71 protein-coding genes (2 of these 71 cut by a window edge) are annotated in these 115343 nt (G+C 38.8%); 26 read left to right on the top strand and 45 right to left on the bottom strand.

Annotated elements, in window-relative coordinates; genetic code table 11:
* Together A9996_RS02425 and A9996_RS02420 are read left to right on the top strand one after the other, a co-directional pair.
* On the top strand, positions 1-585 hold the 3' portion of the coding sequence (locus tag A9996_RS02425) for an amidohydrolase family protein (protein ID WP_066430459.1). Its footprint begins 228 nt before the window's first position; 585 of the gene's 813 nt are visible here — the last part of the coding sequence; its start codon lies off the left edge, out of view; its stop codon occupies positions 583-585.
* A 40-nt stretch (positions 586-625) separates the two neighbouring features.
* On the top strand, positions 626-1351 hold the full coding sequence (locus A9996_RS02420) for a transposase (RefSeq protein WP_211272623.1): 726 nt from the start codon (positions 626-628) through the stop codon (positions 1349-1351).
* A gap of 10 nt (positions 1352-1361) precedes the next feature.
* On the opposite strand, the gene trhA is transcribed toward A9996_RS02420, so the two are convergent.
* Positions 1362-1988, bottom strand: a complete 627-nt coding sequence (trhA, locus tag A9996_RS02415; RefSeq protein WP_066430455.1) for a PAQR family membrane homeostasis protein TrhA — start codon at positions 1986-1988, stop codon at positions 1362-1364.
* Complete coding sequence (locus tag A9996_RS02410; protein WP_066430548.1) at positions 1988-2665, bottom strand: DUF4294 domain-containing protein; 678 nt, start codon at positions 2663-2665, stop codon at positions 1988-1990. The genes trhA and A9996_RS02410 overlap by 1 nt, the downstream gene beginning before the upstream one ends.
* A 101-nt stretch (positions 2666-2766) precedes the next feature.
* Between A9996_RS02410 and A9996_RS02405 the strand changes: the two genes are divergently transcribed.
* From A9996_RS02405 to A9996_RS02375, 7 genes are all read left to right on the top strand, one after another.
* Complete coding sequence (locus tag A9996_RS02405) at positions 2767-3858, top strand: M42 family metallopeptidase (protein WP_066430452.1); 1092 nt, start codon at positions 2767-2769, stop codon at positions 3856-3858.
* A complete protein-coding gene (locus A9996_RS02400) occupies positions 3858-5018 on the top strand; it encodes an aminotransferase class V-fold PLP-dependent enzyme (RefSeq protein WP_066430450.1) in 1161 nt (386 codons plus the stop codon). Before A9996_RS02405 ends, A9996_RS02400 begins: the two co-directional genes overlap by 1 nt.
* Before the next feature lies 1 nt (position 5019).
* Positions 5020-5589, top strand: coding sequence for an NUDIX hydrolase (locus A9996_RS02395; RefSeq protein WP_066430448.1), 570 nt, complete (start codon positions 5020-5022; stop codon positions 5587-5589).
* On the top strand, positions 5586-6263 hold the full coding sequence (locus A9996_RS02390) for a PrsW family intramembrane metalloprotease (protein ID WP_066430446.1): 678 nt from the start codon (positions 5586-5588) through the stop codon (positions 6261-6263). Before A9996_RS02395 ends, A9996_RS02390 begins: the two co-directional genes overlap by 4 nt.
* 73 nt (positions 6264-6336) lie before the next feature.
* Positions 6337-6822: an acyl-CoA carboxylase biotin carboxyl carrier protein subunit gene (locus A9996_RS02385; protein WP_066430445.1), complete on the top strand. Its 486-nt coding sequence runs from the start codon at positions 6337-6339 to the stop codon at positions 6820-6822.
* A 111-nt stretch (positions 6823-6933) separates the two neighbouring features.
* Positions 6934-8379, top strand: coding sequence for an acetyl-CoA carboxylase biotin carboxylase subunit (gene accC, locus A9996_RS02380; protein ID WP_066430443.1), 1446 nt, complete (start codon positions 6934-6936; stop codon positions 8377-8379).
* Positions 8380-8525: 146 nt separating this feature from the next.
* Complete coding sequence (locus A9996_RS02375) at positions 8526-10067, top strand: acyl-CoA carboxylase subunit beta (protein ID WP_066430439.1); 1542 nt, start codon at positions 8526-8528, stop codon at positions 10065-10067.
* 191 nt (positions 10068-10258) lie between these two features.
* Here the strand turns inward: A9996_RS02375 and A9996_RS02370 are convergent, their stop codons facing one another.
* From A9996_RS02370 to A9996_RS02355, 4 genes are all read right to left on the bottom strand, one after another.
* Positions 10259-11059: an NYN domain-containing protein gene (locus tag A9996_RS02370; protein ID WP_066430438.1), complete on the bottom strand. Its 801-nt coding sequence runs from the start codon at positions 11057-11059 to the stop codon at positions 10259-10261.
* Between the two features lie 189 nt (positions 11060-11248).
* Positions 11249-11467, bottom strand: a complete 219-nt coding sequence (locus A9996_RS02365) for a hypothetical protein (RefSeq protein ID WP_066430437.1) — start codon at positions 11465-11467, stop codon at positions 11249-11251.
* 136 nt (positions 11468-11603) lie between these two features.
* Positions 11604-13511, bottom strand: a complete 1908-nt coding sequence (gene acs, locus A9996_RS02360; protein ID WP_066430436.1) for an acetate--CoA ligase — start codon at positions 13509-13511, stop codon at positions 11604-11606.
* Positions 13512-13869: 358 nt separating this feature from the next.
* Entirely contained in the window at positions 13870-15240 is a 1371-nt protein-coding gene (locus A9996_RS02355; RefSeq protein ID WP_066430435.1) for an alanine/glycine:cation symporter family protein, read from the bottom strand.
* A gap of 142 nt (positions 15241-15382) precedes the next feature.
* Between A9996_RS02355 and A9996_RS02350 the strand changes: the two genes are divergently transcribed.
* Entirely contained in the window at positions 15383-16507 is a 1125-nt protein-coding gene (locus tag A9996_RS02350; RefSeq protein WP_083993818.1) for a heparan-alpha-glucosaminide N-acetyltransferase domain-containing protein, read from the top strand.
* Here A9996_RS02350 and A9996_RS02345 read toward each other — a convergent pair.
* From A9996_RS02345 to A9996_RS02335, 3 genes are all read right to left on the bottom strand, one after another.
* Positions 16504-17457, bottom strand: coding sequence for a phosphoribosylaminoimidazolesuccinocarboxamide synthase (locus A9996_RS02345; protein WP_066430433.1), 954 nt, complete (start codon positions 17455-17457; stop codon positions 16504-16506). The two genes, A9996_RS02350 and A9996_RS02345, sit on opposite strands and share 4 nt — an antisense overlap.
* 111 nt (positions 17458-17568) lie before the next feature.
* Positions 17569-18072: a hypothetical protein gene (locus A9996_RS02340; RefSeq protein ID WP_066430431.1), complete on the bottom strand. Its 504-nt coding sequence runs from the start codon at positions 18070-18072 to the stop codon at positions 17569-17571.
* Positions 18073-18267: 195 nt separating this feature from the next.
* The gene (locus A9996_RS02335; protein WP_066430428.1) at positions 18268-19221 is read right to left on the bottom strand and encodes a PhoH family protein; all 954 of its coding nucleotides are present in this window, start codon (positions 19219-19221) and stop codon (positions 18268-18270) included.
* A gap of 200 nt (positions 19222-19421) precedes the next feature.
* Between A9996_RS02335 and A9996_RS02330 the strand changes: the two genes are divergently transcribed.
* From A9996_RS02330 to dnaN, 6 genes are all read left to right on the top strand, one after another.
* Positions 19422-20255: an SAM hydrolase/SAM-dependent halogenase family protein gene (locus A9996_RS02330; protein ID WP_066430426.1), complete on the top strand. Its 834-nt coding sequence runs from the start codon at positions 19422-19424 to the stop codon at positions 20253-20255.
* 139 nt (positions 20256-20394) lie between these two features.
* A complete protein-coding gene (locus A9996_RS02325; RefSeq protein ID WP_066430422.1) occupies positions 20395-20694 on the top strand; it encodes a putative quinol monooxygenase in 300 nt (99 codons plus the stop codon).
* A 21-nt stretch (positions 20695-20715) separates the two neighbouring features.
* Entirely contained in the window at positions 20716-21423 is a 708-nt protein-coding gene (gene gldF, locus A9996_RS02320; protein WP_066430420.1) for a gliding motility-associated ABC transporter permease subunit GldF, read from the top strand.
* Between the two features lies 1 nt (position 21424).
* Positions 21425-21919, top strand: coding sequence for a hypothetical protein (locus tag A9996_RS02315; RefSeq protein ID WP_066430418.1), 495 nt, complete (start codon positions 21425-21427; stop codon positions 21917-21919).
* Positions 21906-23576 carry a gliding motility-associated ABC transporter substrate-binding protein GldG gene (gene gldG / locus A9996_RS02310; protein WP_066430417.1) on the top strand — a complete coding sequence of 557 codons (1671 nt, stop codon included), beginning with the start codon at positions 21906-21908 and terminating at the stop codon, positions 23574-23576. Before A9996_RS02315 ends, gldG begins: the two co-directional genes overlap by 14 nt.
* Before the next feature lie 257 nt (positions 23577-23833).
* Positions 23834-24952 (top strand): DNA polymerase III subunit beta, encoded by a 1119-nt coding sequence (gene dnaN, locus A9996_RS02305; protein WP_066430415.1) that lies wholly within the window; start codon positions 23834-23836, stop codon positions 24950-24952.
* 82 nt (positions 24953-25034) lie between these two features.
* Here the strand turns inward: dnaN and A9996_RS02300 are convergent, their stop codons facing one another.
* The 24 genes from A9996_RS02300 to A9996_RS02190 form a co-directional block, all read right to left on the bottom strand.
* On the bottom strand, positions 25035-25373 hold the full coding sequence (locus tag A9996_RS02300) for a DUF4870 domain-containing protein (protein WP_066430414.1): 339 nt from the start codon (positions 25371-25373) through the stop codon (positions 25035-25037).
* A 58-nt stretch (positions 25374-25431) separates the two neighbouring features.
* Positions 25432-27720, bottom strand: coding sequence for a TonB-dependent receptor family protein (locus A9996_RS02295; RefSeq protein WP_066430412.1), 2289 nt, complete (start codon positions 27718-27720; stop codon positions 25432-25434).
* A 121-nt stretch (positions 27721-27841) separates the two neighbouring features.
* Positions 27842-29134, bottom strand: coding sequence for a PQQ-dependent sugar dehydrogenase (locus A9996_RS02290; RefSeq protein ID WP_066430409.1), 1293 nt, complete (start codon positions 29132-29134; stop codon positions 27842-27844).
* A gap of 169 nt (positions 29135-29303) precedes the next feature.
* Positions 29304-30308 carry a LacI family DNA-binding transcriptional regulator gene (locus A9996_RS02285; RefSeq protein ID WP_066430407.1) on the bottom strand — a complete coding sequence of 335 codons (1005 nt, stop codon included), beginning with the start codon at positions 30306-30308 and terminating at the stop codon, positions 29304-29306.
* A gap of 69 nt (positions 30309-30377) precedes the next feature.
* Positions 30378-32246: a T9SS type A sorting domain-containing protein gene (locus A9996_RS02280; protein WP_066430405.1), complete on the bottom strand. Its 1869-nt coding sequence runs from the start codon at positions 32244-32246 to the stop codon at positions 30378-30380.
* A 118-nt stretch (positions 32247-32364) separates the two neighbouring features.
* Entirely contained in the window at positions 32365-33123 is a 759-nt protein-coding gene (locus A9996_RS02275) for a glycoside hydrolase family 16 protein (protein ID WP_066430403.1), read from the bottom strand.
* Positions 33120-35420: a beta-glucosidase BglX gene (bglX, locus tag A9996_RS02270; RefSeq protein WP_066430401.1), complete on the bottom strand. Its 2301-nt coding sequence runs from the start codon at positions 35418-35420 to the stop codon at positions 33120-33122. Before bglX (A9996_RS02270) ends, A9996_RS02275 begins: the two co-directional genes overlap by 4 nt.
* Complete coding sequence (locus A9996_RS02265; protein WP_066430400.1) at positions 35421-37082, bottom strand: family 16 glycosylhydrolase; 1662 nt, start codon at positions 37080-37082, stop codon at positions 35421-35423.
* 18 nt (positions 37083-37100) lie between these two features.
* Positions 37101-39161, bottom strand: coding sequence for a PKD domain-containing protein (locus A9996_RS02260; protein WP_169817232.1), 2061 nt, complete (start codon positions 39159-39161; stop codon positions 37101-37103).
* A gap of 13 nt (positions 39162-39174) precedes the next feature.
* Positions 39175-40635 (bottom strand): RagB/SusD family nutrient uptake outer membrane protein, encoded by a 1461-nt coding sequence (locus A9996_RS02255; protein WP_066430545.1) that lies wholly within the window; start codon positions 40633-40635, stop codon positions 39175-39177.
* A gap of 10 nt (positions 40636-40645) precedes the next feature.
* Positions 40646-43798 carry a SusC/RagA family TonB-linked outer membrane protein gene (locus A9996_RS02250; protein ID WP_066430396.1) on the bottom strand — a complete coding sequence of 1051 codons (3153 nt, stop codon included), beginning with the start codon at positions 43796-43798 and terminating at the stop codon, positions 40646-40648.
* Positions 43799-44034: 236 nt separating this feature from the next.
* The gene (locus tag A9996_RS20920) at positions 44035-45333 is read right to left on the bottom strand and encodes a triple tyrosine motif-containing protein (RefSeq protein ID WP_317047099.1); all 1299 of its coding nucleotides are present in this window, start codon (positions 45331-45333) and stop codon (positions 44035-44037) included.
* A 5-nt stretch (positions 45334-45338) separates the two neighbouring features.
* On the bottom strand, positions 45339-46784 hold the full coding sequence (locus A9996_RS20915; RefSeq protein WP_317047098.1) for a two-component regulator propeller domain-containing protein: 1446 nt from the start codon (positions 46782-46784) through the stop codon (positions 45339-45341).
* 172 nt (positions 46785-46956) lie between these two features.
* Positions 46957-48336: a sugar porter family MFS transporter gene (locus A9996_RS02240; protein ID WP_066430394.1), complete on the bottom strand. Its 1380-nt coding sequence runs from the start codon at positions 48334-48336 to the stop codon at positions 46957-46959.
* 103 nt (positions 48337-48439) lie between these two features.
* The gene (locus A9996_RS02235; protein WP_245905255.1) at positions 48440-50293 is read right to left on the bottom strand and encodes a family 43 glycosylhydrolase; all 1854 of its coding nucleotides are present in this window, start codon (positions 50291-50293) and stop codon (positions 48440-48442) included.
* 152 nt (positions 50294-50445) lie between these two features.
* Positions 50446-51333: an alpha/beta hydrolase gene (locus A9996_RS02230; protein ID WP_066430389.1), complete on the bottom strand. Its 888-nt coding sequence runs from the start codon at positions 51331-51333 to the stop codon at positions 50446-50448.
* A 383-nt stretch (positions 51334-51716) separates the two neighbouring features.
* Positions 51717-54026: a beta-glucosidase BglX gene (bglX, locus tag A9996_RS02225; RefSeq protein ID WP_083993817.1), complete on the bottom strand. Its 2310-nt coding sequence runs from the start codon at positions 54024-54026 to the stop codon at positions 51717-51719.
* Positions 54026-54823, bottom strand: a complete 798-nt coding sequence (locus A9996_RS02220) for a carboxylesterase family protein (RefSeq protein WP_066430388.1) — start codon at positions 54821-54823, stop codon at positions 54026-54028. Before A9996_RS02220 ends, bglX (A9996_RS02225) begins: the two co-directional genes overlap by 1 nt.
* Positions 54824-54868: 45 nt before the next feature.
* A complete protein-coding gene (locus A9996_RS02215; protein WP_066430387.1) occupies positions 54869-56236 on the bottom strand; it encodes a glucoamylase family protein in 1368 nt (455 codons plus the stop codon).
* Between the two features lie 46 nt (positions 56237-56282).
* A complete protein-coding gene (locus tag A9996_RS02210) occupies positions 56283-57650 on the bottom strand; it encodes a glucoamylase family protein (protein ID WP_066430385.1) in 1368 nt (455 codons plus the stop codon).
* A 111-nt stretch (positions 57651-57761) separates the two neighbouring features.
* Positions 57762-59486: a LamG domain-containing protein gene (locus tag A9996_RS02205; RefSeq protein WP_066430383.1), complete on the bottom strand. Its 1725-nt coding sequence runs from the start codon at positions 59484-59486 to the stop codon at positions 57762-57764.
* A gap of 30 nt (positions 59487-59516) precedes the next feature.
* On the bottom strand, positions 59517-61052 hold the full coding sequence (locus A9996_RS02200; protein ID WP_066430381.1) for a RagB/SusD family nutrient uptake outer membrane protein: 1536 nt from the start codon (positions 61050-61052) through the stop codon (positions 59517-59519).
* Positions 61053-61064: 12 nt separating this feature from the next.
* Positions 61065-64091 carry a SusC/RagA family TonB-linked outer membrane protein gene (locus tag A9996_RS02195; RefSeq protein ID WP_066430378.1) on the bottom strand — a complete coding sequence of 1009 codons (3027 nt, stop codon included), beginning with the start codon at positions 64089-64091 and terminating at the stop codon, positions 61065-61067.
* A gap of 223 nt (positions 64092-64314) precedes the next feature.
* Positions 64315-67137: a helix-turn-helix and ligand-binding sensor domain-containing protein gene (locus A9996_RS02190; RefSeq protein ID WP_248912306.1), complete on the bottom strand. Its 2823-nt coding sequence runs from the start codon at positions 67135-67137 to the stop codon at positions 64315-64317.
* A gap of 510 nt (positions 67138-67647) precedes the next feature.
* On the opposite strand from A9996_RS02190, the gene A9996_RS02180 reads away from it, so the two are divergent.
* On the top strand, positions 67648-69348 hold the full coding sequence (locus tag A9996_RS02180) for a helix-turn-helix transcriptional regulator (protein ID WP_066430374.1): 1701 nt from the start codon (positions 67648-67650) through the stop codon (positions 69346-69348).
* 191 nt (positions 69349-69539) lie between these two features.
* Positions 69540-70067: a hypothetical protein gene (locus A9996_RS02175; RefSeq protein ID WP_111625750.1), complete on the top strand. Its 528-nt coding sequence runs from the start codon at positions 69540-69542 to the stop codon at positions 70065-70067.
* Positions 70068-70201: 134 nt separating this feature from the next.
* On the opposite strand, the gene A9996_RS02170 is transcribed toward A9996_RS02175, so the two are convergent.
* The 6 genes from A9996_RS02170 to A9996_RS02145 all read right to left on the bottom strand — a co-directional run bounded on the left by A9996_RS02170 (position 70202) and on the right by A9996_RS02145 (position 91662).
* Positions 70202-71182 carry a PorP/SprF family type IX secretion system membrane protein gene (locus tag A9996_RS02170; protein ID WP_066430536.1) on the bottom strand — a complete coding sequence of 327 codons (981 nt, stop codon included), beginning with the start codon at positions 71180-71182 and terminating at the stop codon, positions 70202-70204.
* A gap of 42 nt (positions 71183-71224) precedes the next feature.
* Positions 71225-84565 (bottom strand): T9SS type B sorting domain-containing protein, encoded by a 13341-nt coding sequence (locus A9996_RS20375; protein ID WP_245905254.1) that lies wholly within the window; start codon positions 84563-84565, stop codon positions 71225-71227.
* Between the two features lie 77 nt (positions 84566-84642).
* A complete protein-coding gene (locus A9996_RS02160; protein WP_248912305.1) occupies positions 84643-87912 on the bottom strand; it encodes a PorP/SprF family type IX secretion system membrane protein in 3270 nt (1089 codons plus the stop codon).
* A 1-nt stretch (position 87913) separates the two neighbouring features.
* Positions 87914-89377: a T9SS type B sorting domain-containing protein gene (locus A9996_RS02155; protein WP_066430369.1), complete on the bottom strand. Its 1464-nt coding sequence runs from the start codon at positions 89375-89377 to the stop codon at positions 87914-87916.
* 192 nt (positions 89378-89569) lie between these two features.
* Positions 89570-90880 carry a hypothetical protein gene (locus tag A9996_RS02150; RefSeq protein WP_066430368.1) on the bottom strand — a complete coding sequence of 437 codons (1311 nt, stop codon included), beginning with the start codon at positions 90878-90880 and terminating at the stop codon, positions 89570-89572.
* A 335-nt stretch (positions 90881-91215) separates the two neighbouring features.
* Positions 91216-91662, bottom strand: a complete 447-nt coding sequence (locus A9996_RS02145) for a hypothetical protein (protein WP_066430367.1) — start codon at positions 91660-91662, stop codon at positions 91216-91218.
* Between the two features lie 301 nt (positions 91663-91963).
* Here A9996_RS02145 and A9996_RS02140 point away from each other — a divergent pair, with 301 nt between their 5' ends.
* The 4 genes from A9996_RS02140 (at position 91964) to A9996_RS02125 (ending at position 96157) form a co-directional block, all read left to right on the top strand.
* Positions 91964-92959, top strand: coding sequence for a metal-dependent hydrolase (locus tag A9996_RS02140; protein WP_066430365.1), 996 nt, complete (start codon positions 91964-91966; stop codon positions 92957-92959).
* A 325-nt stretch (positions 92960-93284) separates the two neighbouring features.
* A complete protein-coding gene (locus A9996_RS02135) occupies positions 93285-94130 on the top strand; it encodes a universal stress protein (protein ID WP_066430363.1) in 846 nt (281 codons plus the stop codon).
* A gap of 354 nt (positions 94131-94484) precedes the next feature.
* Positions 94485-94895 (top strand): hypothetical protein, encoded by a 411-nt coding sequence (locus A9996_RS02130; protein WP_066430361.1) that lies wholly within the window; start codon positions 94485-94487, stop codon positions 94893-94895.
* Positions 94896-94900: 5 nt separating this feature from the next.
* The gene (locus A9996_RS02125; protein ID WP_066430360.1) at positions 94901-96157 is read left to right on the top strand and encodes an NAD(P)/FAD-dependent oxidoreductase; all 1257 of its coding nucleotides are present in this window, start codon (positions 94901-94903) and stop codon (positions 96155-96157) included.
* Positions 96158-96180: 23 nt separating this feature from the next.
* On the opposite strand, the gene A9996_RS02120 is transcribed toward A9996_RS02125, so the two are convergent.
* The 4 genes from A9996_RS02120 to A9996_RS02105 form a co-directional block, all read right to left on the bottom strand.
* Positions 96181-96540 (bottom strand): DUF2237 family protein, encoded by a 360-nt coding sequence (locus A9996_RS02120; RefSeq protein ID WP_066430359.1) that lies wholly within the window; start codon positions 96538-96540, stop codon positions 96181-96183.
* Between the two features lie 186 nt (positions 96541-96726).
* Positions 96727-101076 (bottom strand): hypothetical protein, encoded by a 4350-nt coding sequence (locus tag A9996_RS02115; RefSeq protein WP_066430358.1) that lies wholly within the window; start codon positions 101074-101076, stop codon positions 96727-96729.
* A 36-nt stretch (positions 101077-101112) separates the two neighbouring features.
* Positions 101113-106764: a hypothetical protein gene (locus A9996_RS02110; protein ID WP_066430356.1), complete on the bottom strand. Its 5652-nt coding sequence runs from the start codon at positions 106762-106764 to the stop codon at positions 101113-101115.
* Positions 106765-107247: 483 nt separating this feature from the next.
* Positions 107248-107571: a hypothetical protein gene (locus A9996_RS02105; RefSeq protein WP_066430355.1), complete on the bottom strand. Its 324-nt coding sequence runs from the start codon at positions 107569-107571 to the stop codon at positions 107248-107250.
* A 303-nt stretch (positions 107572-107874) separates the two neighbouring features.
* Here A9996_RS02105 and A9996_RS02100 point away from each other — a divergent pair, with 303 nt between their 5' ends.
* Positions 107875-109380, top strand: a complete 1506-nt coding sequence (locus A9996_RS02100; RefSeq protein ID WP_066430353.1) for a phytoene desaturase family protein — start codon at positions 107875-107877, stop codon at positions 109378-109380.
* 7 nt (positions 109381-109387) lie between these two features.
* Here A9996_RS02100 and A9996_RS02095 read toward each other — a convergent pair whose 3' ends face one another.
* Positions 109388-110239 (bottom strand): prenyltransferase, encoded by an 852-nt coding sequence (locus A9996_RS02095; RefSeq protein WP_083993816.1) that lies wholly within the window; start codon positions 110237-110239, stop codon positions 109388-109390.
* Positions 110240-110677: 438 nt separating this feature from the next.
* Between A9996_RS02095 and A9996_RS02090 the strand changes: the two genes are divergently transcribed.
* The 3 genes from A9996_RS02090 (at position 110678) to A9996_RS02080 (ending at position 114009) form a co-directional block, all read left to right on the top strand.
* Positions 110678-110902 (top strand): hypothetical protein, encoded by a 225-nt coding sequence (locus A9996_RS02090; RefSeq protein WP_066430532.1) that lies wholly within the window; start codon positions 110678-110680, stop codon positions 110900-110902.
* A 418-nt stretch (positions 110903-111320) separates the two neighbouring features.
* Positions 111321-113207, top strand: a complete 1887-nt coding sequence (locus A9996_RS02085; RefSeq protein WP_066430349.1) for a CocE/NonD family hydrolase — start codon at positions 111321-111323, stop codon at positions 113205-113207.
* A 343-nt stretch (positions 113208-113550) separates the two neighbouring features.
* Positions 113551-114009 (top strand): COG2426 family protein, encoded by a 459-nt coding sequence (locus tag A9996_RS02080; RefSeq protein WP_066430348.1) that lies wholly within the window; start codon positions 113551-113553, stop codon positions 114007-114009.
* 149 nt (positions 114010-114158) lie between these two features.
* Here A9996_RS02080 and A9996_RS02075 read toward each other — a convergent pair whose 3' ends face one another.
* On the bottom strand, positions 114159-115343 hold the 3' end of the coding sequence (locus tag A9996_RS02075) for an ABC transporter permease/M1 family aminopeptidase (RefSeq protein WP_066430343.1). 2421 nt of this gene lie beyond the right edge of the window; only the last 1185 of its 3606 coding nucleotides appear in the window; the start codon falls outside the window, past its right edge — the gene reads right to left on this strand; it ends in the stop codon at positions 114159-114161.

The raw sequence follows: 115343 nt of genomic DNA, 5'->3' as shown, positions 1-115343 counted from the left end.
AATTATGATTACAAAGATTTACGGGAACTTAGTGAGTTTCTTGATGCCGGACTTATAAAAGGTCTGAAATTTTATCCGGGTTATGAACCTTTTTACCCCAATGATATTAGGTTTAAGGTGATGTATGATATGGCTATTGAGTTTGATGTGCCCGTCATGTTCCATTCGGGTGACACTTACGCTCCTAATGGAAAAATCAAATACTCCCACCCTATTCATATTGATGATTTGGCCGTGGATTATCCGGATCTGAAAATTGTCATTTGCCATGTTGGTAATCCGTGGATTAAGGATTGTATGGAAATTGTCTATAAAAACCAAAATGTGCATGCTGACATTTCTGGATTGGTTTTGGGTGATTTCAACGAGAAATTTGAGCGCTATATGAAAAAGGAAATTGAGGAAATGATCACTTATGCGGGCGATCCTAAATATTTGCTTTACGGGACAGATTGGCCCATCAGCAACATGAAATCCTACCTCAAATTTATGAACCAGCTGGATTTGGCAGACGATAAAAAAGAACTGATATTATGGAAGAATGCGGCGGAGCTTTTCAAAATTGATGTTAGTAAATTGCGTTGATGTCACGAGCTGATTAAGACAGCCTATATAAAAAATCCTAATGACCGATAAATTTCAAAACAAATATCGTATTCCATCGGCACGCATGCAAACGTGGGATTATCGTTGGAACGGGGCTTATTTCATAACAATCTGTACAAAAAACAGGATCCATTATTTTGGTGAGGTCGTGAACAATGAAATGAAATTAAGCGATGTTGGTGTATTGGCAGATGTTTTCTGGCATGAAATAAAACACCATTCTAAAAATCTAACTTTTGGCGAATTTATCGTGATGCCTAATCATATTCATGGCATTTTGATCATCAATTCTGATTCTGATATTGATCATGCGGATGGGAATCCAATTAACAATAATCCTGATTCCGAAGTACAGACAAGGCATGCCTTGTCTCTTCGTGATGCGGATGAATATCCTAATCCCGATTCGCATAAAATCATCCATTCGGATGGCAATCAAAATCCCGATGCGGATGAATATCCTAATTCCGATGCGGATGGATTCCGCAATCCGAATAAAAACCCCAATCCCCAACAATCCATCGGCCAAAAACGCCTACGAAATCCTGGCAAAAACTCCATCTCCTCCATTATTGGCGGCTATAAATCTGCCGTAACCAAACACGCGCACCGCTTAAACCTTGATTTTGAATGGCAAACCCGATTTTACGACAACATAATAAGAGATGAAAGGGCATTTCAAACTATTTCAAATTATATTATTAACAATCCCACAAAATGGAAAGAAGATAAATTCAGAACATAATCACCCACTTTTACAACACATAAAGAAAAATCATCAAATAGTGGCAAATAGCACCTCCAAGTACAAATAAATGCCAAATAACATGGTTATAAGGGATTTTGTGAACCGCATAAAAAATGATGCCGATGGTGTAAAAAGCGCCCCCAGCAATAAATAGTTTGACACCATTGGGGCCAATCCATTGCGAAAGATTACTGAAATCAAAAACAATCAGCCAGCCCATTACGAGATAAAGCAAAGTGGATACTATTTCGAATTTCTCGGTAAAGAATAATTTGAGTATCAATCCAAAACCCGCAATAGCCCAAACACTCCAAAATAATGGCCACCCCAAACTATCATTTAAAGCAATCAGGGTAACTGGCGTATAGGTGCCTGCAATCAAGAGATAAATGCTGATATGATCAATGATCCTGAAATAATGTTTCCGTCTTTCTCCAGTAACGGAGTGGTAAATTGCCGAAGCTAAAAACAATATAATAATAGAGATGCCATAAATAATAACACTAAACAAACTCCAGTCTGCTTTGTGCTCTTTAAAACTGATCAATAACACCAAGCCTGTAATTCCTAAAAGTGCCCCAAATCCGTGGGTCCATGCGTTTAATTTTTCTTCAAGATCAGATTGTATACGCATTAGTTTTTCACGCTTTTAGAAGCCCATTTGGTTTTGAGATCAAAATAGTCAACAGGAAATGCAGATTTCTGACGTTCCAACTGTCCGCTTTGAAAAGCGCGTTCCAAGATATCTTCTATCAAATAATCTTCGCTGACGTCTAAAGGATTGAACTCCTCCTTCAAAGAAATATCAAAAAATTTAGCAGTATTATGGAACCAAAACGCACGCCAGCCACTGCGTAATTCCTTAATTAACTCAAATGTAGTTTCCCCAGTTTGTCTGTGAATTAACTTCACCAGAATTTGGCCCTCAGTTCGGGTGAGTTTCTTGAGTTCAGCCGAAAATTCCTCTTCAATATACTTCTGGATAATTTTTGCATATTGGCGCTTTTGACTTTTACGCTCTAAGGTTGCCAAACGCTTATTAAGTTCCACCAAACGTTCTGCTGCCAATTTTGCATACGGATACACCTTTATTGTTTTCCGCTTTAAAATCAAATACCGAATGCGCGCCTCTTTATCATCAAACTTCAATCTATTCAACACCACTACGGGATCCAAATCAATGATGGCCACAGGAATCGAATCACCATCAATGTAATAATAGTCTACTGTAGTTGAATCTTGCTCAACAGGAACTACCTGAGCAAAGATTAAAGTGGGTAAAAAAACAAGAATGTAGGTTATTAATTTCATTTGGTGCACATGCGCTAAAATCATTCCAAAATTAAGAATTTACATAAGCATTAACCTTAAAATCCTATTAATATTACTAATTTTAGACAAAATATTTATTCATGCCAAAAAAGAACATTTTAGACAACAAATCATTAGAATTTTTAGAAAACTATTTAAATAACGCTTCCCCAACAGGGTACGAATGGACCGGCCAAAAATTATGGATGGATTACCTTACACCTTATGTTGACGAATTTATCACGGACACTTACGGGACCGCCGTAGGCGTAATCAATCCGAAAGCAAAATACAAAGTAGTCATTGAAGGACATGCGGATGAAATTTCGTGGTATGTCAATTATATCGCAGATAATGGCCTGATTTACGTGATTAGAAATGGTGGTAGTGACCATCAAATTGCTCCGAGCAAAATTGTAAACATCCATACCAAAAGTGGCATCGTCAAAGGTGTTTTTGGATGGCCGGCAATTCACACCCGAGATAAAGCCAAGGAAGAAGCGCCAAAACCAGAAAATATTACTATTGATGTTGGTGCCAAAAACAAAGAGGAAGTTGAAAAAATGGGTGTCCATGTTGGATGCGTTATCACTTATCCTGACACCTTTCATATTCTTAATAAGGATAAATTTGTGTGTCGCGCCATTGACAACCGTATTGGCGGTTTCATGATCGCCCAAGTAGCACGTTTGTTGCACGAAAATAAAAAGACCTTGCCTTTCGGACTTTACATTACCAATTCCGTTCAGGAAGAAATTGGACTGCGTGGTGCAGAAATGATTGCAGAACGCATCAAACCTAATGTAGCTATAGTTACTGACGTCACCCACGATACAACCACGCCAATGATCGATAAGAAAAAAGAAGGGCATTTGGAACTCGGCTTGGGTCCTGTGGTAGCGTATGCGCCGGCTGTGCAGCAGAAATTGAGGGATTTGATTACTGAAACGGCAGAAAGCAATAAGATTCCGTTCCAACGTTCCGCATGCTCGAGAGCGACTGGCACTGACACTGATGCTTTTGCCTATAGCGGTATGGGCGTGGCGAGTGCGTTGATTTCATTGCCACTGCGTTACATGCATACCACGGTGGAAATGGTGCACAGAGACGATGTTGAAAACGTGATCAAATTAATTTATGAATCCTTATTGAACATAAAAGAAAACGATAGTTTTAGTTATTTTGAAAACTAATGGATACTTCACAACAAAAAGATCTATTTGATATTCCTGAGGATATTTGCTATTTAAACACGGCGAGTCTTTCACCGTCGTTTAAAGCAGTAGAGCAAGCGGGAATTGATGCTGTTTTGCAAAAAAGTAGACCTTATCTTATTCCGTCATCCGATTTTTTTGACCCTGTAATTGAGTTAAAGAAAAGATTTGCTGAACTCATTCAGTTAGATGAATTTGAGCGTGTTGCAAGTATTCCATCGGTGTCTTACGGAATTGCCACAGTTGCAAATAACATTGAGTTAAATGCCGGAGATACCGTGGTGCTAATGCAGGAACAATTCCCAAGTAATTATTATTCTTGGAAGAAATTAACCGATACATATAAAGCCCATTTAAAAATAGTTCAAGCACCCAAAACCACAAGCAATCGCGCCAAATTATGGAACGAAGCTATTTTGGAAGCCATTGATGATTCCACTGCGGTAGTGGCCATGGGCAACATCCATTGGTCCAGTGGTGCTTTATTCGATTTGAAAGCCATTAGAGAAAAAACTCGAATGCATGATGCGTTATTGATCATTGATGGCAGCCAATCAGTAGGTGCCCTCCCCTTTTCGGTCAAAGAAATCCAGCCCGATGCCTTAATTTGTGCAGGCTATAAGTGGCTTTTCGGACCTTACGGCTGCGGCTATGCCTATTACGGACCTTATTTTGATGGCGGCGAGCCTTTGGAAGAAAATTGGACCAATAGGTTAGATAGCCATAAATTACCCGACTTAACGCGATATCAACATGAATACAAGCCTCTTGCCAACAGATATGTAATGGGAGAAAGTGGCAGTTTTATTCACGTTAATATGCAGTTGGAAGCTTTAAAACAAGTGCTTTTATGGACGCCCGAAGCTGTTCAAAACTATTGTAGAGGAATTTCAGTAAAAGCGGTAGAAGAACTCAGGAATCTAGGCTGCTATATTGAAGCCGATGATTATAGAAGCCATCACCTTTTCGGACTCGAATTGCCAGAATCAATAAATATAAAAGCCTTTAAAAAAGCGCTTTCTGATCAACAGATATTTGTTTCATTTAGAGGCAATTACGTGCGTTTATCTTGTCATTTTTTCAATACCGAAAAAGATTTTGAAAGATTTTTAAATTGCTTAAAATCTGTTATAAATTAAGATGGAGACAGAAGAATACATTGCGATTTTAAATGCAGATGGATCGCCTACTGGGAAAACTTGCCTAAAATCAGAAATCCATACGCAAGGCTATTATCATGACACTGCCCATGTCTGGTTTTACAATACAAATGCCGAAATATTATTGGCACAACGGGCTGCTTCCAAAACCGTTTACCCCTTACTTTGGGACGTTTCTGTTGCGGGCCATGTGGATGCAGGCGAAACCATTGAAGATGCCGCCATTAGAGAAACACGAGAGGAAATTGGTCTTATAATTTCAGAAGAGGATCTGGGAAAAATTGGTGTGTACAAATGTTTCCAAAGCTACCCCAATGGCATTAAGGACAATGAATTCCACCACACCTATATTGTAGAGACGCAATGCTCCTTAAAAGACCTAAAATTAGATACAGATGAAGTGGGACAAGTAAAGTTTATAAGCATTCCTCAATTTCATGAACTTTTAAAAAACAGTGCATCAAACAGTCATTTTGTGTCGAGCAACACCTCCTATTACCTTGAAGTTATTAAGGCCATTGAAAACCGACTTTTAAATAAAAAAGCATGACCCTACTATTGCTGGCCATCTCTCCGGTGCTTATCGTCATCCTTTACATTTTCATACAAGATAAATATGAAAAGGAACCGACGCGATTATTGGTTTACAATTTTTTGTTAGGCGCTATTGTAAGCGTGATAATCACAACGCTGCTTTATGTCATTATCGATATTCCATTGCCTTTAAAAAACCATAACAGTATTTATGAACAGTTCATCAAAGCATTTTTTGTTGTTGGCCTTTCAGAAGAATTTAGCAAGTATATTATTGTACGCTACTACGCACAATCTCATGACGAATTCAATGAGCCTTTTGACGGCATTGTCTACGCCGTAATGGTCTCTATGGGTTTTGCGGCTACAGAAAACTTAATGTATGTGCTTCAAGGCGGTATGGAAGTTGCCATCATCAGAGCATTTACGGCAATTCCTGCCCACGCCACATTTGCCATCCTAATGGGTTATTATATTGGGAAAGCAAAGTTTTCCAATAACCGTATAGTTCTAAATCTAACAGGATTATTTCTCGCGGTCTTATTCCATGGGGCTTATGACTTTTTTCTGTTTATAGATTTTGTTCCTGGGATCTGGATGGGTGCTTTTATATCGCTGTCTATCGCTATTCTACTTTCCAGAAAAGCTATTAAAAGACACCAGAACATTTCATATTTCAGACCAAAATAAAGAGAATAGCCAATTTAAAAAGGCGAATAGAAAAGGAATCCGTAATTTAGTAGTTCAAATAAATAGTTAAAAAATGAAGCAAACCTTCTCAGTCAACGTTAATAATTCCTATGATTTCAATATCGACTCCGCGTCACTTTCTGAATTGGATATCATAAAAACTGCAGCTTCAAAATACCACGTGCTACATGATAATAGCTCTTTTGAAGTGACCATTATCTCAGAAGATTATTCAAAAAAATCATATAAAGTAAAAGTCAACAATAACGTCTACAACATAAACATTAACAATAGCTTAGATCAACTGATAAAGGATTTAGGTTTTGAAATTGGAAGCTCTAAAAAGATTGATAGAATTACTGCGCCAATGCCTGGGCTAATTCTTGAAATGAGTGTGAATGTTGGTGATGAAGTTAAAGAAAATGATCCACTCCTGATTTTGGAAGCTATGAAAATGGAGAATGTAATTACGTCTCCAAGAGACGGAACGATCAAAGCCATTTCTGCCAAAAAAGGAGATGCGGTAGATAAGAATCAATTGTTGGTGGAGTTTGAATAAACTGCCACATGAGTAAATGAATAGCAAGACAAGGTTACTGGCAAAAAAATGATTTGTTCGTAGCAGAACCAGATTCCCGCCTTCGCGAGAATGAAAAAATAACTTTTTTCAATGAAGAAAATACTAGTTGCAAATAGAGGAGAAATCGCCATTCGAGTTATGAAAACGGCAAAGAAAATGGGCATTAAAACGGTGGCTGTGTATTCTACTGCCGATAGAAATTCGCCTCATGTCAGGTTTGCAGATGAAGCGGTTTTAATAGGCGAGGCACCTTCCAACCAGTCCTATTTGCTTGGTGATAAAATTATAAAAGTGGCAAAACGTCTGAACGTTGATGCGATCCATCCCGGATACGGCTTTTTGAGTGAAAATGCCGATTTCGCAGAAGCTTGTGAAGCGAATGACATTATTTTTATCGGTCCAAAATCTAAAGCCATCAAAATAATGGGGAGTAAATTAGCAGCCAAGGAAGCTGTCAAACATTACGACATTCCAATGGTTCCCGGAATAGATGAAGCGATTACAGATGTTGAAAAAGCGAAAACCATCGCCAATTCCATTGGGTATCCAATTTTGATAAAAGCATCTGCTGGTGGTGGCGGGAAAGGCATGCGCGTGGTTGAGAAAGCGTCAGAACTGGAGTCTCAAATGAAACGCGCCATCAGTGAGGCCACCTCTGCGTTTGGCGACGGTTCTGTATTTATTGAGAAATATGTCAATTCTCCCCGGCATATTGAAATTCAGGTGATGGCAGATACACACGGGAATACCATTCACCTATTTGAAAGAGAATGCAGCATCCAGCGGCGCCATCAAAAGGTTATTGAAGAAGCGCCTTCATCAGTGTTAACTGCAGAACTGCGTACAAAAATGGGCGAAGCGGCTATAAAAGTCGCTCAGGCCTGTGATTATGTGGGCGCTGGAACTGTCGAATTTCTTTTGGATGAACAGCTCAACTTCTATTTTTTGGAGATGAACACACGCTTACAGGTCGAACATCCGGTGACGGAGCTTATCACCAATACCGATTTGGTAGAACTCCAAATACGTGTTGCCCGTGGTGAGGTGTTGCCGATTAAGCAAAACGATTTAAAAATAAAAGGACATGCGCTGGAACTACGTGTGTATGCTGAAGATCCGCTGAATGATTTCTTGCCTAGTGTTGGGAATTTAGAAGTATATCAATTGCCAAAAGGTGATCATATTCGGGTCGATAATGGCTTTGAAGAAGGTATGGATATACCTATCTATTATGATCCGATGCTTGCCAAGTTGATTACTTATGGCGACACACGAGCAGAGGCCATTGAAGAAATGCTGAACGCCATTAACAATTATCATGTGGAAGGCATCGAAACCACGCTTCCTTTCGGAACTTTTGTTTGTGAACATGAGGCGTTCCGTTCCGGGAATTTTGACACCCATTTTGTCAAAAAATATTATTCTGCGGAAAAAATTAAAGAACAACATAAAGAAGAAGCACATTTGGCTGCGTTGATCGCCGTCAGACAGTATTTGGAAGATCAAAAAGTACTCCGTGTTCCGGGAGGGAACTAAGGCTGAATTTGAAGTTGAAAATGAAATTGAAATTGAAATTGAAGTTGAAAAACAGAGCTTAAAAACACAAGTAAAAAAAATGACAATAGGTTAGCGTCCCTGTCTCCCAACAGGCAGATCTGCGGCCTTGCGAGAAAACATATCACATGGAATCCAAAATAAAAGACCTTAACGATAATCTTGCTCAAGCCTACCTTGGTGGCGGACAAGACCGAATTGACAAACAACACAAACAAAAGAAACTTACCGCAAGAGAGCGTGTCCATTATTTATTGGACGATGGCTCATTTGAGGAAATTGGTGCTTTAGTGACGCATCGTGCCAAGGATTTTGGAATGGACAAACAACAATTCTATGGAGATGGTGTTGTGACCGGCTATGGCACTGTGCATGGCAAATTGGTATATGTGTTTGCTCAGGATTTTACGGTTTTTGGCGGTTCTCTATCTGAAACGCATGCCGAGAAAATATGTAAGGTTATGGATTTGGCGGTCAAAGTTGGGGCTCCAATTATAGGCTTGAATGATTCCGGTGGCGCGAGAATTCAGGAAGGTGTAAGAAGTTTGGGTGGTTATGCCGATATCTTTTATAGAAATGTACAGGCTTCTGGGGTAATTCCGCAAATCTCAGCCATCATGGGGCCTTGTGCCGGTGGCGCGGTTTACAGTCCTGCCATGACGGATTTTACAATTATGGTCCAGGATACGAGTTATATGTTTGTTACGGGCCCTAATGTGGTTAAAACAGTAACCAATGAAAATGTAACTTCAGAAGAGTTGGGAGGCGCGAGCACACATTCAACAAAATCAGGCGTGGCTCACATCACATCTTCCAACGATGTGGAATGTCTGGAGGATATTAAAAAACTCATCAGCTACTTACCACAAAATAATACAGAAACCCCTCCTCTTTTACCTTATGACTTAAAAGATGAAGTTAGAGATGCACTTTCAGATATTATTCCTGATAATGCCAACAAACCTTATGACATGCACAGCGTCATCAACGGGATTATTGATACCGATTCCTTTTATGAGATCCATAAAAATTATGCAGAAAACATCATTGTAGGATTTGCACGATTAGGCGGCAGAAGCATTGGTATTGTTGCCAATCAACCGATGTATTTGGCTGGTGTTCTAGATGTGAACAGTTCAAAGAAAGCTGCACGATTTGTTAGATTTTGTGACTGCTTCAACATTCCGCTCTTGGTTCTGGAAGATGTTCCAGGGTTTTTACCGGGAACGGATCAAGAATGGCGCGGAATTATTGTACACGGCGCCAAATTACTCTATGCGTTTAGTGAAGCTACCGTTCCAAGAGTGACCGTTATTACCAGAAAAGCTTATGGTGGCGCCTATGATGTGATGAATTCCAAGCATATTGGAGCCGATATGAATTTTGCGTGGCCGAGTGCAGAAATTGCGGTGATGGGTGCCAAAGGCGCGGCAGAAATTATCTTTAAAAAAGAAATTAATAATGCCGAGGATAAAGACGCCAAATTGAAAGAAGAAGAAGCAGAATACGCCCGTCTTTTTGCCAATCCTTATAGTGCAGCAGAACGCGGATTTATTGATGAAGTGATCCTTCCAAAAGATACGCGACGTAAATTGATCAAGGCTTTTGCGATGTTGAAAGATAAACACGTAGACGTGCCAAAACGCAAGCATGGGAATATTCCATTATGATTTTTTAATATAGATTCAAGATCGCTTCGCTTTTAGATGCAAGAATCAAGACTTGAATTTTCCTAAAATCAAATAGAACAATAATGTCCTAAATTTTTAGAATAAAGTATGATTTGTTTACCATGAATTGAACACTCTTCAGTTGTCAGAAGTGAGGATATGGTTTAATAATAAAACTTTATAGTAGTGGATTAAAGCTTAGAAATCAACTTCTTCTTGCCACGGGATTGCTTTTTAGGCTTTGGTTTGGGTTGGTTCTCTTTTATTCTGACATAGATGAGTTTGAAATGTCCTTTAGAATCTTCACGACGATCAATTTCAAATTCATTAATGGATTTGATTAAGGGCGTTAATTTCTGAAATCCATAATTACGGGAATCAAAATTGGGCTGTTTCTTTTGAAGCAAACTCCCAACATCGCCCATAAATGCCCATCCATCTTCGTCTGCCACATCATCAATTGTTGCGGATATGAACTTAATATCTTTTGTAGTAATTTTATCGATATTACTCTTTGTTGATTTTGATTTTTCCTCAGTAGGATTAACTTCTTCTTCGCTCTGATTTTTAAGAATTTCGATATAGATGAACTTATCACAAGCCACAATAAACGGATTGGGGGTCTTCTTCTCACCAATGCCGTAAACCTTCATTCCTGCTTCACGTAATCGGGTTGCCAATCGTGTAAAATCACTATCGCTGGAAACCAAACAAAAACCATCCACTTTTGCAGAATAAAGAATGTCCATGGCATCAATAATCATAGCAGAGTCCGTGGCATTTTTACCTACGGTATAACCATATTGTTGAATTGGCGTAATGGCATTTTCCAACAACATGTTCTTCCATTTTGAAAGATGAGGCTTGGTCCAATCCCCATAAATACGCTTGATGGTTGGGTTCCCATATTTTGCTATTTCTTCCATCATTTCCTTTACATAGGCTGAGGGAATATTGTCACCATCTATTAATACTGCAAGTTTGATATCCATTTATTTGGAGTTGTTGTTATTATAAAATTTTAGACGTTTTAAAAGTTAAAGATACTATTTAATTGCAGGAAATTTATCCGCGTTGCTATTTTTTCAGAGACTACTAAAAAAAAATGAAACCATAGCCATTATTTTGGCTATGGTTTCTTGCTGAACCAAATATTAATAGTATTCAACTAGTCAGAAAAACTAAACGAGCAATTTTTGGTAAACTTTATCCTTTATAAAGCGGTATGTCGTAACGCATTCCTCATACTTTTTGAACACAAGGTCATGTTTTTGAATGTAAAATTGATCACATTCCAATTCATCACTTTCTCTAGCGCTATTCAGTTGTTTGCGCTCAATAAGATTAACAACTTCTACCGTCAACATTTTAAGGAGCTGTTTTTCTTCTTCCAAAAACATTCTTATTATATTTCGCTTTGGAAAATCTTACAGATTGCAATTGGCAATATAAGAACTCACATTATAAAGACAGGTCAGTTCTTTAATGCCTTCTTTTAATTTGTCTTCTGTTGAAACAAGCGCTGCCATATTGATATTATAGCCTATGTTCAATGATATCCTGCACTACTTCCGGATTTAGTAAGGTGCTCGTGTCTCCTAAATTTGACATGTCATTTTCGGCAATTTTACGAAGAATACGTCTCATAATCTTACCACTTCTCGTTTTCGGCAAGGCATCAGTAAACTGTATTTTATCAAGTTTGGCAATCGGGCCAATACGTTCAGAGATCAATTGGTTGATTTCTTTGCGTAAATTATCATGGACTCTGCTTTCGCCAGTTTCCTTTAAGGTGACATAGCCATAAAGCGCGTTTCCTTTAACGTCATGAGGAAATCCTACAATGGCACTTTCTGACACGGCAGGATGCTCATTGATGGCATCTTCCAAAGGCCCTGTTCCCAAATTATGACCAGAAACAATCACCACATCGTCTACCCTTCCCGTAATTCTGTAATATCCAACTTCATCCCTCAGGGCACCATCACCTGTAAAATATTTATTCTCAAACGTAGAAAAATAAGTTTCTTTATAACGTTGGTGGTTGTTCCAAATAGTTCTCGCCATTCCAGGCCATGGGAATTTGATGCACAAGCGGCCTGCCACTTGGTTATCTTTCAACTCTTCGCCATTTTCATTCATCAATGCCGGTTGAACCCCTAAGAATGGTAAGGTGGCATAGGTTGGTTTTGTTGGAGTGACATATGGTAGCGGCGTGATCATAATACCTCCAGTTTCCGTTTGCCACCACGTGTCCACAATCGGGTTTTTACCTTTCCCGATTATATCATTATACCAGTGCCAAGCTTCCTCATTGATAGGTTCACCAACTGAGCCCAATACTTTAATAGACGATAAATCTACGTTTTGAGCAAAGGAAAGGTTTTGCTTTGCCAAGGCTCGGATAGCTGTTGGTGCGGTATAAAACTGATTCACTTTATGCTTTTCAACGATTTTCCAAAATCTTCCAAAATCGGGATAATGTGGCACCCCTTCAAACATGAGCGTGGTTGCGCCGTTGGCCAAAGGCCCGTAAACGATATAGCTATGGCCTGTAATCCAACCAATATCTGCAGTACACCAATACACGTCGTGCTCTTTATATTGAAATACATTTTTAAATGTGTAGGCTGTGTAAACCATATATCCGGCAGTGGTATGTACCATTCCTTTTGGCTTTCCTGTAGAACCAGAGGTGTATAATATAAACAGCGGATCTTCAGCGTCCATCAATTCTGCTTCAAATTCGGCAGAAGCATTATCTAGCAAAGGCTGCAACCAGATATCGCGGTTTTCAATCATTGTTACCTCAGAGTTGGTCCGTTTGACTACCAATACAGTCTCGATGGTATCACATTCTTGAAGTGCTTCATCTACAATTCCTTTTAAATCGATGCTTTTATTCCCTCTAAAAGAACCGTCTGAAGTGATGACCATTTTGCAATCACTATCAATAATGCGTGTGGATAATGCTTTTGATGAAAATCCTGCGAACACCACATTATGGATTGCCCCTATACGGGCGCATGCCAATAGTGTCACAGCCAATTCAGGAATCATGGGCAAATAGACGCATACCCGATCTCCTTTTTCAATCCCTTGATCTTTTAAAACGTTCGCCATTTTACAAACCCGTTCATGAAGTTGTTTGTAGGTGATGTGCTGTGCTTCTTCATCAGGATCATTAGGCTCAAAAATAATGGCCACTTTATCGCCACGACTGAGTAAATGTCTGTCGAGACAGTTTTCTGTGATGTTCAATTTTGCACCTTCAAACCATTTGACTTCTGGTGTTCTAAAATCCCAACTGAGTACCTTGTCCCATTTTTTTCGCCATAAAAAATGTTCTTCTGCTATTTCTTCCCAAAAATTTTCAGGTTCTCGTACTGATTTTCTATAGACTTGATAATACTCTTCAAGATTTTTAATGTGGTAATGACTCATATGTTGCTATTGTTTGATGTGGTGTTATAAAGTGACTATTTATCAGAAGAAAAATAACCTACAGTGCTTACTAATTCAAAAATAGTATTAAATATTTATAGTAACTATTCAGTGACGGTTCTACAAATTTATTGGTCTCAAATAGAGTTAAAACTATGCACTTTGGTGCATTTCGTTTTAGCTTCTAAAAATGTTTTGCCACGAATTTCACAGATTTTCACGAAACCGTTTGTTATCTAAAAACGCACGCAATGAGATACTATTCATTTCACGAATTCAACAGACTTTCAGTCTGTTTTAAAAAACCCATGGACTTGAAGTCCATAGTGGTTTAGTCTCCATATCTAAAGATATAACTTTACAATCGCATCCGTTGTGCATAAGCCTTCATTTCTTTAATAACCTTTGGCGCCAAAATAATAGTTGCGGTCATTGTAGGAATTGCCATCAAAGCGAAAGTTCCATCTATTAAGTTGAGCATCATACTTAAAGGGGTTATCGCCCCAAGAATAATACTGGCGATATAGAAGTAGTTGTAGTAGTGCTTGTTGTGCGCTCCAAATAAAAAGGACATACATTTTGTACCATAATACGAATAGGTAAATAATGAAGAAATACTAAATGTAGCAATACAGATCAACAACAAGTAATTGCCATAACCCGGAATGGCATCATTAAATGCGGCGGCAGTTAAACTCACCCCATTGGCCTCACTAGTTTGCCATACTCCGGTGACCAAGATGGCCAATGCTGTTAAGGTACAAACTACTAAAGTATCAATGGCAGGCCCTAACATGGCTACCAAACCTTCGCGTACAGGTTCATTGGTTTTTGAAGCACCATGAGCCATTGGGGCGGTACCAATACCTGCTTCGTTAGAGAAAGCGCCACGTCTCACTCCTAAAAGGATCAATCCACCAACAACGCCACCTAAAAATGAATCGCCTTTATAGTTATTTGCAGCAAAGGCATCCGTAAACATCAGTGCAAAATATCGAGGCACCTCTTCTATATAGACACCCAATATAATCATCACCAAAACGAAATACAATAACACCATACTTGGCACCAGCTTTGAGGCCGTTTTACTGATCCTGTCCAAACCTCCTAAAATAACAATGGCTGTGATTGCCACAAGTACCACACCAATAATAATATTGGATGTATTGGTCACTTCAATTCCGTTTGGCTCCAATAATATAAAATTGATGGCCTGCTTCAATTGATTCACATTAAAAACTGGTAAAGCGCCTATAAGTCCGCAAATACTAAAAAACACAGCCAACGGTTTCCATGATTTACCCAGGCCTTCCATAATAAAATACATAGGCCCGCCTTGGATATCACCATTGCTGTCTTTACCCCTAAACATAATAGCCAAAGTACAAGTGAAGAACTTTGTGGACATGCCAATTATGGCACTGATCCACATCCAAAACATTGCTCCTGGACCCCCGATGTGAATGGCGACAGCTACACCAGCAATATTCCCCATACCGATAGTAGAGGCTAAGGCTGTTGAAAGTGCTTGAAAATGAGTGATTTCTCCCGGCGCATTTGGATCGTCATATTTGCCTCTCAAAACATTTAGGGCATGAAAAAAATAACGAAAAGGTAAAAATTGGGAGCGTACCAATAAGTACAACCCGCCTCCAATTAATATGATCAATAAAGGTAGGCCCCATGCGTAATCAGCAAAGGTTTGAAAGATCGAATCTAATGTCTCCATTTGTGAGTTTTGGTTAGCGATTTTAAAGATATAGTTTTCGACTTAGAAATTTTAAGAATGTATTAAAAAAATCGGGATTACTCTAAAAAGTTACTAATTTTGGATTTTAACATTATATTTACATTTACTAGTTACAACCTCATTGAAACCAAACCGACTTTACTTTATTGATGCTGTTAGGGCCTTTGCCATTTTAATGATGCTTCAAGGCCACTTCGTAGACACACTTTTAAATCCAATTTATAGAGATGATTCTTATATGGCCTATACCATCTGGTCCTATTTTAGAGGCATTACAGCGCCCACGTTTTTTACGATTTCGGGATTGGTTTTTCTTTATTTATTGTTAAAAGCACACGCCAAAGGAAGCGACAAACAGCGTTTGCGAAAAGGTGCCACGCGCGGAGTGATGTTGATTGGAATTGGATATGCCCTTCGGATTCCATTTTTCTCATGGCTAAACGGCAGTTTTGACACGTATTTTCTGGTCATTGATGTGCTCCAATGTATAGGTCTTTCCTTGCTTTTGCTAATTGGGCTATACTTAATATGTAGGAGAAACAGTTATATACTATCCATAGTATTATTGGGTATTGGATGCCTTATTTTTATTACAGAACCCTTATACCGCGAATTGACCTTAAACAATGTCCCGCTTATTTTTGCAAACTATTTGAGCAATTCCAATGGATCTGTATTTACAATGTTACCATGGTTTGGCTATGTAGCTTTTGGCGGATTTTTAGCCACATTATTTTTTAGAAATTCCCAGAAAAAATATTTTAAACAGATTACCCTCACGGCATTTTTCGCCTTGGGCATCATACTTCTCATGTATTCAACTACAATCTTGCACGAATTGTTCTATTTGACGCATGTAGAATTATTTGAACGCGCAGCCAACTATAATTACTTGTTTTTGAGATTGGGGAATGTGTTGTTGTATTTTGGCTTCTTTTACCTTCTTGAACGTTTTATGAAGCAATCCATTGTTACCCGGATTGGAGAAACGACACTGAATATTTACATCGTTCACTTTATAATTATTTATGGAAGTTTTATCGGAATTGGTTTAAAGTATTTCTATTACAAATCATTAGAACCATGGGAAGCCGTGTTTGGCGCCATAGCTTTTATAGTAGCGGTTTGTATTATTGTATTCCACATTGGAAAAACCAACGCCTTTATCTACAAATACCTCAGAAAAATGTTGCATTTAATTAAACCATCACAGGCAAACACTTCTAAAAATACTGATGAGGATTAAGAACGATCAGCCAAAAAACGCTCTACATTTGTTTTAATGCGCACTTGAATTTGACTAACATCTGCCTTAATAAAGGGCTCTCCCATAATATTTTCATAGAGCTCAATATATCGATCAGAAACGGTTTCAATGTACGCATCACTCATTTCAGGAACAGACTGCCCTTCAAGACCCTGAAACCCATTAGTAATTAGCCATTGGCGTACAAATTCTTTTGACAATTGTTTTTGCTGTTCTCCCTTGTCTTGACTATCTAGATACCCTGCTGCATAAAAGTAGCGTGAGGAATCTGGAGTGTGGATTTCATCAATCAACACTATTTTTCCATCTTTTGTCTTGCCAAATTCATACTTGGTGTCTACCAAAATCAAACCCCTACTCGCAGCAATCTCGGAACCTCTTTGGAAAAGTTTACGGGTATAATCTTCTAAAACCACATATTCTTCTTCGCTGACAATACCACGTTTCAAAATATCTTCTCTTGAAATATCTTCATCATGGTCTCCCATTTCTGCTTTTGTTGCTGGCGTAATAATAGGTTCAGGAAATTTGTCATTTTCTTTTAATCCATCCGGAAGAGCAACACCACAAAGCAGGCGCTTCCCAGCTTTATACTCTCGTGCAGCATGGCCTGACATATAGCCACGAATTACCATTTCTACTTTAAAAGGTTCACATAAATGACCTACAGCGACATTAGGATCTGGTGTGGCAATTAACCAATTTGGTACCAAATCTTGAGTTTGTGACATAAACTTAGTCGCAATTTGGTTCAGAATTTGTCCTTTATAAGGGATTCCCTTAGGCATTACCACGTCAAACGCACTTAAACGGTCTGTGGCGATCATGACCAACAAATCGTCATTAATAGTATAAACTTCTCTTACTTTACCCTTGTAAAAACCTTTTTGATTTGGAAAATTGAAGTTTGTAGCTGTTATAGTATTCATTTTAAAGAAATATTAGCAATTGTAGTTGGTACAAAAGTAAGGCTAATGGCCATTATGTAACAAAAAAAAGAGCAGTAAAAACTGCTCTTTTTAAACTTTTAATACTTTGTCTTAAAATCTTAAGTTATAGGTTGCTCCTATTCCAAGCACTTGAATATCGACATCATTTTCAGCAAATGTGTTTTGATAATAGGCAAAGAGATTCCAATCTTCATTATGGTATCCAATTTGTGGATTTACATAAAGGCCTCCTTCATTATCAACATTTGTTAAGAATCCGTAACCGAAATCCGCGCCAACAAATAAGCCTTTTGGTTGAAAGTAATATCTCGCAAAACCAGCAATTGGAACAATGCCAAAATCATCAGCACCATCTTTAGCAAAAAAGTGAGTGTAACCTGTAGCCACACCAATACCAAAATTAGGCGTTACCAAAAATTGACCTTTCAAATCCAATCCAAGAGTAGCAGATGCAAACTCATCACTATCCCCAATTGGCAAACCTGTGTTGAGACCAATTTTTAACCACGAATTTTTTGAAGTAATGTCATCCACCTCCTGTGCAAAAGTTGTTCCTACTATGAACAACGCAAATACTAAAATAACCTTTTTCATGTTTGTAAATATTTTATAAATTAGTGTATCCCATATTCAAAATGTATACCATTACTGAATTATCGAGTTGCAATTCTTTATAAAATATTTAAATGGTTGATTTTGAAATTAGTGGTTAAACTGACAAGCGTTCATTGCTGTCATGTCGCGTCATATGACACCATGTGAATTTGTTCAAGGTTTATTAAAAATCCCTTAATCTCTATTTTCAATTTCTTTATAAGCCTCAATGATTTTTCTGACCAATTTATGACGGATTACATCTGTTTCATCCAGATATACTATACCAACACCTTCCACGTTTCTCAATATCAACAAGGCCTCTTTTAATCCAGAAGTGGTGCGTTTTGGCAAATCCACTTGTCCAGGATCTCCCGTCAGCAAAAATTTGGCGTTTTTACCCATTCTGGTCAAGAACATCTTCATTTGGTTGTGGGTTGTGTTTTGTCCTTCGTCCAAAATCACAAACGCATTATCCAGGGTTCGCCCACGCATAAACGCCAATGGTGCAATTTGAATGGTCCCATTTTCAAGAAATTGTGCCAGCTTTTCTGCCGGAATCATATCTCTTAAGGCATCATATAAAGGTTGCATATAAGGATCCAATTTCTCTTTCAAATCCCCAGGAAGGAAACCGAGGTTTTCACCAGCTTCTACAGCTGGCCTGGTTAAAATAATCCGTTTGACTTCCTTATTTTTCAAGGCCTTTACTGCCAAAGCAACACCCGTATAGGTTTTACCTGTTCCCGCAGGACCTATGGCAAAGACCATATCATGTTGGCGCATACTTTCAACCAATTTACGCTGATTGGCAGTGTGTGGCTTGATTATTTTACCACCAACACCGTGTAGAATCACGTCGTTACTTTTTTCTGTGGATGTATAATCTTCACTGCTGTCTCTTGTTAAGATCTGCTCTATGGCATTTTCGTCAAGTGAATTGTATTTTGCATAATGCGCAGTCAACATTGTGAAGCGTTTATCAAATTCTTCCAGCACATCCTCCTCACCATAGACTTTTATCTTATTGCCTCGTGCGACGATTTTTAACTTTGGAAAATATTTTTTAAGAAGTTCAATATTAACATTTTGGGCTCCAAAAAAATCTTTTGGAGCAATTTCCTCTAATTCGATTATAAGTTCATTCAAAAGCTATGGGATTTAATAAATTAATCTCTTAAGTTTTATTAGTTTTGTGTGGACTAAAAAAGTCACGTATTTTTCACGCTACCTTACAAATCTAACTGAAAAATTTATAAAAAGTTTCATGGAAACGTTTATTTTTTAAAGAGATAAAAGAAAGCAGGAATACCGTCTTAACCAACTAAAAAAAGAACTCTCAAAAGTACATGGCAATCATCACATTAACAACTGATTTTGGAGAAAAAGACCATTTTGTTGGCGCCATAAAAGGGTCTATTTATAGTGAGCTTGAAGATGTTAAGATTGTTGATATCTCACATTCCGTTTCTCCATTTAATGTTCTGGAAGCGGCCTATATCATACAAAATGCCTACAAGAGTTTTCCTAAAGGTTCCATCCATCTTATTGGGATTGATTCTGAGTTAAACCCAGATAACAAGCACATTGCCGTAAATTTGGATGAGCATTACTTTATATGCGCCAATAATGGCATTATGAGCATGATCTGTAATGAAATTGCTGCAGAAAAGATAGTCGAAATCAACATCCATGATAAAATTGAAACCAATTTTCCGGTATTGGATGTCTTTGTAAAGGTGGCCTGCCATATTGCACGTGGAGGTACTTTAGAGGTGGTTGGAAAAGTTATTTCCAACATTAAACCCATCAAAAACATGATCCCGTTTATTAATGATGAGCAATCTCAAATTATTGGAAACGTTATTTATATTGACAATTACGGAAATGTGGTGACCAATATCCGTCGTAAATTTTTTGAACAGATCCAAAAAGGACGGTCTTTTGAAATTTCTGCACGGAGTTATAAATTTAAGGACATCTATAAAAAATACAGTGATATTGTTAATTTCGAGGTCCCTGAAGAAGATCGTCAGGATGAAGGCCGTGGATTGGTTGTATTTAATTCGTCTGATTATTTAGAAATTGCGATTTATAAAAGTGATCTTGCCACCGTGGGAAGCGCATCAAGCTTGATGGGCTTACAAATGAGAGATACTGTAACGATTAATTTTGCAAAGTGATGTGTTGATGGGGTGACGGGTGACGGATGACGGGTGACGGGTGACGGATGACGGGTGACGGGTGACGGGTGACGGGTGACTGAAGACTGAAGACTGAAGACTGAAGACTAAAAAAAAAGACCAACTAAAATACTAAAAAATGTTTGTAAGAATTAGTAAAAATGTAGTTTTGAGCCTTCTAAGATTGATGCATTTTTGTCGTTTTTTGAAACTAAAAAAAAAGCTCATCAGGGGTTTTGAAGGCTGTGAGTTTTTAGAACTTTACAGAGATAAAACGCATCCCAATATATTTTTTACCTATAGTTACTGGAACGCAGAAGCAGATTTAGAAAATTACCGAAATTCAGATCTATTCAAAAATGTTTGGGCAACAACCAAGAAATCTTTTAATGATAAACCGGAAGCGTGGAGCGTGGATAAGCTCGTTTCTCTTATATAATTTATAACATATATAGAATGTTTGCAATACTTAAAAAAGAAATACAATTCTTTCTTTGCCTCTCCCATAGGCTATCTGGTCATCGCTCTGTTTTTGGTGCTCAACGGACTTTTTCTGTGGTTGTTTAAAGGCGATTTTAATATTTTGGAAAGTGGTTTTGCTGAATTGACGCCGTTTTTTCTTTTAGCCCCGTGGATTCTTGTTTTTTTAGTACCTGCGGTAACCATGCGGACTTTTTCTGATGAAAAAAAACAAGGCACTTTAGAGCTTTTGGTTACCAAGCCCCTGTCTCATCTACAAATTGTTTTAGGGAAATACTTTGGCGCGCTCATATTGATCAGTCTCGCTCTACTGCCTACGCTACTTTATATTGTGGCACTCGACAATTTAAAAATGAGCGCAGACATATTAGACTATGGCAGCATTATAGGCTCCTATCTGGGACTTTTATTTTTGGTAGCTGCTTATACAGCTATCGGACTTTTTGCCTCTACGCTCTCTGACAATCAGATTGTTGCCTTTATAAGTGCCGTTTTTTTATGTTTTTTCTTCTACTTTGGTTTTGAAGGCCTCTCAGATTTAAGTGCTTTACCCCTAGAACAATTGGGGATGGAAGCTCATTATAACAGTATAAGCCGAGGCGTTTTAGATACCAGAGACTTAGTCTATTTTATAAGCATTTCTATATTTTTCATCATTCTAACCCAATTCAACATTCAAAAAAAATAATATGATCCTTACGCCCTTACTTGTTGTTTTTCTAATTATCGTATTTGCATTGACGTTCCTTTTTGTGAACACCATAGACAAACGTAAATGGATTACCATTCCGCTCAGTCTTATTTTGACGCCGTTTCTTTATTTCTACGCATTTTACCCGTTGATAAATATCTTTAGCAGCTACCATCATGAAAAATATTTTGATTCCGAAGTTTGGCTCGACAGCCCGAGTTTTCGTTATGAAATGTATGATAATCTGCAGGTAACGGATACGCTCGTTGGAAAATCGAAAACCACTATTACAGAACTATTAGGAACCTATGAATGGTTGGCTTGGGATGACGCAAAAAATGGATATGATGTTGACCGTTGGAATTATGGTATTGGCATTCTGCCTGGAGCTTTTAATAGCAAATCGGAAGCCTTAGAAATTACCTTTGAGAATGATACAGTGAGTAAAGTCAATAACTTTCAACTAGACCTCAAAATTGATGATAAAAAATAAATCAAACCTTCTAAAAATCGTCTTGCTCCTTGTTGCGCTCATAGTTCTAAATTGGGTTGGCGCTAAGGTGTACAAACGATTTGACCTCACGCAAGATCAGCGCTATACCTTGTCAGAATCGGCTTTGGCCACTGTTAAGGATGTGAAGTCGCCACTGCTTGTAGATGTGTTTTTAGAAGGCAATTTCCCTTCGGAATTTAGACGGTTAAGAACCGAAACCCAGCAGATACTGGAGGAGTTTGCATTAGACTACGATCAGATTGTGTTTAACTTCATCAATCCGCTGGAAGATGAAAACACACGTGACAACAACATTGAACAGCTGATAGAACGCGGTTTGGAACCCTTACAGTTGAGCGTTAACAACAACGGTAAAACCTCCCAAGAATTAATCTTCCCTTGGGCCTTGGCAAGTTACAATGACCAAACGGTCAAAATTCCGCTGATTAAAAATAAAATTGGAGCTACACAACAGGAACTGGTTACAAATTCCATTCAGCATTTAGAGTATGCCTTTGCTGAAGGCTTTCAAAAATTAGTAACCCCAAAAAGTAAAAAGATTGCCATTTTAAAAGGGAATGGGGAATTAGAGGATAAATATTTGGCTGATTTTCTAAAAACCATCAAAGAACACTATTTTCTTGCGCCGTTCACTTTAGATAGTGTTGCCTCTAATCCTGAAGGAACCTTAGAGAAATTAAAAGACTTTGACCTCATTATTGCCGCAAAACCAACCCAAGCTTTTACAGAGGAAGAAAAATTGGTTTTGGATCAGTTTACCATGAATGGCGGTAAAAGCTTGTGGCTCACCGAAAGTATTTTAATGGATAAAGATAGCCTCTTCAACGATGAAGGCCGGGGTGTCGCCATTATAAACGATTTGAATTTAAACGATTTTTTCTTCAAGTACGGCATACGGATCAACCCAGTTATTGTAAATGACATGTACTCTGCACCAATTACTATTGCCATGGGCGAAGGGAGCAATGCCCAGTTTCAGCCTTTAAAATGGCCTTATTCGCCATTGGCAGCCGGCAACCCAGAACATCCCATTACAAGCAATTTGAATTTGGTGAAATTTGATTTTGCAAGTCAATTGGACACATTAAAAAGTAGCACCAACAAGACGCTACTCTTACAAAGCTCCAAACTCACAAAATTGGAAGGTGTTCCCAATGAAATTAGTTTAGAGATCGTCACGCAAGAGCAAGATCCTGCAACGTACAATAGAGGGCCACAAAACTTGGCGGTGTTGTTGGAAGGCCAGTTTACCTCGGCTTATAAGGATCGGATAAAACCATTCAAAACTAATACTTTTAAAGATTCGAGTCCAAATACTAAAATGATCGTAATTGCGGATGGAGATGTCATTAAAAATGATGTTATCAAAAATCAACCTCAAGAGTTAGGTTTTGATCGCTGGACAGGACAAAGCTTTGGGAACAAGGAATTTTTACTAAACGCCGTAAATTATCTGTTAAACGATGACGGCTTATTGGACGTCAGAACCAAAGATATCAACATTGCCTTTTTAGATGCTCAAAAAATAGAGCAAAACAAAACACAATGGCAATTGATATCCATTGTGCTACCGCTGATAATTTTAGCGCTTTTTGGTTTTATTTTCAATTACATAAGACGTAAAAAATACGCCTAACAACAAAGTGATTTCGTTTTCCGGATGATCGTTTTTTGACACTTTCTGAACAAAACTTCTGCACCCTATCAACACATAAAAAGTAAAGTGAATTCTGATACTTTTCAAATGCGACTACTAGCCTTTGCAAAGTCTTCAAGGTTACCAAACATATGCACAAACTGTTAATAAAATTGTATAAGTAAGGCTTAGTAGTATCACTTTAATCAAATATATTTGCTTTGTCTAATAATATAACATACAAAATAAACACATACATGAAGTTTATCGTATCAAGTACCTATTTGCTCAAACAATTACAAGTGTTGGGAGGGGTCATAAACAACTCAAACACCTTACCTATTCTCGATAATTTCTTGTTTGAACTTAATGATTCAAAGCTCACTGTTTCTGCGAGCGATTTAGAGACTACAATGTCTTCCATCATAGATGTTGAAAGTACAAGCACAGGCAGTATTGCGTTACCTGCGCGATTATTATTGGACACCCTTAAAACGTTTCCTGAACAACCGCTTACATTTGTGGCTGAAGACAACAATACTGTCGAGATCAGTTCTAACCATGGTAAATATGCGTTGGCATATGTAGATGGCAATGAGTTTCCAAAAGCGGTAGCGCTTGAAAATCCTAGTACTACAATGGTAATGGGAGATATTTTGGCAACTGCTATTAGCAAAACGATCTTTGCCGCAGGAAATGACGATTTACGCCCCGTAATGAGCGGCGTGTTTTTTCAGTTTTCTACTGAAGGTTTAACGTTTGTTGCGACTGATGCCCATAAATTGGTGAAATATACACGTGAAGATGTCACTGCCAATCAGGTGGCTGAATTTATTATGCCAAAGAAACCTTTAAATCTCTTAAAAGGGATTTTAGCGGGTAATGATGATGCCGTAACCATTGAATATAATGACTCCAACGCAAAATTCACCTTTGAAAACTCTGTATTGGTGTGTCGCTTGATTGATGGAAAATATCCTAATTATGAAGCGGTGATCCCTAAGGAAAATCCTAATAAGTTGACTATTGACAGAAACCAATTTTTAAATTCTGTCAGACGTGTGAGCATTTTCTCCAATAAAACAACACATCAAATACGCTTAAAAATTGCAGGTGCTGAATTGAATATTTCGGCAGAAGATATTGATTACAGTAATAAAGCAGAAGAACGTCTCACTTGTGATTACCAAGGTGATGATATGCAAATAGGTTTCAACTCCCGATTCTTGACTGAGATGTTGAACAATCTTGGTGCCAATGAAGTGCAACTTGAAATGAGCTTACCAAATAGAGCCGGAATTTTAACGCCTATTGACGGCTTGGATGAAGGTGAACGCGTGACTATGTTGGTGATGCCTGTGATGCTTAACAATTAGAACAAATAAAAAAGTCCGCTCTTATTTTAATAAAAAACGCCTACTCAAAAAAGTAGGCGTTTTTGCTTTATCTAATGATTGTTTAACTGATAAAATTAAAAGACAAAGGATATCTTGGTGTTTCGCCATTGCTGGCTTTAATGGCATTGATGACAGGGAAAACGACAGACACAATACCTAAGACGATAAACCCTAAAATTCCCAACCCGAACAAAAGAATAAGCGGCACACAAATAATACAATAGACAATCATACTTAACTGAAAGTTGATGATGTTTTTTCCATGGCTATCCATTTGATATACTTTCTCCTTTTGGGTCACCCAAAGAATTAAGGGTAAAATTAAACTTCCAAAACCTGTAAGTAAGGTTATTAATTGGCTCAAATGTGTAATGACGATTAATGTTCTATCTTCTCTCATGATGTGGTTTGATTGATGTACTTGTATGACGCTCAACAAGCAACATTGTTACAATTTTCTAAAAATTATAGTTCAGCTTGATGCCACCATAGTAATTACGAGGGTTTCCAGGATAGTAATATCTTGGTTCTGAATTATTGAATCCGGTGGCATTGATAAGAATGGAAGAAGCGTATTTGGTATCTGCTAAATTATTGACTCCAAAATTCACTTCATAACCAAGCCGTTCAAGAAGTTGACCAACGTAATTGAGCTTTAAATTTAAAAGGTTGTAGGCATCACTGAAAAGACTGTTGGCATCATTCATAGGCATTTCACCCACATACAGATGATTGAAAAACAAAGAGAATTGATCAAAATTTAAAGCTACTCCAGAAGCCAGGGTTACATTTGGAACTCCAGTAAGTTCATTCCCTGAAAAATCGATATCCTCATCTATAAACTCTTTAAATTTATGCCAATTGAAGGATGCATTCACGTAGGGCGAAACCTTAAAGCTTTCTGTGAACACCAGCTTGTAGTCGGTTGAAATTTCCAATCCTTGGTGTAAGGTCCGTCCCGCATTTCTGCCAATATATTGATCATCTCCTACCCTTTGGGCTACCAATAGATCTTTTATATCCAAAATGTAGTAAGTCGCCAAAATGTGCCAACGTTTCTTAAAAAAATAAACTTGGCTACCAATTTCATAATTATAGCCTTTTTCTGGACTGATTTCAGGATTGATCAAGCCATCAGGAGTTAAGGTCTCCTCTAAACTCGGGTAATTGAAACCGTAACTTACATTGGCAAAAACTTGTTGTTGCGGATTAAGCTGATAGGTCAGGTTTACATTTGGAGCTATAATATCATCAAAATTTCTTGTGGCGCTTTTATTCCTTTCTTCAGGATTGAAATCGTCCTGAAAATCATAAGTTGTCTTGTTATAATTCATCCCGAACTGCAGGGTCACTTTGTTCAAAACGGGAAGTGTTATACTAGAAAAGACATTCAGTTGTGCTCTATTTTCTTGATTATTGCTTAATAATATACCCTGCAAACTTCCATTTCCATTGTTAGTGGCATAGCGGTTTTCAAAAGTTTTCCAATGGTAGGCATCCTGATACAGTTCTGTCCCAAAATGCCATTCCGCTGGTCTTCCTAAAAAATCAAAACTGTTGGTAAAAAGGGTTCGCAATCCAACACCCTCTGTAAATTCGTCTAAAATATTGAAAGGTCGCGGTTCATAATGATCAGAATAAGAATAAAATACACTGGTGCTGTTCTCCCAGCTTTTTGAGAATTTATGGTTCAGGTTAATCCCTGCCAAACTTTGGGCATCGTCTTCATAACCTTTCGCTTTTGACCATGTGAATGCTGCTTTGGATGGGTTTTGCAGGTAATCAGTCTTTCCAATTGAACTTGGAATCTCTGCTCTGTAATTGCTGTGATTGAGCAATACTGACAGCAGGGTGTTATCATTTAATCGGTAACTGGAATTCAAAAAATAAGAATTTTTATTATACCGACTATTATCACGATAACCATCAAGTTCTAAATGATCATATGCAAAATGCAGTGAAAAATTGGTGTTGGAAAAATCAGAAGACACACTGTTTTTTAACAACCCAAAAGAACCTACGGTTGTACTGTTCTTGAAAGAGAGACCTTGCGTTTTGGATTTTTTGGAATTCAACAATAGTGTTCCACCAAGGTTGGTGCCATATAATGTGGCTTTCGGACCTTTAATAACTTCAATGGATTGTAGATCTTCCGGATCATACACATCCAAGGCCGTTTCCCCAACCCCATTGGTAATGGGAATGCCATTAAAATAGGCTTTAATTTTATTGGTACCGTAAAGCGTGCGTGAACCCACCCCTCTTATGGTAATGCGGTTGGTGTTTATAGCGCCGCTTTGAATATAGACACCAGCAGTTTTGTTTAAGGCATCTACGAGTGCCACGGGACTCTGCTGGTCCAAGGCCTCACTTGTGATAGTATTCGTGGGTGTGATGACAAGGCTTTTAATTTCTGGCGGTGCCACTATCAGAACAGGACTAAGCTCTTCAATTGTAATCGTTTCCATTAAATAAAATATTTGGTTAACTTCAGAAAATACAGCTGTTTTAAATTGAAACTCTGGATGCTCAAGTGTGATTTCCAGTGGAAGGCTAAAATTTTTTGGGAGCACAAATTGTCCATTGTCATCTGTTTTTGAAATCACCTGATTATTGTTACTGACGGAAACATCAGCAATAGGAATACCTCGTTCAGATTTGACTAGGCCCTTCACCTCTTGTGCTTGGAGCATATTAAAAAAAACGGTTATGAATAACATAACCGCCTGTAACTTTAAAAACCTCATCCTATTTTATTTAGTTTTTTGGGTTCAATTCCTCGAGGCTCTGCCTCGTTTTATTTTTTTGGAATCTAGAATTTTACTTTTTTGGAATTTAATACGTCGTGGGGGCTGCCACCGAGGTAGTTTATGGTGTCTTATAACTAACTTTCCAAATGGAATTACCAGCATCATCATTAACCAGCAAATCACCTTGTGGACTCACCGTCACAGCAACAGGACGTCCATAAACATCTGATCCTTTTTCTTCAGCAATAAAACCGGTTAAAAAATCTTCAGGTTGTTTTGGTATTCCGTTATCAAAAGGAATAAATACGACTTTGTATCCAGATAAGACTGAGCGGTTCCATGAGCCATGCTGCCCTACAAATGCGCCATTTCTATATTTTTCAGGAAATGCAGTGGCATCATAAAATGTAAATCCCAAAGGGGCTGTGTGTGGCCCTAAAGAAACATCAGGAATGATCGCTTTTTCAACCAACTCTGGAGCTTTTCCTTCTAACCGTGGATCTTCAATCTGACCAAAATAAGAATAAGGCCAGCCGTAAAATCCACCTTCCTTAACGCTGGTTGCGTAATCGGGAACTAAATTATCGCCAAGCTTATCGCGCTCATTAATGGCAGACCATAACTCTCCATTTGCAGGATTCCAATCCATGCCAACAGGATTTCTCAATCCGCTAGCGTAAATTTTCTCATCAGAACCATCCAAGTTTACAACCAATATGTTTGCCCGACGTATTTCTTCATCCATACCATGCTCACCTACATTACTGGCAGATCCGACTGAGATATAGATTTTATCTTGCGCGTCATTAGTAATGATATTCCGGGTCCAATGGTTGTTGTAACCGCCTGCAGGTAAATCGACAATTTTCCTGCCTTCTACATCTTTTAGCGACGTTTGATCTTTTTTATACGGATATTTATAAAGTCCGTCAGTATTTGCCACATAGAATGAATTATCAATGATCAACATCCCGAATGGCTGATTCAAATTTGCAAGAAACGTTTCGCGAATCTCAAATTTGCCGTCATTATTTCTATCTCGTAAAACGGTGATTTTTCCTGATTCCTTTCCTGTGGTTGCTTCACTCACAAATAAATCGCCGTTGGGTCCAAAATAGGACCAACGCGGATTATCAAACCCATCAGCATATTTTGTGACGGTAAATCCTTCAGGCGCTTTTGGAAGCGTGTTTTCTGGCCAATCTACCATGTTATTGCTATTGGCCACAGATTCTGTAGCGTATGGTGCAGGGAGAATCAATTCTCCAACGGCAGTCATAACCGTATCACCAGAATGGACTATTTCCTGTTGCTCTTCATTACTATTATCCATCTGATTTTCTGTATTAGATTTACAAGAAATAAGAAGTGTTAGGCCTAATATGCCCAATGCTTGAATATATGTTCTCATTGGTTTACGTTTTTCATAAAGTTATGCATTTACAAATCACAGGAGCTTGTAATGTATTCAATTTTAAAAAATGTTTAACAAAATTTTTAGGGGAAGATGAGAGATTACTGGATAATCATAAATACTATTAAACAGAAAGCGAAGTCTCAAGAGAGCATGTGACAACGACTTATTTTGTAGTACCTCTTAAAATTAAGTTCGTCTTAATAGTTTTTGTCACATGAGTGGTGGTGGATTTTTTTTGTAATCTATCAATCATGAGTTTTACAGACGATTTGCCAATATCAAACGTATGTTGTGAAATTGTAGATAATTTAGGATCTGTATACGCTAGGACATTGTCATCAGAAAAACCAATAATCGATAAATTTTCAGGTACTTTGTAACCTCTTCTTAAGGCTTTGTGTAAAGCGACTACGCCAGAGGTATTATCAATGGATAATATGCCATCTACTTTGCTATTAGAAATAAACAGATTATCTATCGTTTCTTCTAAATCGTCATCTTTACCTACATGAATAACAATTGGCTCCTGTTGAGAAGTGGTATCTTCTTCCAATGCTTTGAGATAGCCGTTTGTTCTTAATTTGCCCACACTCAATTCTTCAATTTCACTTATGAGTACGATGTGTTTGCGTCCTTCACTCAAGAGATGTTTGGTAGCTTCATAAGATGCTCCAAAATCGTCTATAATCACCTTGTCGCAATCAAGATCTACAACTCTATCGAACAAAACCATAGGGATGCCCTGATTTAAAATGACAGCAATATGATCAGTCTTGTTTTTGACTTGGGTCTCTTCGGCTATAGACATGATAAATCCGTCCACACTGCCATTAGACAGCAGCTGAAGACTGTTCTCCTCTTTTGAAAGCATTTCATTGGAAACACAAGTAATGATATTATAGCCCTGTTTGGAAGCTTCCATTTCAATGGCATAAAGGGCTTTCGCAAAAAAATGATTGAGTATATTAGGAATGATCACACCCAAGGTTTTTGTTTTATTGCTTTTTAAGCTCAAGGCCATTTTATTGGGCTGGTAATTAAGATGTTTTGCCAATTCTTTAACCCGCTCAATCGTATCTTTACTTATTTCTTCGCTGTTGTTCAAAGCTTTAGAAACCGTAGATACAGATACATTTAATTGTTCAGCTAATTGTTTGAGGGTTACCATGGGTTTTTAAAATTAAAAAGAGTGTACCTGATAAAAGTACACTCTTTATTTATAAATCAAAATGGTTCCTTAATTTTTTAACAACTTTATCGTGGTCATCTTGCCATTCATCTTAATGATAGCAAAATACAAACCTGGAATCAAACTGTTATTATCAATTTTGGCCGTTAATCCATTTATGGGCAAATTTAAAACTTGTTTCCCCAGCACATTATATAAACTGACGGATTCCATTAGCGTTGTGCTGTTAATGTTCCAGCTATTTTGACTAGGGTTTGGATACACTTTGAAATTACCAACTTCAAATTTGTTTAGCCCCAAGGAAGCCACGGAAGAAAAGTAAACGTTGTCAATATAGAAATCAAATGTTCCCGTTGGTTGACCTGAAAAAATAAGCTGTTGGATTGAATTTCTGGAAGTCAATAGATTTGCAGCATTGGTCACTCTAGTAGCATCAGCAAAATCATCAAGAGGAATATCCAAAGTTACCCACTCGCCTTGTGCAATATTGTAAGCGATCTCTCCCTCAACAGTTCCGGCATCCAAATCGACTAATTTGACACGGAATACCGTTGCATTGGGTGACCACACATCCACATGAAAAAAGTTCATTGCTGTGGCATCTACCGCGTTTGGTGCGTAAAATTCAACGCCTACAAAGTCTGCATCGGTATATCGTTTGGCTTCAGAACCAGCTGTACCATCAACTTGAATATTATCACTATAAGTTGTTGTTTTCGGGCTCCAATCAGATTTCCAAGAGCTCACATTAACATTAGTTGTGTATGAGTTGCTGTACATGTTTATAACTTGAGACTGCAACGGCGAAGGTACTGGCGCCGCAACATTAGGTTCAACAGCTGCTGCTGAATAGAAGTATATATTATCAATAAAAGCAGTTCCTGAACCCTTAATAAAGATAAGTTGTGCTAAGTTTGAAGTACTTGTCAGACCTGTAAAATTTGACAATGGAATATCATAACTTATCCATTGTCCTGCGGCAGGAGCTGTAAATGTAATTTCAAATTCACTATCATCACCTCCTTGAAACGTCTGATTGGCGCCGAAGTCGACCAGTTTTACACCAAAATTATTAGCATCAGGACTCCATAAATCAATATGCAAAAAGTTTTTTGTAGAGGCGTCAATTATATTAGCACCAGTAAATTCTATTCCCGTAAAATCTAAGTTCACATATTTTTTGAGATTGTTACCAGCAATGGTTTCATCCGTCAGTGTTGAACCTCCAAATTGATTGAAACCATCAACTGCTACATCGGTGTACGCGTCACTAAATATTGAAATAACATCCGCAGCATTTTCAGTAGGTACTGACGGTGCATCAGAAGGAGCCGTAGCAACAGCTATTGCATTGGCTGAAAACACGATGTTATCAATAAGATTGACATTAGCTGAAGCCCTTGTTTGCCAATCCGGAAAAATCACAATTCTGTTGATGTTCACGTTTCCAGCGTTTGTGATAAAAGGTGACAAATCATAGGTCAAAGTTTCCCAAGTATTGACTGAGGTGTTGGATTGACTCAATTGAAAAACTGTCCCTTGCGTCGCATTTATAAAAGATACGCGTGTTTCACTAATTTCTTCCTTATATACCATTAAGGTCAAAGTGGTTGTGCTCGCATCTAAAACCCAAGTTCCAAAAACTCCCGGTTGTCGGGTTTGAAATCCAGCAAAAGTCTGTGAAGGTGGTACTGGGTTAGTTGTCATTTGTAATGCAGTGGCGCTGGTATTTATTCCAGAAGTTGCTGGGTTTGCCACCATTAAATCTGCATTATCGCCATCGGCGTTTTCAAAAGTGCTCCATTCATTGGGATCACTTCCATCTGATCCAGGTTCAAACGTAATGTTGTACGTTGTTTGTTGTGCATATCCTAGTGAAACCACCAAAAGAATAAGCGTCAATGTAATTTTTTTCATGATGTTTGTATTAAAGATTATTTACAAGAGCTTGACAACAATTACGAAATCAAAACGAAACTCTTTAAGAATGTGATCAATGCCGGTCTAGGTACCCAACATTAATTGTAAATTCGATTTAAGGCTTGTAAACTTTTACGTAATCAATACTAAATTCTTGCGGGAATATGGTATCATCCACTTCTGGACCTCCAAAATTTCCACCAACTGCAAGATTAAGAAGTAAGTAGAAGGGGTTATCAAAAGGCCAAGTGTCTTTGTTCTTTATCTCTGGCGAAAAGGTATAGACCAACGCATCATCGATATAGAATTTTATAAAATCTTTAGTCCAATGTGCTTTATACAAATGGAAGCCGTCTTCAATATTTGCAGCAGTGGTGATCTTTGTGTTTTTTGATTGCCCATGGCTGTCAGGAGTATGAAGCGTGGTATGTATTTCATGCGGATTTTTACCAACATATTCCATGATGTCAATTTCGCCAGATTTTGGCCAACCCACTTCTGAAATAGTACTACCTAACATCCAAATGGCTGGCCAGATCCCTTTACCTACAGCCAATTTGGCACGCACTTCAATAGTTCCATATTGAAACTCAAGGTTATCTTTGGTATTAATTTTTCCTGACGTGTAAGTCTCGCCATCAAATGAGGCTGTAAGCACAAGATGTCCATCTTTTACGGCCACATTATCTTTGGAATAAATTTGCCGTTCATTATTTCCCCAACCACATAAATCAGGACAGCCATCACCTAGTTCATAATTCCAAACGGCAGCATCTAAGGTATCTCCATTAAAGTGCTCTTCAAAAATGACTTCTTGCGAGTGTGCAACAAACGTTATAAAGAAGATGACAAAGATGCTGCCTTGGATTTTCATTTTAGGTTAAATTGAGAAGTTAACGTCGCCTCAGAACTGCCACCTACGAAAACGCTAAAATCCCCAGGTTCCACGACAAACTTTCCGTTATTATCAAAAAATCCTAATTCAGCTTTTGACAATGTAAATTTTAAAGTCTTGGATTCGCTTGGATTCAATTCTACCAACTCAAAGCCTTTCAATTCTCTCACAGGACGCGTAACGCTTGCAAATTCATCGCGCAAATATAACTGTGCCACTTCTTTACCTTTCACTTGACCGGTATTGGTCAACGTAACAGAAACGGCAACACTAGTGTCGGAAATCACATCAACCTTTAAATCGCTATACGCAAAGGTGGTATAGCTCAAGCCATAGCCAAAAGGATATAATGGCGCGTTACTCACGTCCGTATAATGTGACCAGAATACTTCACCTGGCGCCGGCAATGTCGGTCTTCCAGTACTTTTATGATTGTAATAAATAGGCACTTGCCCAACATTTTTAGGAAACGTCATTGGTAATTTGCCACTCGGGTTGTAATCTCCGTAAAGCACTTGCGCCACTGCATGTCCGCTCTGGGTTCCCAAATGCCATGCTTCTACAATGGCTGGAATGTGTTCATCTGCCCATTCAATGGCTAACGGTCTGCCATTGTTCAGCACCAACACAATATTTTTATTGGCTTTATAAACCGTTTCCAATAATTCCTGTTGTACACCGGTAAGTCCAATTTCTGAACGACTTCTGCCTTCTCCAGAGTGTAGACCATGTTCTCCAAGAACCATAACCACAACATCTGCATTTTTTGCAGCAGTTACCGCCGAAGCAAATCCGCTTTTGTCAGAAACGTTGATGGTGAGTTCTTTAGGGAATAGTGTTTCTCCTGTCACGACATCAGCGCCTTTTTCAAATGTGATGGTGTTCCCTTTATAAGCTTGCATGCCTTCAAGCACGGAAACCGCGGTCTCGTCATCAGCAGCAATACGCCAGCTTCCCAACGGACTGGTTTTATCGTTTGCCAAGGCACCAATCAAAGCTATTTTTAGTCCATTCTTCTTGAGTGGAAGGAGGTTGTTCTCATTCTTCAACAGTACAATAGATTTCTTGGCAACATCTAAAACAGCATCGTTTATTCTTTTGCTTCCGATGACTTCTTTTTCGACGGTCTCATTGCAGTATTTGTAAGGATCATCAAAAAGTCCCAATTCATATTTCACTCTTAAAATTCTTTTGACGGCATCGTCAATTAAACTTTCATCAACCTTGCCTTCTTTTACTAGTCTTGCCAATTCATTAACATAGGCATAAGATTCCATATCCATATCAGAACCTGCTTTAATAGCTATTTCTGCTGCATGAAGACGATCTTTAGCCTGTCTATGAGTAATCATTTCATTTATAGAACCCCAATCTGTAACCATAAAGCCATCAAAATTCCATTCCCCTTTTAAAATATCCCGTTGTAAAAAAGCACTTCCAGTTGCCGGAATCCCGTTGAGTTCATTAAAGGCGTTCATAAATGTTCTGACCCCTGCTTCTTTCGCTGCTTTAAAAGGAGGTAAAATAATATTGTATAATGTTGACGTTCCAACATCAACCGTATTGTAATCTCTACCAGCTTCAGCAAAACCATAGCCTGCGAAGTGTTTAGCGCAAGCTGCAATGGTATTTGCCAAAGACAAATCATCACCTTGGAAGCCTTCTACCCTGGCTTTGGCAATCAAAGACCCTAAATAAGGATCTTCTCCTGCACCTTCCATGACGCGTCCCCAGCGTGCATCACGAGAAATATCGACCATTGGTGCAAAAGTCCAATTGATACCGGAAGCCGCAGCTTCTTCGGCAGCCACTTGTGCAGATAATTTTATGGCCTCCAAATCCCAACTCGCAGCTTCCGCAAGCGGAATGGGACTGATGGTTTTATACCCATGGATGACATCAAAACCAATAATTAACGGAATACCCAAACGGGTTTCTTCAACCGCAATTTTTTGAACTTTTCTGACTTCCTTAACACCTCTAACATTAAGCATTGACCCTACCCACCCTTTTTTAAGGTGATCGTACTTATTGGCCGCATCACCATTAGAAGGGACTGGTCCTGTAACATCCCAAAAGCCGTTATATTGGTTCATTTGGCCAATTTTTTCTTCCAAAGTCATTTTCGCTAAAAGCGTATTGACTTTGATATCTATAGAATCTCCTTGTTTCATGTTGGTAGGATCTTGATAGGTATTGCGCGCGTTGGCTTCTCCAAAAGGAAGCAATAGTAGGATCAGACTATTTAAAGCTAATAAAAATAATACGTTTTTCATCTATCGGTATATTTTAACATAATCAATTTCTAATGTCGATGCCGTAAAAGCAGGATCGATTGCTCCACCAAAATTACCTCCCATGGCGACGTTCAGGATTAAAAAGAAATCTGAATTGAAAGGTGTAGCTGCTGTATTTGGAAACGTGTGATAAACGGTATCATCCACCAAAAATTTAATAAAATCTGGAGTCCATTCTACACTATAATTGTGAAATTCAGTAGAAGCGGTAGCTACCGTTGTACTCTCCGTAACGCCATTGCCTCCTGAGTTTCCAGGAAAATGCAAGGTAGAATGAATAGTGTTTTGATCATTTCCAACATGTTCCATGATATCGATCTCGCCACATGCAGGCCAGGAGACGGTGTCAAAATTTTGTCCCAGCATCCAAATTGCTGGCCATGTGCCACCACCCGTTGGCAATTTGGCTCTGACCTCTACCCGACCATAAGTGAATTCAAATAAATTTTCTGTTTTGATTCTTGATGACGTATAATTGCCATTTTCTACTTTGGCTGTAATTTTCAAGATGCCATCTTCAACTTTAATATTGTCAGCATTATCAGTGTACATCTGTACTTCGTTATTGCCCCAACCGTTGACACCATTGCCTAAATCGAAGGTCCAGTTATCAGGATCTGGCGCACCATTTGTATCAAAGGTATCTTCCCAAACCAAGTCGTTATAAATAGATTCGAAACTTGGTGTTGGCGGACTGGTTGAAAACTTATGGTACCAAAATAAAGCGGGGTTATTGGCATCCATCACTCTAACGTAAAGACTCGTGCTGGTGAGTGAGATGATTTCATAAGATGATGCCCCAATGAAATAGCCCATAAAGCCATTGTCAGAAAAATTCATGACAGTACCTCTAGATGTGAAATTTGGATCTGGTACAGAAGACCAATCTACAGAAGTTGGTGCCAAGGAAACATTTTTGACACCTACTGTATTATATTCGTAACAAAAGTCCGTACCGGCGCTACCACCAACCACGCTTTCATAACCAGCGTTGAAAAAGGTTTTTCCGTTGTTATCAAGTTGATAGGTCAATTCTTCTTGCGCATTTAATGAGAAGGTTAATTCATCAGTATATAAACAGTCGCTATCTGCTGACCCTGCTTTTTCAAATGCTTGCGCAGTATAATACGAAGGATACCAATACGCATCTGGAGCGGCAGATTTTGAACCTCCAACGCCTAAATGTCCAGGTTCTGAAGCTGCCCAATACCACGTTTTAGAACTTCCGGCCCCTCCAGAAAGCAATTGTTTGGCTTCTAAGTCATCAAAAGAGCTAAATACGGAGACTTCCATGGTTGCTGTAGAAGAAACACCTCCTGTACCAATGGCAGATAATACCACGGTATACGTGTTTAAACCAACACGACTGTAGCGATGTGTAACTTGACCCGAAGGAACCATTTCACTTGTACCGTCACCATAATTCACCTTATAGCTCAAAGCATTTTGGGACGTGAAATTAAAATTGACCAAACCGCTACCATCGCCATTCGGATTTTCTGAATCCACCCCTAAAATTTCTGAATTGATTAGGATATTAGTTGGCGCAACGATGTCTCCAACTGACGGATCATCTTCTTGACAGCTACCCAAACAAAACACTAAAACAACTAGGCTTATGATCTTAATTAAATTTTTCATATTTATGATTTTTTCTATTTACAATCTTTCAAGCTTAAATTGCCAAAACACACCTGCTCCAGACTCGATATAGACGTCCATATTGTTGGCATCCACCATAGTTACATTATAGGTTATGGCATCTGGCACTGCCACATTTGGCAACTCACCTAAATTGTTTGCCTTTGGAATACCTAAATAAGCTCCTTTTCCATTGAGTGTTAAACTTCCAGCAGCAGCATCATAGCTATACGTAGCCGTGGCATTGCCATCATATGGGGCAACTGGAGTCCCACAGGCATCTCCACCACCTTGCCAACCTTCAATCCAACTTTCAGTACCTAAATTATTTGTGAATGAACCGTCCGATCCAAACACATAGGTATCATCAAAATAACACGCTCTGGTTGCAATGCAACCCGCATCACAATTAAACCAGCTGATGTCTCCTACTGTTGGCCCAACCCCTAAAGAACCTGCAGTTTCAGACATTTTCCAAATTCCAGCAAGAGGTGACACTGGAGCACTGGTTCTGACCAATCGATATTGCCAGAAGACACCTGTTCCTGCTTCTACGTAAACACTTATTGTATTAGGGTCAATGGCCGAAAAATTGTAGGTAATTGAATTTGGCACACCAACATTTGGTAACTCACCTTGATTGTTAGCTTTTGCAAGACCAATATATGCCCCAGTACCATTCAATGTGAAAGTGCCGTTGGCCTGATCCACTGTGTAAATTGCAGGGTTTGATCCGTCATAAGGTGGCACTGGTGCTCCGCAAGCATCACCACCACCTTGCCATGGCTCTATCCAACTTTCACTGCCTAAATCATTGTTGAAAGATCCATCAGAACCAAAAATATAAAGGTCATCAAAATAACATGCTCTAGCTGCCACACAAGCAGCATCACAATTAAACCAGCTGATGTCACCAACAGATGGCCCGACACCTAAAGATCCCGCTGCTTCTTCCATTTTCCATGTTCCTGCCAAATTGAATGGTGTAGAAGCCGCTCTATAAAAATAGATATTGTCCAAAAATACTGTGCCACCGGCTGGAGTTCCCACAAATTTGAATTGGTGTAGATCTTCCAATGACAAACCTTGACTTGTAAAGTCAGATAATGGGATGTTGTAACTATTCCATTGCCCTGCCACAGGAATTTTTTGAACGAATTTCTCCCCAGTTGCAATACTTATTGGGAAAATATCCAATGCTAAATTGTCATCTGCAGTCCATACATCAATATGTAAAAATTCCATTTGGGAAGCATTGGCAGTGGCGCCAAACTGAATCCCTTGATAATTAAGATTTCCATATTGGATCATATTATTGCCATTGATCGCAAGTTGGTTGAACGTGGTAGATTGTCCCCAATTTGGATAATAATCAGATCCCGCGATGTTTTCATAACGGTCACTGTATATTGAAATGACATCTTCTGGGGCCCTGTTTGGTTGTGCGGGGGCTGCCTGCAAGGGTTGTAAAATTTCAGTGACCTCAAATTCTTCAGTGTATGACGCAGTTTCTATAGCTGCACTAAAAGCGGTCACTACTATGGTATAAGTACCAGCGTCTTGATAGGTATATGTTGTGGTATCATTGATATTAGACATGACGGGGTCACTACCATCGCCAAAATCGACATTATAACTCAATGCAAAATCTGCGTTTGCGGATACCTTGACCGTTTTAGAAATAGTGCCATCATTTACAATGGTAACCATCAAATTTTGAGGCGCTTTAAATGACACTATAATCTCTTGGGTTGCTGTAGTGCTCAAACCGTTAAGTCCATTGGCCGTAATGGTGGCGTTGTAGGTGCCTTCTTCATAGATATGCGTCACGCTTTTTCCGGGTTGCACAATATCTGAAGGTTCTGAATTATCACCAAAGGCAATTTTAAAATTGGTAACTCCTTCTCCAAGTGGCGTAATAGTGACCAACCCTGTATTATCTTGTGTAACCGTTACAGCCGCTGAAACATTGGTAGGCGCTGCTATGGTGTTGATATCTATCAACTCATCGTCCTTAGAGCAGCTATATACTGCCAACAGCAAAAGACTGATACTGAATGCATGCTTAAATATTTTCATAGTATGTTTAGTTTTAGTATCCATCATTTTGTATCCAACGGTTTCCTGCCAATTCAATTTCTATTCGAGGTATTGGAAATAGAACATTACGATCTTTAAACCCTGGGATTGTGCTTGTTTGTCCTGTTCTTACTTGATCAAAAAAGCGATGTCCTTCTCCTGCCAGTTCCAATCGTCTTTCCATGGCGATCTCTTGAGTTAGATTACCACCTGAAGATGTGATATCATCCAATCCTACTCTATTTCGTACCAAATTGGTATAGGTTCTTGCTTTAGCGTCGTCAATTCCGCCTTTATTATACGCCTCTGCAGCCATCAACAAAACGTCAGAATAACGTATGGCACGGTAGTTATTACTATGGGTAAGATTCACATCTCCTGCATTATCTTCGGCATAAGGAATGTATTTTTTATTGAAATATCCCGTGTATTCATGACCATCATTATACTGAACCGTTGGTCTGGTTTCTACAAAAGCCTCAATATCAAAAATAGTAGCGTCCCTTCTTGGATCTTCTGCTGAATAGGCATTGTACAGCTCAGGAACTGGAACATTGAAGCTAAAACCAGAGGTATACGGTGCAAAATTACCTGATGTAAATCTTGGCCCCATAAACCCTACAGCCACATTACCTTCTACACATTGGAAGCAGCCAAATCCACCACCTTCTACACCTGTATACTGCACTTCAAAAACGGATTCTTGATTGTTTTCATTGGAATTCAGAAAAATGGTGCTAAAATCAGAAACCAACTCATACTGACCTGAATTAATGACCCGATCTAATGTGGTAGCTGCATTGGACCATTTATCTCCTTGATAGAGATAAATTTTACCCAATAAAGCTAGGGCAGCTCCTTTTGTAGCGCGGCCGTTTTGGGCTTGTTCCCAAGGCAGACTTTCGATTGCCAACATCAAGTCTTGCTCTAATTGTGCATAAATTTCAGCTTTAGGCGTTCTGTCAATAGATTGACTCTGTTCAATAGAAATTCGGCCATCCAAGTACATTGGGACATCTCCAAAAAACTTAACCAATTCAAAATAATAATAGGATCTTAAAAACAGATTTTCTGCAAGGAGCTGGTCTTTGCCTTCAAAATCAGTTTTATCTTTAAATTCAACAATATAGTTGGCGCGACTGATGCCGGCATACATCCATTGGAAAATGTTTCTCAGGGCGCCATTATCTGCAGTATGCGTCATGTCATCAATTTGTTGCCAATCTAAAACATCAGTGGCATCACCGCCTCCCGCTAAAGCATTGTCAGATGCTATTTCGCCTAAGATATTGTTCAAATAGGTGGTGGACAATAAATCATAAACACCAATCAAAGCGTCTTCATAATCAGATTTTGAATTGAAATAACTTTCAGAGTTTTCCTGTCCTTCTGGCAATATTTCCAAATAATCATCACATGTAAAACACAACATGATAAGCATAAATGCTATTATTTTTTTATAATTCTCTTTCATAGTGATCGTATTAAAATGAAACATTGATTCCTGTTGTAAATGTTCTGGTTTGAGGATATTGACCCAAATCAACTCCTGCTCCTACCGGACTTGAATTTGACACGTCTGGATTGTACCCGTTATATTTTGTGAAGGTGTAGAGATTATTGACTGCGACATAAATTCTAAACTTATCGATACTCATTCTCTCTAAAAATTTATCTGAAATTGAATAGCCTAGTTGCACATTTTGGATTCTTAAATAAGAACCATCTTCTACATAAAATGAAGAGAACAATTGATTGTTGGATGCTGAATTTGAAGCTCTAGGGACTTCATTGGAAGTGCCCTCACCCGTCCATCTGTTCAAATAAAAATCAGGTTTGTTGCTATACGTCAAGAAACGCTCATAACTGCGGGCAATATCATTGCCGATAGAGGCATATAAGGAGGTTGCAAAGTCGACATTCTTGTAGTTGAAATTCAAGTTGAGCCCCATGGTTGCGTCAGGTATTGGGTTACCAATCACTGTCAGGTCATCATTACTGCCAAATTCTACGGTGCCATCTCCATCGACATCTACGTATCTTAAATCTCCCGGACTTGCATTGGGTTGAATTGCATGTGCCTCAACTTCTGCCTGGTTTTGAAAAACACCATCTGTTTGCAATCCATAAAAGACACCAATTGGCAACCCGGTTTGAAACCTTGATGTGGATTGATTCAAGTTGAAAAGTCCGCCAGGGATAAAGCCTGCGGCGTTATTAACTTGTAGCGCTTTATTTTTTATGGTCGTTAGGTTGTAACCTACACTCATTCTAAAATCATCAGAAAAATCATGAGCATAATTAAGACTTAAATCAAAGCCTTTATTTTCTATGGTTCCTGCATTTACGACGGGTGCGGAACTACCTCCTGCCGAAGCTCCCAATAAACCAGAAACTTCCGGTATCAATAAGAGATCTTCAGTTTTTTTATAGTAGTAATCTACAGTCAAATCTAGTTTGCTGTTAAAAAATGACACATCAAGACCAATGTTGGTCTGGTGATTGGTTTCCCATTTTAAGTCAGGATTTGCCAAGGCACCTACGGCGTTTCCGAAAGAAAGTAAATCGTTAAACGGATAGGTGGCCTCTCCATTGGTGCCCTGTAACAGACCTAACCATCGGTAATTTCCTATTTTATCGTTTCCAGTAATCCCGTAACTTCCTCTAATTTTCAGACTATTTATGGCATCGACATTAAAAAAGCCTTCATTTGAAACCACCCAACCTGCAGACACTGATGGGAAGTTTCCGATGCGGTTGTTAGGACCAAATTTTGTGGAAGCATCCCGTCTGATCATCCCAGAAAATAAGTATTTGTTTTTGTAATCATATTGGAGACGTGCGAAGACAGAATACCAACGGTTTTCATTTCTTCCATCGGTAGAGGTTACCAATGCCTGGGTCAATTCGCCATCCACAATTTGAATGATGGATTGTGTGTTGCTCAAAAAAGCGTTGTCAAATCTGTCAGGTCCATTTACCAATGGGCCAGAACCGAAGAATCCCTTGTAGCGTTCGCTTCTTATGGACGTTCCCAATAAAGCATTGATGTTATGGTCATCGAAAGAGGTATTATAATCAACAAAATTTTCCCACGTATAATCAAATGAGAATTGTGAATCTTCAGCAACTGTGCTATATAGGTCTCTAACGCCATCTCCGTTTCTATCGGTATTAAAACGTGTAGGATCTGAAGGATTTAGAACAACATTGTTGACCACTTTTCCTAAGCCGTAAAATTGTAAAGGCGCGTAGGATCTTCCTCCAAAATCAGAATAATTGAAATTCAGACGTGTTGTCGCTTTGAGGTTTTCCAGGATTTTATATTCCAATTCAATCTTTCCCGTAAATCGATCAGCTCTGCCTTCATTGTAGGTATTATTGATCAATGCCAGCGGATTGATGATCTCACTTCCTTGATTGGAACCTATAAATGTGTACCCACGTGAAATGCTGTTGGCATCTTCCCCATTGTAAACTGAAGTTAAAGGCGAGGCATTCAAAGCATAATACAATGCAGACCCACGACCACCTTCAGGTATGCCTTGACTTCTAATATTGGTATACAATAGGAACGTGTTTAACTTAAATTTTTCTGAGAGGTCGATTCCCAAATTGTTTTTAAACGTCCAGCGTTGGTAATTGGATTTATCACTTGCAATAACACCATCCTGTCCAAAATAACTCGCACTAACACCATAGGTGATACTTTCTGAACTCCCAACAGCACTTAAACTATGACTAAACATAGGTGCAGTTTCAAATAATTGGTCCTGCCAGTCTGTATTGGTATTTAAAGTTTGAAGATTTGGAAAAGGAAGGTTATTGCCATCTGCTGCTTCTGATTCATTGACATAGATGGCATATTCCAAATTGTTCATCAAATCAATTTGATTATCTGCTTCCTGAATGGCATAATAAGAGTTATAGGAAAACTTTGTTTTTTTACCTTTCTTACCTGTTTTGGTCGTAATTAAAATAACGCCATTGGCACCTTGAACACCATAAATTGCAGAACTCGCATCCTTGATAATATCCATAGTTTGGATGTCATTAGGGTCAATAATACTTAGGTCTGTACCAATATTAACACCATCTACAATTACCAAAGGTGAGTTATCGCCATTGGTAGTAATCCCCCTAATTCTAATGTTTAGAGATGCTCCAGGAGATCCTGAATTGGAATTGACCTGAACACCTGCAGCACTACCTTTTAAAGCTTCTTCGATTCGGGTGGGATTACTTTCTGTTATTTTCTCAGCATCAAGACTCGTAAATGCACCGGTAACGAGCTCTTTACGTTGTGATCCGTAACCAATTACCACAATTTCATCTAGTGCTTCAGCATCTTCAATAAGATTAATGGTTAACGGTTGGTCATTTAAAACTGTTACTTCCTGATTTTTGTAGCCCACATAAGAAAAAACAAGAATGGCATTCTTATCAACGTCTTGGATTGTAAAATTCCCGTCAAAGTCAGTAGAAACTCCTTTTGCGGTATTCTTTATAATCACATTTACTCCGGGAAGTGGTTGGCCACTTTGCAAATCCTTTACCGTCCCCTTAACATTGATGGTTTGAGCCAATGTTAAGGTAGTCGAAAGAAGTAGTAAAAAAGAGAGGATTTTTGTTATCATAGTTTAAAACTTTATATGATAAACTTAGGACATACAATTATCAAAATACCAATAATGACCACAACAAAAAACATACACCGTAAATAAATGAGATTATCTTTACGATAATCGCAACGCAATCCTTATATAAGTGAATATCCGACGGAACGTAAGATGTTGCACTACATCGAGGTAGTATCGCAAAAATTGAGGTTTGTTGTGGCAATGTATAGGTAAAAACCCAAATTGTTGTAGGCCTACAATTCCAGGATGTAATTTGTTAAGCTAGATTCATGCGCTAAATGCATTTTCTTTCTTAATCTGTAACGTTTGACCTCTACACTCCTATGGGAAATGTTCAGTAAAGGCGCGATTTCTTTAGAAGAGAGATTGAGTCTCAGATAGGCACATAGTTTAAGGTCGTTAGGCGTTAATTTAGGGTGCTTTGCTTTGATCTTTTTCAAAAAGTCTTTATCTGCATTATTGAAAGCTTCCTGAAAAAACTTCCAATCGTCTGTAGTGTTGATGTTTTTGTCAATGATTTTAATGACGGGTTTTACATGCTTTTGATCGTCTGTATTTTTAAGCTCTTCCTTAATTTGGTTCAAGAATTCATTCTTTTTGATCAAACTCATCGTAGAAATTGCCAATTCCCTATTTTTATTTTCGATATCCTGCTGAAGCGTTTCATTTTTGAGCTGCATTAATTGTTGTTCGCTTTCAAGCTCTTTCAATTCCAGATCGCGTTTGTTCTTCAACATCAATTTCTCTTTCTGTTTTCTATAATAACGTTTGTAGAGATGATGGACCATCACACCCAAAACAATAAGAGTAATGATATAAATAGCCCACATTAGGTTAGAAAGATGCCAAGGTTTTGCAATATAAAACTCGTACAGCGCCTCATTATTGGACAAATTATTGCCCACTTTAGAACGCACTTTAAAAGTATATTCGCCATGTGGTAAATTTTTGAACAACACAAACGGTTGTGAGGACCACGGACTCCATACATCGTAATATCCAATCAATTTGTATTGGTATTCCGCCGCCAAATACTTGTTGTACTCAGCCACACTGTAATTAAATTGAATATTATTTTCTTTATCGCTAAAATTTGAAGCGTTTGTAATATTTACAGAGAACACCTCTCCATCTATGGCATAGTTGGTTATAGAATTGATAGCGATGTCATAGGATTTAAGGTCTATTTTACTCAAATCAATAATAATGTAACCTGATGATGTTCCAAAAAGATAGGTGTCATCCATTAAAAATGAAATTGTTTCATAACCCACCATTTCCTTTCGTAAGGCTTGTGGAATTGGAATCTTGGTGATTACAGACTTGTCACTGAATTTTCCTGGTGACACATAACTGATATTTTTTTTAGAAAAGCCCCATAGCTTATCGTGTTGCGCATCTGCGATCAGTTTACCCGAGGTATATTCGCCACTAGGAAATATGCGACTCAAAAGACTGTCTTTTTGAAATACACCCAGTTGTTTATTATAATTATAGACGCCATTTTCAGAGGCATATAAAATCTTATCCAAGTAAGTTACCAAACTTGAGCCAACACCTTTTTTACTGAAACATCTTTAGTGATGGATGTCGCCTGGGTCCAGTCTGAAGTTGTTGTGATTTCAAAAACACCTTTGTACTCATGACTGACCAATATTTTTGATAAATCGACAATGGCAAAATACCGAGAGGAGATGTTAAAACCTTCCAATTTATGTTTGTAAGTCCATTGTCCATTCTGTCTCTCCAACACATGAAGCCCACTGTAATTTCCTTGAAGGACCCTATTTTCATCTTCCAGAGAAGCTTGCACATCCCATGTTCCCGGTATTGAGGCTATTAATTCGGCTTGGTTATTTTTTACAACAAAAGTTCCCAGATTATGGCCACAAAATAGTGTTCCTCCTATGTTCTTCAAACACCAGACCTGACCTTTTGTACCTTCAATAAATTTAAAACGCGCATTGGAGGCGATAGGTTTGTAAAAAAGCCCCTGGTTTGTGCCCAAATACAAGTTGTCTTCAAAAAGTGTCGAGGTATAAACGGTTCCTAAATCGCCATCCTCATCATTATAGATTCGCAAAGCAGATTTCATATTGATACAGTTGATACCATTATCGAGTGCTAGCCAGACATTGCTATTGCTGTCTTCAAATAATGAGAGTACCGTATTGTTGGAAAGCCCGTCCGTTTGGTCAATTTTATAAAGAAGATCTCCTGAACTGTTGAGATAAAAGATGCCATTGGAGATGGTTCCCAAGACGAAATTCCCATCCTTAAGCTGAATACTATTATAGACACTCAATCCATCAATCAGATCTTTAGATGAGCTCTCCCATTTTTTAAGCTGCCCATCTTTCCAATTGTAGAAGCCCTCTTCTTGGGTTTGTATCAAAAGCTGATCATTGTGATCATACATATTGACAATATTATTCTTTTTAAAGATCTCATCAACAATGACTCGTTGAGATTGACCATTCTCTATTTTATAAAGACCCTCTCCAAAACTTTGATAATAGACCGTATCCTTGACTTTAAACATCTTGGTTATGGTGTTTTCTGAAGCTATGGTCTTATAAGATTGCTTGAGAACATCATAAATATATATTCGATCTAATGACTGAAAGAGCACATACTGGTCTATAGCAAGAATGTTCCAAAATTGTTCATCTTCAACAAGTGGAATATTGAGGTTATCAGAAATTGAAGTATAATCTAAAGTTCCTAAACTGTTTTTCTTCCAATATCCAAAATCCATATAGCAACCCGTGTAAATAAGGTTGTCAACCACTTTGACTGATCTTAAAACAGAGGCATTGGGAGTAGGATATAATTGCCACTTGGCACCGTTAAACTCTAAAAGCCCTTTGTTGTTTGCAACATAGATATAGTCTTTATTTGATTGGGAAATACTCCAATTTTGATTTTCTGCTCCATATTCAATTGGTTGATAGGTGATAATTGGAGGTAGCTCTTGGGCCATCAACACCGTTGAAACCAATAGCAGCAAACAAAACATCAAATTTTTAATTCTCTCTATCACAAATTAGAATGATTATACCATCAACAGTCACTTGAAATTTAAATGCTCAAGTTTGAACTTCTGAAACACACTAAAACTTTTCAAATACTTAGAATACACACATAAGAACTTCTTACTTTTTCCAAAACCCTTCAATTTCCTCAAGTGTTTTCCCTTTGGTTTCAGGAATGAATTTGTAGGTTACATAAACGATGACTACTATAAACACGATGAAAATGAAATATGGCAATGACCCATTCCAGGTTGAACTGTTATTGACTTCGCTTCCCATGACTATTGGAAAAGATTGTGACACCACATAATTGGCGGCCCATTGGGCTGCAACGGCAACTGACATGGCCACACTTCGTATTTTATTAGGAAACATTTCTGAAAGCAACACCCAAACCACTGGCCCCATGGACAATGCAAACGAGGCTATAAAAATCAACACACCCAATAAGGATAAAAATCCAACCGCCTCTTGTTGCAGGGTTATGCCTAATAATAAAAACCCAGCAAGCATACCGAAGGCTCCAATATAAATCAATGGTTTTCTACCAAACTTATCGACAGTAAACATCGCGACAAAGGTGAATACCAAATTGACAAATGCCAATAGAATTTGTTGTAATAGGACATCTTCCTTTCCAAAACCTAAAGCTTTTTCAAAAATATCTGCACCATAGTACAGTACCGCATTGATACCCGTAAACTGCTGCAGCATGGAGAACACAGTCCCAATAACGATAATTGTTAAAATAGCCTTTGAAAAGTAATTGACCTTTAATCCTGTATCATCAGCTTTTAAGGACTGTTGAATCTGGAAAATTTCTTTGTTGGCCTGTTCGTCATCATGTATTTTTTTCAAGACCACTAATGCTTCGTCATCTTTTCCTTTTAAGGCCAACCATCGCGGGCTTTTAGGCACGAAGAACAATAATATCAAAAACAAACCGCTCGGAATCAATTCTGACCAGAACATCTTTCGCCATCCTTCTTGAATGTTTTCAGCTTCCGTTAAATTGGTTCCGATAAAATAAGTGGCTAAAAACACCACAAAAAAACCAATTACAATAGCCAATTGGTAATAGGTTACCATACGGCCCCTAATATCACTCGGTGCAATTTCAGCAATGTACATGGGCGCATTCATAGAGGCAATCCCAATTCCCAATCCTCCAATAATTCTAAAAACCACCAAAAGTGTTACGGACTCTGGTAAAAATGAAGGCAGACCAGAGCCCCATGCAGAAATCGTAAATAATACTGCAGAGATAATCAACGAATATTTACGGCCAATTTTGATGCTCAAGGGTCCTGCAACTATGGCGCCTACAAAGCAGCCTATAAGTGCACTTCCTACCACCCATCCTTTCATGGCATCACTCAAATCAAAATACTTACTCAAATAAAATTGAGCACCGTTGATAACGCCTGTATCGTATCCAAATAGGAGTCCGCCTAATGCTGAAACAGCAGCTATTAGTAGTAAAAAAGTTTTTTTAGTCATGGTTTGAGATGTTAGTTGTTGGATGTTAGAGGTTAGAGGTTAGATGTTAGATGTTAGATGTTAGATGTTAGATGTTAGATGTTAGATGTTTTAAATGTAATTATTATTCTATAAAAATGATCTCACTTCGGTTAGAAATTCCATTTTCATTAAAAGTTTCTACTTGCAAGTAATAGGATTGCTCGGTATTCAATGCTCTCAATTCATAATTTGGATGGTCGTACATCATGGCATTGAGGTTCAATTTATCTTTTTCAATTCCCCAATATATCACGTACCCTGTAGCATCTTTAACAGCATCCCAGGTTAAGTCGGCATTTCTTCTATCCTTTTGTCTTAGCACTTTAAAATTTGAAGGGGTTTGAGGTTGTGCTTCTTTTCCTTTGCCAAAAACCCTCAATTCTGAAATGGCTAAATATTTATTGGTACAAAATACATGATTATACCGAATGTAGCGGGCTTCGACTGAATTTTCAAGCTGAATATAGGCGTGAGGCATGTCTTTTGTGTTTTTTGAGTAGTCCACTGCCACATTCCATTTTTTTCCGTCCAAAGAAGTTTCAATCACAAATTGCTGTTTGATACCTTCGGGTCTTCCAAAAATCACACTGTTAAAATCCTGAAAATTAATTTGAACTGCCCTCACCTCCATCGGTTTCAATAAATCGATTTCGACATAAATAGAATCGTTGTTGCTTTCAGAAACCCAATAACTACGAATCTCTTCATCATTAATTTTATTGCTATTGAAATCCTTGATCTGCTCCTGCATATAGCCTTCCTCAATTTCATTTACTACATTGATTTCCTTTTCTACCAGAGGTGAATTGGTCTTGACAGGCTTGTCATAGGAAAGCAACATCCATCCTGTAAAACGTTCCTTGTGATTGGCTACTTTGGTGTCTGGCAGATAATGAGGATAATCGCCATAAGCCGTATTGACATACATTTGGCCATCATCTTCAAATCCTGCAGGATACATGCCCAAGCGTCTTTCAAACTTAAAATTAACAGAAATGGCCATCGTAGAATAATGCCAATAATTGCCATTGTTATCCTTCACCGTACTGCCATGCCCAGAGCCTTTCAAAAATCCTCCAGGCTTGTAAGAAATAGGATTATAAGGTGCATATTCAAAAGGACCTAGCGGATTTTTACTCGTATAAACGCCATCAGCATACACATTCCATTGGGTTCCTGGGGCACCATATTCAAGATAGTAAGTATCCTTATGTTTTACCATCCAAGGGCCTTCAATAAAAGGTTTGAGATCTGATTTATGATCTTGTCCAAAGCGTTCCCACCCGTGTTTCTCTGGTTTTAAATTGAAAAGATCAACTTGCTCGCCAATGGGGATGTAATAGTTTTTAGGATCTAATTCAATCCCTCTTATGGGCCATTTGTTGGAGGATTCTTCATACAGATACACTTTTCCATCATCATCCACAAAAAGATTGGGATCTTGTGTACCTCCCGGCATATTGATCACCGCATAATTTGTTTTCCAATCCCCAAGTTCAGGGTTGTCAGTTTCAATGACCGCACCTCTCCCAGACGGATCTCCCAGAACAATAATTTTTCCGTCCTTTACTGCGGCTGCGGGTGCATTACTCCCATCAAAATACCAGCTTTGAGGTTTGATGAATTTCCAATTGCTCATATCATCAGATGCCCAATAGCCGTGCGACCTTGTGACAAACATATAAAAACGACCTTTAAAATTGACGATTGCAGGATCAGCACCAGAACGATACGATACATTATTTTCCGCACGGTAATGGGACATATAGGAATAATCGATATCTATTGGATTACAATAGGTGGTGAAATTGTTTTTGGAATTTTCAACTTTATTCTGAACCTTTTCAGTGGTTCTACCATCTTCTTCATTTTCCTTGCACGCAGTTAGAGCAACCAGGAAAAGGCATAACATTAACGTTGATAAAGTTTTAATCATAATGGCATCAGTTTAATGTTTGTAAGTGTTCATGAGTTGGCCATAATTTGAATGATGTTGGCTTTTGTACACGGTGTTTCTTTTATATGATTATGATGTTAAGTGTTGCACATCTCAAGGGCCACAGCAACCTTTAAGAAAACACTAGGTTTTCATGTCTTCCTAATTATTCTTACGGTTTGTATGATTTCTTTTTTGATAACAGTTTGGTTGAAAAACTCAAATACACCCTCTAGCTGCTCAAATGGAATGGATGACAATTCATGCCGCCCTCCAATAACTTTATAAAAATAATAGGGCATTTCCAATTCCAGCAATCGCTCCACAATGGTCGCCGATCCGTCCAACATGATATATCCCTTTCGTTCAGGTTTACATTGGTGATGTGCTGCACTGCCAAAAGGCACCAAATTATCTGCAGTGCCATGAAAAAATGCAGAAGGCAAGGCATTTTCTTTTGTCACATAATCGGCATTGACCATCGCTCCCGCCAAAGAAAATACTCCTGCAAATTTAATCTCATTGTATCTTTTTAAATCTTCTATAAAATACTCGCGCATATACACGGCATTGAGCATCCCTTCTGCCCCAGCGCTACTCCCACCGGCTATAATTTTAGTGGTATCAGCTCCCAATTCATTCTTATTATCATAAATAAATTTTGCTGCATCCATAAAATCGATTGCTGCATTTTTGAAGGTTAGCAGTTTTTCAGCTTTTGGGCAGTCACAGCCAAAGCCTGTCAGTTGACCTTTGCGTGTGAGTCTGTAGGAGATAAAAACACCTAAGTAACCATTTTCTGCTGCCAGTTCGGCCATTTTGACCTCGCTTGGAAAACTTCTGCTACCTCCTGAAAAACCCCCACCATGCATCCATAATAGAACCGGAACAGAATCATTTTTCTTCATTTTTTTAGGAGTATACACATCCATCTGTAAGGTGTCCATTCCTTTAATTGCATAAGTGTAGGTGGTTACTTTGGCTTGGGAAAATACAGCGGTTGCACTGAGTAAAAAGCTGTAAAAAATAAGTTTCTTCATAAGGATGTCTCTGTTTGCCACTAAAATAAAGGTCTTTTATATAATAGGCTTCAAATATTAGAAACAATTTTAATTTATTAACTCAATATCCTTTGACATGGATAAAAAAGCACATGAACTTCCCTGATCTCAAGAATTAGTGCCATGTCTTTTTTAATGTGAATAACTGCTCGAAATTAAAATCGAAGTCCGGAGCAATTACTATTTCTTCAGGTTTCAAATGATATTCCATCTTAGTTATAGTGAAACTTTAACTCTTAATTGCGCAATTGGAATGTCGCCATTTTACTTTCTTCTTTAACGAAATGATATGCTATCGTTTGTTCATGTTTAGCACAATTTAACCTTTCAAGTTTTGAAAACCTGAAAGGTTTCTCAAATTATTATCTCAATTCAAATCCTGCTTTCATGGTGGTGTCAGAATTAGTGCCCACAAATACTTCAAACTGTCCTGGTTCAGCAACAAAATCTAAATTGTAATTGTAGAATTTTAAATTGTCAACAGTCACTTTGAAAGTCACCGTTTTAGTTTCCCCTTTTTTCATTTCTATTTTTTGAAAGCCTTTCAGTTCTTTAACGGGTCTCGTTACCGAGCCTACCAAATCTCTGATGTACAATTGGACGACTTCTTTTCCGTCGTAATTTCCTGAGTTCTTCACGTTAACAGTAACCTCAATATCACCAGTCATGGCCATTTGATTTGCGCTTAACTTTAAGTTGGAATACTCAAATTGGGTATAGCTTAACCCATATCCGAAAGGAAATAAAGGCTCGTTGCGCACATCTAAATAATTGCTGCGGAATTTTTCAAAATTCCCTTCATCATTGTTCAATGGTCGACCCGTATTTTTATGATTGTAATAAATTGGAATCTGTCCCACATTGCGAGGAAAGGTTGCTGTCAGTTTCCCTGAAGGATTGACATCGCCAAACAGCACATCTGAAATTGCTAAGCCCGCTTCACTGCCAGGAAACCAAACGTTCAAAATAGCGGGAACGGTTTCCACTTCTTCCTGAATAGTTAATGGCCGCCCGGTAAACATGACCAAAATTACAGGCTTTCCTGTTTTTAAAAGCGCTTTTAATAACTCTTTTTGAATTTGAGGAATATCAAGATTGGTTCTGCTGCTGCTTTCGCCGCTCATCTCAGCCGATTCTCCCAAAGCCGCAATTATAACATCAGATTTTGAAGCGATCTCCAAAGCTTCATCCAACATTTGTTGATCCGTTCTTCCATCACGCGGAATATCTTTCCCAAACATGGTCGCCCGTTTCTCGTATTCTAAATCTTTAGCCAGATTACTGCCTTTGGCGTATAGTATTTTAGCTTTATTACCGACAACAGTTTTTAAACCTTCTAAAAGCGGACTGGATTTTTCTTGCTTGGTGGCCACACTCCAAGTCCCTGCCATATTCACCGCATTATTGGCTAACGGTCCGATTAGCGCAATCGTTCCTGATTTTTTTAGTGGTAAGGTCTGGTTGTCGTTTTTCAACAATACCATCGATTCTGCTGACACTTTTCTTGCAAATGCACGATGGTCATCCGTAAAAATATCTGTTTTAGCTCTATCAATATCGCAGTATTTATAAGGATCTTCAAACAAGCCCAATTGATATTTTGCAGTCAGCATGCGTTTAACAGCTGTATCAATGGTTGCCATGGTGACTTTACCTTCCTCATAAGATTTCTTTAAAGTAGTCAACAACCCTTCGCCAACCATATCCATATCCACACCAGCATTCAATGCCAAGGCTGAAACGGCTTGCAGGTCTCCCATACCATGATCGACCATTTCATTAATACCGGTGTAATCTGACACCACAAACCCGTCAAAACCCCAATCGGTACGCAACAAGTCGGTCAACAACCACTTATTCCCAGTAGCAGGTACGCCATCAATTTCATTAAATGCTGCCATTACTGAACCCACGCCAGCATCAATTGCCGCTTTATAAGGCGGTAAGTAATCATTGTACATTTTAATACGGCTCATATCTACCGTATTATAATCGCGTCCTGCTTCTGATGCACCATATAAAGCGAAATGCTTTACACAGGCCATTATGGTTGTATTTTGGGTCAAATCTTTACCTTGATACCCATTGACCATTGCTTTTGCAATCTGGCTTCCCAAATAAGCATCTTCACCAGAACCTTCAGAAACACGGCCCCAACGGGCATCCCTTGAGATATCTACCATGGGCGAAAACGTCCAGTTAATTCCATCAGCGCTAGCCTCAATGGCCGCAATACGCGCGGTTTTCTCAATCATTGGCATATTCCAAGAGCTGGATAATCCTAGCGGAATTGGGAATGTGGTCTCATAGCCGTGAATGACATCCATCCCAAATAATAACGGAATCTTCAATCGGCTTTTTTCCATGGCTACCTTTTGGACATCCCTAATTTTTGCAACCGTTTTGATATTAAAAAGACCGCCTACCTTACCTTCTTCAATTTTTTTGGCAATGTCGGAACTTGTAGCTTGACCCGTAGTAATGTCACCCGCAGATGGTAAATTGAGCTGTCCCAATTTTTCATCCAAAGTCATTAATTTGAGAATGGAATCTACTTTTTGTGCAGTGGATTTTTCAGATTTAACTTGAGTTTGTGCCTGATAGGAATTGCAGGATAGCAAACAAAAAGTAAGTGCACTAAAAAGAACGGAGTTGATGGATTGTGATTTCATTATTTTGATTTAGAATTAGAAAATAACCAGGGAATAAGTTCAGGTTCAGCAAATGCCGAATCCCAACTGTTATGATTGTCTTTGGCGTAAAGCGAAAAATTAGGAGTTCCTCCGTATTTTAAAATACCGGAAACCATGTCTACCGATTCCTGCGGAGCAACCACATTATCTTTAGCGCCATGAAAAATCCACATCGGAACAGTTGTAGCATACGCTTTTGTAGCCTCGGCATTTCCCGCCCCACAAATAGCAAAAGCTGCAGCGAAAACTTCCGGCTTTCTATAAAGGATTTCAAAAGTACCCATCCCTCCCATGGAGAGTCCGCCAACATACATCTCATTGGTGTTGGTATAAGGTTTCGCTAACATCTCGTCCAGCAAGGCCATTACCAAGGTCATGGATTTAGTTGGTGCGACGTCCAATGGAAAATTTAAAGAAAGAGGTGTTGTGCTTCTATCAACTGTGGCATTTACCCAATAATCATTTTGTGGACATTGCGGAAAAATGACAATGGCGGGAAAAGTGTCGCTCGTTTTATAGAATAATTCACTACCATGCACCAGTTGTTTGGCATTATCACTGCCTCTTTCGCCAGCACCATGAAGAAACAACACCACTGGGTATTGTTTGGATTCGTCGAAATTTTTTGGCAACAATAATCGATAGTTTAAGGTGTCTTCTCCTGAAATAAAATCTTCTTCCAAATAGTGCTCTTGATATTGCGCCATCGCATTTTGGACACCTAAAAGAAAACACAACAAAAACACTAAGTCAATCTGTTTAACATGTAGTTTCATTTTTTGTAATTTTAAATTCTACTTAAAAGCTATAAATCCTATTCACTAATACGTAAATCCTAAAGCGTCAAGTCCATTACGGACCTCTTGGTTCTGCATGAACAAATTCCAAAGTAACCCTGTTCTGTGATTTTCAATCATAATAATTTGAGGGCCTTGGTCAATTGCTAAATAAGCTTCTGCAACCCAAAAATCATATTCCGGGCTAAAGGCATCATAAAACCCCGCAACACCCAATAATTTATCTTTTTCCTGATAAAAATAATGCATGGCGCGCAAAGATTCTGCTGAAGTATAAGGCATAGAGCTAATGGCGGCTGTGGGTGAAATAATCCCTTTATCATTTGCAGGACTGTGTGCAGAATACCCGAGGGAACCATCAGCATTTCTGGAGTAGCTTGCCGATAATCCCCAGCAATCCATACCGTAACCTTCAAAATTTCGCGGATTTTGAACACAATATTGATAATTGATTTTAGCGTGGTTGGTAGCCACATCTTTGTAATTGGCATATTGATCTACCAAATTAGTTGGGTTCAAACCCAAAAATGAATAATGGCTAAAAAATAATGGGCCACCAAATTGAGCCGAACCTGGATGGTTTAAAACGAGTGGTAAGCCATATTGCACATTGGAAGATTTAATACTTCCATTGCCCGCCCAACCATGGGTATAAACTTCCTGTGCGATGGCATGTTCTGGTGATGCTGCTCCTAAAATGTACGCCACTAAGGTTTCATTATAGCCTTGTAATTTTAAATTGATGGCAAATTCATTAGTTGGGCTCCAGTGCCAATACAATACATTTTCACCTTGGGTGTACCACTCCCATTCCACACCCTTCCAGAGGACATCGGCTTTGTTTGCCAATGCCACTTCAGCTGGTGAGCCGTTTTTAAAATACTCCTTGATACATATCAAGCCTTGAACCAAAAAAGCAGTCTCTACCAAATCGCCACCGTTGTCCTGTTCACTAAATGGAATAACGCTTCCATTTGTCCCGTTGAGCCAATGTGGCCATGCGCCGTGAAAGCGATCGGCGTTCTCAAAAAAAGTCAGTAAGGTTTGTAATCTTGATACTGCTTCCGCTCTTGTAACATAACCTCTTTCAATCCCCACTAAAATTGCCATCAACCCAAACCCTGTACCGCCTGTGGTCACTATATTTTTATCTTGGGCAGGATTGCTCGGAATATAACGCTCTCTTGCAGCTCCGGAATTAGCCTCTGCAAAGTCCCAAAAATATTTGAAGGTTTCGCGCTGCACCAAATCCAACATGTCTTCATCAGATAACGGATCAATAACTACGGGGCCATCATCAACAGGATCTGGGTCAAATGATTCAGATGACGAGTTTCCAGAACAGGTATATATAAGGATTGCAATAAATAAGAGACTAATTGTTTTTTTCATGTTTTCTTTTATAAAGTTTAGGTCCTACCATGTTCAACCTATTATTTTATTTTGGATACGTAAATCCGAGTTTGTCCAATCCGTGTTGGACATCGTCATTGTTCATAAACAAATCCCAAAGCATTCCTGATCTATAATTCTCGATCATTACCGGAATTGGTCCTTGATCAATGGCCAAATACCGTGGTACTGACCAATTTTTATCCAAACTGAACGCATCATAAGGGCCGTATTTACCAATCAAGGTGTCCTGTTTTGTATATAAATAATGAAGCATCTTCATGCTTTCTTCAGGTGTATAAGGAAAGGACGCTAAGGCCGCTGTAGGCGAGATAACTCCCAAATCATTCCCTGGTCTATGACTATCATACCCTTTCATGGAGTAACTTGAGGTCATGCCCCATAAACTATCACCGTAGCCTTTAAAATTTTTAGGATTATCAACTGCGTATGCGTGATGAATTTTCGCTTGATTTTGGACCAATTGCCAATAATCGGCGTACCTATCTTTCAAGCCTTTTGGATTCAATCCCAAATAGGAATAATGACTCCAAAATAAGGGACCAATGTCGGCATCATCATTTTCATAGTAATTTAGCACTAGAGGAATCCCATATAAAGAATCTTTAGAAACGATATTGCCGATCAACGCCCAACCTTCATCATAAACTTCTTTGGAAATACCGTGTGTAGGCGATGCTGCAGCAAGTATATACATCACAAGCGCCTCATTATAGCCACCCACGGGAAAATTCATATCCCAATGATCAGTTGGAGACCAATGCCAATACAGCACATTTTCACCTTTGGTATACCAATCCCATTCTACTTCTCTCCACAGTTGATCTATTTTACTGGCGAGCTGTTTTTCTTTAGTATTCCCATTTTTGAAATATTCCTTAACGGTCAACATCCCCTGCACCAAAAAAGCAGTTTCCACTAAGTCGCCACCTGTATCCTTTTTGCTGAAAGGCACTATTTTCCCAGTTTCACCATTCATCCAATGAGGCCAAGCGCCGTGAAAACGATCGGCTTTTTCAAGAAAGTTGACCATTTTTGTAAAGCGTTCTACGGCCTCTTCTCTTGAAATGTAGCCTCTTTTAATGCCTACTAAAAGTGCCATAAACCCAAAACCGGAGCCGCCTGTTGTTACTGTGTTTTTTGGGCTTGTGGGATAAACACCATCCATATGAAGGCGCTCTCTTGCCAAACCTGAATTTGGTTCCGAACCTTCCCAAAAGTAGTTGAAGGTTTGTTTTTGAAGGGTGTCCAATAAAGCATCATCAGCATTTATTGGCTCTGACTTGGCATCAAAAGATCCCATGTTCTGCCTTTTTTCAGTTGAATTACAGCTCGAAAAAAGCAAAAACAATGGCATCCAAAGCATTACTATTTTGGTCAAAAGGTTGTTCATAAAGAGTGTTAAATAAATTTTAGCTGCATTCCGTTACCAGAATGCAGCCAAAATAGAATTAGAATAATTCAATAAGATTTATACAGCCATCCTTGTGATAGGCGTTTGTAATTAGAACATAAGTGCCTGAATTTCTGTTTGTGACAGGGCTTTATCAAAAATTCTCAACTCGTCCATAACGCTCAAGTCAGATTTGTGACCCCATTCTGTAAATCGAGGAGCCCCAGACATCACTGAAAGAAGATCACAGCCGGTCCAATCTACGCCTGTAAATTCACCTTGTTTGACAACTTCTCCATTAATGTAAACCACACATTCTGTAGAAGAAATCGTGAAGGCCAAATGAACCCATCCATTATTTGCAGTCGGATCTATAGTCGCTGCTGCTCCACCGTCAAACCAATTATCGGCAGTTCCATTGCCCACATTGAGTTTAAAAGTCTGATTGGTGGCACCTCCTTCTCGGAAGAAACGGAAACCGCTGGTGCGGTTGTTCTGTACCCCAGGGAAATTTGCATTTCCTGAATCAGGAGGACCTACAACTAAAATTCCGGCACGATCAGGTGTAGCATTCATCTTGTACCAAAATGCAGCACTAAACTGATTTTCCAATAGCCCTGTAGTAGGGAATGTGAGGTACGAATTTTCAGCGCCTTTGTAAGCATTTGATCCCGCATAGGCATCTCCAGAAAAACCTGGATTGCCAACAACGGTGGCTTCTATATCTCTGACATTATCTGTATAACTACCGTTGAAATTAACATGTAATTTTTGACTGCCTTGGGCAATCATGCTAGTGATCTCACTTTGTGATAATGTTTTATCAAACAATCGGAGCTCATCCATTAAACTTGAATCTGATTTATGATCCCAATAACTAAAGGTAGGGCCACCAGCCCCGATGACCAATTGCGACGTTCCTGTCCAATCTATTGGTGCGCCTAAAGTTCCGGTGTTTACTTCCATTCCGTTAAGGTAAATTTTAGTCTGCGTTTCTGAAATGGTAAAGACCACATGCACCCATTCTCCTGCAGCCACATTAATTTCACCACCATCATTCCAGCTATCACTGGCACCAGTACCAACATTTAATTTAATGCGTTGTGCTGTCCCGTTACCTTCTCTGAACAATCTCAAACCTTGATTACGGTTTTCTGCGGAGGCACCAATGGTCAATATACCAGACCGATCAGGGGTAGCATTCACCTTATACCAAAATGCTCCACTAAAGTTATTGCCCAATGTCAATTCGCTTACAGGAAAGGTTAAATAATTATCAGTACCTGCTTTGTATGAATTTGATCCCGCGTAAGCACTGCCTCCAAAATCCGGATTGCCAACTTCCCCTGCTGGCATAACGCTTACAAGTTCTGTAAAATCGCCATCAAATGGCATGTAAAACTGCTCGCCAGCAAATATAGGGGTGTAAGGAGGTGATTTTGTGAAATTGACAGTGGATGTGCTGACATTTCCAACCAAGTCAGTAGCAGTGATACTTAGTATATGATCACCAGTGGTGATATTGTCATAAACAAACTGCTCTTTTGCAATTCTATAATCTACAAATTGATTATAGGAAGCTATTTCCACACCATCAAGCATGACTGAAATAGTTCCCAATTCAATATCATCTTCAACTTTGAATTCAATAGTTGTTGAAGTTACTGGCTCTGGCACTTGAATCTCCAGTCCATTGGCGGGTCTCATAATAGAGATTAATGGCGCTCCTGCGTCAGGACCCGGATCCACTTCTGAAATTGAGTCAATACCTTCATAACATGACGTCATTAGGACTAAGGCAAATAACCCAATAAAAATTTTATTGATTTTTTTCATTTTGTTTATTTTAAAGATTATTTCTTCCTTCTAATTGTTTTCCAAAGGCAATAAATCCAATTGGGCTTGAGGGTATGGCAGTAATTCTTTATCTGCACTGAAAGTTCTGCCGTCATAACTCAATTCGTCATATTTGTTTAGGCGAATCATATCAAAATAACGAACGCCCCATTCCATTGCGAGTTCAGCAAATTTCTCTTCCATAACTTGATCACTTGTAACCCCAGAAAGCGGCGCCATATCTGCTCTAACTCTAACAGTGTTTACAGCTTGATCTGCTGTCATTGTAGTTCCTGAGGCGCCTCTTGTAAGGGCTTCTGCATACATCAACAATATTTCAGAATAACGGATAACAATAAAGTTTTTACTGGACCCATAATTGTTTCGTCCTTCTGTTAATTGGTTGGAAGGCAAATAGTGTTTTCCACTAGCAAATTTTGCTCTTGCATAATTATTAATTTGGTCACCATCTGGTGTTACATTTGAGATAAAGTTAGGCAAGGTGGCGTAACTAGGATCTGACTTTATTTGGCTAATACCATCTGGAGTAAATAAGACACTGGTTAACAATCGTTTTGTTTCTCCTCTGTCCAACATGAATTTGATAAACTTGACACTTGGCTCATAAAAGCCCCAACCTGGATCAGCTGTTTTAACAACGGGCGTCCAATTTGCAGGTCCGAAAGGACCATATTCGTGATTGTTGGCTGCTCCAGACGATTGGTTATAATCAGAAAACTGCAATTCGAATAAATTTTCGTTGCTCAATTCTCCTGGTTTTTTGAACAATTCATAAAAATCTGGAAATAAACTGAATTTACTGGAGCTAATGATTTGACCTGTTGCATCAGCAACACCTTGGTAATTTTCCATCTCTAAATTAGCCATGGCTTTTATGGCCAAAGCTGTATATTTTGTAACGCCACCAGGGATATCAACGCGTTCATTAGGTCTAACATCTGGTAAAAAAGGAATCGCTTCATCCATCAAATCAGACACATATTGCAAAACTTCCATTTTAGTATCCACCCCATTATTGGTTTCGGCATCAAAATCAGTAGTTTTTATGATGAAAATATTTCCCCATAATTTAGCCATGTTTAAATGCTGATACGCACTTAAAACCTTCGTTTCTGCAATATACTGATCAGCTCTTGTGATATCCTGGCCTGTGGCAAACACCTTGTACCTCTCTAGGAGCTCCATAGAGTTGATAATATCAGCAAGATCTTTATAAAAATTGATCCATACTTGGTTAAACATCCAAAAACCATTGTCGTAGTTATAAAGGTCCGTTTGAGCAAATAACGGCTGATCTCCTAATCCGCCTGCATTGACATCATCTCCTCTAACCCCAAGCAACAAAGGATCTTCCCAGCCTCGAGAATAGGTTACCGAGTAGGCGCCATATACAGGCAGTATCATATCAGACATATTGGTAAAATCCAAATCATCTGTAGCCAATTGGCCATCGTTTTCTTCTAATTTCTCACTACATGCCGTAAAGAGCATGCCCAACACGGTTAGAAGCGCCATTGGTTTGAGAACTAATTTCAAATTTTTCATAAGGCAAATTTTTTAGATTTTTATATTTATCCCAACTGTGTAAACAGCAGGTATTGGATAGGTTTGACGATCAATTCCATCAGATACTTCAGGGTTGAATCCGTTGTATTTAAAGAAGGTAAAAGGACGATCGGCCGTAAACGTAATTTTAGTTTCTGGAGATCTCTGTCCCAATAATGAGCCAGAAGGAATCGTGTAAGCCAATTGGATGTTCTGAATTCTGAAATACATTCCGTCTTCAACAAAGAATGAGCTCATTTTTTGATTCCAACCTTTTCTTCTCGCTGCAGACGATGGATATGAATTGGTGGTTCCTTCACCATGCCATCTGTTGATTGCAAAGTCAGCATCAATATTGGTGTCATTTGTAAAAATCACCTCTCCCCTTTTTCTATTTAAAATGCTGTTTCCTGATTGTCCGGATACGGCTACCGATAAATCAAAGTTTTTGTAAGATACCTGCATGTTACCACCATAAGTAAGTGTAGGCAAATATGATCCAAGTACAACTCTGTCGGCATCATCAATAACATCATCACCATTTTGATCAACATATTTTAGGTCTCCAGGAACCAAATTATTAGCTACAGCAACAGGATCTGCCGCCACTTCTGCTGCATTTTGATAAACCCCAGCTACTTCAACGCCGAAGAAGGAATTGATAGGTTCGCCAACAATAAGCCGTTGACGGAATTCTGCCTCACCCGTATCAAAATACCCTTGATCACTCTCTATTTTTGTGATCGTGTTTTTATTGGTGCCAATATTAGCACCGATGCTAAAACTCCAGTTATCAGAAACCCTTTGGCTCCAGTCAGCACTTAGTTCCAAACCTTCGTTTCTCATTTCACCTGCATTTTTGATTAATGACTGATTTGTAATTCTTTGGATAACAGGTACCACTAAATCTTTTGTATCCCGTATATAATAATCGGCTTCCAATGTCAATTTATTCTGAAACATTCGGGCACTGAGACCCACGTTGGTTTCTTCAAGAATCTCTCTTTTTAAATCGGTAAAGTCATTGGTACTAATAATACCATTGGTCAATAAATCTTGAATGGCAAGTGTTACTTGACTTACGGTTCTTGTGCCTGCGCTTCCCCCTAAAGCCGCATTAGGCAATTGCCCCCAACTACCGCGCAACTTTAAGAAATCGAATACACCGTTTTCCTGCATAAAACTCTCTTGAGAAATAACCCATCCTACACCAATCTGCGGCGTTGTCTTCCAAATTTCTCTAGGAAATTTAGCATCTCCCTCAGTTCTAACGGTAGCGTTCACTAAATATCTGTCGTCAAAGCCATACTCCAATCTTCCAAAATACGCCAATGCATAAAAACGGTCGCCAATCTCACTTACATTATCATTGAATTTGGTAGGATCGGCAAAATTTAAATACCAAGAGCTTTCAAATGCAATACCCTGTATGTCATTTCCAGTTGCGCTAAATGAATTTACCTGCTCATCCCTGTAAGAGGACCCCGCCAATAGCGTTAGATTATGATTGCCAAATTGGTCTTTATAGGTTAGCGTATTATCCCATATTTGAGTCGAATAATCCTGTTCTGCACGTCTTATGGAAGTATCAGGTTGTTGTCTATTTGAATTTGGTGAGATATAATAAAGCGATCTGACATTACGTTCAGAAATTGTTGAATAATCGTGATAGTATGAGGTTTTGAAGGTTAATTTTTCAGGAACAATGTCAAATTCACCATAAATACTGGTCAATACTTTTCTGATTTTCAATTGGTTCTCGTTATACCGCATAACTGGGAAAGGGTTTTGTGACCCGCGATATCCTAAAACAGTAGCATCAGAATATGGTGTTGTAACTGCATCTGGATTAACATAATCAAATACCGGTAAAATAGGCACTGCAAAATAAGCTTGGAACCATGCACTATTTTCGGGATTGTAGCGCAAAGCATTGCTGAAAATTGAATTGGTGCCAATCCTCAATCGGTCTGTTACTTTCACATCAACATTAGATTGTATGTTAAAACGTTCATATTCATTTTTCATATCCAGAATACCATCCTGAGAAAAGTAATTGGTACTCACACCATAGCTTGCAGATTCGCCCCCACCTGTCACTCCAATACTATGGCTTGAAATTGTGGCAGGTCTCAAAACTTCCTTATACCAATCAGTGTTGACATCTGGCAAATTCGGATTTACTCTACTTCTACCAAATCTGGCAATCGCATTTTCAACAAATTGAATATCAGGAGCAGATCCTGATTCATAAGCCATAGTTGTAAACTGTTCGGCATTTGCCATCTTCACTACATTTCGAGCATATTGAACGCCTGTATATCCGTTGTAGGTAATGACGGGTTTCATTTCAAACTTTCCACTTTTTGTTTCAATAATGATGACGCCATTAACACCCCGTTGGCCAAAGATGGCAATAGAAGAAACATCCTTTAAAACAGAGACGGTTTCTATTTGGCTATTATCTAAAAAATCTATATTCTCGTACCACATGCCATCTACTACATATAATGGACCACCACCAGCAGAGAAGGAATTGACACCACGTATCCTTACTGTTGGAGAAGCACCCGGAGCGCCACTACTTACAATTTGTACCCCAGCAACTTTACCTTGCAAAGATTGCATGACGTTGCTATTGGGTGTTTTTTCAATATCTTCTGCTTTAACAGTAGTTATGGCTCCTGTCAAATCCACTTTCCTTTGGGTTCCATAACCAATCACAACAATCTCACCCAATGCTTCTACATCAGATACTAAACCTACATTAAGCGTTGTTTGACTATCAATTGTGATGTCAACGCTTTTAAAACCAATGGATGAAAATTCTAAAACTTCACCTTTAGCTACTTGTAATGAATAATTTCCATCAAAATCAGTGCTTGTTCCTCTATTTGTCCCCTTGACTAAAACATTTACGCCTGGTATTGGTAAGTTGTCTTCTGCGCTCGTTACCGTTCCTGTGACAGTAGATTCCTGGGCCTGGGACACCGTGTAACTGAAAAGAAAAAATAAGAATAAAACTAGTTTTGCTTTCATATCTATTGAATTTATTGCGTTAGCTAATCGAAAGGTATAATGATTTTAAAAGCTGAAGTAAATTTGAATTACATTTTGATTACGTCAGAGTTAAAAAAATCTTAAATTTCAATAATGACGTAGCTTGAAGATACTAAAAAAAGTCCGCAAACGATGGAGTAAGGGACACTTGACGTAGTATTGACGTATAATAAAATTCGAAATTCGGAATTGTGAAGTACTTTTATTTGAAATTTAGCAAATAATCCGTCAAAGATTTATCAGAATTCAACTTCAATTTGTTTTTTAATCGATATCTCTGGGTTTCTACGCCTCTAATAGAGATGTTCAATAAGGGCGCAATCTCTTTTGTAGATAAATTCATTTTGATGTAGGCACAAACCCTCAAATCCTTAGACGTAAGGTTGGGATGTTCACCTTTCAGTTGTTTAAAAAATTCCTCATGCACCTGATTGAAATTGTACTCAAATACTTTCCATTCGTCTTTATGTCCTATGGATGTGTCAATTTTCTTGATAATATTTTTATAGGAAATGTAATTATCAAAGGTGTTTTTATGGATTGAGATTTCCTTTTTAAGTTCTAAAAGTGTTTCATTCTTTTTCACCAAAGCCATAGCGGTGTTGGCTAGCTGCTTACTCTTTAATTTAACTTCATTTTTCAATGATTCATTTTTAAGCTCGACGATGTGGCGCTGGTTTTCGACATTCTTCTCCTTGATCAATTCATTTTGTTTTTCGGCGAATTTGATTTGCAATAATTTTTGCTCTTTTTCAATTTTCCTACGGTGCAGTACATAAAACAAGATCAAAATTAGCGCTAATATAAATGCAAAAAACAGATAGCCTTGCGCGGTTCTATACCAAGGTGGCAAAACGGTGACCATCAACTTTTGATTAGCTGACGTTTCTCCCAAATGATTTGAAGCCCTAAACAAAAACTCATAGGTACCGTAGCTAATGTTTGAAAGATCCAACGTCTCATTTTCAATTTTATACCAATGTACCGCATCCATAGAAGCCACGGTATATTCGAAAAAATGGTCTTTAGATTTTGGAGCGGTCAAGGCAATAGTGAATGTTTTAAAATTATTTGGCAACTCAATATTTTCAATAGCATTTAAAGCGATCCGTTGCTGATCTATTTCGATACCTTCAAAATAGGGCTTTTGTAAAACATTGGATTCCGCACTTAAGGAGGTGTCAAACAGCATAAAACCATTATCCAAACTCAAAGCTTGTGTATCATCTTTTAACTGTGATACATTTTCATAGCCCACAATCAGACGTTTCTTAAAATACTTATCACTCAATGATGCTTTGAAACCATCCTCTGGAAAAGTCTTGAAATTAATACTGTTCTGATTTTTAACAGCTAAGGTAGTGACGTCATTTTCAGAAATGATATATGAATTTTTCCCAAAACTTGTATTTAACAGATCATATGGTACAATGGTGTCCAATAAAGGTTCATATTTTTGCCAGCCATTGTTCGTTTTTATGGAGATGTCATTTTTGAGTTTATACACACGAACATTATAGGTGGACGACAGTCCCTTATGCTCATAGTTTTTTATGTCCAAAATACTGTCATAGGACTTACTGAACTTTATTTTGTACAAGCCCTTGTAAGCATGTGCCACCCAAGCGGTGTAAGCGTCTTCAAAGACCAAGAAGCGACTGGGTATGGTCGTGCCTCCCAACTGCTTTACTGTCCAACCGGTACTTTCCTTTTTAAATTTTACCAGTCCAGCATAGGTGCCTTGAATATATGTTCTTGGAGCATCTACTACTTTTCTAATGACCCAACCTCCCGTGAATTGGGATATGAGTTTTAATTTTTTATCCTCAACAATATAAGTGCCGTTGTTATGGCCACAAAAAAGATCGCCTTCAATTTCAGTTAAATCCCAAACCTGACCTTGAGAGCCATCAATAAATTGCAAAGTATTTTTCTGGTCCAAGTAAAACAAACCTGTATTACTGCCAATGTAAACCGTGTTTTTATAGTTGATCACGTCATAAACGGCACCCAATTTTCCTGAGACATCATTGTAGAATAAATAAGGACTTTTCAAATCGGCAGAAGCTAAGCCATTGTCAAGTCCCATCCATAATTGGTCATTCTCATCTATATATTGTGAGAGTACGGTATTGTTGATAAGTCCATTCTCCTTATGAATATGAAACTTTATTTGTCCGTCTGGGTTAGTGACATAAACACCATTTTGAATGGTTCCAAATACCATATTCCCATTCTCCATTTCAGTAAACACATTGAGCTGATGTTCTTTTACTATTGCAGTAATTTCAGTAGTCCATGGTTTTAAAACACCCTTAGCGTAAGTAAAAATGCCTTCCAAGGAGGTGGTAATAAAAAATGCGCCGTCCGTTTTTGAGATGGAAACGATCTTGGTATCTACTAGTGCCCCATGTTCTATAAAAGGTTTTAAATCGCCATTTTGCAAACTTAAAATTCCATTAGTCAACGTGGCTATATACAAGGTTCCGTCTATCACGTTGCATGACATTACTGTAGAAGGGGGTTCGATTTTTTTAATCACGCCATTTCTAAATATATAGATATTCAAAAACGAGCGAAATATTATCGCATCATCCGTTGAAATAATCTGCCAAAATTCTTGATTCAAAAATTCCCTTGGATCTAAATCTTTACTAATGGAGGTATAATTGAGCGTTCCAAATTTGTCGCGTTCCCAAAAACCGAACTCCTCATAGGAGCCTATATAAATCTTTTTATCTACTGCCAGTACAGAACGAATGGTTGTTTTATTTGGAAGTACATTTAGGGTCCATTTAAGACCATCAAACTCTAACAACCCTTTATTATTAGCTACATAGAGCCTACCATCTTCCGCTTTAGAAATGCCCCAATTCTGATTCCCAGCATTGTATTGAGACAAATCATAATTTTGAAAATATGGCGAATATTGAGCCTCTAACCTGCTTTGAAAAAACAGGCAGCAAAAAAGAACCACCACAAAAGGGGACGGTAATAGGAATGGCATTTTTGATTTCATTGCCATAAAAATATCGTTTCTAGTTCAATAAAAGTAAAGAAAATGTATTTCTTGAATATTTAGCAGTTTAATCCTAAGAAGACTAAACGAGCTCTTCAGTTTTAGAAGTGTTCATAAAGACATTATTTAGTTGTGATGACCACCTTAAAAATTTTGACCGTCTCGAATCTATCGGGATCACGGATTTCAACAGATTCACTCGTTTCCTAAAATTTCAAGCGTATATTATTTACTTTAATTTCATCTATGCAACAGACTTTGTCTGTTTAAAAACCCCGGCCAAAATGCATGTAGGGCTGGTATATCTCTTTCGTTTACAGATAGTCAACAAAACCATGGCGTCCCAATTTCCTACTATTATTTTTGTAATTATTTTTATCTCAATAGAAAAAAAACATATAATAGCTCTCATATATATAGTATATTTGAGAAGGTCTTCCCAACAAAAGACCATCATTTATTTTGAAGGGTACACGTTATTTGGTGGGCATTGTTTTTCTTTTTTGCCACTTGGTTATGATATCTCAGCAACAGGTTACAAGTGATGATGCCTATAAGGAATATCAACGATTGAGTGCTGCAATGGCCAAATCTTTTCCTGAAGATGCCATGAAAACCTACTATCGTACTTCTTTTTCAGAGCGTCAATTAGAGATCTATCTCTCTCAGCATTTTAAGCGTCTAGATCTTTTACCTTTTATAACAGATAGGCCCACATTTGTAATGGATGCCTATCTCCATTCAGGCAATTGGTTTCGTGCCATTGGTTTTGTAGCACAATCCATTATATCCTATAACGATTTTTTTAACTTTTATAAAGCCCACCAAAAAGAGTTAACACCAAAGCAAATTAAAGGGTATAACAGTATGATAAGTTTTGCCCACAGCAATTTGGCAAATAATTATGAGCAATTAAAATATTTAGACAGTGCTGCTGCCGAACACAAGAAGAATATCCGGTTTAATGACACTCTTTCTACAATTTCCCATCCGTCTGCAATCAATAATTATGGTTTATTTTTTTATTGGACAAAAAAAGATAAGGACTCTGCTTTGATCAATTTTAAATTGGCCTATGACATTACCAAGCAACATTTTCCTTCTAACACCCTTAGTGCAAGTATTCGCGATAATATAGCTGACATCTATCTTGACCAAAATAAAGATGCCGAAGCAAGAGATTTATATGCCATGAATTTTGAATTCTACAAAACGGCAATTGAAGAAACCACTAATGCCAGAGACATTTCTCGATTGATCAGTGCAGGAGCCCAATTGATCCAGACCAATTTGAATATTGAAAATATTGAACAGGCCCAAGATGTTTTTTCAGAACTTGACACTATTGTAGCAAATGCTAAAACAAGAAATGAGTTCATGCCAAATTCTAAACTCGAGTATCTCTCTGCCAAGGCAAACCTTTACAAAGCACAAAATAAACTGTACACTGCATATGCTGCTCTAGAATATAAGGCATTTTTGTCCGATAGTTTGGCAGCAGTTGCTGCACAACAAGACAGTCAATGGCGTGATGAACTTAATACAATCACCGTTGATAGAGTGGCGCTCAAGTTTGAGATTGACCGTATGGAAAAGGAGAGCGAAATTAAAAGCCAAAAAACCGCGTTAAGGTTCACCACGCTAATATCTTCAGCTTTTATCATTTTTTTGCTGCTCCTCTTTCTTGGCAGAAGACAGCATCTTATCAATGCGAATAGCAAAGCCTTGTTAGCTGAGCAACACTTGGAAAATGCCGCGTTAAAAGTGGAGCAGCTTCATTTGGAAATTGAATCAAAACAGCGCGATCTATCTGATTTTGCACTGAATTTGACACAAAACCAGCAGTGGGCAGAACTGTTTGCTTCTAAGCTTAAGCTTCTAAAATCTGGAGATCCAAAAATCAGACATTCGGTTTTAGAGGCCTTGGAATTGGACATAAAAAATAAGGTTCAATTAGACAGCGACACTAAGGTTTTTTATGAACGCTTAGATAAACTTAATGATGCCTTTTACAGCCATCTTAATAGTAAGTTCCCCAATTTGAGTAAAAATGAAGTAAGGTTGTGTTCTCTAATCCGCTTAAAAATGGACAGCAACCGTATTGCTACACTACAAAATATAACACTTGCGTCTTTAAATACGAGCCGTTACAGAATGCGAAAAAAAATGCAACTGGCAGATGCCGTTTATCTTGACGACTTTATCCAACAGCTTTAAAAAACCTTTGTATTTTATCAGAATCTGCCAACTGTCTATCCGTAGTCTATGGTTTGTCCATTGGTAGTCTATTTAAATATCAAGGCGTTAGCACTTGTTTCCGTTAAATTTGCTGAGTATTCCAATTACGGTTTCCTCTTCTAAAACAATAGCAAAAAAATGGTATTCTAACTCTTTAAAATTTAAATCAGATGAAAACATTTCTCACCACTCTCCTTTTGTTAGGATTTGCACAAGCAACGTATTCCCAAATGGACATCGCCAGCGCAGAAAACACGAACATGGCCTTTATCACTACTAAAGACAACTCAAATAGCAGTGTCTCTACATTTCCCAAAATTTCAGATGATGGGTTACCTATGGCAGAGAGATCTGAAAAGCTTCAATTGCAAGTCTTTAATTATGACATTAAGAGCGCCAAGGTTTTTTCACCAAAAGCAAACACGACTTACAGTGTCCGTTTTTCTCAAGGTAATTATCGTATAGACGCCATTTATGCTAAGGATGGTCAATTTATACAATCGGAAGGTGTATTTGAGAATGTACCAATTCCGTTTCATATCGGTTATGAACTGGCCAAGAAGTATCCTGGATGGGAGTTCCACAAGTCATGGTGCTATAGTAATTACTCGTTTGACAAATCACCTAAAACCAGTTACAGTATAGAAATTAAAAAAGGAGACAAAACAAAAGTCATCAGCAGCAACGCTCTCAACTAAAACTTCAAATTCCTCTCTTTATAAAAAAAAGGCCCTCAATAACTTTAAATTATTGAGGGCCTTTTTACGGTTTATAATACGTAGTTAAAATTGCTTAACAAAAATTTGGCCAATTTCACGTTAAGGAATATACGCTAATGGATCGGGCTTTTCGTACATGGACAGTTGCTAACGCCTTGTAAGAAATCAATGCCTATGGTAATCATGTGCGTCCCGGAATTGTAACCAGACAAATCATTGATGGTCACTTGGTAGGAATATGCAAAATAGAATTTTGATTTCATAATCCCCGCCATCGGGCCAAGGTTTAAAGGTTTAAACATTTGATCATTGAGAAAGCGGTAAGATACACCTGCCCAATAGTAATCTCCTGAATCATTCCTACCTGTATACTTTCGGTATTTGAAGTTGATATCGGTAGTGGATCTTTTGTCACTGCTGAACATTTGATAATAGACAGAAGGTTCAAACTCCACGCTTTTATCACCTTTACTTGGAATGACAAGCCCGGAATAGATTTGATAGTTTAGTAGCAAATTGGGTTCAATACCCGTAAATTGATCAATCTCTTTCTTCAAAATATTATTGGCGTTGAAACTAAAATAATAGCCTTTATTTCTGTAAAGCACGCCTGCATCAAAGTTGCTATTATTAACTGCCCTATCATCGGTAACATAAGGATCAATCACTGGCGCTTCAAAATTGGGCTGAAAATTTTGAGTGTCAATCCTAAAACTGTTGATGTTATAAGAAATACCGAAAGACAGGTACTGCTTTGAATAATAATCTAAAATCAAATGGTGGGCAAAAGAAAACTTGACCCCTTTTTGTCTGGTATTTCCATTTTTGTCATTATATAAGGATACGCCAACACCTGACCGGTCTGCAATTCTAAAATCGGCGTACAGCGATTGGTTATCTGGGGCATCCTTGATGCCCACCCATTGGGTCAATCCGTTTACCCTGATTCTGAGATTATCACCAATACCGGCATAGGTTGGAGAAATCACAAAATTATTATCGGCCAAATATTGTGTAAATACAGGTAAGTTCAACTCTTGACCATAGCCGTGGGTCATTATCAAAAGGAACATAGATATTATAATTTTTTTCATCTCAATAGTTTTAATTTGAAACCTCATCTTCATTAATTTCTACTACCTGTAAAGTGTAAAGTGTCCTACAAAATCACGGTCCTCTTCACCATCATTTAATTTAACAACATACCAGTAATCTCCAGTAGGCAATTCTTTGCTATTATATTTTCCATCCCAAGCCTGACCTTGACGATAGGTTCCTACTTCACGTCCGTAACGGTCAAAGATCTTGAACTCCAGGTTTGGATAATTGGTTGCACATCCAGGGGCCCATTGGTCAAGATAACCATCGCCGTTAGGTGTAAAATAATTAGGGATACAGATGTCGATAAATTCAAAGAATCTTGTTGCGCTGGCAATACACCCACTGCTATCTGTAACTGTTACCGTATAGTCTCCAGATGCCTTTATGATAAATGAACTGGTGCTGCCCATATCTTCACCGTTTAATGTAAATTGATAATCACCTGTACCGCCTGTTGCAGTGGCCACTATTTCGTTGAGGCCTCCATCGGCAATGGTCAGCGTTAACTGATCTACTTGGTTGATGTCAAACAATGGCGTTCTCTTGATACAGCCATTGGTATGTCTGACATCAATATATTGGCCTGTTCCAACAAGGACGTTATTAAACACATTGCTCGATTGGTAATCACCGCCATTCAAGGCATAATCCATATCAGAAAGATCTGTAATACTAGCGTCAACATTTACTGTCACACTATTTCCGGAAGCGTTGTTTTCACATACATAGTCAATCTCAACTGTTGGATCGATAAGCACAGATTCAGGGAAGGTGATATTCCATTCAGACTCACAACCTAGACTGTCGCGAACAAACACGGTATGATCTCCGCCACCCAATCCGGTAAAATCGAATTGTGTTTGACCCATTGCACCAGTGGTGTAAGGTCCGTTATCATCATCCAGACTTACGCTGTATGGCGCTGTTCCTCCAGAAATAGTGACGCTAAACTCGCCATTGACATCGCCTTCACAAACCTCTGGAAAAATAGAAGTTGGTATTACGTTTACGATAACTGGCGCTGGTTCAGCGATTGTAAAACTGAGGTTCTCATAACATCCCAATTCATCCTGAACAATAACATCATAAGTTCCTGGTGCTAAATTCTCAAATACATTGGTATCAAAAAACTGATTCAACTGTGGAGAAATAGCGTATTTGATAACCCCAGTACCACCCGTTGCATTAATTTCAATCACACCATTATTGTCTCCAAAACAACTGACATCAGTCTGAATGGAAGTGACAATAAGTGGTGAGATAGGCTCCTTAATTTCGATAGCTGAAGATGTTGTATCACAATCGCCACTATCTACCTGTACAAAGTAAGTTCCAGCAAATAGCTCAGTAAATACACCAGGGGTGTTTTGAACTGCTGTAAGTATTGGCGTTCCTGAAGCATCCTGCAATGTATATACATAACTACCCAATCCGCCCTGTGCCGTAGCGACGATAACCCCTGTGTTGTCTCCAGCACAATTGATAACAGCATTGGTCAAGTTTAAATTTAAGGTTAAGTCTGGAATTGGGTTTATCGTAATGTCATTAGATACGGTAGCCACACAGCCATTGGCATCTCTTACATAATATTTATAAGTGCCGACAGTGACATCAAATGTGGTAGACGTTGTAAAGGTTCCTATAATAGTTGCGAACGTGCTGCTTGTACTATAACTATATAGACCTGTTCCGCCTGTGGCACTTAATGTCAGTGACGCATCTGTCAAACAAGTTTGTGTCGTGGCAGTTACCAAGCGCGCTTCAATTGGAGTTGGCTGTGCAATGACAATGTCAACAGAAGAAACACTACAGTTATAACCATCAGTAATGGTGATGTTGTAAGTTCCTGCACCCAAGCCGCTAAAAACAGGAGAGGCTTGTGGACCAGAACTACTTGGTGTTGGCAATACCGTATTTAAGGTATAGGTGTAGTTGCTTCCTTGTCCGCCTGAAACATTACTTACAGTGATACTCGCATCTTGATCTCCAAAACATGATAATGAGGTCACACTTGGTGTGAAGGTCGCGGTGATTGGTGTTGGTTCAACAAGCGTTACCGTGTCTGAAGCAATACAACCTACAGCGTCTCTTACATTTACAATATAAGTTCCAGCTGACAAGCCGGTAAAGGTTCCGTTTGGAGAATAGACCACTGAAGCAGCACCAGTCAATTCATATTCATAAGTTCCCCAACCACCGTTTGCGGTAGCTGTAATGGTACCAGAATCATTATCACAAGTCACATTTGAAGTCTCTAAAGCAGTAAGCGTTAAAGGTGCTGAAGGCGATGCGATGGTGACCACATTGGTAACCGTTGCACAGAACGGACTGTCTGTTTCTGTAACTACGACCGTGTAATTTCCACCACTTAATCCGTTAATAAGTTGAGGATTTGTTGTTGTATTTGCAGCTGTTGCTGGAATAACCGTTGCACCTGCACTATCTAAAACTTCATAGGTGTAATTACCAGTATAACCGCTTACATTAATTGATAATGCGCCATTGGTATCACCAAAGCAGGTGACTGCTGTTGCTGCTGTTGCTTCAACTTCTATCACATCAAACGGATCTACTGTAAACACTAAGGTTTCAACAAAACATCCCGTGACATCGTCCGTCACTTGGAAATAATAATCGCCAGGTGCGGTGATGCTAAACGTGTCTGAAGCCTGAGGCGTTCCGCTTGGAAGCATTTGGTAGGTGAAATTTCCTGAGCCACCAGTGACATTTATTGTTACTGATCCTGTCGCATTACAATCTATAGGTGATGCAATAGCTACAAGAGCAGCCGTTATTTTTGGTAACGGATCTATAGTAATCGTATTGGTTGCTAAACAGCCATTGGCATCTTGTACATATACTGTAATGATTTGTTGGCTTCCAGTATCAATACTATCAAAAGTGTTAGAGGTGAAATAATTAACACCATCAATACTGTATTCATAAGCTGTTGTTCCCCCTACTGCAGTAATTGTAAGCACTGAAGTATTTACAGAGTTATCAACCGCACACGCAAAATCAGTAGCGGTAGCAGAAGCCTCCAATAATAGAGGTTCATTAATGGTTACTGTTTCAGTTGCGACACAACCTCTTCCTGAATTTACCTCAACAGTATAAACACCTGCTAGCAAACCTACAAACACATTTGAGTTTTGAGCTGGTCTTGTAGTTGGGCCTGCTGTTATTGCATAAGTGTAAGAAGGGTTATCATTAGTTGCTGGCAAATTAACCGTTATGGTTCCATCACTTCCGCCATTACACGAAACATCAGTTGGGTCCGCTGTAAATAGTACAGGAGTGGCAGCTTCTAAAGTGATATCGGCCGTTTCTGTACAACCTGTTGTTGCATCTTCAATAGTTATGGTATAGGTGCCTGAAGGTACTCCTGAGAATACATTTCCGGATAACGTAATACCTGCTGGACTTGGACTGATACTATAATTATAAGTTCCTGATCCTCCTACTGCGCTTACGGTAATGATACCGTCATTATTAGCACAACTTGGTAAAGCGGTTATGTTTGGTGTAAGTGCCAAGGCTGGATACACTTCTATAGTTGCAGGGATGGTGATTGTACATCCATTTCCGTCTTTTATTGTTACTGTATAGGTACCAGGTGCAGACACTGTAAATGTCGGACTTGTTTGGAACCCATTGCCTATGGAGTAAGTAAACGGTGCGATACCTGTAACGCCTGTTACTGTAAATTCAAATCCTGAAGCTGCAGTACATTGGTTTGAGGCAATTGTTGGAACAATTCCGGTTGGTAAGGGATCAGTCGCGATGACCACATCAATTTGATCTGTACAGCCATTACTATCCATTACCCAAACATCCCAATCTAAACTGATTGCAGGATCTAAAACTGCGGTGGCACTATTGGTGTAATCTGATGCTACCGGTGCAACACCATCTGCTACAAAAGCATATTGGTAAGGTGCCGTACCTCCTGAAGCTTCAACCGTCACTTGCGCACCAAAACCACAGTTAGCATTAATATTGGTTATCTCTGTTAATGCTACTGCTGTAGGTTCGCTAACGGTTACTGTAGCTGTTGCGGTACATCCTGTTGTTTCATCGGTTACCACAATAATTTGGTCGCCTGCTGGTAAACCAGTCAAAGGAATGGTTGTAATTGTTTGACCGGTCACCAATGCGCCGCCATTAATTTGATAACTATAATTTCCAGAGAAGTTGGCAACTTCAAATGTTACTGCCCCGTCATTTCCTGTAGCACAACTTACATCAGCTACTAAAGTACCTGACACGATGATGTTAGTCACAGGAATTACGGTATAAGCTTCTGTATAGTAACATCCATTTGCATCAGTTACTGTAAACACATAAGTATCTGGTGCTAAACTTGTAAATATACCTGTGGTAGCACCTGTTGTATTTCCAACAGCACTTGCCGGTGAAATGATCTCATAAGTTAATATGCCAACACCATCTGTAGTTGTTATAGTAACATCACTGTCAAGATCTAAACACGTGACAGGCGTTGCTGCAAAATCTAAGTCGGTTGGTTCATCCAATGGCAAAATAGTAACAGAATCAGAAAACAAACAGCCATTCGCATCTCTTACTGAATAAGTAATGGTTTGTACTGTCCCATTGTCATTTACGGTTAACGTATTTGTGGACGTATAAACCGAACCGTTAAAACTGTATGCGTAAGGCGCTGTCCCCGTTGTAGGAATAACAATGGTCACTAAAGCCGACTGTGCTGAATTATCCGTAGCACATGAAAATGGTGTAACACTGGCAGATGTCAGTAAAGCAGTTGGCTCGTCAATATCAACGGATATAATAGCCGAGTCACAACTTTTACTATCTCTAACTTCTATTGTATAAGTCCCTGCAAGTAATCCACTAAATACATTTGATGTTTGGAATGTCCCGCCATCAATACTGTATTGGTATGGTGCTATGCCATTGGCAGCAGTAATTACGATGCTTCCGTCTGCTTCTCCAAAACAACTTACATCAACATGGGTTTCAGTAAGTGTTGGGATTGCGGCTGGATTTACGATAACCACAGTCGATTCTGCAAAACACATTTGTGAATCGGTGACCTTAAATTGGTAATTTCCAGGTGTCGTAGTTGTATATGGTAAACTAATTGGTGCATAAGAACCACCGCCAATACTCACTTCATAAGTATAAACGCCATCTCCTCCACTAGGTGTAAAAGTAAATACTACTGGAGTTACAACGCAATCTAATTCTGTCGCGCTCACATCTAATAATAATGGTGGTTGTACTACAAATGTCGTGGTTGCGATACAGCCGTTGGCATCTTTAATGCTTGCCGTATAACTGCCTGCAGCTGTGATTGTAAAATCAGGACTGGCTTGATATGCGCCGCCTATACTATAAGTTGCTATAGTATTGAAGGTCGTTCCTGTTAATGTAACCGGAAACGCTGTACCATCAAAACATGGCAGCGTAACTGGGTCTATTGTTGGTTCTGGGTCTTTAATTAATGTAACATCAGCAGCTTTAATACATCCATAAGCATCCAAAACATAAACTGTATAATCGTCAGCAGTTGCTTTAAAGGTGTTAGCAGAACCCCATCCAGCATCACCCGATAACGGTGCAGTTGCTGTGTCCAACAATAACATATATTGATAAGGTGCAGTTCCGTTACTTGCTGTGGCAGAAATTACTCCATCTTCATTACAGTTCTCGTTTTTAGAAACTGAAGCTGTAAGGCTTAAATCGATTGCAGATTCTCTAATCTCAAATATTGCTGATGCAGACTCACAGCCGTTGAATGCTCCTGTTCCATTTTCAGTAAACAGTATGTAATACTGCCCCACGCCCAAAGTTCCTGGAGATGGTGTGGTTACCGTTTCAGGTGTCCCAAAAGTAACGAGCAAATTTGTTGGCCCATCAACTAATACGTTAGTATATGCTCTATAAATAGCATAATCTATTGAGGTTGTTGTGCTATCAAAATTATCTATAGTAAACGTAACACTACCATTATCTTCCCCCGTACAAATAACATTATTAGGACTAACGGTTGAAGTTAATGCAGACGCTGGCGCAATTGGGGCATCTGCAGCCTTTACAAAATAGCAGTCTGTTACAAGGTCATGCACAACGAATGTATAAAGAACTCCTGGTACTAAATTGGTAAAGGTTTTTATGGCACCTCCAGAAACATCTGGAGCATAATAAGTTGTAGTATATGGGGCCATATTAAATTCAACTATACCAAATTCGTAACTGCCACTTCCCACGGTCGATATAGCTTCTATAACCGCTGTACCACCACTTGCGCAATCAATGACGGCTGTAGTAACATCTATAACCAAATCTGAAGGCGGTGAAGCCATTGTGATTTGTTTAGATAAACTACATCCATTTGCATCAATTACATTAATTGTATAAATACCATAATTGATAATACTGAAAGTATAGTTTTCGTTTGATACAGCTGAATATGGATTTCCAGGAATAACATCTCCAAAATTATTTGTAATAAAGTATGTAAAGGATCCGGTGCCACCAGAAACATTTTCAATAGTGATGGAACCTAAACTAGATCCTCCCGGATTATTACAAGTAATATCGATCTTAGTTAAATCAAAATCAATCACATCCGGTTCTGTAATATCAATTGTATCTGTATCTGTACACCCTTTCGCATCAGTTACAGTAACAACATAACTACCAGCTGCCAAGCCAGAAGTTTGCGTACCGTAATCTGTTCCTGTGGTGGTATTTAAAACATTAATAACAAATGGCGCTAAGCCTTTAGTAGTGTCTACGGTGATTGTCAATGCTCCTGTTTCCTCACCGTTACAATTGATATCTTGTGCTACTACAACGGCAGTAATTTCTGGGAGGACTGTTGGATTAACAATAACGCTTGCCGTTACTTTCTCACAACCATTGGCGTCGGTAATTCTAAATTGATAGGTACCAGCGGTAGTGGTGGTATAAGGGGATCCTGATATAGAGTTATATGTTGTTCCACCATCAGAGCTCACCTCATAGGTATAAGGTGCATTTCCACCTGAAGCCGTAATAGCAATAGAAGCATCTGGTGTTGGAAAACAGCTTAAATCTTGAGTTAAGAGCGCACTTACCGTTATAGGTGCAAATACTTGCGTAGCTGCAGTACTTGTTGCGGTACACCCATTGCCATCTTTAATAGTAATTGTATAATTACCTGCGGCATTAACCGTAAACGTACCATTGTCCTGGTAAGACGCCCCACCATTAATACTATAGCTCAATGGCGCAATACCCGTTCCAACAGCGGTAAACGTAAACCCTGAAGATGCTGTACATTGGTTGGATACCGTTGGGGCTGAAACTGTTGGTAGTGCATCTGATACTATTGCAACTGCTGTTGTTGCAATACACCCATTGGCATCTTTTACATACACATCCCAATTTAAATCGGCTCCTGAATTAGTGTCTACAGTAATACTATTACTAGCGTTATAGTCAGCAGCAGTTGGTGCAGGGTTACCAGAAATGACAGCGGCATACGTATAATTAAGTGTGCCACCTGTAGCTGTCGCTGTAATTTGAGATTCAAATTGAACACAATATACAGCGGTTGCTATTGCCGTAATGCCTAGCGGATCAGCAGGCTCTGAAACGGTAATGGTTTCTGTAGCTGTACATCCTGTAGTGGTATCGGTAACCAATACCGTGTAACTGCCCGCAACCAATCCTGTGACATCTATTGTATTCCCAGACTGATTTATAGTCCCTGTTCCAGAAGTTAAGGAACTTGTATAAGCACCTGAAAAACCAGAAACAGTAAATCGAATGGCTCCAGTATTATCGCCATAACATAAGACATCACTCAACTTAACTCCCGTAACTGTAATCTTGGCGACTGGAGCAATAGTGACAGATTCAGTGTAATAACAGCCATTGGCGTCTGTGACTCTAAACACATAAGTTCCTGGCGTTAAACCGGCAAATGAATTTGAAGTTTGCTTAACTCTTATGATCGGTGATGGCGCTATCGTTTCATATTCTAATGCACCTACCCCATTTGTTGCGGTAAGTGTTACGGTAGACGTTGTTGCCACACATGTAATTGCTGAAACGTTAAAACTTAAATCTGTTGGTGGATTTAGTGGTGAAATAGAAACAGATCCTCCGTCAATACAGCCATTGGCATCTTTGACTGAGTAGGTAATAGTTCGGTTGGTGCCGTTATCATTTACAGTCAATGTGTTTGTTGACGTATATCCCGACCCATTAAAACTATAGGTATAAGGCGCTGTACCGGTTGTTGGAACAGCAATAGTGACCACTGCCGTTTGCGAAGTATTGCTAACACTACAAGAAAATGACGTTGCAGTAGCTGAAGCCACTAATGCAGTTGGTTCTGTAATGGTTACTGACCCGTCAAAAATACATTCTTTAGCATCTTTAACTTGATAGGTATAAGTGCCTGCTGCCAATCCAGTATACTTTGATGTTGCAGTAAATGCACTGCCTTCAAAACTATAGGTGTAAGGTGCAACTCCGCCGGATGGAATAATTTGGAACGCTCCAGTATTGGTGCCATTACAAGTGGCATTCACAACCGTTGTGGTTGCCGATGGGTTTGCTTTCGCGTCAATTATAGTCATTCCAGAATTTGCAGTACACCCTTTAGCGTCTGTTATTTGAAATTGATAACTGCCATCATTCGATGTTGTGTAGCTAAACGGTGTTCCCGTGGTTCCTAAATTTGCGTAAGCGCCTCCATTAATTGAAACTGCATAGGTATAAGGTGCATATCCTCCTGAAAAAGTTCCTGTAATTACAGCGTCGGAAGATGCGGTACAGTCTAAATCCTTGGTCAAACCCGTGGTCAATACCAACTGATCTTGAATAATCTCAGCAGGTAATGTAATTTCGCAACCATAGGCATCCCTTACGGTAACACTATAACTTCCGGGGGTTAAACCTGTGAAGATATTGTTAGACGAAAATGCTCCTCCATTCATATTATATTGGTACGGCGCCTGACCGTCGGCTGCAGTCACTTCAAGAGTGGTGCCGCTAACGCCATCGTAGCAATAGCTTGACACGGCAATTGTTGCCGTTGGTGCGGTTGGAGCAATAAGATCGAATGCTACAGAAACTTCACAGCCTCTTGCATCCCTAACTGTTACAGAATATGTTCCTGTTTGATTTAAATTTGAAAAGATATTACTCCCTTGGGTTGGTAATACGGTTGCATTTGGCAACGTAAGAGTATATTGGTTACCTCCCCAACCACCTGTAGCGTTTATAACTGCGCTGCCTTCAACACTACATGTCAAAGGTGAAACGGTTGCAGAAACAGCCAACGCTGTGGTTGGTGATGCAATGGTAGTTGACGCTGTGGCGGTACAATTAGTAGTCGTATCCGTCACAACGATAGCATAGGTTCCAGCGGCCAATCTTGTTAAAACAACAGGTGAAGTTCCAGTTGTGGAAGCACCTCCATTAACGGTATACGTAAAATTTGAAGTTCCTGAAACTGTAAATCTTGCCGATCCGTCTGCAGCTCCAAAACAGGTCACATCATTTATAGGTTGCGCGACGATAGAAATGGTTGGCAATGGCGCAATGGTATAAGATTCGCTATAGGTACAGTCATTAGCATCTTTTACTTGGAATGTGTATGTTCCTGGTGCCAATCCTGAAAAATTAGTGGATGTTTGGTATGCGGATGCAGCAGCTGCAGGCGCAGTAATTTGATATTCCAAAGTTCCCGTTCCTCCTGTTGTTCCGGTAATAGAAACTGTAGATGTATTGGCCGGACATGTTAACGCCGTATTGCCAAACGTTAAATTTGTTGGTGGGTTTAGTGGAGCGATTGTAATACTGTTAGTAGCAAACACACAACTACTAGCATCCTTAATAGTTACCGTGTAATTGCCATTGGTCAGATTTGAGAAAGTAGATGACGCTTGAAAATTAACTCCATTAATACTGTAGGTGTAAGGCGCTACTCCTCCCGAAACTCCAGAAACAGTAATTGTTCCATTAGTGGTACAGGTGTAAGGTGTTGTTAAGGTTGCAGTACCTTCAATAGCCACACTTGGATTGATAGTTACTGTTTGTGGGTCTGTTACACACACAGATTTCCCTGAAGTGTATTGCACCACAACATCGTAATCTCCCGCTGTAAGTCCTGAAAAAAGATTGCCATTGATAAAGCTCAGTCCGCCATCAATACTGTATTTTAAACTGTTGCCATTGGCATTGCTGACGTTCACTTTAATAGTTCCTGATGAGGCGTTAGAACATAAAATATCTGTCGTTGCAATTGTAAAAACTGGAGCTGGGGTAGCGGCAACGGTGATTGTGGTTTGCGTTGAACAGTTATTGGAATCAACCACTGTGATATTAAAAGTACCAGCAGCTGTCACAACAATTTCCGGAACAGTTTGGAAGTCAGTGGCACTATTTACAAAATAGAAATATGGTGGTGTCCCGCCGATTGGTTTTACTGTAATCTCACCATCTGTACACGTTAAGGGGCTTGTAAGGTCTGCTGTAGCGGATAATACTGGCGGATTTGTAATCGTAACTTCTTCTGAAAATGTGCACCCATTATCTGTGGTCAAACTCGCAGTATAAGTACCTGGGTTTAGATTTTGAAATTTGTAATTATTTGACACTATTGGTCCCACGGTAGTGATTAATGTGGCGCCTTGATAAAGTGAGAAATAATATTGTGGATCTACATCATTTGCAGCAATTTGGATACTGCCTTTATCGCCATTACAGAAAGGTTGAATAACCGTTACTGATCCCGTAAAGGCACGTGCTCTGATTTGGATATCAGGAACAGTGAATACACACGGATTTGTAGTTACCCCACTCTGCTTGATATAAGCTGTATAAAAACCTGGAGTATTGACAGGAAACGTATTACTGGTTTGGTAGTTTACACCATCCAAACTATACTCATAACCAGAAGGCACACCGCCAACGGCAATACTTCCTGGTGTGGTACAGATAATGTCTTTGGTGATAGCTGTCGGGTTCAACAAGTTTTGATACACGTTAAAATAAAACTGTGTAAAACACCCGCCATCATAATTTATGGTTAATCGGTATTGCCCAGAAGCATTCGCAAGAAAATCAGCGCCTGTTCCCACTTGGTTCCATGTGCATGAAGGACTCTCATTGGCACAATCAGAATTGGTGACTGCTGAACAGCTGCCTTCATCTAATTTTTCCCAAATAAGTGATGAGGATCCAGAAATATTGGTTTGGATATTTCGAAAATCATTAGCCCCACATAAAAATATATTTGGCAATATTTTGCCATCATTAGGACATGTGACAACTTCATCAGCATACGGAAGGATTGGGTTCGGAATATTTCCGCCGTAAAGCGACACTTCGAATATTTGATCAATGGACTGACAAGGCGCAACAGCAGTGTTCCGAACATAATAGGTTCCGGTACTGGTTACGGTAATGGTTTGCGTAGTGCCAATAACAGGAGTTCCTGAAGGACTGGTAGACCACGAGTAGGAATCGTAACCATCACCTGCGGTTATCTGAAGACTATTGCCACAAAGTATTTCTTCTTGAGTAAAAATACAATCATCTAAATCTGCCAAGAAGTTAGTTACTTGAGGAGACAGCAAACATCCTGTATTGCTACTGTAACTTGGATCATCAGAAATTAAGAATGACGGATTGAGTTTACTTCTATAAGATGCAAAAGCTTGATTGTTGATAATATTGGAACATACATCTACCAATAAACTACAGGTTGCTACCACGGTCACCTTAAAACGAATGGTAGATACAGGATCATTTTCTTCAACCACAGAGTCATCAATTTTGAAGATAATTTCTCGCGTTGCTGGGTTATAACTTTGAACAGAAACACCAGGCGGCAAAGAGATGACATCAGTAGGATAGTCAAAAACAACATTTATAGGTAAAATATCCCTGATTATAAAATCAGTAGCATCATCATTACCATTATTTCTAAACCCTAAAACATAATTCAACTCTTGACCAAGCTGAACTACTGAACCACCAATATTGTTTCCAAATTCGTCCTCCACAATTTTTGTAAGTACGATTTTTGGCTCAATTATCTCAACGGAAAATGACGTCACAAAAGCACCATAGCCATCCCCCCGTGTGGTGAGTCTTAAGGCACCTGCAGTTTCGTCATTTGGAATAACGATATTACCAGGATTCGGAATTTTTATGTTATTAATATCCAACCCTAACGTATTTCTACTTGCCGGGTTACGATTGGTATTGTGAACGCCGTTAATGGTAATTGTGGAATTGAAAAAATTATTAGCCGCATTGATGGCGTCGCTCAATACCGTATAGTTGGCAACTGAATTTGCTTTAAATTGGAAAGAATCTCCTTGGATACCTATATCGCCTTCCAATGCACCAACACTAATGTTTGCATTAACAGGATATGGTGCCGGTAACGTTTGGAAACCTGAAACTGGGATGTCTAAGGTTGTTGTGTTTTGTACACCAGCGTACCCGTCAAACAATGTGATGTACTTGCTTGGCATAATTGGGCTTTCATAAACAACAACCAAGGTCCATCCTGCCGAGCAACCACCCTCTCTCAAGCCTCGTGTTGCTCTTAAATTGGCAACCGTATAGGTGCCATCAGCCTCTGTAAGACTCTGAACAAGGTTGGTCACATTTTTATAACATATGATAGGAGAATCCTTAAATGAATCGGTGACATTTGGACCATAATATTTGTAGCCGTCAAAAATAATATCATCCTCTTCCCCTACTGGATCTGGATTATTGTCAGCCACCAAATCTAAGAATCCACCCGTGGGAAGTTTAAATTTAATTTGATTCCAATCTTCAAGACGCGGGGTTCCTGCAAATGGCTTTCCCTTATCTGTACCCACTTCATTAGGATATACTGAAGCCCAATATAAGCCGGCGTATACAATTTTCTTACAACTGTTATCTATATTAAGATCAGCACTACTCGAACTGAAAATTGATGGGTCTCCACCACTTGCAGCATTGATGTACACCCCCTCCATATTATTATTGTTGGCAGTCCCATTGTAAGGAGATGGTAAGCCTTTACCCGTGACCATACTGTTTCCAATAAATAGAATGTCCCCCTTAACTTTTATGCTCCCCCCATCTAAACGAGGCGTAAAAGGAACAGGAAGTTGTGCGAAAGTATGCACACTGAATAGCAGTGCTAAAAACAGAACAGTTCTATGTAAAAGTTGTCGCGTTTGCAAGGCTTTAAATCCCAAGAAAGACGTAGTGGATTCACCTTGACATTCTAAGCATGATACTGTTAATTTCTGAATTTTATGCATGCCAATGGTAAGGAAGCAACATATTAAATTCATAAAATGTACATAAGTAGGTTTTTTCATGATAATGGTAGATTTGGGTGTTTCGCTTTCTTCAAGGGGCATTGTCAAAAACGACTGATACTTATAATTTTGTTTTATTAGTTTTCTATTTTAATGATTGATAATTTACCGTTATAAGGTTGGTTTCCTTTGGTTTTCAAAGCGTCATTGGCTGCTTCAATACTACCAAGCTTTTGATAGTAGATAAAATATTTACTTGTATTGACATCATAAAAGAAATCTATATTAGATTGTCCTGCTGCCACAGCTTTGGTTAAGAACGCATCTCTTTTAGCAACATCATTATGCACAGCAACCACAACATAAAAGCCACTTTCAGTATTTTTGATGTTTTTAAGAATTTGGATGCTATTGCTCTGTTCTTCACCAAAATCAAAGTCGGACGCTTTCAATGGCACGGGGCTTAATACCGTGTTTTGTTTAATCACTTTAAGGGCTGTTCTGTCCTGCACAAACTTGTCTTCTTCATTGGTATAGACCGCACGTTTAATTCTTCGTTTTCTCTCAAACTCTGTCGCCTCATTAATTTGTTTCAGAGTTGCAGTCAACTGTTCTCTGGTCTGTAACGCTTTCGCCTGTTCCGCTTTTAAATTTTTGAGTGCTTTTTGGTAATATAAAGTGACCTCATCATTTTGAAGCGTTGGCACCTTAGAGCGCTCTGCATATAAGGTCTCCAATTCTTTAATACGCGAGTTATTGGTTTCAATACTATTATCCAACTCAATTTTTAGTGCTTCGAGCGCCTTGTTTTCTTCAGAGATGCTTTTAAATGGTCTTGGCGCTTTATAAATACCCTGTTCACTTAAATCGTTTTCTTCTCTAAGAGCTTTCAGATCTTTATCTTTACTTGCCACGACCTCAGAGAATTTTGCCAATAATTGTTGTTGGTTGATTTTTGAGGTTTCTGTTAAATCAGCAAGCGACTTCATTGAAATGCCAATGGCATCCGTTGGATTTTCAATAACTTTCTTTTCAGCAGATTTTTTAGTCTGAGCTGCAATTTCTACCTGAGCTGCCTTATGGGCTGCCTGAGCTGCAACAGCTAGTTGTAACGTGTTTTCAATCTCTGCTTTTGCTTTATTTTGAGCAACTAGTTTCGCCTGAGCTTCAGCCCTAACATTTTCTTCCGCTGCATTAGATTCCTCCTGAATTGCTAGTTTTGCTTGCGCTTCTTGATCTGCTTTCGCTTTGGTCTCAGCGGCTAACTTCGCTGCGGTTTCAGCCTCGGCTTTCGCTTTGACGGCTGTCGCTAATTTTGCCTGAGCTTCAGCTTTAGCTTTTTCGTCTGCTTTGGCTTTTTCTAATGCTGCCAATTTTGCTTTCGCTTCTACTTCTGTCTTAGCCTTGGCATCTGCCAATACCTTCGCTGCTGCTTCCGCTTCAGTTTTTGCTTTCGCTTCTGCCGCCAATTTTGCCTGAGCATCCGCTTTTGCTTTTGCCTCTGCTTTAGCTTTCTCCTGAGCCGCTAGTGCTACTTTCGCTGCTGCTGCTTCCTTGGCTTTGGTTTCTGCTGCTAATTTTGCTGCTGCTTCCGCCTCAGATTTTGCTTTTGCTTCTGCCTCCAATTTTGCCTGAGCATCCGCTTTTGCTATTGCCTCGGCTTTAGCTTTTTCTTGAGCAGCTAGTGCTACTTTCGCTGCTGCTGCTTCCTTGGCTTTGGTCTCTGCTAATAATTTTGCTGCTGCTTCCGCCTCAGTTTTTGCTTTCGCTTCAGCCGCTAATTTTGCCTGAGCGTCTGCTTTAGCTTTTTCCTGGGCAGCTAGTTTTACTTTCGCTTCGGCTTCCGCCTTTATTTTTGCAGCGGCTTCAACCTTCGCTTTAAGATCAGCATCTAATTGTGCTTGCGTTTCTGTTTTAGATTTTTCTTGAGCGGCCTTTGCTTTTGCTTTAGCTGCTATATCCGCCTGAGCTTCTGCAACAAATTTAGCTTGAGCTTCCGCTCTAGATTTCGCGTCTGCTTTTGCTTTTTCAACGGTTGCCAATCTTGCTTTTACTTGTTGCTCTGGTGTAACCACCGGTTCTATCTTCGCTTTGTTTTCAGCATCCAATTTAGCTTGTGCCTCTAATGCTTTCTGTGCTGCTAGTTCTGCCTCTTGCTTCGCCTTGGCTTCTGCTGCTTCTGCTGCTTGTTTATCTTGTAATGCTTTCGCATCGGCCGCCAATTGTGCACGCATATCTGCTCTATCTTGTGCTCTTTCTTTTATTTCTTCACGTTTGGCTGTTGCTTCTGCTGCCATTTGTTCTTTGGCTTCATCAGTTATTGCAGGTTTGCTGGATGCTAAAACACGCTTATTGTCTGATGAGAATATAGCGCTGACCTCATCTTCATCACTATAATCATAATTGGTTCTTTTCTTGAATTTGTATGCCAAGGTGATTTCATGCGAAGGTCCAAAGTCAGTCAAATCTCCCAATGCTTTTTCAAAATTATACTCAATGGCTATTTGAGAAGTGATGTTCAAACCTAAACCTGCAGAAGCTCCGTAAAGGGTGTTGTACCCCACTTGAGCCCAGATTCCCTTTGGAACGGTTAACATGGCGATTCCTGAAATAGTGGTCGTTTCCTTCCCGAACTCAGATCTCAACAATCCAGAAAATTTAGCTTCATCAAAAAATCCTCCTCTGCCAAAATATCCTGTGTACATAACATGCGCTTGAATGGTTTGACGTGGATCATCTTGAATGAGCTCTGAAGATTGTACATTGTAAAGCACCACATTGTTGATGGAAACACCAAAATCTAAAAAGGTTGTACCATAATTAATTCCTGGATTTACAGTAAGCAAGAGGTTTGACGGAATTTTATCTAATGAAGGGTCAGGAAAATTGGTCACCACATTTGCGGCATTGACACCACTCTTATAAACACCTAAGTTAAGACCAAAGGTTAAATTGCTATCGCGCTCCAATCTTGCATTATAGGCAAAATTTAAAACACCTCCAAAAGTAGTCAGTACACCATAGTTTTGTTGGAACAATCCTAAGCCAGCACCAATGTTTTCAGCAAATCGTCCTGAATAACTTGCTAAATACGTTTGTGGCGCATCTTCAAATTGTACCCATTCTCTCTTATTATAAAGACTGATGTATTTATTTTGTTCCCTGACAAAACTAAACGCAGGGTTAATAGTATATCTATTAAATGTTAATGAATTTCTTACTGGTAGTGAAAGCGAGACCACACCATCTTCTTCTTGAGCCTGAGATATTTGAATGGTACAGAAACAAACTAGAGCCAATAGCATCATTTTCAGCTGACGGCGCCCCACACTTTTGTCAACAACAAGACACCACACTTCTAAGAGACGTTGTTTTATCGGGTTGTTATTTAGAAGGGACTGTTTCATGTTACTTAACTACGGTTATTGAACCTTTTTTGGTCTGCTGGTCTTGGGTGGTGATGATATAATAGAACACTTGATTGATGCTACTCAGTTCCAATTGATTTTCAGGCCAATTGTTGAGATATTCTGTAGTTTGTAAAACCACCTTGCCCTGATTGGTCATGATGACCACTTGGGTATTGGTACCACCCACATATTTTGTTGGAATGACCCAGGTATCATTAATTCCATCGCCATTTGGACTAATCAGGTTGGGTATATTGTCAACGTCCGGGAATGGATCCATCATTTCATTGATTGCAAACAAATATTCTTTTGAAACTGGGCATCCAGAAGTTTGTGAAATTACTAGTTTGTAATCCCCAAAAGAGGTGGCTTCATAATTAGCACTATCTGCACCACCTATTAAGACACTATCCAAATACCATTTAAAATCAGGATTAGTTGCATTGGTGGTTGCCTCAATTTCTAGTGTTTCTCCTAACTCTATCGTGTTTGTTTCAGGCACATTGATTGCGCCTTCAAACCCTTCAGTTTCTAAATCAATAGAACCAGAAGCCGTACAACTGCCCAAATTTACTTGCACAGAATAGGTTCCAGCAACATCAGTTTGATACATTTTATCGGTAGCGTTTGCAATTGCATTACCGTCTTTGAACCATTGGTGGCTCAACCCCCCAATAGTATTTAAGGTTGTCATGCCGTCTGAAGGACAAAATAGATTACCCAAACTGGAGATTATAGTTGCAGTGGCCGCTCCTGAACTGACCTCACTTATGGTGACCCGGTTTGAGAAGGAGTTGGATGTACAGGTGCCATAATTGGTTTTTACAAAATAGGTGCCTTGCTGATTTACAGAGAGTGTTGCTCCATCTCCTACATATACTGAGGTTGTAGCACTGGTTTCCTTATACCATTTAAAGGTAAGTGACGGATAATTTAGAGGCGAATCATTAGTGCCACTTCCAGGATTATCAATGGTCAATAAGTAACTGCCACCAGTGCAATAGGCACCAGTAGATACCAAATTATTAATGGAAAATGGACTGTCTTGAATCTTGTAATATGCCGCAAAAGGCACTGAACTTGAACTGCTCGCTACAGGTGCAGTAGTTTTTATTCTTAATCGATACCCTTCTCCTGCCGTTGTATTTGGCAAAGCAAAATTTAATTTGGCCGGAGAGGTTGTTACCGCTCCTGGTTGAGAGGTAAAAACGACGGTTGCACTTGAAAAATTTCCTGTAGCATCAGACAATTCAACCTTAAATTGGTTGGTTGGGCTGAGAGCAGATTCAGGCGTAAATGCGAATGCAACACTGTAGGTATTAAATGACGGACTTGCGCAAGCCTTACTAAATTCTAAGTTAGGCGTACCAATAACAACCTGTGCACAAAGTTGTCCTGATAAAAAAAGAACAAAGAGGCCCACAAGAAAAGAAGTTCGCTTAAGAATAGTAATGTTACGCATTAAAGGTTAGCTAGTTAGTTAGTAATTTTTTTTAGTTCATTTAAATTGCTTGTTAAATAATAGGCCTGAACAAAGTTGAATACCACCATTATATTTATCAGGATCAAATGTCAAAGAAATGACAAGTACTAAGAAAAGGACAGGTGAAAAAATTTTGGGCCATCTGTAATCAAAAGCATTTAAATGATTTAGTTAGTTTTCAGTATCTACTTGATTTGAAGCAAGGATTTTGTTAATACGCAGCCTAAAGTCTGGTCGTTTTGGGTTTTTAGCATCAATAAAAGTTTCGGCATCGGTTCCTTTGGAATACACATTGAAAAAGACACTGTTACCATACCAATTTTCTAAATCGGCGTTATTAGTATCGTTCTCAGTAAATATGTTGCCTTTGCAATTGTTAAAATACATGTCGGTAAACTTTATGCGCTCTAGATTTTCAGCATTGATTTGGACTTTATTATCGATAATAACAGCCGGATTAAATCCTGAAATCACACTTTTGCGCATGTCAATAGAAGCGTTTTCAGAAATATACAAGGCTTCTTTTACCAGACCAACACTAATGTCTGAAGCAAGATTATCACTCAAATTGATCAACGTTAAATTTTCAGCATTTACGTAAGTACCTTTCTTGCTCAAATCTACCTCCTCTTTCTTGTCATAAGATGCTACAAACAGGCATCTTGATCCATCAGATCCAGAAACATAAGGAGACCTCACAGCCAATGAATTGCTTATGTTGCACTGTGTGCCAAAATTAAATTCGTAATCATTACTCTTCGTTCTAAAAGATACCATCTTTTCCAAATTCACCACACCTCCTAAGATATTGAACGAATTGCCATCAGAATAACTTACCATGATATTCTCTATCACTGTCTTTCTACCAACACCCGCTAAAGTTAGCGAATTGAAATAGCCAAATGCTTGGGTTCGTTTTCCTGCAAATTCAATTCTGACATATCTCATAACACCAGAATTGCTTTCCGCATTCAAGCCGCCATAGCTAATATTATCAAATGAAGTTGGCCTCAGGCCGTAATTTACTGAAGATGCATTTCCAAATTTATTGATTGGTGCATCTCCCAATAAAAAGATACCACCCCAATCGCCTTCTTTCTTAACACTTCTGTTTGAGGTAAAAATAATAGGGTCAGTTTCCAATCCTTCAGCCATAATTTTAGAACCCTTAGAAATGATAAGTGCTCCGTTAGTTTTGAAATCGCCAATAATAACGGTTCCTGGTTCAATGGTAAGGGTTGTGCTGTCAGTTACAAATACACTACCCAATAAAAGGTAGGTATCTTTCTTATTCAGTTTTGTGTCCTGATTGATATTGCCACTTAAAATTTGGGTAGGTTCTCCATATTCAGATTGGTTGGGTCTGAATTCTGTCCAATTGTTCAGCCAGCTATTTTTACCAGTTATTCCTTTTTCCTGTTGTGCGAAGCTGCTACTTACCAGCAGAAGGAACAAGCACAGGGTTTGAGTAAAGTTTTTCATAATAAGGATATTAGTAATACAATTAGGATTCATTAATTAAGATCAAACATATAAACAAATCCTATGAAATACAAATAAAGTCGACGAAATGCATAAAAACATATTTTTTAATAGGTTATTTCCTACAAATTCATTCATAATAAGACAAATTCATTTATTTAGATACTGTTTTTTACGTGTTTTATCTTATTTTTTGATGTGGCTGAAACGTTTCACAACGTAAAAAGAGGAAAAAAAAATCCCAGATAATTCTCTAGGATTTTAAATAGCGGTATAAGTGACCTCAAAATATGCTGTGAAAAAATCAATGTTGTTTTATGAAACTCTTTACAATTTTAATATTTGTTGAATTCACTGTAGGTATGCAGAGATTTCAAAGTCTCTTCGTAAAATAAGATTGCAGAAATCAAATTGGACTTATCCGAATATGGCAACACTTTATTTTGAAACTCAATGGTGCTATCAAAATAAGTATTGGATGCCTGAATATTTTCTTCAAGAGCTTTCCTGTTATCTTTTGTGTCAGGAATTCCTAAAGAGGACATCGTTACACCTGGCTTTGTCGCAAAAGCAATGTTGGGTAAAATTTTAACTATAACTTCTATGCGTTCGTTATATAAGCTTAACAAATCGCCTTTTACCATTTGGTCCAGTTCAGAACGATCGTGATACTTTGAAATTGACACTTTTCCGCTGATAATACTTTGAGGATCTTTTTGTGCAAAACCAGAGCTTGTGATTAGTAAAAAAACAATACTAAGTATTGTAAGTTTAGTTTTCATAATTGAGAGTTAAGGGGTTATTATCGCAAATTTATGTAATTAAACGAAAAAAGCAAGCGTTTGGTCGATTTTTTCTTTTTTTTTCATTTACTGAGGATGCAATTCCTTGAGATTTAGTTTCTTCATTTACAAATTTATTACCCCAAATGATCACTATTTTGCTAGATTGCTACCTATAAAATTGACAGGATCACAGATACTTACTAATTGAAACCAGCATGCATATTGAGGAATTTGCATGATAATCAACTTTAAGATGGCGCTGGTTTTATATAGTATTTGATTTACTTTTACAAAACATATGGATTCACTCACACAAATTATTTTAGGTGCCGCTGTTGGCGAGGCTGTTTTAGGAAAGAAAGTAGGCAACAAAGCCATGCTATATGGCGCTATTGCTGGTACAATTCCAGATCTGGACATCATTTCCTCTTATTTCACAGATACTGTAACCGCTTTGGACATACACAGAGGGTTTACACATTCCATTGTATTTTCTTTAATATTTGGACCGCTATGCGGATGGCTGGTATCTCGCTATGAACGTTATAAAGATTTTAAAGGATGGGCTTGGTTATTTTTCTTCGCCTTTGTGACCCATCCAATATTGGATGCCCATACTACATGGGGCACACAATTATTCTGGCCATTGGATGAAAGACTTGCCTTTAAGACCATTTTTGTCATTGACCCTCTTTACACCCTGCCTTTTCTGGTGTTTTTAATTTTAGCTATGCTGCAACATAGAACTTCCAATAAAAGACGTGTCTACAATACTACAGGTTTGATAGTGAGTAGCGCCTATTTACTTTTAACATTTTTTTTGAAATGGATGGCGTTCACAAAATTCGAATCTGCCTTAGAAGAGCAACATATTACCTACAATCAAATAGATACCAGACCCTCTCCCCTTACCATATTATGGAGTGCCAACATTGAAACTGAAGACGCCTATTTGCTGGGTAACTATTCCTTTTTTGACACCCAACCCATCGCTTTTGTAAGCTATAAAAAAAATCATGAACTTCTGGGAGATCTCGTTAAAAACGAAAAGGTGCAACGCATGATTGCCATTTCCAAAGGTTGGTACACTCTTATTGAAAAGGACGATAAACTTTTGTATAACGATTTAAGATTTGGATTGTTGAGCCTAGAGGAAGGGTCTCAAAAATTTGTGTTCCAATATGAAATTGTCAGTGATGACAAAGGTAACGTTCAATTTGTGGAACAAGAAAAAAACCAGCGGGATGGCAAAAAACTGTTAAGTGATTTATGGACACGGCTAAAGGGGAATTGATGATGGTATAAAATCACTTCACCGAAGGATTATGATGTAAACTGTTTACAACTTTTAACTATTTCGGCAGTTTCGCTTTTTTGAGCTTTGGCAGAGTCGGCTTTTTTAAATCTTCCTATCCTATGGCTAGGCTGCTTGTTTGTTGCTCTGGATTATTTGATCTCGATAGTTCAACTTTAAAATTCTATTTTTAAGGTTTTAATACTGGTAGAATTTTATAGGTTAAATCTGATAATAGTCACGCGAGGTTATTAGATAAAACCTTAGTTTTGTATTTAAATGTAAACCCTTAATTTTATTTTTAGAAAGATAAACCAATAAGAGCATGAGACATCAGATTTTAATACCCACAGATTTTTCAGATAATGCATGGAGTGCCGCACTGTATGCCATAAAATTGTACGCCGATGAACCGTGTACGTTTTATTTTTCTCATGCTTGGACTTTTTTAAATTCAGGATCTAGAACCCACATATCACCCAGTTATATAGAACCACTTAAAGAAAAATCGAAACTGCAATTGGCTGAGCTAAAAAAACAAGCTCAAATGGCAAGTACTAATGACGGTCATGAGTTTGAAATAATTTTCAGTTTGGGCTCCCTTATGGAATCGATAGAGTTTGCAATTAAAAAGCACAAGATAGACTTGGTAGTAATGGGCACAAAAGGTGCAACAGGCGCCAAGAAATTTCTACTTGGAAGTAATACCGTAACTGTCATTAAAAAAGTAAGATTGTGTCCTTTAATGTTAGTACCAAACAATTGTGAGTTTGCGGTACCTGATCAGATTGCTTTTCCTACTGATTTTAATAGATTTTATGGTGAAGAATTACGTCCAATAAAGCAATTGGCCGGTTTGCATGATTCTACAATAAATATTCTTCATGTTAATGGGAAGACTAATTTGTCAGACACACAGAATGCTAACTTAGGAATGCTCAAAGATTATTTAGAAGACTATAAGCATAGCTTCAACTGGATGCCAAATTATGATACCAAAGCACATGCCATCACAGATTTTATTGAAACTAACAAAAGCAACATCCTTACCATGATCAATTATGAGCATAGCTTTATTGAAAATGTAACTAAGGAGCCTATCATAAAGAAAATGGGGTTTCAATCCAAAATTCCGTTTTTGGTCATTCCACGTGTAGAAAAACCTTTATAATTTGAATTGAATTGCCCATTTCCAAGATTTCCTGTCGATGTGTGAATTGTAATGTCATAAGACAATGCATCCCGAGTGGGATAGAAAGTTGCAAACGTAATTCTGTTTTCCACAACCTTATAATTTTTCATTTTTTGAACGCCGACCGACCTAGATATAAATGGAACTTTCGGATTGCACGAACGCCATAGCCCTGATTGCAGCGGCATCCTTTTTTAGCTTGGAGCGGTAGCGGAAAGTTAAAAAAGATATAGCGGAAAGCAGGAATCAGCTCCTAAAAAGTATACTTTAAAACACACTCAATCTCAAAGAAATTCTTTTAACTTTCCTTAAATTTTGTGGCTATTAAAAACTATGGATATAGACAGCATGAGATTGTTATTTGATACCGGACTCCTTGTACTTATTTGGATGGTTCAGCTTTTGGTCTACCCAAGCTTTAGATATTATGACAAGCCGAATTTAGTGATTTGGCACAAACACTACACTGTTGGACTGTCGATAATTGTTATTCCGCTTATGTTTGGGCAATTGATACTAGCCAGTGTGCAATGGTTTAATACGTTATCTGCGGAAACACTTATAAATCTCCTGTTGGTTGTTTTGCTTTGGGCACTCACCTTTATTCAATTTGTGCCACTTCATAAAAAAATTGCTGATAACAAAGCAACACCCGCTTTATTGAAACGTCTTGTAGCGAGAAATTGGTGGCGAACCATCTTATGGACCGTCATATTCTGTTGGAGCGTCTACACTAATTTGTAAAAAAAATGAAAAAAGAACAGTATCACATCCATATTATAGGTGGTGGAGTAAGCGGACTAGTTGCCGCTAAGGTTTTGGAAGATCATGGGTACAGTCCAGTAATAATTGAAGCCACTGACCGTGTTGGCGGACGCGTAAAGACTGATAGTGTTGAGGGTTATCAATTGGATCGCGGATTTCAAGTACTGCTTACAGCCTATCCGGCAGCTCAGAACTATTTGGATTTTGACGCTTTGGAGCTTCAACATTTTCTTCCAGGAGCCACTATATTTACCAACGGACAGCAAAAAACTCTTGGTGACCCCTTGAGAGATCTTTCCTTACTTTTTCCAACCTTGTTTTCAGGTATCGGCACATTTTCAGATAAATTGAGAATCCTTAAACTAAATGTTTTATTAAAGAAATCAACACTCGCTGAGATTTTTGCAAAGCCTGAAAAAACGACGTTTCAATATTTGGTAGACTTTGGATTTACGGAAGCGATGATTTCCAAATTTTTCAAACCCTTTTTTAGCGGTATATTTTTAGAACCTGAACTGGAAACTTCGAGCAGAATGTTTGAGTTTGTTTATAAAATGTTTGGAGAAGGGTTTGCGGCATTACCTAAGGCTGGCATTGAAGCGATTCCGAAACACTTAAAAAATAATTTAAAACGAACCACCTTTCATTTCAATACAAAAGTCGAATCAATAGAAGACGGGACGATTGTCCTTGCTAATGGTACCCAGCTAGAATCCCATTTTACAATTATTGCAACAGAGGCAGGCGGACTTATCTCCACTCAAAAAGTAAAAGACATACCATGGAAATCTTGCGACACCCTGTATTTTGAAACGCCTAATAGGTTGATTAAGAAACCTCTTATTGGTTTGATTGCAAATAAAGACGCGCTCATCAACAATATATTTTACCATACCAGTCTTGATACGAACGCTACAGGTGGTAAAGAGCTGCTATCTGTCACCATAGTTAAGAACCACGGTTTGACCAGCGACGCACTAAAAAAGGAAGTTGAAAAAGAATTACAACGTTATTGTGGGGAAAACGCCTATCGGTTTATCAAGCACTACGAAATAGCTAAAGCACTGCCAAAACTAGCGGACTTAAAATATAACATGACCCCTTCTGAAACGAGGCTGAACACACGCGTTTTTCTTGCAGGCGACATTCAACTTAATGGATCTTTAAATGCCGCAATGCTTTCTGGTGAAAGTGCAGCTTTAGGTGTGATTGATGCACTCTCCAACGAAAGTCCATCATAAGCGAAACTACGGGAATAGTTTAACTATGAAGCTTCATATTGTTTTAACAGTTGCAACGAGGTGTATTCCAATGCTTTTTGGAGGGTAGCCTCAAGAACAATTGCTGGTGCAACGCCCGCTTTTTCTGCTTCCAACCATCTCGAGATGCATAGACACCATTTTGAACCCGCCACAAGTCCGGGGAACTTCCACTGTGGAATTGGCGTGGTTAAATCATTCCCTCTCTCTTTTGTGTATTCTAAAAATTCAGGCGTCATAATGGCACATACAATATGCGTCCCCGAATCTTCGCTAATGGTTCTGCAATAGCCATCTCTAAAATATCCTGTTGCAGGTTCAGTACAGCAAGACTGTAAAGGCGTTCCTAATACGTTTAATTCCATAGGTAGATCTTTTCTTGTAATATGATGATTAATGAATTGGCGGTTACTTTTTGAAATGGACTTGAGGATCCTAAAAATACCTGAAATATTTTCTAGCAATGCCCATGCTAAAGTATGGTATTTCTAGGATTCTTTTATACGTCCTTAACCAAAACCTAAAATCAATCCAAACAAAACTTAGCTATTTCAACAATCCACACAACAGATAAAAGGTACTTCTGTCAAGGGCGACGTCCTTAAGATACGATAGTGCCCAAGATGATCTGACAGTGCTTTTTCACTTCTTATTTTTTGCTTTTCAATATTGGCAGAATAGTCTGAGAATAATTCTTCCCGTATTTCCTTTGGATAACTGAGATAGTCAAAGATATTGGTGATGTTACCAAATACCTCAACCACAAGAACACTAAGGGGTGCGTCTTCTGGCAAGCCATACCTGTTTATTAGATCACTAATTTCCTGATTGGTCCAACTACAACTTCCCGTTTTGACCTTATCTTTATAAATGGCAATCTTCGCACCCTCAATCAGAGAAGCATTGGTAAATGACGCATTTGCTGGAACTGGAGTGACAAAATCTGGTCGCTTTTTATACTTTTCATAAGCCTTTAATAAGGTACGTGACGTAGCAACATCTGGAGTGAAAATTTTTCCTTTAGAACGACTTTGAATCAATTTAGAAACTTTACTTCTGGTTTCAATATCCAAATCAAGGTCATCTACCTGATTAAACAATTGAAATTGAGTAAGTAGATGCCTGGCTTTCTCCTGCTCATTTTGCTCGGTCACGCGGTATTTACCTGTTTGTTCCATGGTCTTAACTAAAACAGATGCCCTATTGAAGTCGGTTTTGACCTTAACAGGATCTACCAGTGTCATCAGTTTTTCATCGAGCAAAATATTCCTGAATTCAGCCCCATCTGCTTGGTTTACCTGAGTATATAAAACAGAGTGTAATTGGGTTCGTGGAGGATCTGCAGTAACATCTTTTCCATTGAGAACAGTTTTCGCAAAAGGTGCATTAACCTTTACTCCAATATCATCTCTATTGACATTGCACAGTAACGTTGGTGCAGGATGTTGCATTCCTGTTACCCGCAATGGCCTGCCAAAACGTCCTTTAGCAGTACTCCATAAGTTAGACTTTCCAACTTCAAGATTGCTCCAATGCCCGTGTCCTACCCTAAATTCATAGGTGAAAAACCCGAACATTTCAGGACTCTCAGGATGTAATCCTGGTGGCAAGGGCAGCAGATAATGAATATCATCGTTACCGCTTGCTTTTTCCATGGCCTGCATTGCTCTTAAACCTGCCATATCATCGGTCTGGTTGGGAGTGATACTTCTGACGTACTCAGGATCTATGGGCAGTATGGGATCAGGCAGCGTCTCATCCATAAATTCTCGATTATGACTTAACAATTGGTCGGGCGCATAACGCAGCAGTCTGCAAAACAGGGTATCATGAGGATCTTTTACCGGCTCTTCCAGCTCCACCCACAAATACCTCTGACGTGGCTCAGTGGCGCTGTATTTTTCATTTTTTAGATAGGGAGAAAAAGCCATGCCTACACTTACAATTTTTGGAACCTGCGCAGGAATTATTGTTGTAGGCAACCTTAGCATATCTGGTTTATATTCTTGTGCACTGCCATGATCTGCCTTAAAATGTGGTGTAATGGTATATTCTACTTCCAGTTCGTCAGGGAATCGCAATTGACCATTAGGTCTCAATAGTCTCGATTTTGGTTCAATGGCATCTATAAAAATTAAGGTAGTATGACCCCGGTTGACGATTCCGAAATCGTCAGCAATCAATGATTCAAACGACGCATAGTGCTTAAATTGGATATCCCCTACTTTCAAGGTTTCTAGGTCTTCGTCCCCATCGTTTTTGAATTTTTTAGTTCTGGAGATAGAAAAGCTTACATTTTTGAGGGCATCCCAACTCCAATCTCTATTGATGCGGTAAACGAGACAACCTATCCAATGATTGCAAAGGTCTCCTTTTGAGCCTAAGGTAATACTGCTGTGATCTGGCGCTAAATGATGTTGGATTTTATTGCTGCATCCAAAGACAACGCGCTCTCCTTTTTCTCCTACAAGAGTCATCCCTTTGGAGACTACTCCCAACTGCTGGGCCAATCTCTCCACAATATCGGGAACGGTATTTTGGTTTTGCAGATTATAATAGATTTTAGTGTTAAGCTGTTCAATAATATGTGGGGGATCTGGTTGTAAATAAATGGCTTTTATAGGCGCTATATTAGGTTTTAAAAGTAGCATGTCATCTTCCACAGCGGATTCCTTATAAAACAAAAATTGCATTGTTTTTCCATAGCGTGAGTCAAGATTACGATCGGCCGCATTCTCAAATCCATAATAATTAGCTTGATCTTTACACACACCCCTGAGCGTTATTCTTATTTTTCGAGCGGTAGGTAAAGGCAATTCGTTCATGGCGTCGATGGTGATAGTATTCATCTCCAAATCATTAAAAGGATCAGCGTCATTGCCTAAATTCAAGGAATTAACGTCTCTGAAAATAATAGGGACGTCCAGTTGCCCATCAAACTCTGTTGGAAAATTGCGGTGGGTTTTATATAACGTAATATAATTTTCCATCCCGCTTTCACTTAATAAGTTGTCCATCCTTAAGGTTTCTACTTCCACTGTAATCTCCACTCGGTCAACATCCGGATCTTCTATTGCAGGGGTTATAATCTTCTTAGGAATGGCATCTGTTGATGTTACCCCACTTGAGGATTGAATTAGTAAGGCTACGGGATCTAATCCTTTTTCCTGATATTTATTTGTAAAGATGACCGCTGGGTAAGTAAGAAGAGGGCGACCGATTTCAAGTACGGGATTTGCATCAAATACGGAGTTGTCGTCCACTAGTGTTTCATTGAAATAGGTTGCTGTTACATTTCTAATAGCCTCAGGCTTATTGATCTGGCAGAGTCCTGGTGCGATATATCTTTTGAACAAGCGTTTTGCAGTGGGACTAGCCGCATTGTTATACAACTCTTCTTCCATTTCTGGACCACCGCCACTGATGTCCATCAGTCGCACTCTAAATTCATAGGTGTTTCCATATAAAAGTTTGGCAGCAACGGGTACCTCAGCAAAGGCATTTGTAGCATTGACATTTTTCGGATTTCCAACGGGATCCAACGCTTCATCGTTACGATAGATCAAAATGGCATCTTCATCTTTTAAAACGACGCTTTTACCGATCCAACTTGTAAAATACATCGGTAACCAATAAGCACCATTGGTATCATTATCAGGCTGGGTTGGGAATACCTGATAGGGTAATTCCCATTGGTCGTCTGCGGAATTACCGAGGCTCACCCCTCCAATTGTGTAAACCTGCTTGCTTTTTACTAGGTTGAGGCTATTCCATTCGGTAGCGCCTTCCATTTTCACATCTATTTTGTACCCATAAACGCCCAAAGGAGCATCAATTCGTTTACCTGGATCTTCAGGATTATGGGTCAACTGACGGATGTACCAAATCAAGATTTGCTCATCATCCCATGCCAACCTGAAACCCAAGTCATTCACTGGATGAACACCGTCTGGCTGCTCTCTTAACAGATTACTACTTACAGGCTGTGCAGCATGTACAATTTTTGCAAAACCATCATTGTATTCATTGAGCTCTGCAAATATTTGGTCCCACGGTGCATTAGGAGGCTCTGGGTCTACCAGTGAAAGTGCCTTACGATAAAGCACAGGGAACAACAAAGGCGCAAATACAGGACGCGATTTATCTTTCAATAATTTTGGGAGCCGCGCAGCATAGCGTTTTACAAAAGGACCATCTGCATCTTCATAAAGCCGATCCTGAATAGCGCTGTAATCGGCATTAACGAGATCAACATACACATAACTTCCCTTATCGTACCAATCAGGATGATCCGCAATAGAAATTTCCGCACTATATATCATACCACAGGATCTTGCAAGCAAGGGTTGGCGAAGTATATGGGCGAAGACCTGTCCCCAACTCATATCATCATTAGTCTTCCAATCTGGTTTTTTATTGGCAGGCTCTCTTATCGCACAATGGTAGCTGTCATCGGTTTTTGCATTTTTATGTCGCGGCGTTGTAAAATTGAAAGCATCACGATAGGTCTCCGGCAAGTATTTGTTTAGGGTGATCTCTTGTGTTTCAGCCTTATCTGTCGTATTGTCCAAATTGATCTTCGCCCCAAATTCAGCAGCAATGGCATCTAACACTGCTTTTTTATTGACAGCGGTAGGAACGTTAATCGGAATTGTTTCTGGAACGCTACCCGCATTAGTTGAATTACTTAAGGGCCATTCGTCCAAACCTTTAATAATCTTTAGTTCAAACTCTGGAATGAGATCAGCAAAAGATGTCGCTACATGATCAGGAGCAGGCAACCCCGTGTTGCTATTAAAAGGATCTTGATTTCTTGGGATTAGCACAATGTTCAACTTCATTTTAGTTCCATCGAGTCCCTGTGGAAAGACCATTGTGGTATATCTTCTCTTAGTTTCCATATCTTTAGTAATTAAAATTTGTTACGGCCTCGTTTCTTAAGCCACTTGTCTGTCTTCTCCCCAAGTTTTTGAAAAACTGATATCGATGACTAGGAAGATGCTGATATCCAAAGCAAAAGTTACCTGGGCCGAAGCATTGGTTTGGTTCCCTATTCGTTCTATAATTCCTTTGGCTTCGATCATTATGGTCACCGTCACAATACCACCAAGTAGATTGGCAGTTCCCTTAAACGTCATCAGGGCCGTAATGATGACCTTGTCTTTATCTGCGTACATTGTAATGCCCATCATATAGGTGACGCTGGCATTTCCTACCACAGGCAAACTCACCACAATTGAAATTCCGAAGGCGAAAGCCAGTTCTAAATTTGGACCTACTTTGGTATCGGCCGCAATCTTTACACCTACTGAACCTACCGCATAAATAGATCCGACACCCACAGAAACGCACATCACACTTAAACCTCCCTTGAATTGGAGAAATGCGCCGGCGGTAGGCAGTAATTGTGTAGGATCAGTAGTGACCTTTAGTGCAGCATTGAAATACACGCCCAAAGCCAAAGAAGCCTCCAGTTTCAAGGGGGTTTGCGCACTGTTGTATAATTCATCTGAAGGTGGAAAACGAACCAGCGGGATTTCTTTGGTGGCTTCAAATTTGTATTCCCAAATTTCACCACTGTTGCTCATGGCGACTTTTAGGCCTTTTTTCATGGTTTCTCCATAATCGCCCTGACTTAATTGTGCCAGTACTTCCAGTATATCTATGACAGGCTGCAGTGCATCGCTGAATTCTATTTCAGGTACAGGCAAGCCATTAGTTCCTGAAGGATCAGCACCTTCATACCCAGTTTCCTTGCTTTTTTTGGCATCAAAGTTCCCCTTAATGGTCAACAAGCGTTTCATTTCTCCAAGATCTACTACCATAGCGAGGTTGTTTACCCTGCTTTTCCAAGTTTCAGCTGCCTCATCTAACTTATCGGCAAAAGAATCGACATCAAAATTCAGTTTACCCTCCACAGGATTCGGGTTCGGGCTGGAAGGTTTATTCTTGGTATTGTATTCAATGTAAATCTTTAAGGCATCAGTATCCACCAAGGGCACTTCAAATTGTGGGATATCAAATTTAAGCGCTTTGTCTATGACACCATTGGCACCTTTTTGAAGCATTGTCATGCCTTGATCTACAATGGCCTCCCCTGCTTCCTCTATTTCAATCGCCATTAATTCCAGCACTTTTGTTTCACCATCTTTTAAGGCATTGGTAACAAAGGCCTTCACAGTGTTCCCCGCGCTGTCTATACCATTTAGCATGGGCATCGCTTTACCAAAATTGTCAATGGCATTGCCTATATTTGGAAAAATGCCATTACCTTCCATCAAACGATAAGCATCAGCAAATACAGGCGGTGTCTTACTCAAGAGTTGTTTGATGCCGTTTCCAAATGAAGGGGTCAAAAAGAGGGCTTTTTGGGTCGCAGTGGTTTGTAAAAACCCGAAATTAATAGTTTGGTTCGAAGGATTTTTTAGGATTTCTATAGGATGTGCAATCCGCAATAATTGACTGCTGACCACTGAAGGATCAATAACCTGGTTCTTAATCCATGTCCCTGTCCGGATAAGTGGTACTGTAGTGCCTGAAGGGATAGGGCTAACTTCCCCCGTTCCCGCTTGATGCTGCACCACCGACCAACTGCCAGCTTTTGGCAAAACCACCATTCCTCGCGCTGCCACGACAAAAACAGGGTTTCCATTTTTATCATTTGCATTATTAACATCAAAACGATTGATACGCATTTGCTGATTACTTTTGTTCACATCGATCACGCAGTCAAGATCACCGCCAATACTCCCTTGCTGAAGGTCCAATAACTCTTGCAATTGTTTTGGTGTCAGCGGTTTTCCGGCAGGCGCAACCTGAACATAACCTAAAATTTTCTTGGAGACCACCCTATTGTTGGTATGGCCCTGCGTCGGATTTTCAATTTCAACATCGGCATCAAAATAGACACCACCGCATTTCACCGGTTCCGGATCTCTTGGTCCCGATTGGATGAATTCTACGCCTTTGATACCATCCACATAGGTTTGCCCATTTACAAAAGTATTTGAAGCTGTATATTCTTTAACAGACGGTGCGTCTTTAATATTCCTAACATTAAATACCCCTTTAATTGTTCCTGGATGCACTTCAAATGGTGCGGTCACAGTTTTAAAATCGGCATCAGTGAGGTCAGGATCCATAGGGTCGTTTCCTATTTTCAAATAGCGATAGGAAAAATCGAAAAGACCATCCGATTCGGCTTTCCATCCACTGTCTGTCCGGTAAATACGCCCAGTACCTGTTCGGAAAACGGTAATGGTACGCACTACTCTTATCCCCCATGGATAGAGAATGCTCTTCACCTGAACGACTTCATGCGCTGTGCGCCCCATCATCACATCAAACTTTGCCTGACTTGTTTGCGCCATAGCAGCTGTAGGACTCACCCAATCACTAAAAATATTAGCACCATAACCTGTAATGTCCATACGGGAAACAGGCACTCCTCTGGAATCTTTTAATTTATTGGATTTTGTCAAGGGACCAACCAAAAATTCATTGTTGAAAATTTCTGTCACACGGTGTCCAAGATTACTTTCTCCCGATTTTACGCCGAGTTGATCAACAAGGTTGTTTAACTGAATGATATAGCCCGGAAACATAGGACTGTCGTTCTCTACATGATTGGAGAAAGATTTGCCAAAATTCCCCGAAGTGAGACTTAATTGTATTCCGCCTTTATATCTATTTGTTCCGTCGGTATTTTTTCGAAATTCAGGACGGAGGTTGTTAATATCTGGTTTAACTGTCTCTATGAAATTTTTAGAAATATAACTGATGGCCTTTAATCCGAAGGGCAGTGTAAAAGTAGAAACAGTATAATTTTGAGGGTTGTCCTGAAAATTGTCCACTAGCGAATTGACCACGGGAATTGGTGCAAGACCTACCAAATCCTGATTATTGTTCCAGATACGGGTAGCACCTCCATCATCTTCATAAAAAAGTGGACCAGCTTCGGGATCCATAGCGAGTTTTATGGAGGCTGGTGGGTCAGATCTGTCCGGAGGAGTAAGATTGGTTACAGGCTCCCAGGCAATTTGAGGCAAAGCAAAGGAGCGCGCCATTTGGCCTTTTACTTTAACTTGCATCCCTTCTACAACAAATGGCCAGCTATTTTGCACAACCGCCGTATTTTCTTCTGTGCCCTGTGTCACTCTACCGGTTTTAACGATGACCATATCACTACCGACACTAACTCCTAACTGGTTGGCATTACTACTGATATCCAATAAGGCGAATGGTTCTGCAGAGAGTCTCCCACCAAACACAATACCATCCCAAGCGTTTTCAAGATTATAACCTGCTATTTCTTTAGCAAGTACTTTTGCGTCATAGTTAGTAGCTAATGTCGGTTCATTTGATTGGACATTTGCATCCCAATTTGGTTGCATCCCAATACTTTCCAATAAATTATTATTAGTTTTTGAAATTTCTTCTAAATAGGACTTAGTAATCCTTACGGCACTCATGACCTTCCCTGTTGCAAATAAGGTCTTGGTGTCGTCATTGTTGAGTTCTTTAATTCGCTTCTTGGTAAGAGCTATTCTATCAGCTGGTTGTTTTCTAAGGAGAAGAGGTGATACTCTTGAGGTCCTTCTACTTAAAATACGTGAGATGTGACTATCACCTATAGAAGGGGAATCCTCACTATTAATTGGATCTGAATTTGCAGTAGTGTTATTGTCAGCGTCAGAAACCGCGGGTGTATCATCTAAATCAGTTACCGATGAGGCTCCAAAAGAACCAAAATAAAAAGACGTGGATACCTTGTCTGTAAGTTCATCAACTGGTCTATGCTTTACCGCACAGATAAGCATGTTAAGACTGTTTTTGCGAGAATTGTTAAATGTTCCTTGACTTCTAAATATCCGTTCCCAAGATTTTAAATTTCCGACATAAGGGTCAGGCAAGGTCGGTAAATATCCATAGAGTCCGAAAGACAGAAAGAGGTTCCCCTTCGTCACTTTTAACCAATCTTTATCAAATTCTCCAAATAGGAGGCAAGTATTGACTTGAGAAACGGTGAAAAGCGCATTTTCAAGAGCGATGGCGACAGGTTTTGGAAGGTCTTGCTCTCTTGTTTTGGATATATTATCGGCAATGATATTACCGTCATACAAGTAAACCAGTCGTCGATCTTCAGAGGCCGACAGCATTAACACCGAAGATTTGGTGCGGACTTCAAAAGGTTCGCCATTAACTTTTATTGGTCTGTCAATATTAAAATCAGTATCACATTGTGTGGTTATGTATTCTTCATTTTCCGCACCAGAACTACTCATCAACAAGGGCGTATTCTTTAAAAACTTGAGATCAATAGAGGACTTATGGGGATGTTGTCCATCCTGCCATAAATCAGGATGTTGTGATGTACCGGAGCCATCTGCGGCATGATCCAAAATACCAAGGTATCCGGGGGAACCCACAATTAGAGGCTGTACAAGTCGGACATCGTCATTGGCCAAATTTGACCATGCTGCTCTTAAACCCTTGTCACATTGTACTATAATTCCGCCATTGCCTTGGGCTTCCAAAGGATGATCCACATCTATTTTTGCGGTAGGCAAATACCAATAGCTCTTTTTAATAGCTGCGCTACCTGAAAGACTAATGAAATTGCTGCTACTTTCAGAAACTTCAAATTCAGTTTTGTCTTGCTGCAAAGGAAATGCAAGCACCTTTAATAGTGAATTGTAATCTATTGTTGGATTGGGTACGGGATTGTAGGTAAATTGTAGAGATTGCCCATACATTTTTGAAAAGGAATCCCCTATTGCTAAGGATGTAATTTTTTTTGTGGTGCCGTTCCAATTAAATTGGAGGGTTTCTGGCAATTTGAACTCACAGTTTCTAGCATCCTTGCCATATAGTGACGTTTCAGATGAGGTGGCACTGTTAGCTTGTTCCAACTTTAAGGAGACCTCGATGGTTGTATTGGGCAATAGCGTAATTTTCTTATTGACAAGGCTTGCTGCCTTACTCAATTTAATACTTCCAGAGGTCACTTTTATTCCAGCAAAAAAACCTTCTGCTGCCTCTGCAGAAAAAAGTTTCGCATTCACCCAAACCGTACCCCCAACTATAGAATATTCAGTAATTAGTCTTCTAGTAGAGATTCTATCGACCTTAGAATTAAATAAGAGCACAGGGTCTGTACCCATATATAGGGTGGTCAATTTAATAGTTTTATAAACATCTACCCAAACATAACGGCCTTCAGAATTGATAAATGGCCCCAAGTTCTCAGAAGTTTTGGCGCCATTGGCCCAATCTGGGATACTGCCTGAAATTTGCGAAGTCCTTGTTGGGATAGTCCGAATGAATGTACGGAAACCATCATCTTCAGACGCTTCAATGGATTCCTTAGCGACGGTTTCTATGCTCTTCAATCGGTCACTAGTGATGTTTTCCTTGTTGTAGAAATTAGAATTAGCGAACAGTTGTTCGCCGCCAATGTCTTCATTTTGAAGTAAGGAATTGGCGATTCTTTTCTGTGCGTTTTGCAAATCACTTGCTTGTGTGTCATTTGAAGTTTTCAAATGACCAGTGATATGCTCAAGGAGCGAGGCAAGTTGAAGTTTGTCCATAATTCATGTCTTTAGAAGATACTTATTGCTAAGTGCCATTTAAAAATTAGGGAATTATAAAACAAAAAGTGGGGACTAAAAAAACTATTAAGAAAAGCCTTGAAAGGCACTATTAAAATCGATGATTAAGTTAGAAGGGAAATGAATAGCATAATATTATGTAAAATTTTGAATTTCTCCTAATATTTTAGCGATAAATATTTAGACTCAATGCCCAGGCTAATATCCTGTGATTTCGTGATTTATGATATTTATTCTGTCGTTGTGATGTCGAGGGATCCGTGATAATGCAATAGTATCTGGCAACATTTAATAGTTCCTAAGAGTACCACCTATTTTAGGATCTATAAAATATGTTCGCGTAACTGATTGGGAAATAAACGAAGAGATTAAAAATGACTAGTTGGTTCCAATACAGAAGCGACCCTTTTGAAGTCGCTTATTATCGTGTTTAAAGATATAACTGCAATTTATAGATGTAGACTATTGAACTTTTTGCAACCATCGCTGCACATACTCATCATTTCTGGCGTACCACTGTGTACTTATGGCATAGATGAATCCATTTCTTTTAAATTCATACTCCCATGTCCAACGGTCTTGGTCCTTTTTATCCTTCACCGCAGCGGATTTTTCAGCATCGGTAAAATGTTCCGGAACTCTCAAAAAAAGAGGCATGTTAATATCAAACATCACTTTGGAATGATCCTTTTTGCATAATTTATCTAAATCAGCATCGGACAAGTTTTTGGCTGCTGCAGAAATTTTTTCTTGAATCTCATTGTTGGTATAAGGTCTATTGTTCATAATTGTTTAGGAATATATTTGGTTTACTTTAGGACTATAACCGAAGGGAATTATAGCGCCTTTGTTGAATGGAATTAGAGAGGGTCAAGATAGGAAGATTATTTGTAAAATGAGCGCTTCGTATGTCAGGCCTTAAATTAATTTACAGATCATGACAAAACAAGCAGCTCTTGTTGCTGTTTTCTGAATTCTTCTTTGTTTATGCCCTTCTTTTGTGCGCTAAGATGGCATCACTCATAAACATCTTTAAAATTCCTTCCTAAAAAATTTCAAACCACTTAAAGCTTCATTATTTTTACACTGTTGAAAAAGAAAATCATTATTATCGGTTCCGGAATTGGAGGTCTAGGTTCAGCTGCATTGTTGGCTAAGTCTGGATATGACGTGACAGTCATTGAAAAAAATGCTAAATTGGGTGGTCGTGCCAATATTTTTGAAGCTGAAGGCTATACGTTTGATATGGGCCCTTCTTGGTATCTCATGCCAGATGTTTTTGAGCAGTATTTTAAATTGCTCGATGAAGACATTTCCAAACATTTAGATTTGGTAAAACTCTCCCCTTCTTACCGTGTCTTTTTTTCCAATGATAAAGAATTACCCATTGTTGATATCCATTCTGACCTGGAGAAGGACTTGCCACTTTTTGAGCAGCTCGAGCCAGGGATTACGCCTAAAATTAAAGAATACCTCAAACGTTCTGGTGAGCAATATGAAATGGCCAAGGATACTTTTATGTATCGGAATATGGGCTTTTCATTAGATTTTTTAAAATGGGATGTGATTAAAAAAGGGATTGAACTCAACCCGTTCCAAACCATGCAATCCTATCTCAATAAATGGTTTAAAAGTGAGCGTGTCAAAAAGATTTTGGAATATACCTTGGTCTTTTTAGGTTCTGATCCTGCAAAAACACCGGCCATGTATAATATTATGAATGCCATCGATTTCAATATGGGCGTTTACTACCCCAAAGGCGGCATTTATGAGATTGTAAAGGCATTGGTAACCATCAATAAAAAGCATGGCACACATTTTATGACCAATAGCCCAGTGTCAAAAATTATAGTTGAAAATAAAAAAGCAACTGGCGTTCTCCTCGAAAATGGAACTGTTTTAGAAGCGGATATCGTCATCTCCAATGCCGATCTATGGTTTACAGAAACCCATTTACTTGAAAAGCAAAACCAAACCTATCCTGAAAAATATTGGGAACAGGCTGTGTTGAGTCCGAGTGCGTTTATCATGTACCTTGGCTTAGATAGAAAATTAGATGTTTTAAGTCATCACAACCTGCGCTTTGGTGGTGATTGGAAGCAAAACTTTAAAGAGCTGTTTGATACGCCAAAGCTTCCTGAAGATCCTAGTTACTATATCTGTAAGCCGACGGAAACCGATCCAGACTTATCGCCACCGGGAACTGATAATTTGTTTGTTCTAGTGCCGATTCCTCCAGGGTTAACGCTTTCTGAAATGGATATGGCAAGCTACCGCCAAAAGGTTTTAAATATGATGAAAACCGACTTAAATCTACCGGCAATTGAAGAATACGTTGTCTATGAGCGGTCTTACTGGAGTGATGATTTCCGAAGAGATTACAACGCCTATAAAGGCACCGCTTTAGGATTGGCGCATACTTTAAAGCAAACCCTGAATCGGCCCTTAAATTACAGTAAGAAGGTAAAAAACCTGTATTATGTTGGTGCTGGTACAAGTCCGGGCATTGGAATGCCTATCTGTTTGATTTCGGCTGAACTGGTCTATAAACGTATTCAAAACATTAAAACCTCCAAGCCCTTAAAATCGCTGTAATTTTTTCCTAAAGAATTTCTTTAAAAAACAGATAGAAAAACAGGACTGCTCCCGTGATCACATTGATAAGGGGGAAATAGGTATAGTATTTAAATAGTTTTGAGCTGTTATAGATACTCAGTAGTACGATCACTATATAAACAATTCCGAAGAGGATCGCAATAAACCCTACATAGTAAAATCCGATAGACGCAGAGATCAAATAGGCCAGTAAGCAAAACCATAAGGCCTTTTTCTCACCAAGCATAATGGCCAAGGTATTCACGCCTGCTTTTTTATCAGCCTCAATATCTGGTACCGCAGAATAGGTTTGCATCCCAAAGGCCCAAATAAGACCTCCAAGCACTGCCAGCCATTGAATATGCGTATTTCCTGTGATAAAAAATCCAACGAGTGCCGGAGAAACATATATAATTGCAGAAAAAAGAACGTCTAAAGGGGGTTTACTTTTTGCTCTTATAGGCGTCGCTGAATAAAAAAGTCCTGTAAAAAGAAACACTACTAAGGCGAGCTTTGTGGGCACATTAACACTCAAAAGTAAAGGCGCAAAAGGAAGTAAGAGCAGTACAATGATCGTCCAGAGGCTCCTATGTTTTTCGAGTTTCAACACCGATTCATATTTTGTCTTTTTATCATTATGGATATCGGTTTGATAGTCATAAATATCATTGACACCGTAGATAAACACATTAGCTGGCAAAGAAAAAAATATTCCAAATGCGATTAAAAGAAGCGTTGTGGAAGCATCATATAAAAACAGATTCCCAGATGCGATGACACCCACAAGAAAAGTTCCGAGGACATACATCCAGAATCTCGGTCTTGATAAAAAGAAAATCTCTCTTAGGGTCAGTTTCATAGCAGACAAAAATAAGGTGATAGAATCATTTAATCTAACTATTTACCTTTATTTGTTTATATTATTTAAATATTTGTTAGACAAAAAACTGAAAAATTTTTCAATTCATTTCGCTTCCAAAAAACCACGTGTATGTTTGTGTTGTTTTAAAAATGACCATAACTAGATATGGGCTTTTCGGCAAAAATCAACTAACTTCGTTTAACAGTGGACACCACCAGTTTTATTGGCGACCTCCAAAATAATCAGGTGCAATGACTGCAAGAGTAACCTTATCGCTTTTTAAAATTAGCGAATTGAATTTTTGGAGTACCTTTAAAATGAATGTTTGCAGTTAGTAAAACTACAACCAAGAAATGAATAATGGTGTTAGCATCGTTCAGATGGATCTCACCTCCTGTACCTTACATCAATCTATTTATTATTATTATTATTATTATGAAAATAAACTTATTGTCTTGTGATGCCCAAAGACCCGATAGAAGAGCGATATCCAAATGTATTGCAGAGTTTTCATCCAGTAGTGATGAAGCCTTATCCAATGAACTTACAGATATACTCTTAGAAGGCGATGCTGTAGTTATTGAAATGAAGGATAAAAACTCTGGTTCGGCTTTACGAGCTTTTAGAAAATTAGATCTTGACTATGAAATTATAGAATGAATCATATTAGCATCAAGAAGTGCTTTATAAGATCTCAAAAAAAATACCCCTAAAACTTGCATCAAAGTGAATACTTAAGCAAGACCTTTGTGTCAGACTTTAGATTAACAAACTGATTGTTAGTGGTTTTTGGTTACATGTCCTTAAAATAACATGTTATGTATCAATTTGAGTTTTATAGTGAAGGCACAACCTTGCTTAGGACAAACGTCAGGCAGGGCCTCTGCCTCTCTGGTAAATCGGCTGTGATTTTCCAAAGAAGTTTTGTACTTTTATTGGCAAGAGCTGAGACCATAAGGGACTCATGAATATAAACGTCACCCATAACCAACCAACAAACCACTAATAAAATTCTACTCAAAAGATCCAAAAATAACCTCTAACTCAAAACAATTAGTAAAACCAAGACTTCTCTAAAATGAAAAAACACACGATTTTAATCTCGGCTGTACTTGCCTATTTATTTGTGAGCACATTTAGCCTTCAAGCTCAAGACAATACCCTTCAAGAACTTGAAGACATTGCCATTGTAGATCAAAAAATAATGATGCCCATGCGCGATGGCATTCGTTTGGCAACGGATATCTATCGTCCAAAAACAGATAAAAAAGTACCTATTATTTTTTCGCGGACCCCTTACAATTTTAATTCTTGGAGAGATGGCGAAGAAAATACAGGAACAGCAAAAAGAGCTTTGGAAGCGGTTAAAAGGGGCTATGCCTATGTGGTTCAAAATGAACGCGGCCGCTATTTTTCAGAAGGCGAATGGGATATTTTAGGAGTCCCATTAACCGATGGCTTTGACGCTTTTACATGGATGAAGGACCAACCCTGGTCTAACGGCAAAATAGGCACATTGGGCTGTTCTTCTACTGCTGAATGGCAAATGGCTGTTGCTGCTCTTGATCATCCATCTCATGCGGCCATGGTGCCCCAAGCTTTTGGTGCAGGCGTTGGGCAAGTTGGAGAAATTACCGAGCAAGGCAATTGGTATCGTGGTGGCGCTGAACAAATGCTATTCATCGCTTGGCTGTATGGTGTAGAGCACGATAAATTTAAACCACGCATTCCAGCCGGTGCCACTCAGGAAGATTTGATCAGAATCTCCAGATTTTACGATTTAGCACCTGAAAATCCGCCAATTGATATGGCTGAAGCGCTTAACCATTTACCTATCCAGGATATCTTAAAAAACATCAATGGAAAAAATGAGATTTTTGATAAAATGATCGTCCGAAAACCAAATGATAAAGCTTGGTATAATGGCGGACTTTATAATGATACTATGGACATTGGTGTACCTGGTTTTTGGTTCGCTTCATGGTATGATGTGTCTATCACTCCAAACCTCGCTTTATTTAATCATGTGAGAACTAATTCCAAAGACCCATCTATCAGAGATAATCAATACTTGGTAATTGCACCAACCTTACATTGTAGCTATACGCGAGCCACTGAAAACACTATTGTTGGCGAACGCAGTGTTGGCGATGCGACACTTAATTACGATGAGCAAATTTATGGGTGGTTTGATTTGTGGCTGAAAGGAGAAGAAAATGATTTTAGAGAGAAAACACCTCGAGTGCAATATTATACCATGGGAAGCAACAAATGGCAAGCAGCAGAAACTTGGCCTCCAGAAAATGCCACTTTAAAAACTTTTTATTTAAATAGTAATGGCAACGCCAATAGCCTTTTTGGTGATGGAAAGCTGACCACATCAAAAGCAAAATCTGACAGTCCAGACAGCTTTACTTACGATCCTATGAGACCAGTACCTTCTTATGGCGGTAATGTATGTTGCACAGGAAATGCTATTAAAGGAGGTGCTTTTGATCAACAACAAATGGAAACCAGAAATGATATTTTGGTGTATACCACTGATGTTTTAGAAGAAGGCGTAGAAATTTCCGGTTTTATAGAATCTACGTTATATGTGTCCTCAGACGCCAAAGACACTGACTTTACCATTAAACTTATCGATGTCTATCCTGATGGCACCGCCTACAATTTGGATGAAACCATCCAACGTGTCAGATATCGCGAAGGGTATGACAAAGAAATGTTTATGGAGAAAGATAAGGTCTACAAAGTAGATTTGACGCCGATGTCTACCAGTAATTTCTTTAAGAAAGGACATCGCATCCGTATTGAAATATCAAGCAGTAATTTCCCTCGTTTTGCCCGTAATTTGAATACTGGAGGCAATAACTACGATGAAAAAGAAGGCGTCATCGCTCATAACAAGGTGCATCACTCTGCAAAATACCCATCACAAATAAAGCTCCCTATAGTTTCCAAATAGAGTGCTTATAAATCAGTAGCTCTAAAAAAATAGAGTTAAAGACCAAAGTAGCTCACTAACTACCTAAGCTTTAAAATCCCAAGTCATTTCTTGACCTGGGATTTTTTATTTACTACGATTTAATCCTCACGGAAAATCGATTCTCAGTTCACCAATGCATTCATACCAATATAACCCAATAAAAAACGGATGATTTTAAGATATCTGAAAATGCGAAAGTCCACTAATTTGACGTGGTTGATTCGATGCTGATATATGTGCTTCTTTTAGCTAAACTTTAATATATGGACCCGCTGTAGCACTCTGTAAATAGGCTATTTTTGCAGAATCAAATGAAAAAGAGATGGTTCTTGATATAGTTGTTGCGGTGCTTTGGAGCATGTCTCCATTTGGAGAAGCGAAACTTGGTATCCCCTATGCCCTATTGAATGGGGTAAATAAGTATTGGGCTTTCCTTTTTTGCTTTTTGGCAAACGTGCTCGTTTTTCCTATCATGATGTTCTTTCTCAAGGTTATCAATCGTTATTTTTTTAAGTGGTATTATTATAAAAAGTCGGCAATTTTCATAGCGCGGCGCGCTAAAGCGGGGGCTGGAAAAAATGTCAAGAAATACGGTTTTTGGGGCCTCATGATTTTTGTGTTGATTCCGCTTCCTGGAACAGGGGTTTATGCAGGTACGATTGCAGGCTATCTTTTTGGGCTCGAAAAGAAACAGTCTTTTTTGGCAAACACTATAGGAATTTTCATTTCATGCGCCATCGTTTGGGGAACCACTGTTGCGGCTATGGAAGGTTTCAATTAATAGCTTCTGGATTAGGATCAACTGACTTCAATATCTATAAGATGATTACATTAGTTCCTGAACATTGGTTGTATCTAAAATCTCGAGACGTTACATAAAAAAGCGAGGATTTACCTCGCTTTTCCAATCCCATGTCTTTGCTTCCTAATTTACTCTTCTACCGACTTTAAATTGTCATCAGAGTTACGGTCAATCAACTTGTTGTAAGGGTCAATCCCGGCTTTCAAAGGTTTTTTATCCGTAATGATCGTAAAGGTATTATCCCCAGATTTTAGCCACTTGAGTTTAAAGTACAACGGATTCTTGATCGTTACACCGTCATCATTTACAACGTCTTCTCCAAACAAGCCAACATCAACCAAATTTTCCTTGTCATCTACGGTATCCTCTTTCCCTTTATTATCATAATAAATTTTCTTGGAATTTACTGTAAAAGTGGTTTCCCAAGTGCCATTGTCCAAAGCTTTGGTTTTGGCATCCATCACTCTATTTTCATACAACACGATCTTTTTAAATCCATCATCAACCTTATATTTCAATGAATCTGGCGTCACGGCATATATGGCATTATACAAATCTTCAGAAGTTGGATAAAAGCCTTTCCTATTATATTTGAATTCTTCCAAAAAGTTTTTTAAGCCTCTGTTCACAACATCTTCGCCCATGGCATCTTGCAAATCGTACATGATCATAGAGCCTTTTTCATACCAAATATATTGCCCCGTCTCAACATCCATCAAGGAACGTTCTGGTTTGAAACTAAATTTACGTCCGCTCAAATAGGTGTCTAACGAACTTTTTAAGAACGACTTGATTCCGTTTTCGCCATATTCTTGTTTCATCGTCATTAACGACGCATATTCTGCCAAAGTTTCTGAAATGATATTAGCACCAGACGTTTTACTTGGGGTCACAATATGGCCCCACCATTGGTGCGCGACCTCGTGAGACGTAATCCTAAAGGCATAATTATAACTGTCTGCTTTTGAAAAATCAGCCACAAATCCAAAATCCTCAGAATAGGGAATGGTCGTCGCGAAAGACTGCGCAAAATTAGCATACGCCGGAAATTCTATAACGCGAATTACGGCATGAGGATACTCTAAAAAGTTTTTTGAATTATAGTCTAAAGCAATTTTGATCCCTTTTATAAAATAGTCGAGGTTCCTGTCATGCTTTGGTGAATGGTAAATTTCAATGGCCACCTTTTTTCCACTTGGTGCTGTCCAAGAGTCTTTTTTAATAGCGTAGTCTGCAGAAACAAAACTGAAAAAATAATCGGTTTTTTCTTCCAGCTTATACTGGAAATAACTTCTATCATTTTCTTCCCACTT

This window comes from Gelidibacter algens, from assembly GCF_001678675.1.
GTDB lineage: Bacteria > Bacteroidota > Bacteroidia > Flavobacteriales > Flavobacteriaceae > Gelidibacter > Gelidibacter algens.
The sequence above is the reverse complement of the archived record's forward strand: the minus strand, read 5'-3'. Positions and strand labels throughout refer to the sequence as shown.

Coding starts and splice junctions, on each gene's coding strand:
- A9996_RS02420 (WP_211272623.1), top strand. CDS start 626: ATGACCGATAAATTTCAAAACAAATATCGTATTCCATCGGCACGCATG.
- trhA (WP_066430455.1), bottom strand. CDS start 1,988: ATGCGTATACAATCTGATCTTGAAGAAAAATTAAACGCATGGACCCAC.
- A9996_RS02410 (WP_066430548.1), bottom strand. CDS start 2,665: ATGAAATTAATAACCTACATTCTTGTTTTTTTACCCACTTTAATCTTT.
- A9996_RS02405 (WP_066430452.1), top strand. CDS start 2,767: ATGCCAAAAAAGAACATTTTAGACAACAAATCATTAGAATTTTTAGAA.
- A9996_RS02400 (WP_066430450.1), top strand. CDS start 3,858: ATGGATACTTCACAACAAAAAGATCTATTTGATATTCCTGAGGATATT.
- A9996_RS02395 (WP_066430448.1), top strand. CDS start 5,020: ATGGAGACAGAAGAATACATTGCGATTTTAAATGCAGATGGATCGCCT.
- A9996_RS02390 (WP_066430446.1), top strand. CDS start 5,586: ATGACCCTACTATTGCTGGCCATCTCTCCGGTGCTTATCGTCATCCTT.
- A9996_RS02385 (WP_066430445.1), top strand. CDS start 6,337: ATGAAGCAAACCTTCTCAGTCAACGTTAATAATTCCTATGATTTCAAT.
- accC (WP_066430443.1), top strand. CDS start 6,934: ATGAAGAAAATACTAGTTGCAAATAGAGGAGAAATCGCCATTCGAGTT.
- A9996_RS02375 (WP_066430439.1), top strand. CDS start 8,526: ATGGAATCCAAAATAAAAGACCTTAACGATAATCTTGCTCAAGCCTAC.
- A9996_RS02370 (WP_066430438.1), bottom strand. CDS start 11,059: ATGGATATCAAACTTGCAGTATTAATAGATGGTGACAATATTCCCTCA.
- A9996_RS02365 (WP_066430437.1), bottom strand. CDS start 11,467: ATGTTTTTGGAAGAAGAAAAACAGCTCCTTAAAATGTTGACGGTAGAA.
- acs (WP_066430436.1), bottom strand. CDS start 13,511: ATGAGTCATTACCACATTAAAAATCTTGAAGAGTATTATCAAGTCTAT.
- A9996_RS02355 (WP_066430435.1), bottom strand. CDS start 15,240: ATGGAGACATTAGATTCGATCTTTCAAACCTTTGCTGATTACGCATGG.
- A9996_RS02345 (WP_066430433.1), bottom strand. CDS start 17,457: ATGAATACTATAACAGCTACAAACTTCAATTTTCCAAATCAAAAAGGT.
- A9996_RS02340 (WP_066430431.1), bottom strand. CDS start 18,072: ATGAAAAAGGTTATTTTAGTATTTGCGTTGTTCATAGTAGGAACAACT.
- A9996_RS02330 (WP_066430426.1), top strand. CDS start 19,422: ATGGCAATCATCACATTAACAACTGATTTTGGAGAAAAAGACCATTTT.
- A9996_RS02325 (WP_066430422.1), top strand. CDS start 20,395: ATGTTTGTAAGAATTAGTAAAAATGTAGTTTTGAGCCTTCTAAGATTG.
- A9996_RS02315 (WP_066430418.1), top strand. CDS start 21,425: ATGATCCTTACGCCCTTACTTGTTGTTTTTCTAATTATCGTATTTGCA.
- gldG (WP_066430417.1), top strand. CDS start 21,906: ATGATAAAAAATAAATCAAACCTTCTAAAAATCGTCTTGCTCCTTGTT.
- dnaN (WP_066430415.1), top strand. CDS start 23,834: ATGAAGTTTATCGTATCAAGTACCTATTTGCTCAAACAATTACAAGTG.
- A9996_RS02300 (WP_066430414.1), bottom strand. CDS start 25,373: ATGAGAGAAGATAGAACATTAATCGTCATTACACATTTGAGCCAATTA.
- A9996_RS02295 (WP_066430412.1), bottom strand. CDS start 27,720: ATGAGGTTTTTAAAGTTACAGGCGGTTATGTTATTCATAACCGTTTTT.
- A9996_RS02290 (WP_066430409.1), bottom strand. CDS start 29,134: ATGAGAACATATATTCAAGCATTGGGCATATTAGGCCTAACACTTCTT.
- A9996_RS02285 (WP_066430407.1), bottom strand. CDS start 30,308: ATGGTAACCCTCAAACAATTAGCTGAACAATTAAATGTATCTGTATCT.
- A9996_RS02280 (WP_066430405.1), bottom strand. CDS start 32,246: ATGAAAAAAATTACATTGACGCTTATTCTTTTGGTGGTTTCACTAGGA.
- A9996_RS02275 (WP_066430403.1), bottom strand. CDS start 33,123: ATGAAAATCCAAGGCAGCATCTTTGTCATCTTCTTTATAACGTTTGTT.
- bglX (WP_066430401.1), bottom strand. CDS start 35,420: ATGAAAAACGTATTATTTTTATTAGCTTTAAATAGTCTGATCCTACTA.
- A9996_RS02265 (WP_066430400.1), bottom strand. CDS start 37,082: ATGAAAAATTTAATTAAGATCATAAGCCTAGTTGTTTTAGTGTTTTGT.
- A9996_RS02260 (WP_169817232.1), bottom strand. CDS start 39,161: ATGAAAATATTTAAGCATGCATTCAGTATCAGTCTTTTGCTGTTGGCA.
- A9996_RS02255 (WP_066430545.1), bottom strand. CDS start 40,635: ATGAAAGAGAATTATAAAAAAATAATAGCATTTATGCTTATCATGTTG.
- A9996_RS02250 (WP_066430396.1), bottom strand. CDS start 43,798: ATGATAACAAAAATCCTCTCTTTTTTACTACTTCTTTCGACTACCTTA.
- A9996_RS20915 (WP_317047098.1), bottom strand. CDS start 46,784: ATGGCCCAAGAGCTACCTCCAATTATCACCTATCAACCAATTGAATAT.
- A9996_RS02240 (WP_066430394.1), bottom strand. CDS start 48,336: ATGACTAAAAAAACTTTTTTACTACTAATAGCTGCTGTTTCAGCATTA.
- A9996_RS02235 (WP_245905255.1), bottom strand. CDS start 50,293: ATGATTAAAACTTTATCAACGTTAATGTTATGCCTTTTCCTGGTTGCT.
- A9996_RS02230 (WP_066430389.1), bottom strand. CDS start 51,333: ATGAAGAAACTTATTTTTTACAGCTTTTTACTCAGTGCAACCGCTGTA.
- bglX (WP_083993817.1), bottom strand. CDS start 54,026: ATGAAATCACAATCCATCAACTCCGTTCTTTTTAGTGCACTTACTTTT.
- A9996_RS02220 (WP_066430388.1), bottom strand. CDS start 54,823: ATGAAACTACATGTTAAACAGATTGACTTAGTGTTTTTGTTGTGTTTT.
- A9996_RS02215 (WP_066430387.1), bottom strand. CDS start 56,236: ATGAAAAAAACAATTAGTCTCTTATTTATTGCAATCCTTATATATACC.
- A9996_RS02210 (WP_066430385.1), bottom strand. CDS start 57,650: ATGAACAACCTTTTGACCAAAATAGTAATGCTTTGGATGCCATTGTTT.
- A9996_RS02205 (WP_066430383.1), bottom strand. CDS start 59,486: ATGAAAAAAATCAATAAAATTTTTATTGGGTTATTTGCCTTAGTCCTA.
- A9996_RS02200 (WP_066430381.1), bottom strand. CDS start 61,052: ATGAAAAATTTGAAATTAGTTCTCAAACCAATGGCGCTTCTAACCGTG.
- A9996_RS02195 (WP_066430378.1), bottom strand. CDS start 64,091: ATGAAAGCAAAACTAGTTTTATTCTTATTTTTTCTTTTCAGTTACACG.
- A9996_RS02190 (WP_248912306.1), bottom strand. CDS start 67,137: ATGGCAATGAAATCAAAAATGCCATTCCTATTACCGTCCCCTTTTGTG.
- A9996_RS02180 (WP_066430374.1), top strand. CDS start 67,648: ATGATATCTCAGCAACAGGTTACAAGTGATGATGCCTATAAGGAATAT.
- A9996_RS02175 (WP_111625750.1), top strand. CDS start 69,540: ATGAAAACATTTCTCACCACTCTCCTTTTGTTAGGATTTGCACAAGCA.
- A9996_RS02170 (WP_066430536.1), bottom strand. CDS start 71,182: ATGAAAAAAATTATAATATCTATGTTCCTTTTGATAATGACCCACGGC.
- A9996_RS20375 (WP_245905254.1), bottom strand. CDS start 84,565: ATGAAAAAACCTACTTATGTACATTTTATGAATTTAATATGTTGCTTC.
- A9996_RS02160 (WP_248912305.1), bottom strand. CDS start 87,912: ATGAAACAGTCCCTTCTAAATAACAACCCGATAAAACAACGTCTCTTA.
- A9996_RS02155 (WP_066430369.1), bottom strand. CDS start 89,377: ATGCGTAACATTACTATTCTTAAGCGAACTTCTTTTCTTGTGGGCCTC.
- A9996_RS02150 (WP_066430368.1), bottom strand. CDS start 90,880: ATGAAAAACTTTACTCAAACCCTGTGCTTGTTCCTTCTGCTGGTAAGT.
- A9996_RS02145 (WP_066430367.1), bottom strand. CDS start 91,662: ATGAAAACTAAACTTACAATACTTAGTATTGTTTTTTTACTAATCACA.
- A9996_RS02140 (WP_066430365.1), top strand. CDS start 91,964: ATGGATTCACTCACACAAATTATTTTAGGTGCCGCTGTTGGCGAGGCT.
- A9996_RS02135 (WP_066430363.1), top strand. CDS start 93,285: ATGAGACATCAGATTTTAATACCCACAGATTTTTCAGATAATGCATGG.
- A9996_RS02130 (WP_066430361.1), top strand. CDS start 94,485: ATGGATATAGACAGCATGAGATTGTTATTTGATACCGGACTCCTTGTA.
- A9996_RS02125 (WP_066430360.1), top strand. CDS start 94,901: ATGAAAAAAGAACAGTATCACATCCATATTATAGGTGGTGGAGTAAGC.
- A9996_RS02120 (WP_066430359.1), bottom strand. CDS start 96,540: ATGGAATTAAACGTATTAGGAACGCCTTTACAGTCTTGCTGTACTGAA.
- A9996_RS02115 (WP_066430358.1), bottom strand. CDS start 101,076: ATGGAAACTAAGAGAAGATATACCACAATGGTCTTTCCACAGGGACTC.
- A9996_RS02110 (WP_066430356.1), bottom strand. CDS start 106,764: ATGGACAAACTTCAACTTGCCTCGCTCCTTGAGCATATCACTGGTCAT.
- A9996_RS02105 (WP_066430355.1), bottom strand. CDS start 107,571: ATGAACAATAGACCTTATACCAACAATGAGATTCAAGAAAAAATTTCT.
- A9996_RS02095 (WP_083993816.1), bottom strand. CDS start 110,239: ATGAAACTGACCCTAAGAGAGATTTTCTTTTTATCAAGACCGAGATTC.
- A9996_RS02090 (WP_066430532.1), top strand. CDS start 110,678: ATGAAAATAAACTTATTGTCTTGTGATGCCCAAAGACCCGATAGAAGA.
- A9996_RS02085 (WP_066430349.1), top strand. CDS start 111,321: ATGAAAAAACACACGATTTTAATCTCGGCTGTACTTGCCTATTTATTT.
- A9996_RS02080 (WP_066430348.1), top strand. CDS start 113,551: ATGGTTCTTGATATAGTTGTTGCGGTGCTTTGGAGCATGTCTCCATTT.